This window comes from Corynebacterium sp. ACRPH, assembly GCF_022347285.1.
Taxonomy (GTDB): Bacteria; Actinomycetota; Actinomycetes; order Mycobacteriales; family Mycobacteriaceae; genus Corynebacterium.
Genome location: NZ_JAKRND010000007.1, coordinates 1 through 114505 on the forward strand (window position 1 = coordinate 1; position 114505 = coordinate 114505).

Annotated in this window: 102 protein-coding genes, 2 tRNA genes and 2 pseudogenes (1 of these 106 cut by a window edge); 55 read left to right on the forward strand and 51 right to left on the reverse strand. The window is 61.3% G+C overall.

Features of this window, described 5'->3' with window-relative positions; all coding sequences use genetic code 11:
- Nucleotides 1-689 (forward strand): IS256 family transposase (locus tag MHX66_RS04950; RefSeq protein ID WP_239200788.1); only part of this gene is annotated, 689 nt, incomplete at its 5' end.
- Nucleotides 690-1095: 406 nt separating this feature from the next.
- On the opposite strand, the gene MHX66_RS10580 is transcribed toward MHX66_RS04950, so the two are convergent.
- The gene (locus tag MHX66_RS10580; protein WP_304504314.1) at nucleotides 1096-1332 is read right to left on the reverse strand and encodes a hypothetical protein; all 237 of its coding nucleotides are present in this window, start codon (nucleotides 1330-1332) and stop codon (nucleotides 1096-1098) included.
- Between the two features lie 585 nt (nucleotides 1333-1917).
- Here MHX66_RS10580 and MHX66_RS04960 point away from each other — a divergent pair.
- The 5 genes from MHX66_RS04960 to MHX66_RS04980 all read left to right on the forward strand — a co-directional run bounded on the left by MHX66_RS04960 (nucleotide 1918) and on the right by MHX66_RS04980 (nucleotide 7437).
- Nucleotides 1918-2724, forward strand: a complete 807-nt coding sequence (locus MHX66_RS04960) for a hypothetical protein (protein WP_239200790.1) — start codon at nucleotides 1918-1920, stop codon at nucleotides 2722-2724.
- Nucleotides 2725-3052: 328 nt separating this feature from the next.
- Nucleotides 3053-4891 carry a long-chain-fatty-acid--CoA ligase gene (locus MHX66_RS04965; protein ID WP_239200792.1) on the forward strand — a complete coding sequence of 613 codons (1839 nt, stop codon included), beginning with the start codon at nucleotides 3053-3055 and terminating at the stop codon, nucleotides 4889-4891.
- A gap of 3 nt (nucleotides 4892-4894) precedes the next feature.
- Nucleotides 4895-5803 carry a glycosyltransferase gene (locus MHX66_RS04970; protein WP_239200794.1) on the forward strand — a complete coding sequence of 303 codons (909 nt, stop codon included), beginning with the start codon at nucleotides 4895-4897 and terminating at the stop codon, nucleotides 5801-5803.
- A gap of 298 nt (nucleotides 5804-6101) precedes the next feature.
- Complete coding sequence (locus tag MHX66_RS04975; RefSeq protein WP_239200797.1) at nucleotides 6102-6812, forward strand: GtrA family protein; 711 nt, start codon at nucleotides 6102-6104, stop codon at nucleotides 6810-6812.
- Nucleotides 6805-7437 carry a GtrA family protein gene (locus tag MHX66_RS04980; RefSeq protein WP_239200799.1) on the forward strand — a complete coding sequence of 211 codons (633 nt, stop codon included), beginning with the start codon at nucleotides 6805-6807 and terminating at the stop codon, nucleotides 7435-7437. Before MHX66_RS04975 ends, MHX66_RS04980 begins: the two co-directional genes overlap by 8 nt.
- A 537-nt stretch (nucleotides 7438-7974) precedes the next feature.
- Here MHX66_RS04980 and MHX66_RS04985 read toward each other — a convergent pair.
- Together MHX66_RS04985 and MHX66_RS04990 are read right to left on the reverse strand one after the other, a co-directional pair.
- Nucleotides 7975-9567 carry a hypothetical protein gene (locus tag MHX66_RS04985; RefSeq protein WP_239200801.1) on the reverse strand — a complete coding sequence of 531 codons (1593 nt, stop codon included), beginning with the start codon at nucleotides 9565-9567 and terminating at the stop codon, nucleotides 7975-7977.
- A gap of 24 nt (nucleotides 9568-9591) precedes the next feature.
- Nucleotides 9592-10389: a hypothetical protein gene (locus tag MHX66_RS04990; RefSeq protein WP_239200803.1), complete on the reverse strand. Its 798-nt coding sequence runs from the start codon at nucleotides 10387-10389 to the stop codon at nucleotides 9592-9594.
- A gap of 36 nt (nucleotides 10390-10425) precedes the next feature.
- On the opposite strand from MHX66_RS04990, the gene MHX66_RS04995 reads away from it, so the two are divergent.
- The 3 genes from MHX66_RS04995 to MHX66_RS05005 all read left to right on the forward strand — a co-directional run bounded on the left by MHX66_RS04995 (nucleotide 10426) and on the right by MHX66_RS05005 (nucleotide 13092).
- The gene (locus tag MHX66_RS04995; protein WP_370642244.1) at nucleotides 10426-10740 is read left to right on the forward strand and encodes a hypothetical protein; all 315 of its coding nucleotides are present in this window, start codon (nucleotides 10426-10428) and stop codon (nucleotides 10738-10740) included.
- A 131-nt stretch (nucleotides 10741-10871) separates the two neighbouring features.
- On the forward strand, nucleotides 10872-12284 hold the full coding sequence (locus tag MHX66_RS05000; protein WP_239200813.1) for an FAD-binding oxidoreductase: 1413 nt from the start codon (nucleotides 10872-10874) through the stop codon (nucleotides 12282-12284).
- A gap of 49 nt (nucleotides 12285-12333) precedes the next feature.
- Nucleotides 12334-13092 carry a decaprenylphospho-beta-D-erythro-pentofuranosid-2-ulose 2-reductase gene (locus tag MHX66_RS05005; protein WP_239200815.1) on the forward strand — a complete coding sequence of 253 codons (759 nt, stop codon included), beginning with the start codon at nucleotides 12334-12336 and terminating at the stop codon, nucleotides 13090-13092.
- Between the two features lie 31 nt (nucleotides 13093-13123).
- Here the strand turns inward: MHX66_RS05005 and MHX66_RS05010 are convergent, their stop codons facing one another.
- Complete coding sequence (locus MHX66_RS05010) at nucleotides 13124-13819, reverse strand: YafY family protein (RefSeq protein ID WP_239200817.1); 696 nt, start codon at nucleotides 13817-13819, stop codon at nucleotides 13124-13126.
- A 73-nt stretch (nucleotides 13820-13892) separates the two neighbouring features.
- On the opposite strand from MHX66_RS05010, the gene MHX66_RS05015 reads away from it, so the two are divergent.
- Nucleotides 13893-14642, forward strand: coding sequence for an alpha/beta fold hydrolase (locus MHX66_RS05015; RefSeq protein ID WP_239200819.1), 750 nt, complete (start codon nucleotides 13893-13895; stop codon nucleotides 14640-14642).
- On the opposite strand, the gene MHX66_RS05020 is transcribed toward MHX66_RS05015, so the two are convergent.
- From MHX66_RS05020 to MHX66_RS05035, 4 genes are all read right to left on the reverse strand, one after another.
- On the reverse strand, nucleotides 14639-16216 hold the full coding sequence (locus tag MHX66_RS05020; RefSeq protein ID WP_255717210.1) for an MDR family MFS transporter: 1578 nt from the start codon (nucleotides 16214-16216) through the stop codon (nucleotides 14639-14641). The two genes, MHX66_RS05015 and MHX66_RS05020, sit on opposite strands and share 4 nt — an antisense overlap.
- 142 nt (nucleotides 16217-16358) lie before the next feature.
- Nucleotides 16359-17159, reverse strand: a complete 801-nt coding sequence (locus tag MHX66_RS05025) for a PspA/IM30 family protein (RefSeq protein ID WP_239200821.1) — start codon at nucleotides 17157-17159, stop codon at nucleotides 16359-16361.
- A 135-nt stretch (nucleotides 17160-17294) separates the two neighbouring features.
- Nucleotides 17295-18359, reverse strand: coding sequence for a DUF6114 domain-containing protein (locus MHX66_RS05030; protein ID WP_239200823.1), 1065 nt, complete (start codon nucleotides 18357-18359; stop codon nucleotides 17295-17297).
- Nucleotides 18349-18924, reverse strand: a complete 576-nt coding sequence (locus MHX66_RS05035; RefSeq protein WP_239200825.1) for a DUF6230 family protein — start codon at nucleotides 18922-18924, stop codon at nucleotides 18349-18351. Before MHX66_RS05035 ends, MHX66_RS05030 begins: the two co-directional genes overlap by 11 nt.
- A gap of 167 nt (nucleotides 18925-19091) precedes the next feature.
- On the opposite strand from MHX66_RS05035, the gene MHX66_RS05040 reads away from it, so the two are divergent.
- The gene (locus tag MHX66_RS05040) at nucleotides 19092-20150 is read left to right on the forward strand and encodes an NAD(P)-dependent alcohol dehydrogenase (protein WP_239200827.1); all 1059 of its coding nucleotides are present in this window, start codon (nucleotides 19092-19094) and stop codon (nucleotides 20148-20150) included.
- A gap of 36 nt (nucleotides 20151-20186) precedes the next feature.
- On the opposite strand, the gene trxA (MHX66_RS05045) is transcribed toward MHX66_RS05040, so the two are convergent.
- Nucleotides 20187-20558 carry a thioredoxin gene (gene trxA / locus MHX66_RS05045; protein WP_034985479.1) on the reverse strand — a complete coding sequence of 124 codons (372 nt, stop codon included), beginning with the start codon at nucleotides 20556-20558 and terminating at the stop codon, nucleotides 20187-20189.
- A gap of 142 nt (nucleotides 20559-20700) precedes the next feature.
- Here trxA (MHX66_RS05045) and MHX66_RS05050 point away from each other — a divergent pair, with 142 nt between their 5' ends.
- On the forward strand, nucleotides 20701-21204 hold the full coding sequence (locus MHX66_RS05050) for a hotdog fold domain-containing protein (protein ID WP_239200829.1): 504 nt from the start codon (nucleotides 20701-20703) through the stop codon (nucleotides 21202-21204).
- A gap of 38 nt (nucleotides 21205-21242) precedes the next feature.
- Here MHX66_RS05050 and MHX66_RS05055 read toward each other — a convergent pair whose 3' ends face one another.
- From MHX66_RS05055 to MHX66_RS05065, 3 genes are read right to left on the reverse strand one after another with little or no spacing between them, the layout of a single operon-like run.
- The gene (locus MHX66_RS05055; RefSeq protein ID WP_239200833.1) at nucleotides 21243-21653 is read right to left on the reverse strand and encodes a CrcB family protein; all 411 of its coding nucleotides are present in this window, start codon (nucleotides 21651-21653) and stop codon (nucleotides 21243-21245) included.
- Nucleotides 21650-22177, reverse strand: coding sequence for a CrcB family protein (locus tag MHX66_RS05060; RefSeq protein ID WP_239200834.1), 528 nt, complete (start codon nucleotides 22175-22177; stop codon nucleotides 21650-21652). Before MHX66_RS05060 ends, MHX66_RS05055 begins: the two co-directional genes overlap by 4 nt.
- 54 nt (nucleotides 22178-22231) lie before the next feature.
- Nucleotides 22232-22777 carry a YceI family protein gene (locus MHX66_RS05065; protein ID WP_239200835.1) on the reverse strand — a complete coding sequence of 182 codons (546 nt, stop codon included), beginning with the start codon at nucleotides 22775-22777 and terminating at the stop codon, nucleotides 22232-22234.
- Nucleotides 22778-22948: 171 nt separating this feature from the next.
- On the opposite strand from MHX66_RS05065, the gene MHX66_RS05070 reads away from it, so the two are divergent.
- Nucleotides 22949-23440, forward strand: coding sequence for a MarR family winged helix-turn-helix transcriptional regulator (locus tag MHX66_RS05070; RefSeq protein WP_239200836.1), 492 nt, complete (start codon nucleotides 22949-22951; stop codon nucleotides 23438-23440).
- Nucleotides 23441-23538: 98 nt separating this feature from the next.
- On the opposite strand, the gene dnaB is transcribed toward MHX66_RS05070, so the two are convergent.
- A complete protein-coding gene (dnaB, locus tag MHX66_RS05075; protein ID WP_239200837.1) occupies nucleotides 23539-25110 on the reverse strand; it encodes a replicative DNA helicase in 1572 nt (523 codons plus the stop codon).
- 527 nt (nucleotides 25111-25637) lie between these two features.
- On the opposite strand from dnaB, the gene MHX66_RS05080 reads away from it, so the two are divergent.
- Nucleotides 25638-27302: an NAD(P)/FAD-dependent oxidoreductase gene (locus MHX66_RS05080; RefSeq protein WP_239200838.1), complete on the forward strand. Its 1665-nt coding sequence runs from the start codon at nucleotides 25638-25640 to the stop codon at nucleotides 27300-27302.
- Nucleotides 27303-28370: 1068 nt separating this feature from the next.
- On the opposite strand, the gene rplI is transcribed toward MHX66_RS05080, so the two are convergent.
- From rplI to MHX66_RS05115, 7 genes are all read right to left on the reverse strand, one after another.
- The gene (rplI, locus tag MHX66_RS05085) at nucleotides 28371-28823 is read right to left on the reverse strand and encodes a 50S ribosomal protein L9 (protein ID WP_239200839.1); all 453 of its coding nucleotides are present in this window, start codon (nucleotides 28821-28823) and stop codon (nucleotides 28371-28373) included.
- Nucleotides 28824-28905: 82 nt separating this feature from the next.
- Nucleotides 28906-29550 carry a single-stranded DNA-binding protein gene (locus MHX66_RS05090; protein WP_239200841.1) on the reverse strand — a complete coding sequence of 215 codons (645 nt, stop codon included), beginning with the start codon at nucleotides 29548-29550 and terminating at the stop codon, nucleotides 28906-28908.
- Between the two features lie 138 nt (nucleotides 29551-29688).
- Nucleotides 29689-29976 carry a 30S ribosomal protein S6 gene (gene rpsF / locus MHX66_RS05095; RefSeq protein ID WP_070488642.1) on the reverse strand — a complete coding sequence of 96 codons (288 nt, stop codon included), beginning with the start codon at nucleotides 29974-29976 and terminating at the stop codon, nucleotides 29689-29691.
- Between the two features lie 152 nt (nucleotides 29977-30128).
- The gene (locus tag MHX66_RS05100) at nucleotides 30129-30311 is read right to left on the reverse strand and encodes a hypothetical protein (RefSeq protein WP_034985176.1); all 183 of its coding nucleotides are present in this window, start codon (nucleotides 30309-30311) and stop codon (nucleotides 30129-30131) included.
- Entirely contained in the window at nucleotides 30304-32061 is a 1758-nt protein-coding gene (locus MHX66_RS05105; protein WP_239200850.1) for a glycosyltransferase family 87 protein, read from the reverse strand. The genes MHX66_RS05100 and MHX66_RS05105 overlap by 8 nt, the downstream gene beginning before the upstream one ends.
- Nucleotides 32042-34633, reverse strand: coding sequence for a transglycosylase domain-containing protein (locus MHX66_RS05110; RefSeq protein ID WP_370646273.1), 2592 nt, complete (start codon nucleotides 34631-34633; stop codon nucleotides 32042-32044). Before MHX66_RS05110 ends, MHX66_RS05105 begins: the two co-directional genes overlap by 20 nt.
- The gene (locus MHX66_RS05115; RefSeq protein ID WP_347934340.1) at nucleotides 34626-35033 is read right to left on the reverse strand and encodes a DUF5318 family protein; all 408 of its coding nucleotides are present in this window, start codon (nucleotides 35031-35033) and stop codon (nucleotides 34626-34628) included. The genes MHX66_RS05110 and MHX66_RS05115 overlap by 8 nt, the downstream gene beginning before the upstream one ends.
- Before the next feature lie 123 nt (nucleotides 35034-35156).
- Between MHX66_RS05115 and MHX66_RS05120 the strand changes: the two genes are divergently transcribed.
- The 4 genes from MHX66_RS05120 (at nucleotide 35157) to MHX66_RS05135 (ending at nucleotide 38560) form a co-directional block, all read left to right on the forward strand.
- Nucleotides 35157-36248 carry an inositol-3-phosphate synthase gene (locus MHX66_RS05120; RefSeq protein WP_239200866.1) on the forward strand — a complete coding sequence of 364 codons (1092 nt, stop codon included), beginning with the start codon at nucleotides 35157-35159 and terminating at the stop codon, nucleotides 36246-36248.
- A 174-nt stretch (nucleotides 36249-36422) separates the two neighbouring features.
- On the forward strand, nucleotides 36423-36890 hold the full coding sequence (locus MHX66_RS05125) for a MarR family winged helix-turn-helix transcriptional regulator (RefSeq protein WP_239200870.1): 468 nt from the start codon (nucleotides 36423-36425) through the stop codon (nucleotides 36888-36890).
- Between the two features lie 25 nt (nucleotides 36891-36915).
- Nucleotides 36916-37845, forward strand: a complete 930-nt coding sequence (locus MHX66_RS05130; RefSeq protein WP_239200872.1) for a universal stress protein — start codon at nucleotides 36916-36918, stop codon at nucleotides 37843-37845.
- A gap of 163 nt (nucleotides 37846-38008) precedes the next feature.
- Entirely contained in the window at nucleotides 38009-38560 is a 552-nt protein-coding gene (locus MHX66_RS05135) for a hypothetical protein (protein WP_239200873.1), read from the forward strand.
- A gap of 492 nt (nucleotides 38561-39052) precedes the next feature.
- On the opposite strand, the gene MHX66_RS05140 is transcribed toward MHX66_RS05135, so the two are convergent.
- A complete protein-coding gene (locus MHX66_RS05140) occupies nucleotides 39053-42019 on the reverse strand; it encodes a leucine--tRNA ligase (protein WP_239200874.1) in 2967 nt (988 codons plus the stop codon).
- A gap of 84 nt (nucleotides 42020-42103) precedes the next feature.
- Here MHX66_RS05140 and MHX66_RS05145 point away from each other — a divergent pair, with 84 nt between their 5' ends.
- Genes MHX66_RS05145 through MHX66_RS05155 form a run of 3 tightly spaced genes read left to right on the forward strand, consistent with a single transcriptional unit; the run spans nucleotide 42104 to nucleotide 44750 of the window.
- On the forward strand, nucleotides 42104-42733 hold the full coding sequence (locus tag MHX66_RS05145) for an SdpI family protein (RefSeq protein WP_239200876.1): 630 nt from the start codon (nucleotides 42104-42106) through the stop codon (nucleotides 42731-42733).
- 52 nt (nucleotides 42734-42785) lie between these two features.
- The gene (locus MHX66_RS05150) at nucleotides 42786-43715 is read left to right on the forward strand and encodes a ribokinase (RefSeq protein ID WP_239200878.1); all 930 of its coding nucleotides are present in this window, start codon (nucleotides 42786-42788) and stop codon (nucleotides 43713-43715) included.
- Entirely contained in the window at nucleotides 43716-44750 is a 1035-nt protein-coding gene (locus MHX66_RS05155; protein ID WP_239200880.1) for a nucleoside hydrolase, read from the forward strand.
- 53 nt (nucleotides 44751-44803) lie between these two features.
- Here the strand turns inward: MHX66_RS05155 and MHX66_RS05160 are convergent, their stop codons facing one another.
- The 3 genes from MHX66_RS05160 to MHX66_RS05170 form a co-directional block, all read right to left on the reverse strand.
- Nucleotides 44804-45055, reverse strand: a complete 252-nt coding sequence (locus MHX66_RS05160) for a hypothetical protein (RefSeq protein ID WP_239200882.1) — start codon at nucleotides 45053-45055, stop codon at nucleotides 44804-44806.
- Nucleotides 45056-45263: 208 nt separating this feature from the next.
- Nucleotides 45264-45566: a hypothetical protein gene (locus MHX66_RS05165; protein WP_005292506.1), complete on the reverse strand. Its 303-nt coding sequence runs from the start codon at nucleotides 45564-45566 to the stop codon at nucleotides 45264-45266.
- A 47-nt stretch (nucleotides 45567-45613) separates the two neighbouring features.
- Complete coding sequence (locus MHX66_RS05170) at nucleotides 45614-46975, reverse strand: inorganic phosphate transporter (protein WP_239200884.1); 1362 nt, start codon at nucleotides 46973-46975, stop codon at nucleotides 45614-45616.
- A gap of 573 nt (nucleotides 46976-47548) precedes the next feature.
- Between MHX66_RS05170 and MHX66_RS05175 the strand changes: the two genes are divergently transcribed.
- Nucleotides 47549-48922, forward strand: coding sequence for an MFS transporter (locus MHX66_RS05175; RefSeq protein WP_071057669.1), 1374 nt, complete (start codon nucleotides 47549-47551; stop codon nucleotides 48920-48922).
- 87 nt (nucleotides 48923-49009) lie between these two features.
- The gene (locus MHX66_RS05180) at nucleotides 49010-50023 is read left to right on the forward strand and encodes a bile acid:sodium symporter family protein (protein WP_239200885.1); all 1014 of its coding nucleotides are present in this window, start codon (nucleotides 49010-49012) and stop codon (nucleotides 50021-50023) included.
- A 46-nt stretch (nucleotides 50024-50069) separates the two neighbouring features.
- Here the strand turns inward: MHX66_RS05180 and MHX66_RS05185 are convergent, their stop codons facing one another.
- From MHX66_RS05185 to MHX66_RS05205, 5 genes are read right to left on the reverse strand one after another with little or no spacing between them, the layout of a single operon-like run.
- Entirely contained in the window at nucleotides 50070-50630 is a 561-nt protein-coding gene (locus tag MHX66_RS05185) for an NUDIX domain-containing protein (protein ID WP_239200887.1), read from the reverse strand.
- A 48-nt stretch (nucleotides 50631-50678) separates the two neighbouring features.
- On the reverse strand, nucleotides 50679-51071 hold the full coding sequence (locus MHX66_RS05190) for a branched-chain amino acid transporter permease (RefSeq protein WP_005292516.1): 393 nt from the start codon (nucleotides 51069-51071) through the stop codon (nucleotides 50679-50681).
- Nucleotides 51072-51824: an AzlC family ABC transporter permease gene (locus tag MHX66_RS05195; protein WP_239200889.1), complete on the reverse strand. Its 753-nt coding sequence runs from the start codon at nucleotides 51822-51824 to the stop codon at nucleotides 51072-51074.
- On the reverse strand, nucleotides 51825-52631 hold the full coding sequence (locus tag MHX66_RS05200) for a hypothetical protein (protein ID WP_005292521.1): 807 nt from the start codon (nucleotides 52629-52631) through the stop codon (nucleotides 51825-51827). It lies immediately after the preceding gene.
- Entirely contained in the window at nucleotides 52628-54241 is a 1614-nt protein-coding gene (locus MHX66_RS05205) for a CCA tRNA nucleotidyltransferase (protein ID WP_239200891.1), read from the reverse strand. The genes MHX66_RS05200 and MHX66_RS05205 overlap by 4 nt, the downstream gene beginning before the upstream one ends.
- Before the next feature lie 431 nt (nucleotides 54242-54672).
- Between MHX66_RS05205 and MHX66_RS05210 the strand changes: the two genes are divergently transcribed.
- The 7 genes from MHX66_RS05210 to MHX66_RS05240 all read left to right on the forward strand — a co-directional run bounded on the left by MHX66_RS05210 (nucleotide 54673) and on the right by MHX66_RS05240 (nucleotide 66165).
- Nucleotides 54673-55488 carry an NUDIX hydrolase gene (locus MHX66_RS05210; protein ID WP_239200893.1) on the forward strand — a complete coding sequence of 272 codons (816 nt, stop codon included), beginning with the start codon at nucleotides 54673-54675 and terminating at the stop codon, nucleotides 55486-55488.
- A gap of 135 nt (nucleotides 55489-55623) precedes the next feature.
- Nucleotides 55624-58368 carry a hypothetical protein gene (locus MHX66_RS05215; RefSeq protein WP_239200895.1) on the forward strand — a complete coding sequence of 915 codons (2745 nt, stop codon included), beginning with the start codon at nucleotides 55624-55626 and terminating at the stop codon, nucleotides 58366-58368.
- 53 nt (nucleotides 58369-58421) lie between these two features.
- The gene (locus tag MHX66_RS05220) at nucleotides 58422-62414 is read left to right on the forward strand and encodes a murein biosynthesis integral membrane protein MurJ (RefSeq protein WP_239200897.1); all 3993 of its coding nucleotides are present in this window, start codon (nucleotides 58422-58424) and stop codon (nucleotides 62412-62414) included.
- 198 nt (nucleotides 62415-62612) lie between these two features.
- Nucleotides 62613-63230 (forward strand): RNA polymerase sigma factor, encoded by a 618-nt coding sequence (locus MHX66_RS05225; RefSeq protein WP_239200901.1) that lies wholly within the window; start codon nucleotides 62613-62615, stop codon nucleotides 63228-63230.
- A 38-nt stretch (nucleotides 63231-63268) separates the two neighbouring features.
- Entirely contained in the window at nucleotides 63269-64300 is a 1032-nt protein-coding gene (gene trxB / locus MHX66_RS05230) for a thioredoxin-disulfide reductase (RefSeq protein WP_239200902.1), read from the forward strand.
- Nucleotides 64301-64478: 178 nt separating this feature from the next.
- Nucleotides 64479-64802, forward strand: coding sequence for a thioredoxin (trxA, locus tag MHX66_RS05235; RefSeq protein ID WP_035003263.1), 324 nt, complete (start codon nucleotides 64479-64481; stop codon nucleotides 64800-64802).
- Between the two features lie 175 nt (nucleotides 64803-64977).
- Nucleotides 64978-66165, forward strand: a complete 1188-nt coding sequence (locus tag MHX66_RS05240; protein WP_239201006.1) for an N-acetylmuramoyl-L-alanine amidase — start codon at nucleotides 64978-64980, stop codon at nucleotides 66163-66165.
- On the opposite strand, the gene MHX66_RS05245 is transcribed toward MHX66_RS05240, so the two are convergent.
- From MHX66_RS05245 to rpmH, 9 genes are all read right to left on the reverse strand, one after another.
- Nucleotides 66139-67155, reverse strand: a complete 1017-nt coding sequence (locus MHX66_RS05245) for a hypothetical protein (protein WP_239200903.1) — start codon at nucleotides 67153-67155, stop codon at nucleotides 66139-66141. The genes MHX66_RS05240 and MHX66_RS05245 overlap by 27 nt on opposite strands.
- 203 nt (nucleotides 67156-67358) lie before the next feature.
- Complete coding sequence (locus MHX66_RS05250; RefSeq protein WP_239200905.1) at nucleotides 67359-67940, reverse strand: nitroreductase family protein; 582 nt, start codon at nucleotides 67938-67940, stop codon at nucleotides 67359-67361.
- A gap of 142 nt (nucleotides 67941-68082) precedes the next feature.
- On the reverse strand, nucleotides 68083-69360 hold the full coding sequence (locus MHX66_RS05255; RefSeq protein WP_239201008.1) for a ParB/RepB/Spo0J family partition protein: 1278 nt from the start codon (nucleotides 69358-69360) through the stop codon (nucleotides 68083-68085).
- 260 nt (nucleotides 69361-69620) lie between these two features.
- Entirely contained in the window at nucleotides 69621-70559 is a 939-nt protein-coding gene (locus MHX66_RS05260; protein ID WP_239200906.1) for a ParA family protein, read from the reverse strand.
- Nucleotides 70560-70656: 97 nt separating this feature from the next.
- Entirely contained in the window at nucleotides 70657-71325 is a 669-nt protein-coding gene (gene rsmG, locus MHX66_RS05265; protein ID WP_239200907.1) for a 16S rRNA (guanine(527)-N(7))-methyltransferase RsmG, read from the reverse strand.
- Between the two features lie 232 nt (nucleotides 71326-71557).
- Nucleotides 71558-72532 carry a membrane protein insertase YidC gene (gene yidC / locus MHX66_RS05270; protein ID WP_070488564.1) on the reverse strand — a complete coding sequence of 325 codons (975 nt, stop codon included), beginning with the start codon at nucleotides 72530-72532 and terminating at the stop codon, nucleotides 71558-71560.
- Between the two features lie 87 nt (nucleotides 72533-72619).
- A complete protein-coding gene (gene yidD / locus MHX66_RS05275) occupies nucleotides 72620-72862 on the reverse strand; it encodes a membrane protein insertion efficiency factor YidD (protein WP_080722668.1) in 243 nt (80 codons plus the stop codon).
- Between the two features lie 136 nt (nucleotides 72863-72998).
- Nucleotides 72999-73400 carry a ribonuclease P protein component gene (gene rnpA, locus MHX66_RS05280; RefSeq protein WP_239200913.1) on the reverse strand — a complete coding sequence of 134 codons (402 nt, stop codon included), beginning with the start codon at nucleotides 73398-73400 and terminating at the stop codon, nucleotides 72999-73001.
- A gap of 84 nt (nucleotides 73401-73484) precedes the next feature.
- The gene (rpmH, locus tag MHX66_RS05285; RefSeq protein ID WP_005292556.1) at nucleotides 73485-73628 is read right to left on the reverse strand and encodes a 50S ribosomal protein L34; all 144 of its coding nucleotides are present in this window, start codon (nucleotides 73626-73628) and stop codon (nucleotides 73485-73487) included.
- A 706-nt stretch (nucleotides 73629-74334) separates the two neighbouring features.
- On the opposite strand from rpmH, the gene dnaA reads away from it, so the two are divergent.
- From dnaA to MHX66_RS05315, 6 genes are all read left to right on the forward strand, one after another.
- Complete coding sequence (gene dnaA / locus MHX66_RS05290) at nucleotides 74335-76086, forward strand: chromosomal replication initiator protein DnaA (protein ID WP_239200915.1); 1752 nt, start codon at nucleotides 74335-74337, stop codon at nucleotides 76084-76086.
- A 604-nt stretch (nucleotides 76087-76690) separates the two neighbouring features.
- On the forward strand, nucleotides 76691-77875 hold the full coding sequence (gene dnaN / locus MHX66_RS05295) for a DNA polymerase III subunit beta (protein WP_034985185.1): 1185 nt from the start codon (nucleotides 76691-76693) through the stop codon (nucleotides 77873-77875).
- A gap of 46 nt (nucleotides 77876-77921) precedes the next feature.
- Complete coding sequence (recF, locus tag MHX66_RS05300; protein ID WP_239200917.1) at nucleotides 77922-79271, forward strand: DNA replication/repair protein RecF; 1350 nt, start codon at nucleotides 77922-77924, stop codon at nucleotides 79269-79271.
- Complete coding sequence (locus tag MHX66_RS05305) at nucleotides 79261-79788, forward strand: DUF721 domain-containing protein (RefSeq protein WP_239200925.1); 528 nt, start codon at nucleotides 79261-79263, stop codon at nucleotides 79786-79788. The genes recF and MHX66_RS05305 overlap by 11 nt, the downstream gene beginning before the upstream one ends.
- A 110-nt stretch (nucleotides 79789-79898) precedes the next feature.
- A complete protein-coding gene (gene gyrB / locus MHX66_RS05310; protein ID WP_239200927.1) occupies nucleotides 79899-81923 on the forward strand; it encodes a DNA topoisomerase (ATP-hydrolyzing) subunit B in 2025 nt (674 codons plus the stop codon).
- A gap of 9 nt (nucleotides 81924-81932) precedes the next feature.
- Nucleotides 81933-82934, forward strand: coding sequence for an alpha/beta fold hydrolase (locus tag MHX66_RS05315; RefSeq protein WP_239200934.1), 1002 nt, complete (start codon nucleotides 81933-81935; stop codon nucleotides 82932-82934).
- 188 nt (nucleotides 82935-83122) lie between these two features.
- Here MHX66_RS05315 and MHX66_RS05320 read toward each other — a convergent pair whose 3' ends face one another.
- The 4 genes from MHX66_RS05320 to MHX66_RS05335 all read right to left on the reverse strand — a co-directional run bounded on the left by MHX66_RS05320 (nucleotide 83123) and on the right by MHX66_RS05335 (nucleotide 88506).
- Nucleotides 83123-83788 (reverse strand): cell surface protein, encoded by a 666-nt coding sequence (locus tag MHX66_RS05320; RefSeq protein ID WP_239200936.1) that lies wholly within the window; start codon nucleotides 83786-83788, stop codon nucleotides 83123-83125.
- Nucleotides 83789-83986: 198 nt separating this feature from the next.
- On the reverse strand, nucleotides 83987-85285 hold the full coding sequence (efeB, locus tag MHX66_RS05325) for an iron uptake transporter deferrochelatase/peroxidase subunit (protein ID WP_347934351.1): 1299 nt from the start codon (nucleotides 85283-85285) through the stop codon (nucleotides 83987-83989).
- Nucleotides 85285-86535, reverse strand: coding sequence for an EfeM/EfeO family lipoprotein (locus tag MHX66_RS05330; protein WP_239200938.1), 1251 nt, complete (start codon nucleotides 86533-86535; stop codon nucleotides 85285-85287). The genes efeB and MHX66_RS05330 overlap by 1 nt, the downstream gene beginning before the upstream one ends.
- A 27-nt stretch (nucleotides 86536-86562) precedes the next feature.
- Nucleotides 86563-88506 (reverse strand): alkaline phosphatase family protein, encoded by a 1944-nt coding sequence (locus MHX66_RS05335; RefSeq protein WP_239200940.1) that lies wholly within the window; start codon nucleotides 88504-88506, stop codon nucleotides 86563-86565.
- Between the two features lie 282 nt (nucleotides 88507-88788).
- On the opposite strand from MHX66_RS05335, the gene gyrA reads away from it, so the two are divergent.
- From gyrA to MHX66_RS05355, 4 genes are all read left to right on the forward strand, one after another.
- Entirely contained in the window at nucleotides 88789-91302 is a 2514-nt protein-coding gene (gyrA, locus tag MHX66_RS05340) for a DNA gyrase subunit A (RefSeq protein WP_239200942.1), read from the forward strand.
- Between the two features lie 166 nt (nucleotides 91303-91468).
- The gene (locus MHX66_RS05345) at nucleotides 91469-92140 is read left to right on the forward strand and encodes a DUF3566 domain-containing protein (protein ID WP_239200943.1); all 672 of its coding nucleotides are present in this window, start codon (nucleotides 91469-91471) and stop codon (nucleotides 92138-92140) included.
- A gap of 104 nt (nucleotides 92141-92244) precedes the next feature.
- Nucleotides 92245-92321: transfer RNA gene (locus MHX66_RS05350), tRNA-Ile, on the forward strand.
- A 65-nt stretch (nucleotides 92322-92386) separates the two neighbouring features.
- A tRNA-Ala gene (locus MHX66_RS05355) sits at nucleotides 92387-92459 on the forward strand.
- A gap of 141 nt (nucleotides 92460-92600) precedes the next feature.
- On the opposite strand, the gene MHX66_RS10610 is transcribed toward MHX66_RS05355, so the two are convergent.
- The 3 genes from MHX66_RS10610 to MHX66_RS05365 all read right to left on the reverse strand — a co-directional run bounded on the left by MHX66_RS10610 (nucleotide 92601) and on the right by MHX66_RS05365 (nucleotide 94389).
- On the reverse strand, nucleotides 92601-92846 hold the full coding sequence (locus tag MHX66_RS10610) for a tyrosine-type recombinase/integrase (protein ID WP_370646275.1): 246 nt from the start codon (nucleotides 92844-92846) through the stop codon (nucleotides 92601-92603).
- Between the two features lie 132 nt (nucleotides 92847-92978).
- The gene (locus MHX66_RS05360; protein ID WP_239200944.1) at nucleotides 92979-93566 is read right to left on the reverse strand and encodes a hypothetical protein; all 588 of its coding nucleotides are present in this window, start codon (nucleotides 93564-93566) and stop codon (nucleotides 92979-92981) included.
- Nucleotides 93567-93783: 217 nt separating this feature from the next.
- Nucleotides 93784-94389 carry a helix-turn-helix transcriptional regulator gene (locus tag MHX66_RS05365; RefSeq protein WP_239200945.1) on the reverse strand — a complete coding sequence of 202 codons (606 nt, stop codon included), beginning with the start codon at nucleotides 94387-94389 and terminating at the stop codon, nucleotides 93784-93786.
- A gap of 56 nt (nucleotides 94390-94445) precedes the next feature.
- Between MHX66_RS05365 and MHX66_RS05370 the strand changes: the two genes are divergently transcribed.
- The 3 genes from MHX66_RS05370 to MHX66_RS05380 all read left to right on the forward strand — a co-directional run bounded on the left by MHX66_RS05370 (nucleotide 94446) and on the right by MHX66_RS05380 (nucleotide 96863).
- Nucleotides 94446-94637, forward strand: coding sequence for an AlpA family transcriptional regulator (locus MHX66_RS05370; RefSeq protein WP_239200946.1), 192 nt, complete (start codon nucleotides 94446-94448; stop codon nucleotides 94635-94637).
- A gap of 195 nt (nucleotides 94638-94832) precedes the next feature.
- Complete coding sequence (locus MHX66_RS05375) at nucleotides 94833-95846, forward strand: AAA family ATPase (RefSeq protein ID WP_239200947.1); 1014 nt, start codon at nucleotides 94833-94835, stop codon at nucleotides 95844-95846.
- Nucleotides 95847-96338: 492 nt separating this feature from the next.
- On the forward strand, nucleotides 96339-96863 hold the full coding sequence (locus MHX66_RS05380) for a hypothetical protein (RefSeq protein ID WP_239200948.1): 525 nt from the start codon (nucleotides 96339-96341) through the stop codon (nucleotides 96861-96863).
- 161 nt (nucleotides 96864-97024) lie between these two features.
- On the opposite strand, the gene MHX66_RS05385 is transcribed toward MHX66_RS05380, so the two are convergent.
- Both MHX66_RS05385 and MHX66_RS05390 read right to left on the reverse strand, forming a co-directional pair.
- Nucleotides 97025-97516 carry a MarR family winged helix-turn-helix transcriptional regulator gene (locus MHX66_RS05385; protein ID WP_110099798.1) on the reverse strand — a complete coding sequence of 164 codons (492 nt, stop codon included), beginning with the start codon at nucleotides 97514-97516 and terminating at the stop codon, nucleotides 97025-97027.
- A complete protein-coding gene (locus MHX66_RS05390) occupies nucleotides 97513-97938 on the reverse strand; it encodes an SRPBCC family protein (RefSeq protein ID WP_239200949.1) in 426 nt (141 codons plus the stop codon). Before MHX66_RS05390 ends, MHX66_RS05385 begins: the two co-directional genes overlap by 4 nt.
- Before the next feature lie 188 nt (nucleotides 97939-98126).
- Between MHX66_RS05390 and ribB the strand changes: the two genes are divergently transcribed.
- The 4 genes and pseudogenes from ribB (at nucleotide 98127) to MHX66_RS05410 (ending at nucleotide 102758) form a co-directional block, all read left to right on the forward strand.
- Nucleotides 98127-98879 (forward strand): 3,4-dihydroxy-2-butanone-4-phosphate synthase, encoded by a 753-nt coding sequence (gene ribB, locus MHX66_RS05395; protein WP_239200951.1) that lies wholly within the window; start codon nucleotides 98127-98129, stop codon nucleotides 98877-98879.
- 8 nt (nucleotides 98880-98887) lie between these two features.
- The gene (locus tag MHX66_RS05400) at nucleotides 98888-99997 is read left to right on the forward strand and encodes a lysophospholipid acyltransferase family protein (RefSeq protein WP_239200960.1); all 1110 of its coding nucleotides are present in this window, start codon (nucleotides 98888-98890) and stop codon (nucleotides 99995-99997) included.
- Between the two features lie 139 nt (nucleotides 99998-100136).
- Nucleotides 100137-102296: an MMPL family transporter gene (locus MHX66_RS05405; protein WP_239200961.1), complete on the forward strand. Its 2160-nt coding sequence runs from the start codon at nucleotides 100137-100139 to the stop codon at nucleotides 102294-102296.
- Nucleotides 102297-102415: 119 nt separating this feature from the next.
- A pseudogene (locus MHX66_RS05410) lies at nucleotides 102416-102758 on the forward strand (transposase).
- A gap of 389 nt (nucleotides 102759-103147) precedes the next feature.
- On the opposite strand, the gene MHX66_RS10615 reads toward MHX66_RS05410, so the two are convergent.
- Nucleotides 103148-103393 carry a tyrosine-type recombinase/integrase gene (locus MHX66_RS10615; RefSeq protein ID WP_370646276.1) on the reverse strand — a complete coding sequence of 82 codons (246 nt, stop codon included), beginning with the start codon at nucleotides 103391-103393 and terminating at the stop codon, nucleotides 103148-103150.
- Nucleotides 103394-103700: 307 nt separating this feature from the next.
- Between MHX66_RS10615 and MHX66_RS10620 the strand changes: the two genes are divergently transcribed.
- Nucleotides 103701-103835 (forward strand): IS3 family transposase, encoded by a 135-nt coding sequence (locus MHX66_RS10620; RefSeq protein WP_011272785.1) that lies wholly within the window; start codon nucleotides 103701-103703, stop codon nucleotides 103833-103835.
- Nucleotides 103836-103998: 163 nt separating this feature from the next.
- Here MHX66_RS10620 and MHX66_RS05415 read toward each other — a convergent pair whose 3' ends face one another.
- A complete protein-coding gene (locus MHX66_RS05415) occupies nucleotides 103999-105900 on the reverse strand; it encodes a hypothetical protein (protein WP_239200963.1) in 1902 nt (633 codons plus the stop codon).
- A 351-nt stretch (nucleotides 105901-106251) separates the two neighbouring features.
- On the opposite strand from MHX66_RS05415, the gene MHX66_RS05420 reads away from it, so the two are divergent.
- Nucleotides 106252-107982, forward strand: a complete 1731-nt coding sequence (locus tag MHX66_RS05420; protein ID WP_239200965.1) for an RNA-binding domain-containing protein — start codon at nucleotides 106252-106254, stop codon at nucleotides 107980-107982.
- A 134-nt stretch (nucleotides 107983-108116) separates the two neighbouring features.
- On the opposite strand, the gene MHX66_RS05425 is transcribed toward MHX66_RS05420, so the two are convergent.
- Nucleotides 108117-108386, reverse strand: coding sequence for an antitoxin VbhA family protein (locus MHX66_RS05425; RefSeq protein ID WP_239200967.1), 270 nt, complete (start codon nucleotides 108384-108386; stop codon nucleotides 108117-108119).
- A 313-nt stretch (nucleotides 108387-108699) separates the two neighbouring features.
- Here MHX66_RS05425 and MHX66_RS05430 point away from each other — a divergent pair, with 313 nt between their 5' ends.
- The 5 genes and pseudogenes from MHX66_RS05430 to MHX66_RS05450 all read left to right on the forward strand — a co-directional run bounded on the left by MHX66_RS05430 (nucleotide 108700) and on the right by MHX66_RS05450 (nucleotide 112761).
- Nucleotides 108700-109050, forward strand: a complete 351-nt coding sequence (locus MHX66_RS05430; RefSeq protein ID WP_239200969.1) for a hypothetical protein — start codon at nucleotides 108700-108702, stop codon at nucleotides 109048-109050.
- 34 nt (nucleotides 109051-109084) lie between these two features.
- Nucleotides 109085-109680, forward strand: a pseudogene (locus MHX66_RS05435) (sigma-70 family RNA polymerase sigma factor).
- Nucleotides 109677-110402: an anti-sigma factor gene (locus MHX66_RS05440; RefSeq protein WP_239200971.1), complete on the forward strand. Its 726-nt coding sequence runs from the start codon at nucleotides 109677-109679 to the stop codon at nucleotides 110400-110402. Before MHX66_RS05435 ends, MHX66_RS05440 begins: the two are co-directional and overlap by 4 nt.
- Before the next feature lie 164 nt (nucleotides 110403-110566).
- On the forward strand, nucleotides 110567-110827 hold the full coding sequence (locus tag MHX66_RS05445) for a hypothetical protein (protein ID WP_239200973.1): 261 nt from the start codon (nucleotides 110567-110569) through the stop codon (nucleotides 110825-110827).
- A 14-nt stretch (nucleotides 110828-110841) separates the two neighbouring features.
- Nucleotides 110842-112761 (forward strand): alpha/beta-hydrolase family protein, encoded by a 1920-nt coding sequence (locus MHX66_RS05450; protein ID WP_239200976.1) that lies wholly within the window; start codon nucleotides 110842-110844, stop codon nucleotides 112759-112761.
- 8 nt (nucleotides 112762-112769) lie between these two features.
- Here the strand turns inward: MHX66_RS05450 and MHX66_RS05455 are convergent, their stop codons facing one another.
- The gene (locus MHX66_RS05455; RefSeq protein WP_239200978.1) at nucleotides 112770-113453 is read right to left on the reverse strand and encodes a TetR/AcrR family transcriptional regulator; all 684 of its coding nucleotides are present in this window, start codon (nucleotides 113451-113453) and stop codon (nucleotides 112770-112772) included.
- Nucleotides 113454-113698: 245 nt separating this feature from the next.
- On the opposite strand from MHX66_RS05455, the gene MHX66_RS05460 reads away from it, so the two are divergent.
- Nucleotides 113699-114505, forward strand: the 5' portion of a protein-coding gene (locus tag MHX66_RS05460) for an ATP-binding protein (protein WP_239200980.1). The gene runs 585 nt beyond the window's last position; 807 of the gene's 1392 nt are visible here — the first part of the coding sequence; it begins with the start codon at nucleotides 113699-113701; its stop codon lies beyond the right edge, outside the window.

A 114505-nucleotide genomic window follows, 5' to 3' on the forward strand; every position in this document is an offset into this window, starting at 1 on the left:
TCAAGCACATCCTGGGCTTGTGGATTGCTGATAATGAAGGTGCCGCCTTGTGGGCATCTGTGTGCGCAGATCTTGCCAACCGTGGCGTCAGCGATGTCTTCATCGTCTGCTGTGATGGGCTTAAAGGTCTACCAGAAGCCGTGGAGGCAACCTGGCCAAATTCGATGGTGCAGACCTGCATCGTGCACCTGATCCGGGCGGCGAACCGGTGGGTGTCCTATCAGGACCGAAAACCCGTCTCCAGCGCGTTACGTGAGATCTACACGGCCGCAAACGAAGATACCGCCCGTGCCAGTTTAGATGCGTTCGAGGCCTCTGAACTGGGACAGAAATACCCGCAGTCAGTGAAGGTGTGGCGTGATGCGTGGGAACGGTTCGTGCCGTTTCTGCAGTTCCCGCCAGCGGCGCGCAAGGTGTTGTACACCACGAATTCGATCGAGTCGCTTAACGCTGAGCTGCGTAAAGCTACCCGGAACCGGGGCCAGTTCCCGAACGATACAGCGGCACTGAAGACGCTGTGGTTGATGATCTGCAATATCGAAGACAAACGCGCTGCCCAACGCGCGAAGCAAGCCAAGCGCGCCGTGGAGTGCAACGGGTATGTTGAAGGAGCGAAGGCCAATGGCTGGAAACAAGCCATCAACCAACTAGCTGTGGCATACCCAGACCGATTCGCGGAGTACTTGTAAACCAAGCCCCCGCACACAAACAATCGGGCACTCTCTCGCCCGGCGGCTGGCAGCTTCGCCCCACCAGCCCCACTTTCCCACCAGTCCTATCTGTCCCACCAGCCCCTAGCGCCCCACTTATTCCATAAACCACCCTGAAGCCCGTCCTGGCGAGTGGCTAAATGTCGGAAAAGTTGCAGTTCAAGACGCTAAATGTCGGAAAAGTTGCAAAACGTAAATCCTCGTCGTCCGCACCCAGCTCGAAAAACTCGCTGACCTGCACCTTTGCCTAAGTGGAAATGTCCCCCAACAACAAATTGCAACTTTTCCGACATTTTCCCATCCAGTAGTTGCTCTTGAGGTCACCAGCCCACTCACCCAGCACTCACACCAATAACAACGCCCCCAGTGGCCCCAATACTTACTTTCACGCATTCAGCGCCAGCGCGCCGCCCGCCACCAGCATCACACCCACGCCCGGCGCCAGCATCACACCCACGCCCAGCGCCAGCATCACACCCACGCCCAGCGCCAGCATCACACCCACGCCCGCCACCAGCATCACACCCACGCCCGGCGCCAGCATCACATCCACGCCCGCCACCAGCATCACATCCACGCCCGCAGGCAAGCCGCCCGTACACCATCGGGGAGATTCCCGCATCTCGAATTTTTGTGCTTGTGGATAAATCGCCTACCTGCAAAGAGTTATTCACAAGCCCGAGCCACCCATATCCCGCCAAGCTCGTTCAAATGCAAGAATGACCGCCAGCCCGGATGCGTTGCCGAATCTCTCTATCTCCAACACATCTCTTAAAGGCTACGCAGACCAGGGGAAACAGGGGGTTCGAAAGTGAAACAGTCCAAGGCGTGCAAAACAACAGATCAAGCCGCGCAGCAACTGAACAACAGCGATACTCGCGGCAGCGCACACACCAGCACTGCAACCAGCGCAAGCAATGGAAAATCAAGAGCCAAATCCACAACCACTCGGCGGGCGCGTGCGGTTACATTTCCCCAGGTGCCCCCTCGCAGGAAAGCCAAGCTGCTTCTCGACGTTCACACGATGAACCCCTCGGAGGCACGAAAAATGCAGCGACTCGCAGCGAGGGGCGAAGCGGTCAGACTTGCACCAGGAGTTTACATTCCTGCAGGTCAGTGGCGTGAGTTTGAACAGGACCCCGAAGCAGAAGCAATTAAAGCCCGAGCCAGAATCGCCGCCGAATATATCCGCAGTGGTCCGGCCGTCGTGGCGGGCAAATCGGCAGCCTTCCTCCACGGCCTGCCCCTCGAGAAGTTTGGGCCGCCGGAGACGGTGGAGTTGGCGTCACCAAAAAGAACGCTAATGGGAAGAAACGGCAGGTCAGAGCGCTACCTCGCGGCGCCGGGGCAGGGCCAGCGCGCTGTGCTGATCCCCACAGAGTTCGGCGAAATCTGGACCAGCGGACTGCTGGATACGTGCCATGACCTGGGGCTTCGGCACTCGCTGGACGATGCCGTCATCGCCACGGAGGCCGCGCTGCACACAAAGAAAATCACGTGGCATGAGTGGCGCACGTGGCGCGCGTGGCAGGACGGACTGCGCGACCCAGCCGCCACCCCAGCAACCGCGCCCATCCGCCACGGCGCCCAGCGCGCCCGCACGGCCGCGCGCCTCATCACCCGCCACTCCGAAAGCCCGCGCGAATCGCAGCTGAAAATCCGCTTCTGGGAACACGGCCTGCCCGCACCATTTCAGCAGGTCAACATACTCAACGAGGGCGGCTGGACCATCGGGCGCGTGGACATGTTCTTCGACGTCGGCCTCGCCGTCGAATACGACGGCCGCGAGAAATACGGCTCCACCACACCGGCCATCGAGCGCGCCCTGCTCAAGGAACGTCAACGCGAAAACGACATCCAAGCCCGCGGAATCACGCTGCTGCGCGTCACGGCGGAAACGTACCTCTCCGGCCGCGCAATCGAGCAGGTCATCGAGCATTTCCACACCCTCGCCGCACGCCCGACCCGCCCACCGTGCACCCTCTGGAGCGGCGGCGCGCTCGCCTGGTCGTAGCCCTTTTTGTTCTTTTTTATTGACGCCACCTCGCCCCCGTCGCCTTCACCTCCAGCTTCGCGAACCATCCGCCCCGCCCCGGCGCGTGTGACACGTGCGCGCCGGACAAGTGGAGCAGCGCACCCGACACAAACTAGAGATAAAAAGAGAATTAAAGAACCCCGCCAGTTGGAGCGCCCAAAGCGTTAGACTCGGTCTCGGACGCGCAGGCGTGACTGAAAGCACAGTGCATACTGCACGTGAGCGCAACCACGCCCTGCACATTGAACCAGCAAGTTAAACCCAAAGCACACGCAGAACAACTTACGAACAACGCACGCAGAACCAGGTGAAACAGTTGACCAACCCAGCAGGCGACAACGGCGCAGGCACCCCCGCCGGCAACGAGGAAGCCACTCCAGCCACCAACTCCAGCAACGGCGCAACCGCATCCGAGGCCTTCAACTCTAAGGCGTGGCTGCAGCACTACACCCCGTGGACGCAGCACACCATCGACCTCGACGACCCGGCGGAAAACCCCGCAGGCTTCACCATTCCGGAGGTCTTCTGGCACGCGGTGGACACGATCGGCGAGCGCAACGCCTTTACCTTCTTCGGCAAAGTCACCACCTACGAGCAGTACGGCCGCCAGGTCGCCATCGCCTCCGCAGCCCTGGAGAAGCTCGGCGTGCAGCGCGGCGACCACGTAGCCATCGCTCTGCCGAACTGCCCGCAGGCCCTCATCGCCTTCTACGCAATCCAGAACATTGGCGCAGTCCCCACCCTGCACAACCCCCTGTACACCGCCGCCGAGCTCCGCCACCCCTTCAACGACCACGGCGCCAAGGTGGCTTTCTTCTGGGACAAGGTCGGCGACGTCGCCGAGGACCTCCGGCTGAACAGTCCCCTCGAAACGGTTATCGCCGTCACCCTCCCCGACGAGATGCCCGCCCCGCTGCGCTATGCCCTGAAGCTGCCGATCCCGAAGATCAAGGCCATGAAGGAAAAGCTCACCGGCCCGGCGCCCTCCGCCGTCTCCTGGAAGAGCTTCATGCGCACTGGCGGAAATGGCGAAAAGTGGCTGCGTGGGGGCGTCAATAATAAAAAGATCGACCCGACCGACCCGGGGCTGATCCTCTACACCTCCGGCACTACCGGCGAGCCGAAGGGCGCCGTGCTGACTCACCGCAACCTCATCGCGAACCTGCGGCAGGGCCAGGCCTGGGTGAAGGGCCTGGGCAAGGGGCCGAAGCCGGAAGTCATGCTGGCCGCGCTGCCGATCTTCCATGCATACGGCCTGACCATGAACATCACCCTCGCGCCGATGATCGGTGGCGAAATCCAGCTGCTGCCCGCGCCCGAAATGCCGCTGGTCATGCGCGTAATGAAGAAGAACATGCCCTCCTGGATGCCCGGCGTGCCCGCGCTCTACCAGAACATCATGAAGGAAGCGGCGAAGCGCGACATGCCGCTCTCCGGCATCCGCAACTCCTTCAGCGGCGCCAGCGCCCTGCCCGCAGAGACCGTCCGCGAGTGGGAAAGCTGCACCGGCGGCAACATCGTGGAGGGCTACGGCCTGACCGAAACTGCGCCGATCATCGCAGGTAACCCCATGGGCAAGGGCCGCGAGGGCTACATCGGCGTGCCTTTCCCCTCCACCGAAATCCGCGTGGCCAACCCCGACAATCCCGCCGAGACCATGCCCGACGGCGAGGCCGGCGAGCTGGTCGTCCGCGGCCCGCAGGTGTTCAAGGGCTACCTGAACCGCCCGGACGCCACCGCCGACGCCTTCCACGAGGACTGGTTCCGTACCGGCGACATGGCCGTCATGGAGTCCGACGGGTACCTGAAGATCGTCTCCCGCATCAAGGAGATGATCATCACCGGCGGCTTCAACGTCTACCCCGCCGAAGTCGAGGAAGTCCTGTGCGCGCACCCTTCCATCGAGCAGGCTTCCGTCGTGGGCGTGCAGCGCAAGGATGGGTCCGAGACCGTCGCTGCGGCTGTGGTTTTGGCCAATGGTGCTGTTATTGACGCCGACGACTTCCGCGCCTTCGCCAAAGAACGACTTACTGCGTATAAGGTGCCGAAGGTATTCCATGCATTCCAGGAGCTGCCCGCCGACCAGCTGGGCAAGGTGCGCCGCCGTGAGGTGCAGGAGCTAGTCGCAGAGAAAGAACAGGCCTAACACATGCCGCTGAGCAGGAAAGACACCGTCGCCGCAGTGATCGTCACGCATAACCGCGTGGAGTTGCTGGAGGCCTCGCTGCGCCAGGTTGCAAACCAGGAGGGCGCGGAGGTTGCGCACGTGGTGGTTGTGGATAACGGCAACGACCCGGCGGTGCGCGAGCTGGTGGAAGCGGTGTGCGCGTCGCGGGGCCACTACGTGGGATCCGCGACGAACCTGGGCGGAGCCGGCGGCTTCGCGCTGGGGTTCCTGACGGCTCTTTCCCTGGGCGCCGACGCGATATGGTGCGCCGACGACGACGGGCGCCCCGCCGACGCACACGTGCTGGCCACCCTGCAGGAAGTTGCGGAGCGCGAGGGGCTGGAGGAAATCAGCCCGGTGGTATGCAACATCGAGGATCCGGAGCGGCTGGCCTTCCCGCTGCGCCAGGGGTTGGTGTGGCGACGGACGCTATCCGAGCTGGAGGGTTCATTCTTGCCGGGTATCGCCAGCCTGTTCAACGGCGCGCTGATCAGTGCGCGGGCGATGGAGATAATTGGCGTGCCCGACTATCGGCTATTCATCCGTGGCGACGAGGTGGAGTACCACCGCCGCCTGGTCCGCAGCGGCCTGCCCTTCGGAACGTGCCTGACCTGCGCGTATCTGCACCCCGACGGCTCGGACGAGTTCAAGCCGATCCTCGGCGGGAAGATGCACACGCAGTACCCGGACAACGAATTCAAGCGCTACTTCACGTACCGCAACCGCGGGTACATCATGAACCAGCCGGGGATGCGCAAACTGCTGCCGCAGGAATACGCCCGCTTCGGATGGTTCTTCCTGGTGCAGAAGAAGGACCCGAAGGGGTTCGCCGAGTGGCTGCGGCTGCATGCGCTCGGCCGGCGCGAGCAGTTCCGTCGGCCGGGCCGCTAGCGCGGCGAGACGAGGCGGGGCGCGGGGTGTGCAACACCCCGCAGCGCGCCGAGCGCTAGCCCGCAGGCCTGCGCTCGCACCCGCCCGCGGATTTCTAAGCAACTTTTTAAGCGCACACACCGGCCAGGATTTTCCCTTTTACCCGGTCACAGGCGTAGTCTTAAGTGACTATCGCAGTGCCCCGAGCAGCACTTGAGCAGCCCTGGACCCCAGAGCTTCTGGACCCCAGCGCTCCTGGAACCCAAGGCAACACCCAAGCAGCTCTCCGGCGGCGCCGCCTAACACCACCTAACCGAGGATGAAGTTAGCCGAAGTGACCGTGTCCGAAACCCAGACCACCCCGAGCGCTGAGCCCACCAAGCCCGCTGACGACGCCGGCGTCAATAAGAAGAACGCCGAAGGGGCCGCCCCCTCCCGCGCGCACCGCCACCGCAACGTCGCGCGGCAGTTCATCCAATTCGGGCTCGTCGGCGCGTCGGGGTTTGTGGTCAACCAGGCGATCTTCGTGCTGTCGAAGAAGCTCGCAGAGGCCGGCTGGGACATTCACGTACAGGATGCCTTCCTGAACCTCCTCGGCACCCAGTACCATTTCCGCTGGTACCACGTGTTTTCCGTGGTTGCGTTCCTGCTGGCGAACATCTGGAACTTCTGCCTGAACCGCTACTGGACGTTCCGCCACGAGCCGAAGCGCGCCTGGTGGAAGCAGCTGCCGCAGTTCATGGCCGTGGGTGTATTCGGCCTGCTGATCACGCTGGTGGTCTCGACGGCGCTGGTGAATCCGGAGTCGCCGATCGCCCTGCCGCACGACATTTTCGATAACTCCACGGGGCTGCGCACGCGCGCGTACTGGGGCAACTTCATCGGCGTGATCCTGGCGGTGCCGGCGAACTTCCTGTTCAACAAGCTGTGGACGTTCCGCTCTGCGCCGCGCGAGGCCAGCCGGGCGGTGCGCGTGGTCGAGCCGCGGACTGGCGGTGCGGGTTCTGGCGCCGGTGATGCGGATGTCTAAGCCTTCTTTTAATGACGCTATTAATGACGCCCCCTCGCCCCAGCCAGGCACCGATCCCGCTGGGACCGGACACTCCAGTGGCGCCGGCACTGCTTCCGGTGCCGCGACCGGCGCTAGCAATGTCAGCGGGCCCCACGCGGTTTCCGGCGCCGCTGCCGACAATGCCACTGCCGGGCAGGGCGCGCGGGGCGGCGATAACTTTCAGTCTGAGCACACCACCCGGGCGCAGCGCATCATCCAGTCGCAGCTGGTGAAGTTTGTCCTGGTCGGAGGCTTCAGCGCCGTCGTAGACTTCGGCTCCACAACGCTGTTCACCTTTGCGTTCGGCTTGAGCGATGGCGTGGCGAAGGCACTGGGATTCGTGCTGGGAACCCTGACGGCATACTTCATCAACCGTCGGTGGACTTTCCAGGCGGAGCCGAGTGGGCGCCGATTCGCCATCACCATGGTGACCTACGGGCTGACCTTTATTGTGCAGTGGGGGCTGTACAAGGTATCGATCCCGTGGCTGGAGGGCTTCGACCTGAATGCGTTCTGGGTGCGTGCGATCAGTTTTGTGATTGCCCAGGGCACGGCGACGGTGCTGAACTTCCTGATCCAGAAGTTCCTCATCTTCAAACGCTAGCCGGGGTCCGCTCCACCGCACCCGGCTCTCCAACTCCGCTCCACCGCACCCGGCTTTCCAACTCTTCTCCGCCGCACCCGGCTCTCTAACTCTGCTCCGCCGCACCCGGCTTTCCAACTCTGCTTCGCCGCCTCCCTCCGGTCACTCCGGCCACTCCGGACTCTCCAGCCGCTGCCAGAGGCTTAAATGTCGGAAATGTTGCAATTTGTTATTGCGCACCATTTCCATTTTTGTAAATATGCAGGTCAGGGCGTTTTCCCGATTCTTCTCCGGCTGCGCCCAAAAACGTTTTGCAACTTTTCCGACATTTCGCGACAGGAACTGCAACTTTTCCGACAGTCAAGACCCCATGAAGCTCCGAAGGGCCGAATGTGCTCTCCAGAATGCTACAAATTCAACGCACAAACGCTGGCTGCACAAACTACCTCAGCAGCCCAGCCAAGCCCAGCGCAGGCCAGCCCGGCCAAGCTAGGCAAACCACAGCAGCAGCCCGGCCAAGCTAGCGCTGCAGGCCCAGCCCGGCGAGCAGCAGCCAAACTAGCGCTGCAGGACGAAGCGGTACATCTCCAAGCGGTCCAGCAGCGAGCACTGCGGAACCAAAGGAACCGCCTGGTCATCGGGCTGAGGCTCCCACTTGCACGCTCCCACCTGCGCCAAGATGCGCCCGGTCCGCCGTGACAGCCACTTGATCTCGCTGGCACTGAGGGCGTCAGTACCCAAGGCAGTATCCGTCGGCGGCAGCTTCGCATCCGCGCGCGTGAAGCCGAGTGCCGACATGAAGGCCTCGCTGACCTCGTCGACCTCCGAATCCACCAGCGTAGACAGCGCGATGATCCGCGCCCACGCAGCCGCGCGCCCGATCTTGCTCTTCTCGATCGGCGCATCGGCCAGCAGCTCGGCGGCGTGCTCGGTGACGTTCGCCGGCCGCTCCAAGTCCAGCGCCTGCAGCAGCGGAATGAACTCGTACAGCGCCCGCTCGTGCAGAAGTTCCCGCAGCTCAGGGTCAGTTTCGGCGAGGATCTGCTCGACGGTATCCTTGCCCGCCAGCGTTACGTTCACCTCCGTGACATCCACCCGCGCCGGAATGCCTGCAGGGTGCAAGTGCGCAGCGAGCTCGTCTTCCTGATTCTTATTGACGCCACCCGCCTCAGCCGCATCCTCCTCCGTATCGGCGAGGAAGTCCGCGGCCAGGAGCACTGCTTCGGCATCCGGCTCGCCCGGCGCGTCGAAGGAAGCGTCTAAGGGGGAGCCGGTGGGGATGAGCTCGATTTCCTCGTGGCGGGTGGTGGTGTCTGTGACGTTGACGCTGAAGTCGTAGCGGCCTACCTTCAGCACGCCGATGGTCCCGCGGCGGAAAATGTCGCCGAGAGCAGTGCCAATGGAGTTTGCGCCCTTGGCGTAGACGCGCACGCGGCCGGCGGTGCGGGCGCGGAAACTCCAGGTTGGCTCGGTGGTGGTGTCGGCGGTGGCGGGAGTTTCAGTGTCGGCGCCCGCACTGTCAGCGCCGGGAGTTTCAGTGTCGGCGCCCGCACTGTCAGCGCCGGAAGTCTCAGCGCCGGCGGGCGCGTCGGCGCCGCGCTCCGCCCGCGCGACGTAGCGGGTGGGGTGCGCCTCGGGGACTCGGTTCACGGATTCAGGCCAGTCGAAGCTAGTGAGGATCGCCTCGGCGAAATCGGCCACGCTCATGGCGCCGGAAACGCTGAGCAGGCGGGAGTACCTTCCCACGCCCGGGAAGTGGTGTTCCACCACCACGGTGAAGACAGTGGTGTGAGCTCCGGATTTCTTGCTACTCCCCGCCCCCGGTGTGGACATAATCCCCACGCTTTCCTGCACTTCCGCCCCCTCGGCGCTAACCCCCTCAGCTGCGCTGTCTGCCGCTCCCCCGGCGTTAGCCTCCGCCCCGTCGGCGCCATCGCGCCGGGAGGTGCGGATTTGCGACAGGGAGATCACGCTGCCGCCCGCGATCGGTGCCTCCGTGACCTGCGCCTCCATGGCCTGTGACTCCGCGGTCTGCGCCCTTTCCGGCGCATCCGCGGCCTCCGCGCCGCCGTTCACCTTCGCTCGCGCAGCAGTGGAACCGCCGGCTGATTCATAGCCCCCGGCGGCTCCAAAAAGCGATGAGCGATTCATGCATCTAAGCGTAATGGCGCCCGGCTAACCTCGCTGGGCGAGAACCAGCGGAAGCGGCTGAGCAGTCACAAACTCGCTGATCACAGGGCCAAGTCGGCGGACTCGCAACTTATCGAATGCGTTGTACTGGGCGATCCAACCGCGCAGTGCGGCGGCCTCCTGTAGAGCCGCCGCCACGGCCTCCCGCTCGGCTGCGCTGCCACCCCCGTTATCCGCACTATCGCTCCCGTCGGCAGCGCCCGCGCTCTCCCCGGCGCGGCTTCCGGCGCACTCATCCGCGCCTTCCCCAGCGCGTTGACTAGCACCGCTGCCAGCCACGCCAGCCTCGGCTTCGCGGAACTCCTCCAGCGTGCGAAAGCTCCCCCACGCCGGCTGCTTCTTCCCCGGGAACTCGTCGCTGAAGTGCTGCTTGGCGGAGGTGAGGGCGTCATTAAGAGCGACCTCCGTGGCCGCCACATCAACCAGCGCAACGTCACTCGGCAGCACCTTCGCCGCTTCCTCGTCGCCCACAAACAGCACGGGATAGCGCAGCAAGGCGGCGAGCATGGCCGCGCGGTCGTCGGTCCCCTCAATCCAGTCCGCGCTGGCGGCGAAGCCGTGGATGCCCGAGCCATCGATCAGCCAGGCGCCGGAAAAATCTCCAAGCTGCACGTCGGGGTCGGTTTCCACCTGCCAGATGGCGAAGGTGGGATCGTCGGCGGGGCCTGCGGCGGCCACGACCATGATCGGGTCGTAGCGGACGGGTTCGGGCGCGCCGGGGGCCGCGGTACTCGCGGCAACATTCGACTCGGCGGCAGTGCTTTCAGGGGCAGTTGTGCTCATCGCTATTGGAGGTTACCACCGACTATGATCTTCCCCATGGCTGTTTTTGATAGGTTCCCCGCCGCTGCGAAACTTTTCAAGCGCTCCAAGCTCTCCCCCGCCGAGCAGGAACACAGGAGTGCACCGGTGCGAGTCGGTGGCGTCGGTAAGGAAAGCAGCTACGAGGCCTCCACCCGCACGAACCTGCCGCTCAACGAGTTCATGACGCGCCTCATGGCCCAGGAACTGCCCATCCTCGACAGCACCAGCCGCCAGCGCGTGCGCGACATCCTGCGCGAATACGACGGCCCCACCATCACCGAGCCCGAGGAACTGCCGGAGGAAATCCGCCAGATCATGGAGCTCTACTAGCTCTCTGCTAGCTCGCACTCGCCCTTTCTTAGTGACGCCGCCCACACCGCAACTGCGAAAACGCTGGCAACTTGAGCCCCACGCGGCGCCGCGCCCAGGGGTTGTCCCACCCGGGCGCTAGGGTAGAGAACATGGAATTGCACACCAGCACTCGTACCCTCACCGGGTGGGGTCGCACCGCCCCCACGACCGCCGAAGTTCTGTCCACACAGGATGTCGACCAAATTGCCGCCGCCGTCGCGCGCGTGGCCGACGATAACGCGGATAAGCCCAGCCACCTGCAGCGTGGCGTGATCGCCCGCGGCATGGGCCGCAGCTACGGCGACCCGGCCATGAACGCCGGCGGGCTCGTCATCGACATGCAGCAGCTGAACACGATCCACAGCATCAACCCCGATACCGCCCTCGTGGACGTGGATGCTGGCGTGACGCTGGACCAGCTGATGAAGGCCGCCCTGCCCCACGGCCTGTGGGTGCCGGTGCTGCCCGGCACCCGCCAGGTGACCATCGGCGGCGCTATCGGCCCGGATATCCACGGCAAGAACCACCACTCCGCGGGTTCCTTCGGCAACCACGTCCGCTCCATGGAGCTGCTGGTGGCCGACGGGCGCGTACTGCACCTGACCCCGGAGGGCTCCGAGGACGACCCGGAAGGCGAATTGTTCTGGGCCACCGTCGGCGGCATGGGCCTGACCGGCATCATCCTGCGCGCGACCATTGAGATGACGAAGACGGAGACCGCGTACTTCATCGCCGATGGAGACATGACGCACTCCCTGGACGAGACCATCGCGTTCCACTCCGACGGTTCGGAGCACAACTTCACCTACTCCTCCGCCTGGTTCGACGCGATCAGCCCGGAGCCGAAGCTGGGCCGCGCCGCGATCTCCCGTGGCTCCCTGGCAACCCTGGACCAGCTGAAGGAGTACGCGCCGAAGCTGGCGAAGGATCCGCTGAAGTTCAAGGCCCCGCAGCTGATGACCGTGCCGGACATCTTCCCGAGCTTCACCATGAACAAGCTGTCCATGGTGGCCATCGGCGAGCTGTGGTGGCTGAAGTCCGGCGAGTACCGCAACCAGGTGCAGAACCTCACGCAGTTCTACCAGCCGCTGGACCTCATCGGCGAGTGGAACCGCGGCTATGGTTCCAAGGGCTTCCTGCAGTACCAGTTCGTCGTGCCGACGGAGGCCGTGGAGCCATTCAAGGAGATCATCCGCGACATCCAGCGCTCGGGCCACTACTCCGCACTGAACGTGTTCAAGCTGTTCGGCGAGGGTAACAAGGCTCCACTGAGCTACCCGATGCCGGGCTGGAACGTCTGCGTGGACTTCCCAATTAAGCCGGGCCTGGGCGCCTTCCTGGACGACCTGGACCGGCGCGTGATGGAGTTCGGCGGCCGCCTGTACCTGGCCAAGGAGTCCCGCACCTCCGCCGAGAACTTCCACAAGATGTACCCCGGCCTGCCCGGCTGGCTGACCACCCGCAAGCGCATCGACCCGACGGGGGTTTTCGCCTCCGACATGTCCCGCCGCCTAGAGCTCTAACTGCATAGAGCTTTAACTGCACAGCGCTTTAACCCGAAAGAGAGTCACAATGATTGATGCCGTTGGCAAACCCCAGTCCATCCTGCTGCTCGGCGGCGCGTCCGACATGGGCCTCGCCGTCGTCGAGGAGTTCCTCTCCCGCGGCCCCGCGCGCGTGATCCTGGCCGCCCGTGATGGCGAGTCTTTGGATGACGCCACCGCACGCATGAACGCCGCCGGTGCCAGCGAGGTCGTACCCGTCTCCTTCGACGCAGTGGACTTCGATTCCCACCCGCAGGTTTTCGAGGAAATCTTCAGCCACGGCGACGTGGACCTGGCCATCGTTGCGTTCGGAATTCTGGGCGATAACGAGAAGCAGTGGACCAACCAGAAGCTGGCCGTGCAGGCCGCGCAGGTGAACTTCACCGGCGCCGTCTCCGTCGGCGTGCTGCTGGCGGACTACATGAAGAAGCAGGGCCACGGCCAGATCGTGGCGTTCTCCACCGTTGCAGGTGAGATGGTCCGTCGCTCCAACTTCGTCTACGGCTCCACCAAGGCCGGCCTGGATGGCTTCTACCGCATGCTGAACGAGGCTCTGCGCGGCACCGGCGTGCGCGTGCTGACCGTCCGCCCGGGCCAGGTGCGCACCAACATGACCAAGGACCTGGACGACGCGCCGCTGACAGTGGACAAGGAAGACGTGGCTAAGGCCATCGCTAAGGCCGTGGATAACCGCAAGTCCCTGATCTGGGTGCATCCCCTGTTCCGCCCGATCATGCTGATCCTGAAGCACCTGCCGCTTCCGATTCTGCGCAAGCTGCCGCTGTAGCTGTAGTTCTCGGGAGCATTGGTCAACTGTTTTACCAGTGATGAGGGTTTACGCTTCGCGCATGGACGGGCGGTATGCCAACCTCCTTGATGTCGTGACCAGAACAAGTCTCACTGGTAACAACGGCCTTCTTCACCCGTGACAGCGCGAACCAACGGATCGCTGATCGTAGACGGCACCATGCGACCAGATACCAACGCCCGTCGGTGAAAGCGAACAATACCGGTTCAACATCGCGGCAGCTTTCAACCCCCTCGCTGGTGATGTACTGAATTCGAACCACTTTTTGGTCTGTCATCGCTTGCTCCAATGCAGAGCGTGTAGTCCTCAACGAAGTGGCAGAGGGATTAACCCATACACGCTCAGCTAGTCGCTCAGCTTGCTGTCTCGTACGAGGATCAAGAACGTCGACGATTTTCTCTGCCGCCGTTGTTGCCAGGTCGGCATACGGCGCATCAGTCGACACGCTCGCAGCCAACAAGGCCATTGCCTCCGTCGGGGACAATCGAACCGGGGGAAGCGATGCACCCGGGACCAGGCCATATCCACCGCCAGGGCCAGGGCGCGACCAGATGGGCAGTCCGGCGCTTTCCAGCGCAGCTAGGTCACGCTTGATGGTGCGGACCGACACCTCAAACTCGCTCGCCAGGCGCTCAGCACTGGTTCCGCGGGAGCCACTACGCCGCAAAACATCCGTCAGAGCGTGAAGACGCTCGGATCGCTTCATGGAAATGCCCGTTCAAAATTCATGACATATATAGTGACACACTGCTGTCCAACAGCACTGACATGATGGCACCATGACATCAAAACAGCAGGAAAAGACCCCTCCCGTGATAATCCTGATCGCGGGCCATTGGCTTGGGGCATGGGCATGGGACGAAGTCGCCGAACAGCTGACATCCAACGGCATGCACGCCATTCCGATCACTCTTCCCGGCCTCGACGATCAAGACCCACAGCGCGCGAACAGGACTCTCGATGAGCAAGTCGTGGCAATCCAATCAGTAGTCGACGCGCAGGGAGGCAATGTAGTTCTCGTCGCGCACAGCGGTGCTAATGCTCCGGTCAGTGTCGTTATCGACCAACATCCAGAACTGATCCGGCGGGTTGTGTGGGTGGACTCGGGTCCAGTCTTGCCAGGTAGCGTCTTCGCCCCGGATCTCCCCGAGTCGGTCGCGGAGGTGCCCCTGCCTTCCTTCGAGGAGCTCGGCCAACAGGCCAGTCTTGAAGGCCTTAGCGCAGAGCACCTACAGTGCTTCCGCGAGAAGGCCGTCGCCGAACCGGGACCTGTCATGCGTGCAGCTGTCGAACTAACCAATGATGGCCGCTTCAGCGTGCCGACCACGATGGTGTGCTGCTCTATACCAAGTGAGCAGGTACTGGGGTTGGCCGAAGAGGGACACGCAATGTTCGCCGAAGTGGCCCGGATCGACAATATCGACGTCATTGATCTTCCCACGGGGCACTGGCCGATGTGGAGCTGTCCCGAGGCATTGGCCAAAGTAATCGGCCACGCTGCGGGGCAACCTGCCCGATCAAGTTTCTAGTTCTTCGGCGCGCCCGGGTGCGCGGATTCCCGCGCATCCAGCTTCAGAAACGCCGAGGCCACCATCAGCACCACCGAGGCGAAAGCCGCCACCAGAAATGCCACATGGATGCCCTGGCCCACCACCTGCGCCTCCACCAGCGCAGGATCCGTGGCACCCAGACCCGCCAATTCCTCCGCATTGCTAGAGGCGTACCGCGTGGAGGCGAAAGTCATCACAGCCACGAAGATTGCCGTTCCTGCGCCACCGGCAACCTGCTGGAAAGTATTCAAGATTGCCTGCGCGTGGGAAGCCAACGAGTCCGGAACGGCCGCCAGGGCGTTGGACATAAGGGGCGTCATCATCAAAGCAATGCCCAAGTTCAACACAACCGTAACAAGCGTGAGCTGCACAAACGCCGGCCACGTGCCGGAACCAACCCAAGAAAACAGGTGCTCCGTCTGCTCCAGGGCGGCAAAGCCCATCATGCCGATGGTGATCAAAATGCTGCCCGAGATGATCAGCGGACGGGTACCGCGCGCGTCGTAGGCACGGCCGACCGCTGGGCCCAGCAGCCCCATGACCAGGCCGCCGGGCAGGGAAACCATGCCGGTCTTCAGCTCCGACAGGCCGGCGACGTTCTGCGCATACAGCGGCATCAGAATGATGAAGCCGAAGAGCATGGAGAACGTGAACAGCAGCAGCCCCAGCGAGAGGTTGTACTCGCGCACGCGCAACGGCTGCAGGTTCAACAGAGGAGTGGCACCCGGCTTAGAGCTGCGCTCCAGGGAACGCTGGCGAAGGAAGAACACCGCCAGGATCGCCGCACCCACGGCCAGGATGATCAGGCGCTGCACCGGCACGCCATCGGCCAGCTCCGACAGGCCGGCCAGGCCGTACACCAGCCCCGCAAAGCCGAACGCGGAGAGGAAGACGGAGAGCACGTCCAGAGTAGGACGGCTCGGCTCCTCGAAATTCTTCACCAAGAACAGGCCCGCGACCAGGGCGATCAGCACCAGCGGGGCGACGAGGATGAAAATCCAGCGCCAGCCCAAAGCCTCCAGCACCACGCCGGAAAACGTCGGGCCCAGCGCCGGAGCCACCGCAATAACCACTGAGACCAGGCCGAATACCGCACCGCGGCGGTTGATGGGAACCAGCCGGATGATGGTGGTCATCAGCATCGGGATCACCAGCGCCGTGCCGCTGGCTTGGATCACACGCGCCAGCAGCAGGATCGGGAACGTCGGCGCTGCGGCCGCGAGGACTGTTCCGACCAGGAAGGTCGTCAACGCCGTCGCGTAGATCGAGCGCAGGCGGAAGCGCTGCATGATGTAGCCAGTCATCGGAATGACCACGGCCATCGTGAGCATGAATGCTGTGGTCAGCCATTGCGCTGCATCGGCGGTGACGCCAAACTCTCCCATCAAAACGGGCAGGGCCACGGACAAGGTGGTCTCGTTGAGGATCACCACGAAGGCCGCGGCGACAAGCACGCCGATCAGGAGCTTGGCGCCGGGCGCGGGCTCGCCGGGAGGGACGGAGTGCTCCGCGCGGTCGGAGTTGGTGGCGTCAGAAATAGATTCTTCAGACAAAAGTATCCCTCCACGATGTAAAAGGCGGGCGCATCGGTGCACCCGCGAACCTTGGATACTTTACACCAGGTTTGCTGGCCGCAGAGGGGTGAGAGGTGCCCGCAAGGCAGGCGGGCCCGCCAGGTAGAGCGGGGTGGGCGGGTTAGCGCTCCAGTTCGCCCTGAGCCTCGCCAGCACCGTCGCCGTTGCCCTCGCCCTGCTCGAGGGCGTTCGCACCGTTCTCGGCGTTCAGCTGGGCGCGGATTTCCTCCAGACGGGAGCTGGCGCGCATGTCGTTACCAGCGGATTCGATCTCGGACATGCGGCCCTGCACGGAGTTCTCGACGAGCTCCTGGCTGCCGAGCGCCTGGGCGTAGCGCTGCTCGATCTTCTCGCGCACGCTGTCCAGGGTCGGCACGTCATCGTTCTGCACCAGGCCATCCATCTGCTGCATGGAGTTCGCGGTGGCCTCCTGCATCTTCGCCTGATCCACCCGGGAACGCAGCTGGTTGATCTGCGCCATCTGATCCTCGAGGCGGGCGGCGGACTGCTGCTGTTGCTGCTGCGCCTGGCGGGCGGCCTCTTCCGCACCGGAGTACAGCTGCTTGGTCTCCTCAAGCTGCTGCTCGACCGTGACCAGCTGAGATGCGAACAGCTCGGCCGTCTGGTTCAGCTCGTTGGCCTTGGCCTGGTCGCCATCGGCCGCGGCCTTGTCGGCCTGCTGGATGGCGGTGCGGGCGTTACCCGAAAGCTTCTCCGCATCCTGCTGCAAGCGGTTCATCTTCATTTCCAGCTGGTTGCGATTACCGATCACGCGGGCTGCGCTTTCGGAAATCTGCTGGTGCTGCTTGCGGGCCGCTTCCGTGGCCTGCTGGATCTGTACATGGGGATCCGCGTTCTCCTCGATCTTGGTGTCGAGGGACTGCATCAGGTATTTCCAGCCCTTAGAAAATGGATTCGCCATGGGAAAACTCCTGTGTCGCTATGTAGTCGGTACTTATTCGAGATGTAGTGGTTTGCTTAAGTTAACTGCATCCCAGCGTACTGACTTTCCGCGTAGCGCACGGGGCGAAAGCGGGAGCGGGAGTCAAGCCCGCCGCTAGCGCGGGTACAGGTGAACCACCGGGGCATTCATATCCCGCCCGGTCAGGTGCATCAGGTCCAGCTTCACTTGTTTCAGGGAGACGACCTCCATCACCGGGTCCGGAATCGGCGCCTCGCTGGGCACCAGACCCAGCTGGTGCAGCACATCCCCCGCGCCAGCGGAAATGTCCACCTTCACCGGGACCGTGGAGATCTCGGCCAGCGCGGGCACGGCCTCCAGGGACGTAGCCTCCACCACGACGGGGCCTTCGATCACGTAGGTCTCCACATCCGGGCCGGTCTGCATCAGCCCGTCGCCCCACTGGCCGGGCAGTCTGATCTGCAGGTTCTTGATCTCCAGCCGGTCGCCGGTGATACGCAGCAGGTCGCGGCCGCCCTGCTCCGTGCCCACGGAATCCACGCCGACGCGCACGTTCCCCTTGAAGGTCACGTTATCTGCGGTGACCTGGCCGACGTCGCCCACCCGCGCGGGCTGGGCCACACTGTACGGGGCATTCGCATTCAGAATGCCCACGCCGGTCGCGATCCCCACCGCCACCAGCAGGGCCGCGACTGTCGAGGAGTATCCGCCGTCGGAGCCCCTGTCGGAACGTGGCTCGCCCTCGGTATCGGCTTCGCTCTCGGCATCCTCGGCCTCAGTCTCGCCGCCGGTGCCGCCCCCGGAGCTCTTGCTCCGGGTCTTCTTCGGCTTCCGCTCCCCCGACTCCCACGCCAGTGCAAACGCCCCGCCGAAAATACCCAGCAGTGAACCCAACAAGAACCCGCCGATGTTGGAAGCCGGCAGCGCCACCAGCGATACCAAAATGGCGAAAACCCCCAGGTAGGGCGCCGTGGCAGGCTTCAGCCAAATACCCAGTGCGAACATGATCTGCGCCGCGCCCAGGAAGAGCGTGGAAACCCCCGACAGCGTCGAGATCATCACCAGTAGGTCGGAAATGCGCAGCGTCAGATACGCGGGCGTCATAATCACAACACCCGAAAGCAGCACCAACAGCCCCGGCACGAACGGTCGGTTGCGGCGCCACTCGGCGAAGCGCGCTAACCGTCCTTTAGCAGGCATTCTCGGTTCCTCGGCGCACGCTCGCCTCCACTCCGGAAACGTTTAGCTGCTTCGCCCCTACCGACGTGGCAATGATCTTCTCCGCCACAATCTGCACGTTCTTCGACTGCAGACCCCAGGCGTCGTTCGGCGCTTCGGGGTTGACCTGGCTGGCGTCAATACCAAGGTTGGGGTCGGCCATCCGCAGGCTGCCCTTGATGTCGGTGGAGCCCACGATCAGATCGTCTGCATCCACGCTGTTCTGTCCGTTGGCGCGCAGCGAAAGGGTGGCCTCGCCGACGGCGGGAAGGTTCGGCACGGTTGTGGAAAGGCAGAGGTCAGAGGCCTTCGCCTGCTTCATCTTCACGCGCGCGACGGGCAGGTGGTCGTCGCCCTTCGTGTCGTTATCCATGAACAGGGAGAAATCCTGCCCGGACAGGCCGCCGATCGTCACGGTGAAGAAGGAGCCGGAAAGCGCCAAGTTCGCAGAAATTCCGCCCTTCGCCACGGCCATTCCGGTGCCGGCGAAGCCGACCAGCCCGGCGGTCAGCGCCACTGCGGCCTTCTTGCCGTTGATCCGTCCCATTCTTCGTGCCTCCTGTTGTAAAGCCCTTACGCATTATCCCCGCAGTGGCACCGTTGCGCGAATCGCCGTTCTTTTTATTGACGCCCTCTAGGCCGCGTCCGCCCGCGCCCCAGCGCAGGCCGTGCGAATCCGCGCTGCACACGCGGGATCTGCGTAGCCTGGGGAACATGGACGTTGCATGCTACTCAGCCCCCGGCGCCGGCGAGGCGCTGGAAAAATCCACAATTTCCCGGCGCGACCTGCGCCCCAACGACTGCCTAATCAAGATCCGCTGGGCGGGCATCTGCCACTCGGACATCCACACTGTAAATGGAGATTGGCCGCACGATAACTTCCCCATGACCCCCGGCCACGAGATCATCGGTGAGGTCACCGAGGTGGGCGCGGAGGTGCAGAACTTCCGCCCCGGCGATGTGGTCGGCATCGGCTGTCTGGTGGATAGCTGCCTGGATTGCGATGCCTGCCGCGAAGGCGACGAAAACTACTGCGAGAACGGCTCGACCGGCACGTATAACGCGCCGGACCGCACCGATGGCACCATCACGCAGGGTGGCTACTCCACTCACATCGTCTGCCGGGAGGAGTTCCTGGTCCGCATTCCGGAGGCTTTCGCCGACTTGGAGTCGGATGCCGCCGCGGCGGCCACTCCCCTGCTGTGCGCTGGAATTACTACGTATTCCCCGCTGAAGCACTGGGGCGTGGGCGAAGGTTCCCGTGTGGCAGTGGTCGGCATGGGTGGCCTGGGGCATGTGGCGGTGAAGCTGGCTGCGTCGATGGGCGCGGACGTGACGGTCTTGAGCCACTCGAAGTCCAAGGAAGCCGACGGCCGGGCTTTCGGCGCCAGCCGTTACATAGCCACCAAGGAGGAGGGCTGGCACAAGCCCTTGAGGGCGAGCTTCGACCTGATCATTAACACGGTCAGCGCTCCGCTGGATCCGGCGCCGTTTATTTCCACCCTGGCGCGCGGCGGGACGATGGTGATGCTGGGGCTGCCGCCGGAGAAGATGCAGATCAGCGCTGGTGCTCTGATCGGTAAGCGCCGCTCCGTGGCGGGCAGCGCCATCGGTGGTATCCGGGAGACTCAGGAGATGATTGATTTCTGCGCCGCCCACGGCATCACCGCGGAGGCGGAGGTCATCCCGGCAGAGGAGATCAACACGGCCTACGAGCGCGTGTTGAATTCGGATGTGCGCTACCGCTTCGTCATCGACGTCAACACGCTATAACGTGCGCCGTAGCGCGGGGGCTTGTAGCGCGAGCGCTTACTGCGCCCCGCCCTGCTCGGCCTCGATCTGCTTGCGAACCTCGTCCATGTCCAGCTCCTTGGCCTTGGCGATCAGCTCGTTGATGGCCTTGCCCGGCAGCAGGCCGGATTCGCGAGCCAGCAGCACTCCGTCGCGGAACAGCATCAGCGTCGGGATCGACTGGATCTGCAGGGCTGCGGAAAGCTCCTGGTTGGCTTCGGTATCCACCTTGCCGAACACGGCGTCCGGGTTCTCCTCGGAGGCCTGCTCGAAGATCGGGGCGAAGCGCTTGCACGGACCACACCAATCTGCCCAGAAGTCCAGCACGACGATGCCGTCGCCCTGCACGGTTTCCTGGAAGTTCGCTCCGGTGATTTCAGTGGTCGCCATTTCTTTCCCTTCGGGTTGATTGCTTCGTTCAAAGCTTGTCGCTGCTTTGTCGCTGCTTTGTTACTGCGCACCGTTAAAAGGGGCGTGTATGTTTTTCCAACATTACGCAACGCTCGCTTTATTCCGCGTTAGAGTTCTCACTATGTCTATTTATGACGCCAACGCGAATCCGTCTAGCACTTTCAAACTGTACAAGAATCTTGCGAAGAAGCCGTTTGGCAACGGTCTGTTTTCGCTGGCAGCCAGCGCTAAAGCGCCTTACTTCCTGACCGTACAACCGCGCCTGCAGGAACTGCGGCCGGGCTACTGCCAGGTGAAGTCGAAGAAGTGGTGGCTGCTGAATAACCACATCGGAACCTTCCACGCCATTGCGGCCTGCAATGTTGCGGAGTTCGCGATGGGGATGCTGGCTGAGGCGTCCATCCCCAACACGCACCGCTGGCTGCCGCAGGGTATGCGCACGAAGTACCTGAAGAAGACGAAGGGCAGCCTGACTGCCACCGCGACGGCCGAGCTGCCGGACTTCGAGAAGATCACCAAGGAATCCGGCGGGCAGACCGTGACGGTGACGATCCACTTCGCCGACGACGAAGGTAAGGAATCCACCTACGCGGAGATCGACATCTGGGTGACCGCCAAGAAGTAGCAAGTGTTAGGCGCTGCCGCGTAAATCGCGGCAGCAGGCTAGGCGCCCGCGAGCGCCGCCCCGCCCCAGAGCGCGGGGAAAAACAACGCGCAGCAGGCGACGGTCATCGCCACCACGCCGACAATGCGACGGGTGGGCTGCGGCCGGGTGAAGACCTCCACCATCACCGTGGAGAACGTGGTGAACCCACCGGCCAAACCCACTCCTACCAAGGGGAATAGGATGTCCCCGGCCGTGCCGGCCCCGCTGCTAGTGGAGTACTGCGAGGTGAAGCCAAGGACCAGGCCCAGCAGGACGGTGCCGAGGAGGTTCACCACCGACAGGCTCCACAGGGGTGCCCAGCCGCGCCCGGACTTCAGGTAAGTATCCAGCCCGTAGCGGGCGGCCGCGCCCGTTCCGCCGCCGACGGCGACGGCCAGCAGCTCCACGAGGATCGCTCCGGTGCTCATCGCGTGCCCCCATCCCCCGGCGCGACCTCCGGCTCATCACCGGAGCCGCTGTCTCCTTGGGCTGCACGGACCCCGTGCCGCAGCCGCACCAGCTCATGCAGATCCCGTCCGAGGCGCAGCCCCATCACCGCCGCAAGCAGGCCAAGTGCCAGCGTGATCAAACCGTAGGCTCCCCCGATGAGGACGGTGGTAGTTGAGCCGGTGGGGGCGTCAATAGCCGCAGCGAGCGAGCTAAACGACGTGAATCCGCCGAGCAGCCCCGTGCCCCAAAACGCGCGGCGCGGGTGGGCGGAATCCGGGATCATACCGACCAGAAGGCCCAGCAGGAGCGCCCCCAGGACGTTGACCACCAGCAATGCAATATCCCCGAGGGGGATTCCGCCGGTGACGTTCAGCGGAGCAGCAGCGCCGGGGACGCACGTCGGATCGCCGAGCGCAGGGATCCAAACGGTCAGTGCCCAACGAAAAATCGCCCCCAGCGCGCCGCCGAGGAAAACCAGGGCGATGGGCGGGAGGCGTTTCATGGGTGCAATGTTACCCAGACGGCTGGGTTAGGTGGCCAGCCGGGCAGGGCCGGGTTAGGCCTGCTTGACGGCAGAGATGTCGAAGTTCAGGGTGATCTTCTCGGAGACGAGCACGCCGCCACCGTCGAGGGCGGTGTTCCACTCCAGGCCGAAGTCGCGACGGTTAATGCTGGTGGAGCCCTCGAAGCCGACGCGGGTCTGGCCCCACGGGTCCTGCACCTCGCCGGTGAAGTCGAACTCGATGGTGACAGGCTTCGTGACGTCCTTGATGGTCAGGTCGCCGGTGACCTTGATGGCGGTCTCGCCGGCGGCGGTGATGTCCGTGGAGGTGAAGGTGATGTGCGGGTACTTCTCCGTCTCGAAGAAGTCGCCGGAGGTCAGGTGGCCGTCGCGGTCGGCATTGCGGGTATCCACGCTGTTCACGTCGATCTTGACGTCGATCTTTGCGCCTTCCAGGTTCTCGCCGGAGGTGGCGGTGCCCTCGAAATCGGTGAACGCGCCGCGGACCTTGGTGACCATGGCGTGGCGGGCGACGAAGCCGATCTCGGAGTGTGCCGCGTCGATCTGGAAGTTGCCGGAGTAGTTGTTGACGTTCGTCATGTTGAGCCTTTCGTTAAGTCTTTCGGTAGAGATTTTCAGTTGGTGTGGTGCGCGACATGTGGCGCTTGGTGGCGGCATCGGTGGAGTACTTCTCTCGATGCGCTGGCTCCTACCCTACACACTTTTAGTTGATGTATCAACAATATTGACTGATATGCGATACTGGTGGACATGACACGAGAAAACACCTCTTCTCCGCAAGATGCGGATGCCAACGCGGGAACCCCGTGGCTGAGCAGCCGCGAGCAGCAGGTGTGGCGAGCGTGGCTCAACGCCCACATCCAGATCAATGCCGAGCTGGCGCAGCAGCTGGCGGCGGAAACTTCCCTATCGCTGTCGGACTACGAGGTTCTAGTGCATCTTTCGGAATCGCCGAACCACCAGCAGCGAATCGTCGCGCTGGCGAACATGATGCAGTGGAGCCGTTCGCGCTTATCGCACCAGATCACGCGCATGTCGAAGCGCGGTCTTGTGCGCCGCGAAACTTGTGACGCCGACGGGCGCGGGGCCTATGTTGTCCTTGAACCCGCAGGTCTCGACGCGATCACTACTGCCGCGCCCGGCCACGTGGCAAAGGTGCGCGAGCTGGTATTTGACCGGCTGACCGACGCGGAGATTGAGCAGTTCTACTCGATCCTGGCGAAGCTGAACGAGCAGCATTAGGCGCGGCGCGGGGGCAACGAGCGGCCCACTGAGCAATGCGCGAGCCCCCCGGGGCGCGAGGCGCAGGAGCACCAGCACGCGGCTGCCCCGCGTGACACTTAAGGCATGGGGCTGATGTCGCGGGCCATGTCGGAGAACTTGGAGAACTGCAGCTGGTTGGCCACCGTCACCGTGCCAATGGGACCACCACGGTGCTTAGCGAGGATAATGTCCGCCTCGCCCGCGCGCTCGTGGTCCGGGTTCTGCGAATCCGGGCGGTTAATCAGCATGACCATGTCGGCATCCTGCTCCAGCGAACCAGATTCACGCAGGTCAGAGACACGCGGAAGCGCATCGTCACCACGGGACTCCACGCCACGGTTCAGCTGCGAGATCGCAACGACCGGCACGTTGACCTCCTTGGCCAGCAGCTTCAGCTGGCGGGAGAACTCCGAGACCTCTTGCTGGCGTGATTCCACTCGCTTGCCGGAGGACATCAGCTGCAGGTAGTCCACCACGATCAGCTGCAGATCCACCTGCTGCTTCAGGCGGCGCGCCTTCGAGCGGATCTCCATCATCGTCAGGTTCGGCGAATCGTCAATGTAGATCGGCGCGTCCTCGATCTCGCCGATGCGCACGGTCAGGCGGTCCCAATCGTCGTCGGTCAGCTTGCCGCCGCGCATGGAAGCCAGGCGCACCTCCGCCTCCGCAGAGAAGATGCGCATCATGACCTCGGACTTGCTCATTTCCAAGCTGAACAGCGCCGATGCCTTGCCGTGCTGGATCGACGCCGACCGCATGAAATCCAGCGCCAGCGTGGACTTACCCACACCCGGGCGGGCCGCCACAATCACCATCTGGCCGCCGCGCAGACCATTCGTCAGGTCATCCAGGTCGGCAAAGCCGGTGGGGATGCCCATCTCCACGCCATCCTGGCTCTCTAACTGCTCGATCTCCCCCACTGTGGAGGCGACCAGTTCCGCGAAGACCTCGTAGTCCTCCTTCGCGGCATCGTTGGTGATGGCGAACATCTCCTGCTGCGCGCGGTCCACCACGTTATCCACGTCCGCACCCTCGGTGCCCGCATAACCCAGCTGCACAATCGTGGTACCAGCCTGAACCAGGCGCCGCAGCGTGGCCTTTTCCCGCACAATCAAGGCGTAGTAGCCGACGTTTGCCGAGGTCGGAGTCTTCTGGACGACGCTGTGCAGGTAATCAGCGCCGCCGATGAAGCTCAGCACGCCATCGCGGTCCAGGCGGCCACTGACGATGACCGGGTCTACTTCCTTACCCTCGCCGTACAGCTGAAGTATGGCGTCAAAAATAGTCTTGTGCTTCGGCACGTAGAAGTCATCGCCAACGAGGACCTCCACGACATCCGCAATGGCGTCCTTATCCAGCATCATGCCGCCGAGCACGCCCTGCTCGGCTTCCGGGTTCTGCGGCATCTCGCGGACAATCTGCTGAGCGCCGCCGTGACTGCCCTGGCCGCCACGGCCCCTGCGACCGCCCTGGAAACCCCCGCCGCGACGACCGGAGGACTCGAAGCCGCCCGCTCCCCCGGCGCCCGAGCCGGCACCGAAGCCACCTTCCGAGCCGGCGCCGAAGTCGCTGGGGTTGCCGAAATCGTCGAAAGGTTCCTCCGGCAGCGGGGCGCCGTCGTCGAAGTTCATGCCTGCATTCTTGGTCATGCCGACCACTTTAATGGCAGCGCGGGACAACCCCTAAGCGGCAATACAGAACGAGTTATCCACAGGTCTTGTGAATATACTTGTGGACAAAATGTGCATAACCCACAATCCCCCAGGATGGCTTGTGGATAACTTGTGGATAGCCAACGCTCTCACCTGCGCCTTTCACTATTTCTGCAGGTCAAAGGCGTGTGACTGGTGTGAAAGCTTCTCTCTTCATCGGTGGATAACTTGGGGATAGACAAACCCGCAGGCCAGGCGATTACGGTCAAACAAACCCCCAGGTCGCCTAAATCCTTAAATTATTCACACTTTATTCACCGCCATAACCGCTAGCCCGGTCGCCTTTCCGGCCGCCATGTAGATCAGCGCTATGACTCCCACTACAGCCACCGCCTCGACCGCTCCCTGCTCCCACCCGCGCGCCTCCAGCCCCCACACGTACGCCCTTCATGTTCGGTTTCCTAAGGGGAAGTAAAATATGGGTTTTCCTACACACTGCACAACCTTGGAGTACGGTGTGCCTCATGAATCCCACACCCACCGACCCAACCACCAGCTCCTCCGCCAACCCATCCACATCCACCCTCCCCGCGCTAACGGAAGCTACCGCTGAGCGCCCCCTCGACCTCCTCATCGTCGGCGCCGGCCTCTCCGGCATCGACCTCGCCTACCACGTCAACAAGAACTTCCCCGGCTGGAACTGGGCCGCCGTGGACTCCAACTACGACGTCGGCGGAACCTGGGCCACCTTCCAATACCCCGGCATCCGCTCGGACTCCGACATGGCCACGTTCTCCCTCCCCTTCAAAAAGTGGCCACACAAGGGCACCCTCGGCTCCGGCAAGCAGATCCGCGACTACTGTCGCGAAGCTGCCCAGGAAATCGGCATACTCGACCGCCTGCAACTATCTACCTGGGTCGAATCCGTGAACTTCCACACCGACCGCGGCCTCTGGGAGGTCACCATGCGCGTCGGCCGCCCCGGCCACGCAAACTCCGAAGGCACCGACGGCTCTGACTCTGCCGCCTCCGCCAACCCCGAGCAGCCGACCATCACCACGTGGACGCGCCGCCTCCACTTCGCCACCGGATACTACCGCCATGCTGAAGGGTTCACGGCGGAGATTGAGGGCGTCAATACCTTCGAAGGCACCGCCCTGCACCCGCAGCAATGGCCCCGCGACCTCGACGTGCGCGGCAAGAAGGTCACGGTGATCGGCTCCGGCGCGACGGCAATTACGCTGGTCCCGGCGCTGCACGCGATGGGTGCGGACGTGACGATGCTGCAGCGCACCCCCACCTACATCGCGCCGCTGCCGGAGACCGACACGATCAGCTCCCTCGTCGGCCTGGGCTTAAGCACCGAGCCCGGCAAATTCGGCCACCGCCTGGCGCGCACCCTGCACATCGGCCGCGACATGGCGCAATACCACCTGTGCCAGACCTTTCCCAGCATCGCGAAGCTCGTCTTCCGCGGCTGGAACCGCCTTTACCTGCCCGCCGACGAGGTCCGCCGCAACTTCACTCCCCCATACGGCCCGTGGGACCAGCGCGTCTGTAAGTCCCCCGGCGGCGATTTCTTCAAGGCTGTGCGCGGCGGGGCGAAGGTCGTCACCGACCACATCGAGCGCGTCGACGCCGGCGGAGTGCGGCTGCGCTCCGGCGGGTACATCGAGGCTGATGTCTTGGTGATCGCCACGGGACTACAACTTCTTGCTTTTGGTGACGCCAACTTCTCAGTCGATGGCGCCCCAGTACCCACCGAATCTCTGGTGGCTTATCGTGCCATGATGGCTAATCGACTGCCGAACTTCTCCTACACCATCGGGTACCTGAACCAGTCGTGGACGCTGCGCGCGGACATGACCTCGCGGTACTTGGTGCAGCTGTGGAAGGACATGGATTCGCGCGGCGAGCAGTGGGCGTGCCCGGTCCTGCCCGACGGCGAGCCCGCCGACCTGCCGCTCCTGGAGATGTCCAGTGGCTATATCCAGCGCAGCGTGGGGACTCTGCCGCGCCAGGCCGCTGGGGATCCGTGGCGGATGGAGCACGACTACATCAAGGAGCGCCGTACCTACACCAGTGCGGACAATACCCACGACATGGCCTTCGGTGTGGAGGCGCTGGAGGCGGCGGCTCCGCTGGCGGCTGGCGTCGGAGGCGGAGGGGCCGCTGAACTGCGGGTTTAGCACTTGCGCTGGTACTTGGGGCGCCGTGTGTGTGCTGGAATGCGGGTTTAGCAGCTGCGCCGGTACCTGGAGACACCGAATGTCCGCTGAGCTTCGCAGGTTGGGGTCGGCACAGAGCCTCCTGGAACTACAGGGAGCGCCCCAGGGGCTCTGGCAGACCGGCGGAGCGTGAATCCTGAGTTGCGGAGCCTTAAATGTCGGAAAAGTTGCATTCTGTTATCGCAAACCATTTGCAATCTTGCAAATATGCAAGTCAGCGAGTTTTCTTTGGTTCTCGGTTCCGGTGGCAATTTTAGTTTTGCAACTTTTCCGACATTTAGCCCTACGAAGTGCAACTTTTCCGACATTTAAAACCACCTACTGCAGTATCCCCAGACATTGACTGCCCCCTACTGCAACTTCCTTAGCAATTAGCGCCACTGGCGATGGCTGCCAGGTAAAAGGGCCAGGCAATACGGTCAGGCAGTATGGCCTGACTATGCAGCCAGGCAGTGTGGTCTAGCAGTGGCCGGGCAGCCGCCGAGCAGTACCCAGGCAGTGGCCGAACATCAGAAACCGGGCAACGGAAAAGGCCCCACGCACGAATGCGTGGGGCCTCAACCTGCTGTTGTCTAAGTTAAGTTTTTCTGGTGCGTTATAGTCGCACGCGCATCTTCGCAGCTCAGCGGCTAATTCAGCAGCCGCTTCGACGCCTAGCTGTGCAAGCATCTCGGCGGCAAGATTACCAGCTGGCCCAGCAGCTAGCACAGTAGCTAGCTTGGCAGCATGCTCAGTGGCATCTTCTGAACTCAGCGGCTCCTCGCGCAGCTCCGGGGCGTGAATGCCGCCGCGTGGTGTCTAAGCACGCGAACAGTGGTGTCTAATCACTAAGCATCCGATCCGTGGTGTCTAGGCACGGATCACGCGACCTGTGGTGTCTAGGCGCAGATCGCAGGAGCTCGCGGCGATGCCAGCCAACTGGAATGCTAGCCAGCCAAGCCAGCCAACTGAAACATCAGCCAGCCAGAGTAGGCCAACTTAATAGCCGACCATGCCAGCCAGCCGAAATGCCGGCCAAGCGGGGCGAAGTTACGCGGAAACGACCTCGAAACTCAGGGATGCAACGATGCCGTCGTGCAGCTGAACGTCCACAGAGTAAACGCCGGTTGCCTTAACATCGCCCTTGCGCAGCTTGATGGTGTGCTTATCCAGGGAACGACCGTTGGCCTTCTTCACTGCATCAACAATCTGATCTGCAGTGACGGAGCCGAAGATCTTGCCGGTCTCTGCGGTGCGGACCGCTACGGTCACGCCACTCAGGTTCTCCAGCTCTTCCTTAACCTCGCGTGCGTGATCCAGGTCGCGGATCTGTCGTGCTTCCTGCGCGCGCTTAATTCCTTCGATCTGCTTCTCAGCGCCGCGGGTAGCAACAATTGCGTAGCCGCGCGGAAGCAGGTAGTTACGTCCGTAGCCAGCCTTGACCTCTACGATGTCGCCGGGGACACCGAGCTTGTCAACGTTGGCGGTGAGGATCAGCTTCATGATCCAGCCTTTCGTTGTGCTTTGGTTTGACCAATTATGTTCAAAAAATTTAACGCTGACCAGCAGCTTTTAAGCTAGCCGATCAGAATGGCGGCTCGTCGTCGCCATCACCAAAACCGGACTGTGGGGCAGAGTTCCACGGGTCGTCATCCATGGCCGCATTGTGGCCACCGAAGCCCTGGTTGTTCTGTCCCTGATTACCCTGGCCACCCTGGTTGCCGGCGTTCCCGCCGAAGCCGCCCTGGCCGCCACCATTACCCTGGCCACCCTGGCCCGGACCGCCCTGGCCACCGAAGCCGCCGGCATTACCGCCGCCGAAGCCTCCGCCGCCACCAGCGTTTCCGCCCTGGCCGCCGCCACGGTATGCCTTGTTGATATCCGCGGTAGCGAAGCGCAGCGAAGGGCCGACCTCTTCCACCTCAATCTCGAAGACGGTGCGGCGCTCGCCGTTGCGATCCTCGTAGGAACGCTGGCGCAGTCGGCCGGTCACGATCACGCGGTCGCCCTTGTTCAGGCTGTTTGCCACGTTCTCGGCTGGTTGGCGCCACACGTTGCAGGTCAAAAACAGCGGCTCGCCGTCGACGAACTGACCAGCCTGCTGGTCGTAGCGACGGGGCGTGGAGGCCACGCGGAAGTTAGCCACTGCGGCCCCGTTGGGGGTGTAGCGCAGTTCCGGATCCGCAACGATGTTGCCGACCACGGTGATTTGGGTATCTCCCTGTGCCATGTTTCTTTCCTAACGTTGTGTGGTGACGTGTGGGCGTCAAAAAGAATAGAAGCCCGAAATGGTTACTGTGGTTACAGTGCTTAGGTTAGTGGTTTAAAGGTGCCTGTACAGTCCGTTCGGAACCTGCAGCTGTGAAAGCTACTGGTCCTTCCGCAGCACCTTGGTGCGCAGGATCTGGTCGTTGATGTTGAGCAGGCGGTCAATTTCCAGCACGGTAGCCGACTCACACTTCAGGTCGAGAACAACGTAGATGCCCTCTTCCTTCTTGTTGATCGGGTACTCGAGGCGACGCTTGCCCCAGATATCAACCTTTTCCACGGAACCGTTTTCCTTGCGGACAATATCCAAGTACTTGTCCAGCGACGGGGCAACGGTGCGTTCATCCTGGGAAGGGTCGATGATGATCATCATCTCGTATTGACGCACGGACCTCATCACCTCCTATGGTCTTGTGTTTCGGCCATACCCCTTTTGGGCATGGCAGGAGGGTCGTTGCGTCAGCAACTCTCTCAGCCTACCTGGTGCCCCGCGTTTTAAGAAATGCCTCCCTCACGCCCCAAGCCGAGCCCCACGCGCCCCTACGCTGCAACGAATACCGCCAACCCCACCGGCACGATTGTCAGGAACAAGACGGCGAAGCTGAAAAGCGTCCACACCTGCTTCTTCGACTTGCCGTACATAAAACTCGCGAAGCTTCCGCCCACGCACAGGAATCCCACCAGCACACTGGCCATGGTGATGATAATGGTCGTGTTATCCATCGTTGCTCTCTTTCTTTTCGGCGCCTTTCTTATTGACGCCCACTTCTCCGCCGGAACCATTCCCGTTCTCGCGCGCGGTCTGGTTGGTTGGCGCATCCGCAGGTGCCTCGGCTAGCGCGCCATCCTGCACCACGGCTGACTCCTCCGCTTTCGTTCCGGCTGGCACGCCATCCTGCACCTCAGCCAACTCCTCGGCCAACTCCTCGGCCAGCACTCCGGCCAGCGGGTCGCGGCCTCCGTGAGCCTCGCGGATCGGGTCCGGGCTGCGGCCCATGATCTGCCGGATGACCAAAACCGCCATAAACACCAGCAGGCCTAGTCGGACGATGGTCACGGTATCGACCAGCCAGTGCGGCGCAGCCTGGTTCGCTGGCAGGAACTGCCACATGCGCAGGTACCAATACACAGTCTCCAATGCCGCCCAGCCAAAGACCAATCGCCAGCGGGGGAGAGCCAGCACCAGCAGCGGCACCAGCCATATGGAGTACTGCGGGCTCCACACCTTGTTTGTAATCATGAAGGCCAGCGTGGCCAGGAACGCCACCTGGCCGACCCGCGGAGTGCGCGGCGCGGCGAAGATGACCAGCCAGGCTAAAGCCAGAAGTGCGATCAGCAGCAGTACGCCTGTCAGCAGGTTGAGAGTTTCGACGCCTTCGACAGACCTGGTGGGAGACACGCCGTTCCAGGCGTCATTACCTACGATGTGCGCAATGACGGCATAGATGGTCGAGCCTTCCCAACCGCGTTCGGAGTTCAGCTTGAAGAACTGCGACCAACCTTCCGGCGCGAAGGCCATGATCGGCAGGTTAATGACCAGCCAGCTGCCGAAGGTCCAGCCGACCAGCTTCGCCAGCGGAACCCAGGCGCGTTGGCGCAGGCACAGCAGGATCAGTGCGCCACCGATGAACGCGGGCCAGAGCTTCAGCGCCACGCCCACGCCCGTGGCCACGCCGGCCCAGCCGGGGCGCCGGTTGGCCCAGAAGACGAAGATGGCGACGGCCGCCGCGCAGGTCAGCAGGTCGAAGTTAGTGAAGGCGTGGACGATGACCAGGGGAGAGGCCGCCATCAGGAGCGTGTCCCACACTCGGTTGCCGGTGAGTTTCGTCATCAGGCCGGTGGCGATCAGCCAGAACAGAGCCAGGAAGAATGCGTTGACTCCGAAGTAGATCGCCGCGGGAGCTACCTGCGGCAGGGGGAGGAAGTTCCACACGGCCTCCACTGGGCGCGCGATCGCGGCCATCAGCCACTGGTACAGCCCCGTGAGCACGGGGTATTCCATGTACCGCGTGACGCCGTCGTCTACGAAGGAGGTGAAGTAGGGGAAGTCGAGGTTATCCAGCCCGCGGCCGGCATACAGGGAGATCGTGTCGGAGTAGCAGGCGGAGGTGAATTGGCGCTTCCCGGACCAGTCCACAAAGGGGTTGCCATCGCCGTCGAAGCCGGTGCGGATGCACTGCGCCTTTTGCAACCAACCGAACACTAGGAAGGTGGCGGCGGTGGCGAGCAGAACGCGCAGGGGAGTCCACCAGTTCGCTCGGCCGATAAGGGCGTGGGCGCCGGGTGGGCCGCCGATGAAGCGGATGAATCCGCGGGCCATCGGCTCGGTGCGGGAGGGCAGCACACGCTGCTCGGCGCGCTGGCCCGCGGCCGACTGCGTGGCCTGCTCTGCGCTCGAGTCCGCGCCCCGGCTCGTGGCCGAGCCCGCGGCCGGACTCCCGGCGGTCGGTTTCCTATGGGTTGAGGATTCCATCGATTAGGTCTTGTAGGTCATTGTTCTGCGGCGGGTTGCCACCACCCGGAGCCGGTCGCTGCGGCTCGGGCTGCGGCGCGGGCGCCGGCGGGGAGGCCGGTTCCGGAGCTTCCGGCTCTGCCTGCTCCTGCTCCTGGGCACCGCTGTCGCCACCCTGGGAGGCTCCTCCGCCGACGTAACCACCGCCGCCGGAAACCGCTGCACCGGTGCTGAACTGCTCGACCTCCTTGCCTTCCAGCGAGCGATCCATCACGCCCTTCCAGATCTGAGCGGGCAGGCCGGAGCCGTACATGATGCCGCCGTAGCTGTTGTGAATCGGCTTGCCCTCGGCAGTACCAACCCACACTGCGGTGGACAGCTGCGGGGTGGAACCCAGCATCCAGGCGTCCTTATTCTCGCCGGTATCGCCCAGCTGCGCCGTACCGGTCTTTGCAGCCGAGGGACGGCCACCGGCCAGCGAGTTGCCGTTGGAATACGCCGCAATGGGCTGCATCGCCTGGATCAGGCCCTTGGCGACTTCCTCGGAGACCACGCGGTCGCCTTCGTCCTTGGTGTTATCCAGCAGCACGTCGCCGTTGGAGTTCTCCACCTTCTGCACGAAGTGTGGGCGGTGGTAGATGCCACCGTTGGTCAGGGTTGCCAGGGCGGTGGCCATATCCAGCGGGCTGGACTGGTACATGCCCAGCGTGATGCCTTCTTCCGGCTTACCGTTTGCCTCCTGCAGGGTCTTGCCCACACCCGGCAGCTCCTCGGCCACGCCCAGGCGGTGCGCCATGTCGGCGACGTCCTGCGGGCCGCCCTTTAACGACTGGGTCAGGCGGATGAAGCTGGTGTTCAGCGACTGCTTCAGCGCTTCGGCGATGCTACATGTGCCACAGCTGGCGCCGCCGACGTTGTTTACCTGCGCGTCACCGGTCATGACGGGGGAGGAGTCGAACTGGTCGTAGATGCTGCCGCCCTGGTCCAGGTATGCAGCCAGCGCAAAAATCTTGAACGTAGAACCGGTCTGCAGGCCTCCCCCGGCGAAGTCGAAGCCCACTGGGTTATCGCCGCCGTACCAGGAGCGCACGCCGCCGGTCTTCGGATCCACCGAGACCACGGCCGTGCGCAGGCCTTCCTGCTGGCCCTCGAGCTTCTTGTGGATCTCATCCACCGCATCGGCCTGCATCTTCGCGTCGATGGTGGTGGTGATCTTCAGACCACCCGTATTTACCTGTTCCTCAGTGATGCCGGCGCGCTCCAGCTCTTCGATCACCTTGGTCTTGATCAAACCGTTGGTGCCCACGGCTTGGGTACTTTCCGCGGTTTCCGCCGGGTCCTTCACCTGCGGGTACACGGCGTTCTTGCGATCGGCTTCCTTCATGGCACCGATCCCAACCATTCCGTCCAGAACGTAATTCCAGCGCGATTCCGCACGCTCGCGGTTGGTCCACGGATCCAGGCCAGAGGGCGCCTGGATGGTTGCGGCCAGCACTGCGCCTTCCTCCGGGGTGAGGTCCTTGACGTCCTTATCGAAGTAGGCATGGGAAGCCGCGCTGATGCCGTAGGCGTTGCGGCCGAAGTAAATGGTGTTCAGGTAGGCCTCGAGGATCTCGTCTTTCGACCATTCGCGGGCCATCTTCGCGGAGATAACCAGCTCCTTGGCCTTACGGCTCAAACTGAACTCGTCGCCGACCAGCGCGTTCTTCACGTACTGCTGGGTAATGGTCGAGCCACCGCCGGCGCCTTCGCGGCCCAGCACCTGGCCGATCGCCGCGCGGGCGAAGCCGGAGACAGAGAAGCCGGGGTTACTGTAGAACTCGCGGTCCTCCGCAGCCAGCACGGCCTGCCGAACTGCCACCGGGACTTCGTCGATCTTGACGTTCTGACGGTTACCCTCCGGCGGCACGATGCGCGCCAGCTCGGTGTTGTTATCGCTGGCCATGATGTAGGAGATCTGGTTGTTAACTAACTCTTCCGGCTCCGGCACCTTCGTCACCGAGTATGCGGTGAAGAATGCCACCAGCGGCACAATAATCATCACTGCCATGACGGCCGCCAGACCCGCGAAGAAGTTTCGCAGGGTGCGCTTATCGCGCCAGCTGCGCTTCTTGCGCGTCCTTGCCTTCAGCTTTCCATCGCCCACGGAGCGGGATCCATTCTTCTTCACGCGAGTCTGTGGTCCATTCTTGTTAGGCTCATTCTTGTTGGGCCTGTTTTGGCCGTTGTTCTGCGGCCTCTTTCTTTGTGACGCCGCCGCCCCCGCAGCACCAGCCCCAGCGCCCGCTGCGGCTGCAGTTCGGCGGGGACCACCAGACTTCACCGGCTTGGTACCACGACCCTGCACAGGCTTGCCCTGCACTGGACGGCCCTGTGCTGACCTGCCCCGTGTTGGGCGGCCTTGTGCTGGCTTGCCATTCGCAGCCCTGCGCTTGCCGGGCTGGCCTGGCTGGCCTGGCTTGCCGGGCTTACCCGACTGGCCCTGGCGAGGCCTACCCGGTTGGCCCGGCTTCCGCTGTCCGCCGCGGCCAGCTCCGGAATTTCCGGCACCACCGCGGGAGAACGGGTTCTTGGACGGCTTGTCGCTACTCAACTAGACGAGTCTCCTGATTGTCGATCGTGATTCCGATCAGCTCTTCTCGGATCAAGTGATTCCATCTACACTTCATGCACACTTCAACGGTGTGTATCGAGAACTCAGCATCCTGTTGCACATTCACTAGCGCATCAATAACACCATTGATCTCTCTTACACTACGCGCTGTACCCGACTTTTCACCTAATACGTCGCCGTGAATCCACTGCGTTTCCCTTAAATCAGGTCTTCCGCACACCGGACACGGGCGGTCGACTGCCTGACCTAGAACCTCCGCGGACGAAAGGAGCCGCGGGGTGGCGTCACCAACAAAGCGCTCGACGCCGCGCACCCGAGAAAGAGTGCGACGGCGATCGAGTGACCTATCAATAACCTTTCGCGAAATCGACACACCCACATTCTAAACACGGCCCGGACAACCCCACCGCGCGCGAGCTTGATCGATAAACCAACCCGGCTTGATCGGTAAACCTGCCGACGAAGAGCGGTTTTCACCAGGCCAAGCCCTAGCGTTGACCGCATGACATCTAAGACTTGCAACATCGCAATCGTGGGTCTCGGCAACTGCGCGACCTCACTGATCCAGGGAATTCACCTTTATTCTGACGCCGCCGCGACCGAGAACGTCCCCGGCCTCATGCACACCCAGTTCGGCCCCTACTCGGTCGGCGACGTGCACGTGACCGCCGCCTTCGACGTGGACGCCGACAAGGTAGGCAAGGACGTCTCCGAGGCCATCGACGCGGGCATGAACTGCACCATCAAGATCGCCGACGTCCCCCACACCGGAGTGACCGTGCAGCGCGGCCACACCTTCGACGGCCTGGGCCGTCACTACCAGGAGAGCATCACAGAATCCGACGCAGAGCCCGTCGACGTGCCACAGGCCCTACGCGACGCAAACGTAGACGTGCTGGTCAGCTACCTGCCCGTCGGCTCTGAGGAAGCCGACCGCTTCTACGCACAGTGCGCCATCGACGCAGGCTGCGCCTTCGTCAACGCCCTGCCGGTATTCATCGCCTCCGACCCAGAGTGGGCCGAAAAGTTCCGTGCAGCTGGCCTGCCGATCGTCGGCGATGACATTAAGTCCCAGGTCGGCGCTACGATCACCCACCGTGTGCTGGCCCGCCTCTTCGAGGAGCGCGGCGTGCGCCTGGAGCGCACCATGCAGCTGAACGTCGGCGGCAACATGGACTTCAAGAACATGCTGGACCGCGACCGCCTGGAATCCAAGAAGATCTCCAAGACCCAGGCCGTGACCTCCAACCTGCAGGAAAGCCCGCTGGCCGGCAAGGTGCACGACCGCAACGTCCACATCGGCCCGTCCGACTACGTGGAGTGGCTGGACGACCGCAAGTGGGCCTACGTCCGCCTGGAGGGCTCCGCCTTCGGCGAAGTGCCTCTGAGCCTGGAGTACAAGCTGGAAGTCTGGGACTCCCCGAACTCCGCGGGCATCATCATCGACGCAGTGCGCGCCGCGAAGATCGCGCTGGACAGGGGAGTGGCCGGCCCGGTTGAGGCGGCCTCCAGCTACCTGATGAAGTCCCCGCCGACGCAGCTACCGGACGACGTCGCCCGCGCGCAGCTGGAAGAGTTCATCAACGGCGCATAAGCGCTGGGCCCGAGGCGCCAGGAGTTCAGGGGGGAGTTTCCGGCTGGAGTGTCGGTGCACGCCTTTGCAACAGTGGGCGTCACCGGCACGTGTTTTCCAACTATGGGGGCAAAACTGCCGTACTAGGCGACCCTCATGAGCATTTACTTGCAAAACTGTTGTATTTTAGTACCTATGGCTTCCACATCTCTTGAAATTGCCAAGAAACTGCGCCTCCCGTTGACGCGCCTGTACCTGCTGTACTTCCGCCAAACGGAGAGCTCGCACATCAGCATGGCGCAACTGTCGATCCTCATGATTCTCGAGGAAAACGGCCCAATGCGCATCAGCCAGATCGCGGCGACCGAAACGATCCGCATGCCCACCGCCTCCAACGCGGTCAACCAGCTGGAGACGATGGAACTGGTCACCCGCGTGCGCGACACCTCCGACCGCCGCGGCGTGAGCGTCGCCCTCACCGACAGGGGCCGCGAGGAGCTCGAGCGCCTGGGCGAGGAGCGCGCCGAGCAGCTGGCCAGCATGCTGGACAGCCTCAGCGAGGAAGAACTCAAGGAAGTTGCAGACGCCACCTCTGTCATCGAGCTGGTCCTGCGCCGCTACACTGAGTCCATAGAGGCAAAGCTGAACAACGACCAGCACTAAAGCTGGAGCTAGCGAGCAATTTTCCTTGAGCAACACCCCTAAGCCCGCCGACCCCCTCCGTCTACTCCTCACATGGCGCCCCGAATCCGCAGGCGACGAGGCTGCGCAGGTCGCCGCGTGGATCGCCCGCACGGAAACCATCGCCCTGCGCACCGCCACGGTCATCTCGCGGTCTTGGACGGCGCAGCCAGAGCTGGAGTTCGATAGCTACTCGGAGTGGATCGAAAAGGAATCCGAGGCCGTCACCTCCGCCGCGCAGAAGGCCCTCGCTCTGGCCAAGCTGCCGGAGCAGATGCTGGACGCCGACGAACCCTCCACCGTCACTGTTGATCACTCGGAAACGAAGGCTCTTATTGACGCCGCCACCGAATTCAACGCCGACATGATGGTCTTGGGCTCCCACCCCGCCGCGCCGCATTCTCGCTTCCGAATCGGCTCGACGGCTGATGCACTGCTGCACTACGCCCCGCTGCCACTACTGCTGGCTCCGCGGACGCCGAAGCTGTCGAAACGTGGCGTCACCAGGGTCAATTGCAGTTACATCGACACCGACCAGTCACACGAGGCCCTGCGCCGCGCCGCCGACCTGGCGCACCGTTGGAATGTTCCGCTGCGGCTGGTGGCGTTTAGCCCGCGCGGGGCGACGATGTACCCGACGGAGACGGAATTCATTGACAACTCGGACATGATGGTCGAGTGGCGTGAGCAGGCGCTGGCGCTGCTGGACCGTGGCCGGGACCGTGCGCTGAACAGGCACAGCGACCTGACCGTGCAGATGGAGGTCGGCAGCGGCTACGGCTGGTCCGGCGCGATTAACGCCCTGAAGTGGAAGAAGGGCGATCTGCTGGTGATGGGATCCAGCACGCTGGGTGGTTTCCACCGCGTGTTCATTGGGCCGTCGACGAACCAGATTCTGCGGCACAGTCCGGTGCCGGTGCTGCTGAGCACCGTCTAGCGCTCCTTAGCGTGCCGCCCGGGGGCGGTGCGCCCGCCGCCCGTGTCACGCGGTTGGCGCCTGGCCGTCCGGCCCTCCACGCGCCGCCTGGCGCCCGGCCGCGCGGTGCGCGAGTCCGTGCGGGTACTGATTAATCACCGAGGGGTGTAGATTTGAGGTCATTATGAGCAATGATGGTTTGAACAACGGCCCCTCACCTGCTGATAACCCGGACCCTTCCTCCCAGCCCGAGGGGTCCTCGCCCGCAAGCTCCCAGCCAGGCGCCTCCTCGCCCGACGGGTCCCATCTCGAAATGTCCGAGCTGGATCGCCCCAGCGCCCCCACCGAACTGGACTACGAGGCCGACCCATTACTCCGCCTCGAGCGCAACAATAGGTCCACCCGTCAGGCGATTTGGTTCTTCGTTGGCGTGATCGTGGCCACCACTCTGTCTGCGATCCTGATTTGGATTTCCTCCAAGGTCATCGGTGGCTCCTACTGCGATGCAGACTCCTCCGCACAGCTGTGCAGCCGGGTCTTCCAGCTGCTGTTTGCCATAGTTCCCACTTCCGTGGCTTTCATTGGTCTGTTCGGCTCGGCTTTTATCACCTACTACAAGTGGAAGAACCACCAGCGCTGGCGTCCATGGGTGGCGGTTATCTGGTTCATCATGCCGTTCTGCATGGCTTGGATCACGTCGGTCGGCGCGTACCTGCTCCTCGACCACAACCTCTAGTTCTTCTAGTTCTCCAAACCCCGGGCCACTTCCACGAGCCCCGCGCCTCACTTCCGCCAACACCGCACCTCACTTCCGCCAGCCCGCCTGCTAGATCCACTGGCACCGCACCTCACTTCCCCCAGCCCCACCTGGTCTCGCGGGTAATGTCCCAAATCGTCGAGTTATTGAAAGTAGAGCGTTTGAAGCCCAATATAGCAACGCTCTGACCTGCAAAAACAGAATAGTTATACTTTAAGAGCTGGAATTTGGGACATTCGCCCCTCGAGCGGGCCGCCCAACCCGTCATCGACGCCTCGAAAAAGCCCAATCTGCGCCTTTCGGAAGCGTCACTGTGACGTTTCGGATGCATGATTCGCACTTTAGTTCGATTCAGCGCCTTAGAATCCGCAGCTTCCCTCCGTGACTGTAATGAAGGCGCACGCACCCCCAGCGCGGTCACGCACCCAGAACCCGCACGCGGGCGCGTCAACACGCACCCCAGCCCGGCCGCTACTTCGCGACGATATTCACCATCTTGCCCGGCACCACGATGATCTTCGCCACCGTCTTGCCCTCGATGTGCGCAGCGACGTTCGGCTCCTCCAGCGCGGCAGCCTCAATGTCCTCCCGCGAAGCATCCGCCACCACGTTAATGCGGCCGCGCAGCTTGCCCATCACCTGCACGGGCAGCTCGATAGTGTCATCTACCAGCCACTTCTCGTCCCACTCGGGGAAAGGCTCATAAGTGATGCCCTCGGAGTGGCCCAGGATCTCCCATATCTCCTCGGCGATGTGCGGCGCCACCGGCGACAGCATCTGCACCAGCGGTTCCACGGCCGCCCGCGGAGCCGCCCCAGCGGAGTAGGTCTTCGTCAGGTAGTTCACGTACTCGATCAGCTTCGCCACGGCCGTGTTGTCGCGCAGCTCTGCATAGTTTTCGTGAACCCCCGCGATGGTCCTGTGCAGGGCCTTTAGGTCTTCATCCGTGAGGGCGTCATCGCTCACAGAACCCTTACCCGTGTTCTCGTCGACGGCGAGGCGCCACGCGCGCTGCAGGAATCGCTGCGCGCCAACCACGTCCTTCGTCGCCCACGGCCGCGACGTGTCGAGCGGCCCCATCGCCATCTCGTACACGCGCAGGGTGTCCGCACCGTAGTCGTCGCAGATCTCGTCGGGCGAGACGGCGTTCTTGAGGGACTTACCCATCTTGCCGTATTCCTGGAATACTTCTTCTTCCTTTGTGACGCCCTCAGCCTCATCCGCCTCGCGAACCCAGAAGAACTTACCGTCGCGCTCGGTGACCTCCTCCGCGGGGACGTACACGCCACGGGAGTCCGTGTAGGCGTAGGCCTGGATGTAGCCCTGGTTGTAGAGGCGGTAGTAGGGCTCGAAGCTGGAGACTACTCCCAGGTCGAAGAGCACCTTGTGCCAGAAGCGGGCGTACAGCAGGTGCAGCACGGCGTGCTCCACGCCGCCGACGTACAGGTCCACGCCGCCGGAGGGGCGGCCTTCGCGCGGGCCGACCCAGTAGCGTTCATTTTCGATGTCTACCAGGGCGTTGTCGTTGTTCGGGTCGATGTAGCGCAGCTGGTACCAGGAGGAACCTGCCCACTGCGGCATGACGTTCGTGTCGCGGTAGTAGGTCTTTTCTCCGTCGCCGAGGTCCAGGGTGACCTCGACCCACTCCTTGGCCTTGGCCAGCGGGGGCTGGGGGGCGGAATCCTTATCGTCCGGGTCGAAGCTGACGGGCTTGTAGTCTTCCACTTCGGGCAGCTCGACAGGCAGCATGTCCTCCGGCAGGCCGTGTGCCGTGCCGTTTTCGTCGTAGACGATGGGGAAGGGCTCGCCCCAGTAGCGCTGGCGGGCAAACAGCCAGTCGCGCAGCTTGTACTGGATCTTGTCGCTGCCGGCGCCCTTGGATTCCAGCCACTCAATGGCCTTGTCGATGGCCTCCGCCTTGCCCAGGCCGTTGAGCTCTAAGCCGTCGGAATTGTTGGAGTTGATGTGCGGACCGTCCTCGGTGAACGCTTCGGTGAGCTCGGCGCCAGCCTCAGCGCCGGCGCCGGCCTCGCCAGCCTCAGCACCCGTGCCAGCCTCGCCAGCCTCAGCGCCCTCCGGCGCCAGCACCGGCACGATCGGCAGCCCGAACTCGGTGGCGAACTCAAAGTCGCGGGTATCGTGCGCCGGCACAGCCATGATCGCGCCGGTGCCGTAGCCCGTCAGCACGTAGTCAGCGATGAAGACCGGCACCTGCGCACCGTTCACCGGGTTAGTAGCATAAACGCCCAGGAAAACGCCCGTTTTCTCCTTGTTCTCCTGACGCTCCAGGTCCGACTTAGCGGCAATTGCCGCCCGGTAAGCCTCCACTGCGGCAGCTGGAGTCGACTGGCCGTAGGTCCACCGTGGGTCGACATCCGTGTAGGCGTCACTACCCGCAGAAGAACCACCGGACTGCGCAACGAGCGTATCCACCAGCTCGTGCTCCGGGGCCAGCACCATGTACGTCGCGCCGAACAGCGTGTCCGGGCGCGTGGTGAACACGTCAATGTCGTGGCCCAGGCAGTCGAACGTGACCTCCGCGCCGCGCGACCGGCCGATCCAGTTGCGCTGCATGGACTTCACCTTCTCCGGCCAGTCCAGGTAATCCAGGTCGTCGATCAGGCGGTCGGAGTACGCGGTGATGCGCATCATCCACTGCTGCAGGTTCTTGCGGAAGACGGGGAAGTTGCCGCGCTCGGAGCGACCCTCCGCCGTGACCTCCTCGTTCGCCAGCACGGTGCCCAGGCCGGGGCACCAGTTCACCGTCGAGTTCGAGCGGTAGACCAGGCGGTAGCTATCCAGGATCTCCTGCTTCTCGGCAGCACTGAGGTCCGTCCAATCGGAGCGCTCGGCAGCGAGCTTCTCTTCCAACTCCTTAATCGGGCGAGCCTTGCCCAGGGTGCCGTTGGCATTCTTGGCCTCCGGGTCGAACCAGGAGTTGTAAATCTGCAGGAAGATCCACTGCGTCCAGCGGTAATAATCCGTATCCGTGGTGGCGAAGCTGCGGCGCTTATCGTGGCCCAGGCCCAGTCGGCCCAGCTGGCGCTCCATGTTGGCAATGTTGGCCATAGTGGTGGTGCGCGGGTGAGTGCCCGTCTGCACGGCGTACTGCTCGGCAGGCAGGCCGAACGCATCGTAACCCAGCGTATGCAGCACATTCGCGCCCTTCATGCGGTGGAAGCGCGCAAACACGTCCGTGCCGATGTAACCCAGCGGGTGGCCCACGTGCAGGCCCACACCGGAGGGGTAGGGGAACATGTCCTGGATAAATTTGCGGTCCTCCGGCAGCTCCGCGCCCGGCTCCGCCAGGTCGCCCGTCGGGTTCGGGGCGTTAAACGTGCCGTTGTCGGCCCAGTGCTTCTGCCACTTGGCCTCGATCTTAGCCGCGAGGCCTGGAGTGTAGCGGTAAGAATTGTCTTCAGTGCTGCCGTTAGTCATGTTTTAACAGTCTAGTAGGTCACCTGGACAGGGCAGGTTATTGCGTTTGGCTTGTTGGCCACCTGCGGTAATAGACTGTTTCGCATGATCGTGTTGACCGTTGTGTTGGTAGTCGTGGGCCTGGCCTTTTTCATTGCGGGTCTGCTGGGGGCTGTGGGGAAGTTGCCGGGTAATCCGGTCGTTGGCCTGCGCATTCCGGAGGTTCGCAAGACCGAGGAGCTCTGGAACACCGCGCACCGCATTGTCGGCCCAGCCTGGATGGGAGCTGGCGCAGCGTTCATCGGCGCTGCGCTGATCACCCTGAAGGTGAGCGGTTGGATGTGGCTGGTCTTCGCATTGTTGCTGGTCGGCGCTGCTTTCTTGATCGGCCTAGGCTCCGCGTTGGGCGCCCACGCCGTCGCGCGCCTGGACGCCCGTGCTGCCCAGCTCGAGGCCGCCGAATCTTCTTGTTGCTCTAGCGGTGACGCCACCTCGGACTCCTGCTGCGGCGATTCCAGCGAGGCCGCCGGTGCTTCCGACTCCGCTAGCGCTTGCTGTTCCGAACCCGGCGCTGACGCCAACACTGGCACGGGCACCGGCGCCGTCAGTGCGGAGGCGTGCGCAAGCGGCCAGGCTTGCGGCAGCTGCTCGCTGAACGGCTCCTGCGAGGGCGGCGGCGTGGACTGGGAGGCCGCCCAACGGGCTGCCTCGGCGCAAGACTCCGCGCAGGCCTAGCCCAGCTCCGTCGCCCCAGCTAACCCAGTGTTCTTCAGTATTCTGGGGAACCATGAGAGACTCCAACGCCACCGTCGTCGTATCCGGCACCACCAACGTCGACACCTTCGTCACTGTCCAGAACTTTCCCCAGCCAGGGGAAACGACCATCGCAGAACCCGGCATAGAGGGGCTGGGCGGAAAGGGCGCTAATCAGGCGGCAGCCTGCGCACACATGGGCGTCAATACCGTGCTTTTGTCTGCGGTAGGCAACGACCCGCAGGGCGAACTCGCAATCACAGAGCTGCGCGAACACGGCGTAAACACCGACTACATCGTAAGTAGCCGACAGCCAACCGGTCGGGCGTTCATCATGAATGACCCGAGTGGCGAGAACATCATTATCGTTACCTCGGGCGCGAACGAGCTGGTCAGCCCTGCCCAGCAGCGTGAAACCGTTAAGGAACTACGCCGCCAGGGGCCCGTGCCGATTGTGCTTGCACAGGGTGAACTGACCCCCGAGCACAGTGCGGAGCTGCCGAAGCTGGTGGAGAACTCGGACTCCCGGCTGGTGCTAAACCTCGCACCGGTAACCACACGCGATCCCGACCTACTGGCAGCTGCCGATCCACTGGTGCTGAATGAGGGCGAGGCCGCCGCGGTGCTCGACGCCGCCCCCGGCACGCCCATCGAGGAACTGCTGGATCGCCTGCGCCACATCGCTCGCTCTGTGGTGGTTACTTTGGGGCAGCGCGGAGCCATGATTGTGGAGGGTGACGCCGAACCGGTGCACATCCCCGCCGTCTACGTGGAGCGCGTCGTGGACACCACGGGTGCAGGTGATGCGTTCTGCGGCACGCTCGCGGCGGCGCTGGCGCAGGGGGAGGACCTGGTGGATGCGTGTACGTTGGGCGCGGCCGCCGGGGCGCTGGCCACGCAGAAGCGGGGCGCAGCTGGCAGCTACGCGACCGAAAACGAAATCCGTCGACTAGGAGAAGCATAAATGACTCAGAAGATCATCCTGGACTGCGATCCGGGGCACGACGACGCAATCGCCATGCTCCTAGCCTGGGGAAACCCTAACCTGGACCTGTTGGCGGTCACGACGGTGGCGGGCAACCAGACGCTGGAGAAGGTAGCCAAGAACGCCCTGGCGCTGGCGCGCGTCGGCAACATCACCGGCATTCCCTTCGCCGCCGGAGCGGACCGCCCGCTAGTAGCGCCGCAAATCATTCCGGAGGAAATTCACGGAGACAGCGGCCTGGACGGCCCTCAGTTGCCTGCCGCCGGAGCCGAGCTGGATTCACGCCATGCGGTGAACCTCATTGCGGACCTCATCCGCGACAACGAGCCGGGTAGTGTGACCCTCGTCCCCACGGGGGCGCTGACCAACATCGCCCTGTTCGCCCGTATGTATCCCGAGCTGGTGAAGCGCGTCGGCGGCGTCACCCTGATGGGTGGTGCGCACCACGCGGGCAACATGACCCCGAGCGCCGAGTTCAACATCCTGGCCGACCCGGAGGCCGCGAAGATCGTGTTCGGCGCGGGTTGGCCGGTGACGATGGTCGGGTTGGACGTCACACACAAGGTGCTGGCCACGCCGCAGCGGATGGCGCAGCTGGCAGAGGTCGACACGGACGTGGCGAAGTTCATCGCGGAGCTTGTGGAGTTCTTCGGCGGTGCGTACATGAAGGAGCGCCACTACCCCGGCCCACCGATGCACGACCCGCTGGCCGTCGCAGCCGTGGCAGACCCGCAGGTCGTGCGCACAATCCTGGCGCCCATCGACGTGGAGACCAAGGGGGAGCTGACGCGCGGGGCGACCGTCGTAGATCTGCGGCGCACCTGGGGAAGCCAGGGTGGCGGGCAAGATCCGACGGCCCTGGGTACGGCGGATGATTCTGATTTTGACGCCACCGCCTCCGCCGCCGCAGCGGGCGCTACCCTGCGCACCCGCGTGGCTGTGGACGTCGACGCAGAGCGCTTCTGGAGCCTGCTGGTCGAAGCGCTGCAGCGGATTGGGAATACGGGGTTTTAAATAAGGGCCTCTAAAGGGGTTAAGCGGCCTGCGCAGCCGACCAGCCGACTTGGCTAGCGCAGCCAGCCAAAGCCTAGTAGGTAGTTCTCGACGTCTAGGACGTCCTCCACGGTGGCGTCACTACCCAAAACCGTACGGTGCGCGGCGGCAATGTCGCTCGTCGTTGCCGGGATTAGGTTCTGGGTGAACAGCTCCATAGCAACGCGCTCCACGGCCGGGGTGCTATCCAGCACTTCAAGGCCGGTCCCGGTGGAGCTCGTGAATACTGTAGAAACCTTGCTCAAGATCTCGTTGAAGGTCATCATTGGGCTCACCTCTTCGCTTTCAAGTTGAATGGTGCCTTCGCTCTGCGGCACTCCATACAGATACCGCAATGGTTGCAACGATTGAATCTACCAACAAATTTCCGAGAATCCACCTTTTTGTCTAAAAAACCTCAAAAGGCCAGCAAAGTGACCCAAGTCACCTCGCTAGCCCAGAGTTTGTAGCTGCGAGCCTAAAGCTACATGCAGCCTAGTGGTGGCCGCCCATTCCCGGGAACAGATTCCAACCGAAATAGTGGTTCAGCGAGTCTTTCGCGACCCACACGATGGCCAGGACGATCACGAACGCCAGCACCGCGTAGACGGTCCATCCCAGAACTTTCATCTGGGTAGAAGCTTCGGTATCCCCAACAATCACGCCGTTGTCGTCGCGAATTGGGTCACCGGTCATGCAGCGCATGCCCAAGGAAAAGAGGATCGGGATACCGGCACCGAACAGCAGCGCCAAGCCAGCTACTCGGATGATGGCCTCGAAGATTTCAGCAACAGTCATTGTTCTTCACGCTTTCTATGTTTGTTAGTGGCGAAGCTGCGCGAGGCTTACTTGCCTGCGTTACCTGCGTTGCCTGTGCTGCCTAGACCGGGGTGTTTCGGATCCGCGACGACCTCGGCGACAGTATCGGAAGGGGTGGGGTAGCCAGCGCCAACCATCTCCGGGTCGTGCTCGGTGGTGGGGTCGCGGTCAGTGGTCTGCGCGGCGGCAGCGGTGGTACCAGTCTTGATGGAAGAGTCGACGGACTCGGAGTTCGGATCCCAGTCGTCATTGACGTTGTTCGCATCGACCGGATTCATGCGAGCGCGGACAACAATCACGACGGTCATGGCGATCAGCAGGATGAAGTCGACGATCACGCCGCCCATGGTGTTGGTCATCTTGGACACACCGGTGGCGATCCACCAGGAAACAAAGCCAACCACGGCGGCACACGGCAGGGTAATCAGCCATGCGGCAACCATGCGCATTGCCACACCCCAGCGAACTTCAGCACCCTTACGCCCCAGACCGGTACCCAGGATGGAGCCCGTGGAGACGTGGGTGGTGGACAGTGCCATACCGCCGGCGGCGGAGGTCAAGATAATGGCAGCGGAGCTAGACTCTGCGGCCATACCCTGCGGGGACTCGATCTCCACCAGGCCCTTGCCCAGGGTGCGGATCACGCGCCAGCCGCCGGACAGGGTGCCTGCCGCGATGGCCACTGCACAGGCGATGATGACCCAGGTCGGGATTCGGGCTGCCTCGTCTGCGGAACCAGCCGCCACAAGAGCCAAGAAGATCACGCCCATGGTCTTCTGCGCGTCACCGGCGCCGTGTGCCAGGGAAACCAGGCAGGCGGTGACAATCTGGCCGTGGCGGAAGTGTTCGTTCTTCACCTTGTGCGGGATGGTGTTGGTCACCCAATAGATCATGAACGTACCGACCGCGGAGACCATTGCCGCGATGAATGGGGAGGCCACTGCCGGGACAATGATCTTGCCCATGATGGAACTCCAGGCAACACCGCCGGTACCCAGGGCAGCAAAGGCTGCACCGATCAGGCCGCCGAACAGCGCGTGGGAGGAGCTGGAGGGCAGTCCCAACAGCCAAGTGAACAGGTTCCAGAAGATACCACCGATCAGGCCGGTGAATACGACAAGCAGCAAGGCATCGCCGTCACTGCCGCTGGCTAGATCATAGGAATCGAGGTTGACGATGCCCTTCGCGACCGTTGCGGCCACGTTGACGGACAGGAATGCGCCGACCAGGTTCAGAGCAGCAGAGATGGCGACTGCCGTGAACGGCTTCAGCGCACCGGTAGCGATGGAGGTTGCCATCGCGTTGGCCGTGTCGTGGAAACCGTTGGTGAAGTCGAAGGCCAGTGCGGTGAGCACCACAATGACCATGATGATGAGTGTCGTTGTCACAACTGTGACCCCTTACATTAAGTAATTTCTATTACTGGCGGTGAATTCGGAATAGGCCAGTAGCCAAACACTCGAGTGGCTCCTGTGGAGTTCCGACAGGAAATTAAGCTACTCCGCCCCCTATTGCTGAACAACATTGCAGAATTTAGCCCCGCTCTATCCTTGAATTTTCTTCTCCGTCGGCGTTTTAGCTGGTACAAGCGATTTTCTTAACGCCACACTCCAAACCCTATCGCATTGAACAAACACCCCCGCGTCAATTTAGCGTAAAAGATTCATGCTCGCGCCGGAATTTGTTAACCTTGCGTTCATTTCAGCCAGGATTGCTACCCGATGATTGATAACTCAATCTTTAGGCCTTATCGGAAACCTATTGATGTATTAGAGTGCTAACCAAATGTTCTGCTGAAGTTTTGACATAACACACGGGAGCCACCCATGAACTCCACCAATCCGCACGCCGACAACGCACCATCCGGAAAGCCCGGTGGCGAGGCCGACGGAACCACAGCCGCAGCTGCGGCAGCCTCACCGGATCCAGTCGACTCCCGCCCCGGCGGTATCGGCCTACTCATGACCGTGCTGATCACCGCGGCAGTAGCATTCCAGCTCAACGCCTCGATGCTCTCTCCGGTGCTAGCCACCATGGCCCGCGAGCTGAATACTGACGAGGCCGCCACGGGGCTCACCCAGACTGCCTTCTTCACAGGTGGCGCCATGTGCGGCCTATTCCTGCCACGCCTGTCGGACATTGTTGGCCGCCGGAAGATCCTTGTCATCATGCTGGGTGTGATGTCCCTCGGCGGACTCATCGCCGCGCTGGCGCCCAACATTGGCGTACTAATGGTCGCCCGCGCGATGCAGGGCATCGCCGGCCCCACAATCCCCATGACTCTGATCATCCTGCGCAGCCAGGTCAAGGAGGAGGTCCGACTGGGCACCCTCATGGGACTGCTCGCAGCCATCAACGGCGGCGTCGCCGGTATCGACGTGATCCTAGCCGGCTGGATGGCGGAGCACTGGGGCTTCCGCTCCGTCTTCTGGCTCATCGCCATCATCGGCACCATCGCCACCCTGGTCATTGCTTTCGGCGCGCCGGAGTCCAAGCCGTCGGACAATGTGAAAATGGACTGGGCTGGTGCTGCCCTGCTGGTGGTATCGGTACTCTGCATCACGTTGGGCGTCAACGAGGCAGGCAAGGCCGGCGAAGCAAACTGGCTGTACGTCATCGCCATGTTCATCGTTGGCGCGATCGTCTTCCTGGCCTTCTGGAAGTACGAAAACCGCCACGATCAGCCACTGGTCGCTCCGATGTACCTGGCCCGCCGCCACACCTGGGCACTGCTGGCCACCACGGTTCTGACCATGACCGGCGTGTTCGCAGCAGTCAACGGCCTGGCTATCTCCCTGGCTCAGAACCCGGATGCAGGCTTCGGCCTGGAGGCCGACAAGGCCTCCCTGTGGCTGCTGACCCCCTACGCCCTCATCGGCTGGGCCGTCGGCCCCTTCGCCGGCCGCTGGGCACCGAAGGTGGGCTACGGACGGCTGATCATCATCGCCAACATCGCCAGCGCGGCTCTCATGCTGGCCTTGGCCTTCGTCGGCGTGCACTCCCTGCCGGTGCTGATCATCACCGTGATCCTATTGGGCGTCACCTACGCGGGTATCGGCAACATCGTCATCAACAACCTGGGCGTGGTGAACTCCCCGAAGGATAACGAGGGCTTCCTGCCCGGCATGAACTCCGCCGCCTTCAACCTGGGCGCAGGCGTGTCCTTCGCCGTGCTGCCGGTCTTCCAGGTCGCAGGCTCCCCGCAGGGCTCGGATTCTGCCGCCGGTTACGTCACCGCGTTCATCGTCGCAGCGGTGATCCTCGGCATTGCCGCGGCCGTGGCGACGCTGATCCCGAAGCAGACCGTCGCGGAGCTCGACCGCGCCATCGTCTAGTTCACGCAGGCGCCCAACCCACCCTCGCTTGATCCGTTCTGGACGGTTAGGGGTCGCGGGGGCGGGGCGTCAATAGAATAAAAGCCCATGGCAGCAAAACAGTCGCTATGGCATCGCATCATTAATTACCGGCCGGACTTCCTCATTGTCCTGATCGTCATCGCAGTCGTCGCGGCGATCATTGTGCCCGTGCGCGGCGAGGCGGCGGATGTCGCCAACATCATCACGAAGGTCGCCATTGCGTTCCTGTTTTTCCTCTACGGCGCGCGCCTATCGCCGCAAGAGGCCCTGAAAGGCCTCATGCACTGGCGGCTGCACCTGCTGATCATGGTGTTCACCTTTGTGGTCTTCCCACTGATCGGCGTGGCGATGATGCCGCTGAAGGCGGCCATCGGAAACGAGCTCTACCTGGGCATTCTCTTCTGCACCCTCGTGCCTTCAACGGTTCAATCCTCCGTCGCATTCACCAGCATCGCGCGCGGCAACGTAGCCGCCTCGATCGTCGCTGCCAGCGTCTCTAGCCTTCTGGGAGTGCTTTTCACACCATTGCTGGTGCTGTTGCTGATGTCTTCTTCGGAAGGCTTTCATATTGACGCCACCACGTTCCTCGACATCGGAGTCCAGCTACTGCTTCCATTCGCCATCGGCCAGCTGCTGCGCAGGTGGGTGTATAAATTCGCGGCCTCCAAGGCCACGAAAAAGGTGGACCAGATCTCCATCGGCCTGGTGGTGTACGTCAGCTTCTCGGAGGGCATCGTCTCCGGCGTGTGGAGTTCCGTCAATTGGCTGACGGTACTAGGCCTGGTGCTGGGCTCCATCGCGCTGGTGCATGTGATGCTGGGCGTTACCAGCTTGACCTCGCGAAAGCTGGGCTTCGACTATGCGGACCAAGTGGCCATCCAGTTCGCGGGCACTAAGAAGTCCCTGGCCTCGGGTCTGCCGATGGCGGCAGTGATGTTCGGCGGGGCGAGCCTCGGCATGATGATCCTGCCGCTGATGATCTTCCACCAGGTGCAACTGGTGATCTGCTCCATGCGCGCCAGCTCCTACGCCGCGCGCTTCCCCGAGGGCGGGAAGACCACGGGCGCGCACACCTGGTAAAAGCTCGGGCTGACGCGGGCACGGAGCCTGCCGCGCACTTGCCGCACTATTCCGGTTTCTGCAACCGCTTCACGTAACCCATACGCGGACGGAAACCCGCCGGATGCTTCATATGCGCCACCGCGTCAGCGATCACCAAGCGGAAGCGTGGCTGCATCGGCGGCATCTGCGAAATCGAATACCAGCCCACCTGCGTCGACTCGTCATCGCCAATCACCGGCTCGTCGTTGAACTCGCCGGTCTCGGGGTCGGGGATCACTGTGCAGCGGACGGTGGTGTCCACGTAGCTGGTGACGTCTCCATTCGGGTACTCCACCGGGCCGACCTGGCCTACACCCAGCAGCGCGTCCACCTGCACGTGCAGGCCGGTTTCCTCCCGCACCTCGCGGATTGCCGCCAGGTGAGGTTCTTCCCGCGGGTCCACAATTCCCGTCACGGGAGTCCACTGACCATCGTCGGCCCGCTTGACCAACAGCACCTCCGGCACGGCCCAGATAGGCGCGTCCTCCGGAACGTCCCGGATGACAATGGCCGTCACGCCCGGCAACCATAGCTCGTCGTGGCCAATCTTCTTGCGCAGTTCAACGATAAAATCTGGGGTCGGCATGGGCGCCATTCTACGGTGCTGGGACTAGGTGTGGCGGGGGAGGGGGCGTCAAAAAACAAGGTTCACCAGAACCAGATACAGCACCGTGCCCAACAGGATCGACAACGTGGCCGAACGGCGCCATAGATGCAGGGCAACGGTGAAGACCAAAGCGATGCCGACCGCCGCGAGACCGCCAGGCGCATCCGCCTGGCCGGAGACGGTGTAGACAACCAAGAGGGTCATCACGCCAACGGGCATGGCCAGGCCCAGCCAGGCAACAAGGTCGGACTCCCGAAAGAAACGCAGGGCGGCGAAAGGCAGGCCGCGCAGGCCGAGAGTAACCAGGAAAACCGAGCCGAGGATCGCCAAGGTAGGGCCGAGCTCCACTCCCTCTGGAAGGCCCGCGGCGGCCTGCAGGTGTACGGCGGGCGCGGCAAGCGCGCCAGTAGTGGCGGTCAACTACTCCACCTTCCGGGAGGCAGCGTTTTCCGCGCCGACCTTCAGCCGTAGCGCGCGGTCCAGCGGCGGGCACAAGAAGCGCACGATGAGGCTCACGAAGTACAGGCTCATGCCGATCATCAGCATGTTGTCCGGCGAGACCAGCAGGCCCACGGCCCCACACAGCGCCGCCACAATCGGCAGGGAAAGGTCCTTGTAGCTCACGAAGGCCTCGATCGCCAACACTGTGAACAGGGCGATCAGCGCAAACTCCATGCCCTGGATCTCGAAGGGCAAAGCACTGCCGAACAGCGCTCCTAGCAAGCCACCGCCGACCCAGCCGATCTGAAGCAGAATCTGCACCGCCATCACGCGGGCGGTCGACCACTTTGCGTCGCGCCGGGCGGCGAGAATCGCATACGTTTCATCCGTCAGCGCATAGATGCCATAGGCCTTGGCCAGCCAACCGCGCACCTGGGCGATGGGATAGTTCAGGGCGTAGAACGCGTGGCGGAAGTTCACCAGGAATCCGTACAGCGCCGCGCTGAGCGGCCCCACACCACCCGTGACCAGCGACACCGCCAGGAACTCCATGGAGCCCGCGTAGATGACGAAAGAGAAAATCGGCGCCCACCACCACGCGAAGCCGACCTGGGTGATCAACAGGCCGAAGGCTAGGCCCAGCGGTACCATGCCCAAGGCCACGGGCCAGGCGTCGGCGATCCCGGCGCGCCATTGATCGTTTCTGGCGTGACGTGTGGTGTTCGGGGCCATCTAGTTGCGCTCCGGGTGGCTTGCCCAGGTTGCGAACAGGTTTTTGGGGAACGGGCTGTTCTTCATAATCTGACGCCACGTCTCCGCCGGTCGATCCGTGAACACATCTTCTGCGGTTGCGGCTTGGAGGTCAGCGATCCCGGAATCCAGCCAGCCACGCACGTCAGTGGCACGCAGGAGGACGTAGCTGTGGAAGAGGCGTAGGCCGCACAGCATGGAGGGGTCCACGTGGCCGACAACCTGCGCTACCTGCTCGTCCACACTGGGTGCCTCTTCGGCGGTGCTGATCAGCATGAACTGTCCGCGCGCGCCGAAGCGGGTGGGGGCGGGGGCTTCAGGGCTACTCGGGGTAGGTAGGTTGGTGGCGTCCAGCTCCAAACGGTCAGTGTCTAATAATCCGACGGCGAGCACGACGGGTTCGTTGTCGCCACCGATGAAGAAGACCTTCGGCTTGGTGAGCTTGTCCGCCAGCGCGGGCAGGTGGTTGGCGACGGCTTCGCTGCTCATGAGCCCCAGGCGGACAGCCACGATGGTGGCGCCGCTGGCCTCCGGGCTATCACCGGCCTCCAGATTCTCCTGCACTTCCAGCACCAGTAGCGCGTCTGCCCCGGGCAGCCCCGGCACGGCAAGCACGCCGGGCGAGGTGCCGAAGGCATCCACGAACGCCTCCAGGTGCACAGGGTCGATGTCCGCTGTGTCGAGGTAGCCATCCGGGTCCACGACCGCGGCTGGCGCCTGGAAGATCACGTCGCCGGGCTGCACGTTGAACTGGTCGTTCATGCCGTTCGGCTGCTGGTCAGCGCTCACTTTTGCGCCCCACCTTTCTGTTCGTCCCACCATTGTTTCAGCGCGGCGATGGCGTCCTCGCGCTCCATCGGCCCGCGATCCAGCCGCAGCTCCTTCAAGTACGCCCAAGCCTTGCCCACATCGGGGCCGGGCTTGAGGTCCAGGATCTGCATGATCTCGTTGCCGTCCAGGTCGGGGCGGACGGCAGCGAGGTCCTCCTGCTCCTGCAGCTGCTCGATGCGCTTTTCCAAATTGTCGTAGGTGCGCTGCAGCCTCTGGGCCTTTCGCTGGTTGCGGGTGGTGCAGTCTGCACGCACCAGCAGGTGCAGCAGTGGCAGCAGCTCGCCGGCGTCGTTGACATAACGGCGTACGGCGGAGTCGGTCCAAGTGGATTCGTTGTTGTCCTTTTCCCCTGCGCCACGGCGAGCGTCCTGGTTCTGCCCCTTGCCCTGCGTGTCCGCGTAACCGTGGAAGCGCATGTGCAGAAACACCAGCCGGCCGATGTCCTGGACGTGCTGCTTGGAGTACTTGAGCTTGCGCAGGCGACGGCGGGTGATGCGCGCACCGACAACCTCGTGCTGGTGGAAAGTCACCGCGCCGGATTCAGTAAACGCCCTGGTGTCGGGCTTGCCGATGTCGTGCAACAGCGCGGCCATGCGCAGTTCCAGCGAGGGCTCCAGCCCGCGCTCGGCCTCCAGGTTCACGGCGTTGCGAAGCACCTTCAGCGAGTGCCAGTACACGTCCTTGTGCTGACGATGCTCGTCTTGCGTGAGCTTCAGAGCCGGCAGCTCCGGCAGCACGTGGTCAGCCAGGCCGGTCTCAACCATCAGGTCCAGCCCCACCCATGGCGCCGCGCCAAGCATCAGCTTGTTCAGTTCAACAGCCACGCGCTCGACGGTGATGCGGCTGATCTGCTCGCTCATCGCCGCCATTGCTTCCTTGACTCTCTTTGTGACGCCGAATTCCAGCTGCGAGACGAATCGGCAAGCGCGGAGCATGCGCAGCGGATCGTCGTTGAAGCTGATCTCCGGGCTATCCGGGGTGTCTAGCACTCCGGCCTGGAGGTCTTCGAGGCCGTTCAAGGGGTCGCGGAGCTGGTGGTTTCCGTCGGGGGAGAGTTCCAGTGCGATGGCATTAGCGCGGAAATCGCGGCGGATTAGGTCTCCGTCGAGGCTGTCGCCGAAGGAGACCTCGGGGTTGCGGGACTGGCCGTCGTATTGGTCGGCGCGGAAGGTAGTGATCTCCAGGATCTGGCCCTTGACCAGCGCTGATACAGTACCGTATTCAATGCCTGTGTCCCACACTGTCTCTGCCAGAGGCGTGACAATGTCGACGATGGCCTGCGGCCGGGCGTCCGTAGTGAAGTCCAGGTCGTGGGAGAGGCGCCCCAACAGGGCATCCCGCACCGACCCGCCGACGAGGTAGAGGCTGTGGCCAGCGTCTTGGAAGGCCTGGGTAAGCGGCAAGAGGTCGCGGTCAAGCGCGCGCAGGGAGGTAAAGACCTCCTGCAGCATGCCTTCAATGGTGCGCGGCTTTTCCGGCGCAGCGGCCGAGTTTGCGGGGGAGTGGGCGGGTTTCGTCACGTTGCCAGATTCTACTAGCCCCCTCGGACCGGCCAACGGCCCCCTCATAACCTCCCAAACCTCCCGCACAGGCGCCAAGTCCCCCTCAAATCCTCCCCAACCCCGCGCACAGGCGCCAAGTCACCCTCAAAATCTCCCTAGATGGGCGGTGAATGTCGTTAGAACGGGAATACGCCGAGCAGAAGCTAACGCCCAGAAAATCCGCAATCCTCTGACCAGGCACTTTGCATAATCGACGCTCGCTTTCAATAACGTATTCCCGTTCTAACGACATTCACCGGCTTACGGCCTGCCGGAACCCCAGAAGCCTGCACACGCGCACCACCAATACCCGCACACCGCCCACGCACCGCCCGCAGCCCATCCCACGCGCCAACCCGCGCACCACCCGCAACTAGTTACAAATTCAGTTACAATTTCGCCTCCACTCGCTTCCATTCAGTTCCACATTGCACAGATAACCGGCTATCGTTATCAGAATGAGTGGAAACGACAGCACCGGAAACGGCACGCCCCGCCGCCGGCGCCGCCGTTCAAGAAGAAGGCACCGCTCTGGCAACAGCCAGCGCGGCCAAAACTCCCAGCAGCAAGGCTCCCAGTCCGGCCAGCGCAGCCAACAGAGCAACGGCCAACACGGCCAGAACTCCCAGAATAGCTCCAACCAAGGCAAACGCAAGAGCAACAGGAACCAATCCCACCGCAGGAAGGGCGCCAGCTCCAACTCCAACAACCGCAACCGCCAGCGCAACCGCAATAACTCGCGCCCGCGTTCTTTCGACGAGCACTCCAGCCTGCCGACCTCCGTGGAGACCTCCGCGGGCGGCCTGGTTCTTTCCGGCCTGGCGGAAGCCGTGCAGCCAAATGGCGAAGTCGACTTCTCCGCAATCTACGTGGCCCTCATCGGCCGCCTGGATCGCCGCGGCAGGCTGCTGTGGTCCATGCCGAAGGGGCACATCGAACCGGATGAATCCCAGCACGCCACCGCCGAGCGCGAGGTGTGGGAGGAAACAGGCGTGGCCGGGGAGGTCATCGCCGACCTCGGCACCATCGACTACTGGTTCGTCTCCGAGGGCATCCGCATCCACAAAACCGTCCACCACCACCTGCTTCGCTATGTCGATGGGGACCTGAACGACGAGGATCCGGAGGTCACCGAAGTCCGCTGGCTGCCCGTCAACCGCCTGATCGAGCACCTGGCCTATGCCGACGAGCGGCGCCTTGCCCGCCAAGCCTTCGATAACCTCGCCGATCTCGCCCGCGCCGAGGCCGAGGCTGGCCGTGCCACGCCACGCTAAGGAGCGCTAACGGATTGCCAGCCGATGCTGTTAGAACTAATAGCGACTAACTACTACTAATCACTAGCTACCAATTGCTAACAATTGCTACCGATTGCTTTGGTAAGCGTGTAATCGTGCACAAAGGTGAGCGCAATGTCTAGATTCCCCCACGCCTGCACGGCGTTTGGTGTTTCTGTCGCGCTCTGTGGCCTGTTTGCCCTGCCTGTGGCCCCGGCCGTCGCTGCCCCTATTAATGACGCCCCCTCGGCCTCCACCACTCAATACTCAGCCCAGGGGCGGGCCCCGGACCCCACCGACCCCGCGGTTCACGAAGATTCCACCTGGGCCAACCCGCTGGCCCGCGCGACGGATCCGCAGCAGGACGTGGACCTGGAGATCATCGGCATTGGCACCAGCTCGAGTGTCCACGCTGCCGCTGGCCAGACTTATACCCTCCGCATCCGCAACGACCGCTCCCACGCGCTGAACAATCTTTCGCTCACCTTGTTCTATCGCTCGGCCGCCACTGCCGCGGAAGTGCGCGTCGCGCAGCTTGCCAACCAGGGCGAATACTCCCTCAGCAGCCAGCCTCTGCAGCTCGACGGCACGCTCAGCCCCGGCGAGACGCGCGAGGTCACGGTCACCGTTCCTGCGGCCGGTGCTTCCATCGATTCTTCTCGGGACGCCCCCTCGCCCCAACCGCTGGACCTGCCGCCTCATGCTTTTGAGGAACCCGGCGCTTATCCCCTGTTGTTTAGCCTGAGCGGCCAAGAGACGAACCCGGAGAGCCCGGAGCAGGGAGGTACGCAGTACCTGGCGGTGGCGCGAACCACGCTGAGCGTGAGGGCGTCCACAAGAAAGGAAGAACAACCCAGCACCCCGGTGACGGTCGTGTATCCGCTGGCGGGGCCTACGTACATGGCAGCGGGACAGACGGGCGATGCGCCGAAGCGGCGGCCCGCGTTTGTGACGAAGGACGTGCTGGCGGCCGAGGTCGGTGAGGGCGGCAGGCTGCGGGGGCTGCTGGATGCGTACCGCGAGGCGAAGTCGTCCAAGCTGAAGCAGGCGACGTGCATCGCCATCGACCCGGAGCTGCTAGATACAGTAAACCGCCTGGCTGAGGGATATTTTGTGGGTGAGCGCACTCCTGACCCGGTGGAGGAACCGCAGCGGCTACGCGACTCCTGGGACGAGATCCTGGGCGGCGAGGAGGTGGACGCCCAGCACATGCCCGGTAATGCGGATGCGAAGAAGTGGATCGCTGACCTGCGGGAAGTCGTGCAGAGCAACTGCTCGGTGGCGTTGCCGTACGCCGGGGCGGACATCAATGGGCTTTCGCAGGTGGATTCCGACTGGCTGCGCGTGCGCGCGCTGGGCACGGGCGCCGGGGTGATTCAGCGGATCCTGGGCGTGGTGCCGACGCAGAACGTGGTGATCCCGGACGCCGGCTACGTCGCCCCGGAAGCACAGCAGGTTCTGGCGGCAGGGATCAGCAAGACTCCGGAGGGTGTGGAGCCGATCGAGGCCGACCAGTCGCGTCGGTTTGAGCAGTCCGTGCAGGGCAAGCCGGCAATACCGCAGGCCGGGCACGTCACCGCGCTGGTGGCGGAGAATACGGTCAACATCGAGCAGCCGGCGGCGGCGCCGTCCCCGGCGACAGACCCAGACGGCACAGGCGTCGACGAGGACGATCCAGACTCCGGCGCGCCCAACCCCACCGACGAGGCATGGAACCAGCGTCTGGTGAACCTCCCCGGCGCAGCGCAGACCACCGCCACCGCGCTGACGTACTCCGCGGACCTCGGCACGGTGCTCAAGGCCACCGGCGAGCACCCGGAGATCGCCGCTTATTCCAACCCTGACCTGCGCTTTAACCTCGCCGACGATAGCTCCGGCGCCCGCCTGGCCAGCGCGCAAGCGGTGCTGAACCTGGAGCTCGACTCCGGCCGCCCGACCCTCGCCGTGCTACCCGCCGCATGGTCCGTGAACAAGGCCCAGGCCAGCAGCTTCCTGCAAACCATCAGCCAGCACCTGGACGATCACTCGGCCACGCCCGCCCCGCTGCCGGAGGCCGTGCAGCCCCGCGGCATCGACCTGGCGGATGTGGGCTCGGGAAGCACCACGGTGCCCTACACCGACCCCGGCGCGTATTCCGCACCTTACCTCGGAACAGTGGCGGATACCGCCCGCAAGCTGCGGGAACTTACCTTGTTCATGCAAAATGACTCCGCCATTGCGCTGACCCGCGAGGGCTTCACCAGCCCCCTGTTCTCCGACCTCCTGCGCGGCCTTTCCACCTACCGCAAGCGCGAGCGCGGCCACGTGGACGTCCTGCGTGAGCAACTCGGCACCAACCTCGCCCGCGTGGGGCAGGTCACCTCGCAGCTGCGCCGCTCCATCAGTCTGCTGCCGCCGGGCAACGTCTTTACCCGCACGTCGGATTCCTCGCCGTTGCTGATTGTTGCGCGCAATGGACTGCCCCTGCCGGTGACGGCCAAGGTTGGTTATTCTTCTGACGCCGACACGGATGTCACCGTCCACGTGGATTCCACGGCCTCGCCGACGATCCCGGCGAAGGGCTCCATCACCTGGTCACTAACCACCGATATCGCGGACACGTCCGAGCAGGTCAACCTATCTTTGTGGCTGGCGACCAACAGCCAGGAAGGCAAGGGGGATCTGGAAGACGGAACCCGCATTTCGGATCCGGTGGAGCTGCGCGTGCAGTCCGTGCCGGGGCTGTCCTCCCGCGGGGTGACCATCATTGCCGGGCTTCTGCTGGGCATCGGCGCGGCCGGCAAGATGCTGTGGGACCGCCGGAGTGGGCGCGCTTCTAAGCGCAAAACGGCCACTGCTCTTCGGCCTGCCCCGCGACCGCAGGAAGGCGATCAAAACTAGACACGCCCAGAACTCCGTTAGGGAATGCACGGTTGTTGCATAAAGATGGAGTAGTGACTTCTGAGCAAGAGAGGGATGACCAACCGGCTAGGCCCTCGGCCGGACAGCGCGGACGTTTCCGTGCGACCCAGCCGCCGGCGCTGGCGCCGAAGAAAGACTGCGCGAAGGCTGGAGCGCCGACGGGTGGAGACGGGGCGTCACAAAGCCCTACAGAGGTAGCCCCGACCTCCCAGAGCGGCCAAGACCAGAGCGTCGGTGGCCAGCGCAGTGATGGCCAGTCCGGCGGTGCCCACAACGGCGACGGCACGACCGCGGCTCAGGGCGCGGCAGCCACGGCGGCAACCGCGGGCACCGCGACCGCAGCCAGCGCGAGCGCCGCCACTGCGACCGCAGCCGAGGAGCCGACCGGCAACGGCGGCACTGGCGGCAGTGGCAGCAACGGCAACAGCGGCGGCGACAACACAGACGGCCAGAGCCAAAAGCAGAGCGACGAGCAGATCGTCCGTGCCGGCGGCTCCATGGCTATCGCCACCCTGATCAGCCGCATCACGGGCTTCCTGCGCACGGTGTTTATCGCCTCCGCGCTGGGCGGCGCGGTGGCCAGTGCGTTCAACACTGCCAACACGCTGCCGAACCTGGTGACCGAACTGGTGCTCGGCGCCGTGCTGACCTCCCTTGTCGTGCCCGTGCTGGTGCGCGCCGAGAAGGAAGACGCGGACCGCGGCGAGGCTTTCATACGAAGACTCTTGACGCTCACGTTCTCGCTGACCCTGGTGATCACCCTGGTCTCCGTGGCGTGCGCGCCGCTGCTGGTGCGCATGAGTCTGGATTCCGAAGGCCACGTGAACATCGGCATGTCCACGGCGTTCGCCTACCTGGTGCTGCCGCAGATCATGTTCTACGCCATGTTTGCCGTGTTCATGGCGATCCTGAACACCAAGGGAGTATTCAAGCCCGGCGCGTGGGCGCCCGTGGCCAACAACGTGGTCACGCTCGCCGTCCTGGGGCTGTACATGTTCCTGCCGCGGGATACGAAGCTGCAGCCCGCGGACAACGTGACCATTACCGACCCGCACGTGCTGCTGCTGGGTCTGGGCACTACCGCGGGCGTGGTGATGCAGGCGCTGATCATGGTGCCCTTCCTGCGCAAGGCCGGCATTAACCTGCGCCCGCTGTGGGGCATCGACGAGCGACTGAAGTCCTTCGGCGGGATGGCCATTGCCATCGTGGTGTACGTGGCCATCTCTCAGGTCGGCTGGCTGCTGAATAACCGCATCGCCTCCGACACGTGGGAGGTCGCGCCGACGATCTACATGCAGGCGTGGCAGCTGCTGCAGATGCCCTATGGCGTGATCGGCGTGACGTTGCTGACGGCCGTCATGCCCCGCCTATCCCGCAACGCCGCGGAGGGTGACGACAAGGCCGTGGTACGCGACCTGACCGTCGCCTCGAAGCTGACGATGCTGGCGATGGTGCCGATCATCGTGTTCTTCACTTGCTTCGGCACCCTGATCTCCGCCGCGCTGTTCGCCTACAAGGAGTTCTCCCTGGAGGACGCGAACGTGCTGGGCTGGACCATCAGCTTCTCCGCGTTCACCCTGATCCCCTACGCCCTGGTGCTGCTGCACCTCCGCGTGTTCTACGCCCGCGAGGAGGTCTGGACCCCCACCTTCATCATCGCGGGTATCACCGCGACAAAGTTGACCTTTGCCTACATCGCCCCGCAGATCGCCACCGAGCCGCGCCTGGTTGTGGTGCTGCTGGGTGCGGCCAACGGTCTGGGCTTTATGGCCGGTGCAATCATTGGTGACCGCTTGCTGCGGCGTTCGCTGGGGGACTTGCAGTTCCGCAAGGTGACGATGACGGTTCTGTGGGCATTGGGATCCTCTCTGATCGGTGCGCTAGTCGCGTGGCGCGTGGATGTGCTGCTGACGCACTTCGCCTTCCCGACGCTCGCCAACCCCTGGTTCATCATCCGCCTGCTCATCGCCGGCGTGCTGTTCCTGGGCGTTACCGGGCTGATCCTGGTGCGCGCCCCGCTGCCGGAGATCCAGACTCTGGTGCGCGCCCTGTCGCGCATCCCGGGTATGTCGCGGGTTCTTCCTTCTCGACGCCCACTTCCCAGCGACGAGCAACCCATCGAAGAGGACCAGTCCCGTCGCCTGTCGGCCCAGGAGCTGGCCGCCCGGGAGGCCATTGCTCTGGACCACATGATGGCCGGCGTGGCGCTGCCGCCACTGGCGGCGGGCCGGGTGCGCGGTCCGCGCCTGGTTCCGGGCGCTCCACTGCTGGAGGGCCGCTACCGCCTGCTTGCCGACCACGGCGGTTGGTCTGCCGCCCGCTTCTGGCAGGGCCGCGAGCTGGCTACTGGCGACATCGTGGCTCTGACCATCATGGATCCGGTGGCCTATGCCCGCTCGCAGGTCGACCCTGGAGGATCCGTGCCCGTCAACGGCGTGGAGGTGGCGCGCGCGAAGGACGAGATGCTGCGCCTCTCCGCGAAGCTGAAGCAATTCGACGTGCCGGGTATGGCGCAGGTCAACCGCGTGATCGACTACGGCAACCTGGTGGTCATCGTGTCCCGCTGGGTGCAGGGTTCCCCGCTGACCACCGTGGCGGAGAGCCAGCCGGAGCCGCTGGCGGCTGCCTTCGCCGTGTCCTCCCTGGCCGACGCTGCCGCGCAAGCCGAGGACAGCGGCACCTCGCTGGGCTTGGATCACCGCGACCGCGTGCGCATCGGCACCGATGGCGCGGCCGTGCTGGCCTTCCCGGGTGTACTGCCGAACGATGACACGGCGCAGGATGCACACGGCGTGGCCGTGGCGCTGCGCCTGCTGCTGGAGCACGTTCCCTACGAGGAGGTGCCGGAGAACCTCACCCGCACCTACAAGAAGATCTACGAGCTCGACGGCGAGAAGGTGGGTCCGGAGGACCTGCGCAAGGTAGCGAAGGACCTGCGAGAGCTGCAGGCTGGCGGGCTGGCTGTCCAGGAGGATGCAACTCCGGATCCGAGTGCACGGTCCGGCTTCGGTGCCCGCGGCAACCGCCCAGTGGGCATGGCAGCCGCTGCCGCCATCGCGTTCGTCTCCGTGCTGGTTATCGCCGCGCTGGTTGCGGCGGTGGTCAGTGTGGTCGGCGGCGACCGGAAGGATTCGCCGCTGTCCACCGACTCGTTGCGCCAGGGTGCGCAGGCAGTCCGTGGGGTGGACCCGGCGGAGGTTCCTCTGAGCCGTCCCCTCGAGTGGCTGCCCGCCGACGTGAACTGGCCACTGGACCGCCCGGATCTGGCACGCCTGATCACCGATGGCGACCCGGAGACGTTCTGGCAGTCCAACCCTGCATCCGTGCAGCTGGGCGGCGAGCCTGGCACCACGAAGCCCGGAATTGGTCTCTTGATGACGCTGCCAGAGGGCACCGCCCTGTCGCAGGTTCAGCTGCGCGGCCTGACCCGGGGAACCACCCTGGAGCTGCGGCTGGCTCAGGCCGACACCGACGGCAAGCTAATCTCCCTGGATCAGACGACGCTGCTAAAGACCGTGCACGCGGACTCCGCCGACGCGACCGTGGATCTGGCCGGCATGGGCGCGGATCACGCAGACACCACCGGCGACTCCGGCTGGGGTGTCGGCCGCGAGGGTTCCTCCGCCACGCCGGGCGAAGGTGCAGGCGAGGGTAACGGCGGCAATGGCAGCGGCGACAGCGAGAACGAGGACGCCGCGGGAAGCCAAAAGGGCCATGAGAAGGGTAGTGAGAAGGGCAAATACGATACCGATAAGGTCAGCGCCGCCAAGGGCAACCGCCTGCTGATCTGGATCACCGACCTGCCGCTGCCGAGGTCCGCCACGCTGGCGGAGGTTACCGCCGTCGGAAACTGGCTAGACCAGACCAGCGACGAAGATGCCGGCGATGCTGGCGCCGGCGACTCTGGCGATGCCGGCGGGGATACTTCCGGCGCCGACAACTCGAGCGCCGACAACCCTGACGCGGGCGAAGCCAACACGGAAGAGGGCTCCCGCCCCGCACGCCCCGTACAGCCCGTCGGATAGCCGATCGGATAGACGCTCGGAACGCCCGCGCCCCTATAGCGCATCACGGCGCCTGCCTCAACTGTGAAGTTCACAATGAGGCAGGCACCGTTCCCAGTTATCCACAGGCCAGGAACTTCAAACCCACAATCTTCCCGCCGAAGAATAAAGTGTTGAGCACGGGGGCGGCACGGCTCCCGAAGACACACTAGGGGGAAGATGATGCTGGGGGCGTCACAAAGAACAAAGAGCAACACACGACCAGCGCAACAAACCGACCACGAGCTGCTGCGCGGCCACAACGAGGGGCAACCCGGCGCGTTCCGCGAGTTGATCGACCGCCACCAGCGCACGTTGTGGTGGGCGGTGCGGCGAGTGAACGTGCCCGAGGCTCACCAGATGGACGTTTACCAGGAGGGATTGCTGCGCGTGCATCGCTTCGCCGCACGCTTCAACGGGGAGCGCTCCGCCAGCGTGAGCACCTGGATGGCGACCATTATGCGCAACGCGGCACTGTCGTACATGCAGCGCTACAGCCGCGAAGCACAGCCGGGGCGCGAGGATTTCAACGAGCGCACGCGGACGCTGCCCGCGCGGGGGATGAGAGAGGAGGCGACCGTCGCCCGGCTGGATGTGCACCGCAGCCTGCGGCAACTCTCGCCCGAGATGCGAGACGTGATGGTGCTGACGGAAATTCGGGGGCTGAGCGAGGCCACAACCGCGGAGCAACTGGGGATTCCCGTGGGCACCGTGAAATCGCGGAAGAACCGAGCAAAGCGGATGATGTACGAGCACCTCGGCGGGGCAGGGGAATACGGAATGGCCGTAGCCGGTTAGACTGGGGTGAACAACATCTTCGACCTCAAAGGATAGATATGAACCAGCCATTCCTGCAGGCCAGCGGTATTCTCAGCAATGATTCGAAGGCCGCGGACGCGGATAACGCCAGCGCCACCAGTGCAGACAGCGCTGCGAACGCGGAGGCAGGCAAGGTTCACGACGTCATCATCATCGGTTCCGGCCCGGCCGGCTACACCGCCGCCGTGTACGCAGCGCGCGCAGAGCTGAACCCGGTGGTTTTCGAGGGCGTGGAGTACGGCGGACTGCTGATGCAGACCACCGAGGTGGAGAACTTTCCCGGATTCCAGAAGGGCATCATGGGCCCGGATCTGATGGAAGAGATGCGCGCCCAGGCCGAGCGTTTCGGCGCTGACCTGCGCCAGGAGGACGTGGAGAAGGTCGACCTGACCGGCGAGATCAAGAAGGTGTGGGCCTATGGCGAGGAGTACCAAGCCCGTACGGTGATCCTGGCTACCGGTGCTGCCCCGCGCTACCTGCACGTTCCCGGCGAGCAGGAGATGCTGGGCCGTGGCGTATCCGCCTGTGCGACGTGCGATGGCTTCTTCTTCAAGGACAAGCAGATCGCCGTGGTGGGCGGTGGCGATTCCGCCATGGAGGAGGCCGACTTCCTGACGAAGTTCGGCGAGAACGTCACGATCATTCACCGTCGTGACGAGTTCCGCGCTTCCAAGATCATGGAGGAGCGCGCCCGCAACAACCCGAAGATCAAGTTCCTGACCAACGCGAAGGTCGTGGAGGTCAAGGGCGACAAGTCCGTGGAGACGCTGGTGGTGGAGGATACCCAGACCGGCGAGCAAAAGGACGTTGCGATGGATGCCATGTTCGTAGCCATCGGCCACGACCCGCGCACCACCGTCTTCGAGGGTCAGGTGGAGCTACAGGAGAACGGGTACGTGAAGGTCGAGGAGCCCTCCACCCGCACTAGCCTGCCGGGCGTGTTCGCAGCCGGCGACCTCGTGGATTCCCACTACCAGCAGGCCATCACCGCAGCCGGCTCCGGCTGCCGCGCCGCCCTAGACGCCGAGGCTTACCTCGCCACCCTGTAGAAGCACACTGGGCTGTAGCGGGGCGGCGACCTGTGGCGGGGCGCCGGCCTTGTAACGGATCGGACACGTTCGGTCACCGTTAGGTAACTATGGCCGGTCGGGCATAGGATATTTACACGTTGAAGGGTAACCTCCAACCTAAAGAAAAGCGCCCCCAACCAGGAGGTTTGTCGCCACTATGTCCGACATCGTGAACGTCACCCAGTCCAGCTTCAAGTCCGAGGTCGTCGAGGCTACCCAGCCTGTTCTAGTCGACTTCTGGGCCGAATGGTGCCGCCCTTGCCTAGCTATGACGCCCATTCTCGATGAACTGGCGGCGGAGTTCGATGGCAAGGCGAAGATCGCCAAGGTGAACGTCGATGAGGAGCGCATGCTGGGCGCTATGTTCCAGGTCATGTCCATTCCCGCCCTTATGATTTTCAAGGACGGGGAGAAGGTCGCGGAATTCACCGGCGCTCAGGATCGGGACACGCTGCGATCTGCGATTGAAGCGCAGCTTTAGAAAATAGCTGATACAACACGCCTGACCTGCAAGTAAAGCAGATCGGCGGATTTGTCCCTAGAATTGCACCTATGACTCGCCGCTGTCGGCGAAAGATCTTAAATGTGATTTGTCTCACAGTGGATACAGTGGCTTTAGTGCCGCGAAAGTTTGAAGAATTGGAGTGTTGAACCCAGTGGATCGTTTGCTTCTCCATGTCGGCGACCGCAGCCCGCGCGTCGCTGAGGTCCGCGGCACCTTGGCGCGCCTCGGTCTGCTGGAAGGGTATGAAGGCGACACGACCGGCAGCAAGTCGCAGCGCTGGACCAGCGAGGAAGAAGTTTTCGACGAGGCCCTGGCGGAGGCGCTCAAAGCATTTCAGCAGCAACGTGGCATTATTGCCGACGGCACCATCACTCCCGGCACATTGCGTGCGCTACGTGAGGCCTCCTACACCCTGGGGGCGCGTGTGCTCTCGCTGCAGGGCAACCAGTTCGTCGGCGACGACGTGGCGCAGCTGCAGACTCAGCTGCACGACCTGGGCTTTTACACCAGCCGTGTGGATGGCCACTTCGGTCCGCGTACCCACTCCGCCGTCGTGAACTACCAGCTGAACTACGGGCTGAACAACGACGGGGTTGTCGGCCCAGACACTCTGCGCGCGCTGTCTTACCTGGGGCGAAGGATCACCGGTGGCTCGCCTCAGTCCATCCGTGAGAAGGAGCAGATTCGCTCTGCCGGACCGCAGTTGACCGGCAAGCGTGTGGTGATCGACCCGGGCCTGGGTGGCTCGGACAAGGGATACATCGTTGACGGCCCCTTCGGACAGATTTCGGAGGAGGAGATCCTCTGGGACCTCGCCGGCAGGGTAGAAGGCCGTATGATCGCAGCGGGAATGGAGACGATCCTTTCGCGCCCCCGGTCTGCTAATCCCACTAACCAGGATCGTGCCAATATCGCGAATGCTTTCGGCACGGACGTCATGATTAGCCTGCGTGCCGATATTTATCCGAATGAGAAGGCCAACGGCGCGGCTACGTTCTACTTCGGCTCGCTGACGGGCTATTCGTCAATGGTGGGCGAGAAGCTCTCTGGCTTTATTCAGCGCGAGATTGTGGCTCGCACTCCGCTTCAGAACTGTTTTAACCACGGTCAGACGTGGGACATTCTGCGTCTGACCAGCATGCCGACGGTGCAGGTCGTGCCCGGTTACCTGACCAGCCCCAAGGATGTTGAGATCCTCACTGATCCTGCGATGCGCGATACCATCGCCGAGGCCATCGTTGTGGCCGTGAAGCGCCTATATCTGCTGGACAAGGATGTCCACGCTACTGGCACCTTTAGCTTTGTGGAGCTGCTACAGGAAGAGCTTCCGAACAAGTAGATTCTGCACCGGACTGGCTTGACTGAGCTTGGTCATCGGGCTAGACGTTCTGCCTCTTCCAAGCGCTGCGAGACTTCCAGAACTTCCGGAACCTTCGGGCGTTCCAGGGTTTCCGCGCGTTGCGAGCGTTCTAGACGTTCCAGTTACTTTTAGTGTCTGGTTTCCACCAATTACCGTGGAAATCTTCTCCGGTCCATTGACCTGTGCGTGATCTTCTTCAGCAAAGTCTCCAAAGAGGCTATGGGGCCCGTTGATCTCAAAGCGATAGCGTGGGAAGTGTCGGTGGTGTTTAACCACCTTGAAACCCTCCGCCTCGAGAATGTCCTCGGAGAGCATCGGGGCGCTATCCAAAATGTTCGCGTTGCCCCCGTGGGTTTCCGCGGCGGTCTTCCAGCCCCGATAGGATTCAGGCACATAATTCAGGGATTCAAGGGCACTGTACCTGCGCTTCTGCTCCTCTGGTGTCCACTTCGGCTCCTCCGGCTCTTCCTGCACCGCCGGCCACGAAGCCACACTGAGCTGCCTGGCAAGTTCCTCGTCAAAGTCCTCGACTCGAGCGAAAGCCTCCACGGCCTTCACCCCGCGCCGGTGCGCCTCGGTAAGCACAGTATCGATGAGTTGATGCTCCAGATATAGGCCCATATACGGAACCGCCACGTGGACGGTGCTCAGCAGGATTGCATCAGGGGAGATTGGCGCAGTTGGCAGGTTCGCAATGCCCTGCATATAGCGCGCGGGGGCAAAGAATACCGTCGCAGCAGGGACCGGTCTCGTACCAGCGTCTCCGGTGCCTACGAACGCCGTGTATCCGCAGATTCCCCATTCCAGGAGGACGTTCTGCAGCCATACCTGCTTATCAAATACCGGGTCTTTGGACGAACTATTCTGATTCTCGTAGCCCGGGGGGAGCGCCCAGAATGTCGATGCCGCAGCACTGGGCTCGAGATCTTCGGAAAGCTGAGGAGTGATGGCTTTAATGTGTACTTCCACAGCGCTCCTTTCTGTTCATTGAAGACATCCGAGAGTCCCTGAAGGTAGCGAGTCTGGAATGCACAATCGGCTGCGTGCGGTTGGTTTCTACGAAGATCCTATAGGGCACCAATCGTTCCCGTGGCAAAATCGCTAGTTTCTTGCTACACAAAACCCCGATGTTTCACGTGAAACATCGGGGTTCAGAGTGGAGGATTCTGCGCTTAATAGTGGTTATCCACTCGGCGGTTCACCGCACGACCCGGGTGAGTGGGCTCCTCATTGGGGTAGCCGGCTGCCACTACGAGTGCGATTGAACGATCATCGCGGCCCTCGAGGCCAATTGCCTTCTTGACGCCCTCTTCGTTCCAACCGGTGGTGGGGGAGGTGGCCAGTCCCTGTTCCTGGGCTGCAAGAAGCAAGAATCCAGCAACGAGCATGGCATCCCTGATACCAATTTCGCGCAGTTTCTCCGGGGACGCAGAGCCATTGAAGCCACGGACCTTCTCCGTAAGCTCTGCTCCCAGAACCTCTTCAGCGTCGTCAGGCACCACCTCGGAGCGGCCGACCACAACAAACACGACCGGAGCATGCAGGAACTGCTGTTGCCCCGAGGCGTCGAAAATCGCCTGCTTTACGGCCTGATCCTGGACAACTACTAGGTCACGCATCTGCGCGTTGAACGCGCTAGGGGCTTCAAGAGCATTCACAACTACGCGATCCAAAACTTCCGTAGGAATCGCCTGGTCGGTGTACTGGCGCGTTGCTCGACGAGAAGAAATGGCTTCGGTCACGGTCAAAGACATAGAAATTTGTTCCTCTTCTTAAGGTTAACTTGCGCTGGTTGGCTATGCGGTCATCCAGTTTGTCTGGGTTAGCCCTGCGGTAGTTCGCTTAGTCTGGGTTGGCTACATGCCGGTTGGCTTTGTCTGGGTTGAGCTAAGCGATCTAGTGCTTCTTAAACTTCAACAGCTCAATGATTCTGTCGAAGTCCTCAGGGCCTCCAAATTCAACAACAATCTTGCCCTTTTTCTTCCCCATTTGGACACTGACCTTGGTCTCCAATGCATCGGAGGCATTATCCACCCAGTTGGAGACATCTTCGGGCAATTGTTGGAGGCTGCGTCCAGCAACCTTTGTGCCACTAGCTGCCTTATCGCCTCGGTTCAGGAGGGTCACCGCTTCCTCCGTGGCGCGCACGCTCAATCCCTCGCTTACAACACGGGTAGCAAGCTTCTCCTGTTCCTCAGTGCCGTTCTTTAAGCCCAGGAGAGCGCGAGCGTGACCTGCACTAAGGACTCCGGCGCCGACTCGCCGCTGCACGGATACAGGCAACTGGAGAAGGCGGATCATGTTAGTGATCAGAGGACGAGATCGACCGATCTTCTTAGCCAACTGTTCCTGGGTTACGCCGAACTCCTCCATAAGCTGCTGATACGCCGCGGCTTCTTCCAGTGGATTCAACTGGACGCGGTGAATGTTCTCCAGCAGCGCGTCGCGCAGCATCTCGTCGTCTGCGGTCTCGCGGACGATGGCGGGAATTACTTCGAAACCCGCTCGTTTGGCTGCGCGAAGGCGTCGCTCACCCATAATGAGCTCATACGTGGAATCCTCGTCTGGGGCTCTGCGTACGACGATCGGCTGCATAAGCCCGAACTCCTTGATGGAGTGGACGAGCTCTTGAAGGGCCTCCTCGTCGAATACCTCGCGCGGCTGCTTTGCATTTGTACGAATGGCATCGAGGGGGAGTTCTTGGTAGGTCGCCCCGAAATCGTCTTGCGATGTTTCACGTGAAACATCCACGTCGCTCGGAGTCGCGGGACGGCTCTCGATGGCGTCGCGTTCCGTACCGGTAGCCTTTCGGGCTACCGAACGCGAAGCGTCACTGTGACGTTTCGCGCCCATACCTGGGGTACCCCCTCGGATCTCATCAGGTCGATCAAAGCTCGGCTTGTCAGAGTCACCTTGATCCGCTTGAGGGTTCACAGGACTCTTCTGAGATTGAGCAGTATCTTCTACCGGGCGATCGCCCTTTCGGTCGTTAACGGACGGTGAGCCAGCATCGGCCTTCTTTCCACCGCTACCGATACTCTTCCCGCTGCCCAATACAATGTCGGCTGCACCATCCCCAAGAGAGGGGCGAGCAGGTCCGGTCGGGATGAGCGATGCAAGACCTCGACCGAGTCCGCCCCGTCGAGCATTGCCTACAGCGTTAGGAGAGGGCATCTGCGGCTTTCGAGAGCCACCACTGGACTTGGTTGCACCCAGAGCTCGCCCAGCTTCCGACGCTAAGCTTCTACCAGCATTTTCGGGCATCTTCGCGCCCGCCGGCGTCTTCTTCGGCAACGGACTCTCCTGACTCTGAGGTGAATTGGCCACATCGTGAGGCCCTGAAACTTTACGCGAATCCTTCGGAACGCTATTCTCGGCAGATTTAGAATCCTTTCTCGACAGTTTAGAATCCTTTTTATTACTTTTCCCCACTATTAATCACCCTGATCATGAAGTTCTGGGGCAATTCCAATAGGCGCGGTTTCCGTCGTCGGAAGGTAATCGCCGCGCTGAGCGAATTCCTTCGCTGCGTCATAATAGGCAAGCGCACCAGGGGCGCCGCCGTCGTACTGCAGCACGGTCATGTTGTAACTCGGAGCCTCGGATACCTTCACATTACGCGGAATATGGTTATCCAGAACCACGGATCCGAAGTGAGTTCGAACATCGTCACTGACGTTCTGTGAAAGCCGTGTGCGACCATCATACATCGTTAAAAGTACGCCCGAAATGTGCAGGTTCGGGTTCAGGTTCTCGCGAATCATTGCGATGTTATCGATCAACTGGCTTACGCCTTCCAGGGCGTAGTACTCGCACTGAATTGGGATCAGTACTTCATCCACGGCAGTCATTGCGTTGATCGTGAGGAGCCCGAGGGAAGGGGGGCAGTCAATAAACACATAATCGAAACCGTGTTCTTCGATCCACTCGTCGCTGAGCGCGGAGGAAAGTCGATACTCACGACGAACTTCGCTAACAAGATTAATTTCGGCTCCGGCCAGATCGATGGTGGCTGGGACGCAGAAGATATTCTTGTTCTCGTCGTTGCCCTGCATCACTTCATCGACGGACATCTCATTCAGCAGTACCTCATAAGACGAAGGCGTACCGACATGATGCACCGCATCAAGTGCAGTCGATGCGTTGCCTTGAGGATCCAGGTCGATAACGAGAACCTTCATGCCCAAAAGGGAGAGGGACCACGCCAGGTTAACAGTAGAGGTCGTCTTGCCCACGCCACCCTTTTGGTTGGCAATGGTGATCTTCCTGCACTTCTCCGGCCTCGGAAGTTTGTTCCGATTCGGGTTCTTCAAGCGCGCAGCCTGTTGGGCAGCTCGCCCGATGGGTGTTTCATCCATGTCGAAGGTCGACATCTATGTCCAATCCTGAAGTCGAAAGATGATGCTTCACGTGAAACATCGAGGTGTATGTAAAGGATAGATCAGCCTCAGAGAGGCCACAATGAGAGCCCTACTTGATGCGCGGAATAGTAATCACGTGTGTAGGTTCCGCCACCTTAGACTCGCCTACTAGCTGGATGGTTCCATCTCCGCCACCGGCCTTACCAATCTCTTTGGCATCTCGCTCGAGTTCTTCTGCGACCGAACCACCCTTAAGGGCCTTCATCGCTCCACCAACGCGCACCAGAGGCAGCGACCAACGGGTAAGTTTACCGAGCGGTGCCACAGCTCGGGAGGTAGCAACGTCTGCACCGCCCAAGGCCTTAACTACATCTGCCTCTTCGGCACGACCGCGGACGACCTCGCATCCCAGATCGAGTCCGTCATTGATCTCGAACAGGAAGTTATAGCGTCGTAGCAGTGGCTCCAGGAGCTGAACCTTCAGATCCGGACGCGCGATGGCCAACGGGATACCTGGTAGACCCGCACCAGAGCCAATATCGACAACACGGCATCCCTCATCAATTACTTCCCCAAGGACAGCGGAGTTAAGTACGTGCCGCTCCCAGATACGCGGAACCTCGCGTGGGCCTAACAGTCCTCTTTCAATGCCGGCTGTTGCCAAGAACTCCGCATACTCCCGGGCAAGGGGAAGACGATCGCCGAAAACCTCCTGCGCGGCCGCTGGAGGTTCACCTAGTTCCGGGCTTTGAATGTTCACGTCGTCTCGATTTGCCATCTAGACACTCCTTCAACGGTGGGAGGTAGGGGCAATGTTTCACGTGAAACAATCCGGGTTGTTCCACACGATGTTTCACGTGAAACATTCGGCTTCTATTACTCCGCCCATTCTATAGTCCGTTGACCTCAAAGCAGCACCCGAGTCTCCAAGCCGCGAACGGCTCCTGCAGAAAATAATGGGCAAACAAAAAACCGCCACCATGGCGGTGACGGTTCAACGCGGTTAAGGCCTACTTCCGCTTCTTACCCTTCTTCTTGGGGTTATCCGGGCGGGCGCCGACCTTCGGAGCAGAGGTGCGCTTAGAGGCAGCGATGGCTTCCTTCTCCGCCTCTTCCTCAGCATCCATCTTCTTGTAGAGGAAGTACTGCTGCAGGTAAGACCACGTCATGTTGGTAGCCATGTACAGGGCAAGACCAACCTGCCAAGCGAAGCCACCCATCAGGTACAGAACCGGCATGACCCACAGCATGAGCTTTTGCATCATGTCCATCTGCATCTGAGACTGCATGGCCTTAGGGTCATTCGCCTTAATCGGGTTCTCCGCACGGCGCTTAGCAGCGCGATCCATAGACATGCGAGCCGAGAAGTGCATCAGCACGGAAGCCAGCAACATCAGCGGGACAACGACCAGGATGATGTTGGTTCGGGTGAAATCCACGTGACCATCCGCGGAGAACGCGCGGTAGTTGGCCGGGTCCATGGAGATAAAACCGGACAGGGGAGTACCGAAGATACGAGCGTCCAGGAAGGACTGAACCTCGTCCACACCGAAGAAGTAGTTCGGCGTATTACGAGTCTCCTCAACCGTCATTCCCAGCTGACCCACACCGGTGCCCGTGCGGTTGAAGGAACGAAGCACGTGGAACAGGCCAAGGAAGATCGGCATCTGCACAAGCATCGGCAGGCAGGAAGCCAACGGGTTTACGCCCATTTCCTTCTGCAGTTTGCGCATCTCAATCGCCAGGGTCTGGCGATCGTTCTTGTACTTGCGCTGCAGCTCCTGCATCTTTGGCTGCATTTCTTGCATCTTGCGGCTGGAACGCAGCTGATTAGCCATCGGCTTCACCAAGAGGATACGAATGGTGAACACGAGGAACATGATTGCCAGCGCCCAAGTGATGCCCGAATCTGGGCTCAGGACGTAGCTGAACAGCTTATGCCAGAACCACAAAACGCCGGACACTGGATAATAAACAAAATCCATGGCGACTCGAGGTTTCTCCTGAAATTGATCTATTAAGGCCCGTAGGGTCGGCGCCGCCGATAGTTGGCGTCCGACAAAGGAACACAGCTAGCGGCGCCGCCCGCCCCACGAGCACAGGGGACGACGAGGCGGGACAGGATCCCAACCTCCCGGATGCCAAGGCCCACAGCGGGCCAAACGACCCAACGCGAGAAGCGACCCCTTAATCAGGCCATGGCGGCCTATAGCGGTTAAGGCGTAGTTGCTGCACGTAGGATCAAAACGGCATGTTGGCCCCATTTTAAGGGGTGACACATAACTTTGGTAACCAAGGATCAATCGGCGAGCCATTCGGGCGCCGACACCCGGCCGGCCACTACGGCCATCATGGCCATCTCGGTCACCATGACCCTTACCACCATTACGACCATCACTAGTGGTAATCGCATCACCATTGGGCGAGGGCTCGCTAGTGCGAGAGTGGCCACTAGTGGGCGAGGGCTCGCCGGATGCAGCTGCGCACATCGCCGACCAACTCCTCAAAGTTCGCAGTGGCGCTCTTAGGCAACGCGCGGATCACTACCGTGGTGCCGGCGGGGAACTCCAGGCTGCCTTCCTGCAGCCCTTCGTCCAACACGGCACGGAAGGCATGACGGAGCTTCCGCGAGGTATTGTGCCTGGTCACAGCGTTGCCGACCGCCTTAGAAACCACGAGCCCCATACGCGGCCCAGCAGTCGCCCCCTCCTGCAACGGCAGTGGGAGCTCTTCGGCTCCGCCGCCACCCGCCAAAACGTGAACCACCACAGTGCGGCTGCCCTTCTTCCGACCCTTCCGTATCGTCTGCCCAAACAAGGCAGTCGACCGAAGCCGGTGCTGGGAAGCTAGCACTGTGGTGGCTCTTTCTTGTTTATTGACGCCCCTACGACAATCCACCCCAAGAGTATTGGGGTGGAGCGAACGTCTGTACCTAATTTAGGCGGTCAGGGACTTGCGGCCCTTGTTGCGGCGTGCGGAAACGATGGCACGGCCGGCGCGGGTACGCATGCGGGTACGGAAACCGTGCACACGTGCACGACGACGGTTGTTGGGCTGGAAAGTACGCTTGCCCTTGGCCACGGTACTTCACTCCTTAACTTTCGCTAGCAGCGGACGAGCCACGTGCAGCCACAACAGACACCCAGCCCCTACATGGGCTGGGATCAACGCTTAAGCCAGCGGCGCGCCCACAAATTTAAGTGGACAATTGCACCGGCAAAGTCCCGGAGGACCTAAGAGCCGGTACCGGAGGCACCCGATAGACAGCGTGGTGACCTGCTGTCGTACGTGGGTTGCCATAGACGAGTCAAGGATACGTGCTGTGACGGAAGTTATCCAAATTTTAGAGGGCCACTACGGCAACTGGAGCGAGAAGTGCCACCTCAATGGGCATAAAACTGCACCGCAATCATCCATTTTTGCCGTCGAAGTCTGGGTGTGAACAAAAACCCGTAAGGGTGGAAACGGACTTCGTCAAATATCGATTGGGCTTGTGGAAAACTCCTCCACCCCCAAACATTAAACCTTTACTTTACACCTTATACATGCAGGTCACAAGCATTTTCGTACTTTAATTAGAGTTATCCACAAGAGCGCTGTACCTTGGGGATAACATGTGAAAAGAAGTTATCCACAGGTGTGTATAACTGTGTGGAAACGCAGGACAATCGGCGTTTCGTACTGTGCACTGGGCCGTGAACAACTGCCAAACAGCGCGGCCCGCTAGACTACCCGTGGTTTAACCCCCGTTAACCTTTCGGCCACCCCCGACCAACCCTGGAGCCCCATGAGCCACTCGAACTTCTCCATCGAGGAACACTTCCCAGACATGTGGGATGCCATCATGCACGATTGGCTTGCCGATAGCTCGTCGGCTAATCCCGATCCGGACCTGCCGGCCATCTCCCCCAAGCAGCGCTCCCTGCTGCGCAAGGTCAGGCCGGTGGGGCTTATGGGGCGCATTGTGGTGCTGGAAACCCCGAACAAATGGACCAAGGAGTCCATCGAGAAAGACCTGATAGATCCCATCAAGCACGTCCTCAAGACACGGCTGGATCTCTCCGTTAGCCTCGCCGTCACCAGCACTAACGGGGAAACCGAGGATCGCGCCGAGGCAGCCAACGACAGTCACACCGATGCTGATGCTGCCGGCGATACCCACGAAGGGGCGTCACAAAAAGGGTCGGTGGCAACCGCAGACGAACTTTCGATGTCGCAGGTAGAGGAGCTGGTCAACAAGGCCGAGCAGAGGGACGGCGCAGCGCAGGCTGGGGATAGCGGTGCGGCCGAAACTGCTGAGGAAGCGGCGCGGCGTCGGGAGCATGACGCCGACGAACTCGCAGGGCAATACGCAGCGTCGGAGAACCGTATCGACCCGAACCCGTCTCCGACGCCCACGCGCTGGACGAACAAGGAGACCGCGCACCGTCCGGCCCCGCGGCACACATCGCCCCACACCCCTTCGCCGCAACCGTCCTCGAGCTTCAACGATGGGCTCGACGGCGAATCGCTGCTGAATAAGAACTACACGTTCGAAAACTTCGTGGTGGGTTCCTCCAACAACTTCGCAGCCGCGGCCTGTCGAGCCGTGGCCGAGGCACCGGCCAAGGCCTATAACCCCCTGTTCATTTGGGGCGAATCGGGCCTAGGCAAGACGCACCTGCTGCACGCCATTGGCCATTACGCCAAAGAACTGCAGCCGAATATGCGGGTGAAGTATGTGAGTTCGGAAGAGCTGACGAACGACTTCATCAACTCGATCGCCAACGACACCCGCGAATCCTTCAAACGGCGTTACCGCAACCTCGACATGCTGATCGTGGACGATATTCAGTTCCTGCAGAACAAAGAGTCCACGCAGGAGGAATTCTTCCACACGTTCAACGCCCTGCACCAGGCGAATAAGCAGATCGTCCTGAGCTCCGACCGGCCTCCCCGGCAGCTGACCACCCTGGAGGATCGCCTGCGCACGCGCTTCGAGGGCGGCCTGATTACGGATGTGCAGACTCCGGATCTGGAGACGCGCATTGCGATTCTGACGAAGAAGGCGGAATCCGACAATGTGCAGTTGCCGGAGGACGTGAAGGTGCTGATCGCCAGCCGCTACGAAAAGTCCATCCGCGAGCTCGACGGTGCATTGATCCGCGTGACGGCCTACTGCGCGCTGAGCCACGAACCTTTGACGGTGGAGACGGCCGAGATTGCGCTTCGCGACATTTCGCCAGCGGATCAGGACGTGGAAATCGTGCCGCAGCACGTCATCGAAGTGGTGGCGAACTACTTCAACCTGACCACGGACGAGCTAGTGGGGAAGGGTAGGGCCAAGAAGTTTGTGCAGGCCCGGCAGATCGCCATGTATCTGTGCCGCGAGCTGACGGATCTATCCCTGCCGAAGCTGGGAAGCGCATTCGGCGGCCGCGACCACACCACGGTGATGTACGCGGAGCGGCGCGTGCGGGAATCCCTGTCGGAGGACAAGAAGGTCTTCGATCAGGTGCAGGAACTAACACAAAAGATCAAGTCCCATGCCCGGGATTAGCTTCGTCACCCGGTAGCACCACCCCCGACGGCAGTGCAGGGCGCTAGTTTCCCACAGTTTTCCCCAGATTCGCCGAGTTATCCACAGCGAGCCTGGGGATAACTCACGAGGCTCTGACCTTTACTAGATCAGGATTCAACTGAGTTATCCACAATTCCACAGGGTTTTCCACAGATGTAATTTCAAACTTGTAATTCAAGGGGTAGCGGTTTCGGCAGGCTCCGGGTGCGCCGCAGAGGATGAAAAGTTAGCTGCGTCACAAAACAGCGCCCCGCCCCCTGGGGAAAACTACGCCTAAACTGGGTAAACAGCAGTGGAGAAGATGTGTACAACTCGCGACCCGGCGAAGTTATCCACAGTCGAGATCTGTTATTCACAGCTTGTCCACCGGATCATCAACACCTGAACTCGCGGTGCGACATGCATCGATTAGGGTTTGTGCACAGGATCCACAACACCTACTACTGCTATCTCTCTAAATTAAAGAGAATAAACAGAAATAGAGCTTGTGGGTTAATCTTGATCAGACGAACCTCGAGGCCCGCTAGACCCCGAGAACCTCGAAAACCACGAGAGCGACGAGAGCACGGAAGTTAGATTGAGCATGGATAGCCAAACAGTGAGTTTCATTGTTCCCAAGGATGACTTCGCATCCGCACTCGGTTGGGTAGCCCGCTCCCTGCCTAGCAAGCCGACCCAGCCCATCCTGCGCGGCGTGATGATTGTCGCCGACGACGAAGGGTTGGAACTTTCCGGATTCGACCGCGAGGTCTCCACTCGCGTGCGCATCAATGCCGAGGTCAACGAGCCCGGCAAGATTCTCGTAGCAGGCAAGCTGGCCTCCGACATTGTCGGCTCTCTGCCAAACAAGCCGATCAACATCGAGTTCGACGGCACTACCGTGACTCTCAAGACTGGCAAGTCCAAGTTCGAACTGCCCGCAATGACCATCGAGGATTACCCGGTTCTGCCGGAGCTGCCCGAGGTTACCGGCACTATCGATCCGAACCTCTTTGCGGAATCTATCTCGCAGGTCGCTGTGGCGGCCGGCCGCGACGACACCCTGCCGATGCTCACCGGCGTGCACGTGGAAATCGACGGCGAGAATGTCATTATGGTCGCCACCGACCGCTTCCGCCTGGCCGTCCGCAGCTTCCAGTGGAACCCGGCGCAGGCCGACGCGCAGGCGAAGCTGCTGATCCCGGCCCGCACCCTGGCGGATACCGCGCGCTCCATGGATCCGAACAACACCGACCCCATCGAGATCGCAGTGGGTAGTGGCGAAGACATCGGCGCCGATGGCCTGCTGGGTATTTCCACCGAATCGCGGCACACCACCACGCGCCTGCTCGACGCGGAGTTCCCGAAGTTCCGCCCGCTGCTGCCGAAGACGCACACTGCACTCGCAAGTGTGGAGATCGCCCCGCTGCAGGAGGCCATCAAGCGCGTCTCCATCGTCGCCGAGCGAAACTCCCAGATCCGGATGGACTTCAAGGACAACACCGTCACCCTTTCCGCAGGTGGCAGCGATGTCGGTTCCGCTACGGAAACCCTGGACTGCGCTTTCGCCGGCGAGCCGCTGGTCATCGCGTTTAACCCCAGCTACCTGAAGGAAGGCCTGGCGGCCATCCACACCCCGCGCGTGGTGTTCGGCTTCACCATGGCCTCCCGCCCCGCGATCCTGCTGCCGGATCCGGGCGAACTGCCCGAGGCCGATGCAGAGGGCAACTTCGCAACCCCGGAAACGGACTTCACTTACCTGCTGATGCCAGTACGCCTGCCGGGCTAAACCGGGTTAGGCCAAGTTTGATTTCTAGGTTGATCTCTAGCTAACCGTGTACGTCTCCAATCTTCGTCTGAGTAATTACAGGTCGTGGGAGGAACTCGACCTGCAGCTCAGCCCTGGCATCACGATCTTTTCCGGCCCTAATGGCCACGGGAAAACCAACATCGTCGAGGCACTCGGTTACCTGGCCCACCTAAGCTCGCACCGCGTCAACACCGACGCCGCCCTGGTGCGGCGTGGGGAAGACATCACCAACATCTCCGCCACCGCCGTGAATAACGGCCGCGAGCTCACCGCTCACCTGGCCATCCGCGCCCGCGGCTCGAATCGCGCGCACATTAACCGCGCTGCCATGAATTCCCAGCGGGATCTGCTGGGGGTTGTGCGAACCACGCTGTTTTCTCCGGAGGATCTGGCGCTGATCCGCGGTGAGCCCGAGCAGCGGCGTCATTTTCTAGACACAATCATGATCTCCAGATACCCGCGCCTAGCTGCCGTGAAGGCGGACTACGACAAGGCCCTTCGTCAGCGGAACGCGCTGCTACGGCAGTCGGCCTTCGCCCTGCGGCTTGTCGTTGGCGCCCCGAAGGGGGCCAGCCACAACCTCTCGGAGGACATCAAGGCCGATGCGGAATCCGCCCTGGCAACTCTTGACGTGTGGGATAGCCAGTTGGCCGCGCTGGGTGGGCAGATCATGTCGGCGCGGGTGCAGATCGTCCACGACCTCGCCCCGCACCTGCAGCAGACTTACCAATCACTGGCTCCACAATCGCGCCCCGCACACATGTCTTACACGTCCACCATCGATGCGGAGCTCGCTGAACTGGGCATTCGCCTGGGCGTGAGCGAGCCGAACCAGCCCACGGCACTGCTGAGCCCGGAGATCGCCGAAGCCACGCTGCTGCAGGCCTTCGCCACCAAGCGACCCCAAGAGGTCGAGCGTGGCACCACACTGCTTGGCCCCCACCGCGACGACGTGAACTTGATCCTCGGCCACCAGCCAGCCAAGGGTTACGCCTCGCACGGTGAATCCTGGTCTTTTGCCCTCTCGCTGCGGCTCGCTGAGTTTTTTATGCAGCGCGGGGACGGGGTCGAGCCCGTCGTGATTCTCGACGATGTTTTCGCGGAGCTCGATTCTTCTCGACGCCACCACCTCGTTGACCTCATCTCCAGCGCCGAGCAGGTTCTCATCACCGCTGCGGTGGATGAGGACATTCCAGAAGCCCTGCGGGATGTGGCGAAGATCTACACTATTGATGAACTCAAGACTCCCGCGGCTGACGCCCTGGCTGATACTCCAGCGGGTGCTCCAACGAGTGCCCGGGAAGATGCAGCAGCAAGTTCTGCAGTAAGCGCGGCGGAACGCAGTGTGAAGGATGGCGAGACCGATGGCGACTGACCCAGTAGCCCAAGCCCTCGCTGCCATGAAGAAGGCCGGTGGTTCCCCGCAGGCCGAGTTGCCGCTGGTGGCGTCACCAAAAAAGAACAAGAAGGCAACGTACCGCAAGGCGACCAGGTACAAAACCCGCATGGATGGGCGGCTGGACCGCAGTTACCGGGAGCCGAAGCGTTTCGGTGCGCTCATTGGGCGCGAGATCAAGCGGCAGGGCTGGCAGCAGCGGGTGAGCGTTGCGCGGATCATGAACGCCTGGCCGGAGCTGGTGGGCGACAAGATCGCCGAACACACTCGGCCGGTGCGCTATGAGGAGGAGACGCAGATCCTGGTGATCGAATGCGATTCCACTCCGTGGACCACTCAGCTGCGCTACATGCAGACCGTGATCCTGCAGGCCATCGCCAAGCGTGCGGGCGAGGACGTGGTGGCGCAGCTACGGATCGAGGGACCCAACATCCGCCGGCCGAAATACGGCAAGCTGCGCGTGCAAGGGCGCGGGCCGCGAGACGACTTCGGATGATCTAAACACAGCTCAAATAGCTCAAACGGCCTGTCCAATGGCACCTTTAGGCTCGCGACGCGCTAGAATGGGGTGGTTATTTACGCGCGAGAAAAGGAGTTTGACCCACCGTGGCTGAACCACAGAAGCAGAGCGACTACGGCGCGAGTTCAATTACGATCCTCGAGGGCCTGGAGGCCGTTCGCAAGCGCCCCGGTATGTACATCGGTTCCACCGGCGAGCGCGGCCTGCACCACCTGGTGTGGGAAGTTGTGGACAACTCGGTTGACGAGGCCATGGCGGGTTATGCCAAGGAGGTCAGCGTAACGCTGCTGGCCGACGGTGGCGTGGAGGTCATCGACGATGGCCGTGGTATCCCGGTGGAGGATCACCCGACCGGCCCGCCGACCGTGCAGGTTGTTATGACGCAGCTGCACGCGGGCGGCAAGTTCGACTCGGACTCCTATGCCGTATCCGGTGGTCTGCACGGTGTGGGTATCTCTGTGGTCAACGCCCTGTCTACCCGCATGGAGACTGAGATTAAGCGCGATGGGTACCTGTGGCGTCAAAACTTCAACCAGGCTGTGCCCGAGGAGCTGCAGCAGGTGAAGAAGGCCCGCGGTAGCGGAACGAAGCAGCGCTTCTGGCCGGACCCGGAGATCTTCGAGACCGTCGAGTTCAACTTCGATACTGTGGCGAAGCGCCTGCAGGAGATGGCCTTCCTGAACAAGGGGCTAACCATCAAGCTCGTCGACGAGCGCGAGAACCTCGAGGACGACGAAGAGCTGGAGAGCGCAGCCGAGGATGCGGCGGCGCCGAAGTCCGCCGAGGAAAAGGCTGCCGAGGCAGAAAAGAAGAAGGGCCCGCGCACTCGCGTCTTCCACTACCCGGAGGGCCTAAAGGACTACGTTGCCTACATCAACCGCAAGCGCACCGCGATCCACCCGACCATCGTCTCCTTCGACGTAGCTGAGGAGGACCACGAGGTAGAGGTCGCATTGCAGTGGAATAGCGGCTTTAGCCAGTCCGTTCACACCTTCGCCAACACCATTAACACCTTCGAGGGCGGTACGCACGAGGAAGGCTTCCGCGCGGCGCTGACCTCCCTGATGAACCGCTACGCCCGCGAGCACAAACTGGTGAAGGCCAAGGATCCAAAGCTCAGCGGTGACGATGTGCGCGAAGGCCTCGCGGCAGTTATCTCCGTGCGCGTAGGCGACCCGCAGTTCGAGGGCCAGACGAAGACAAAGCTCGGCAACACCGAGATCAAGGGCTTCGTGCAAAGGGCCGTGAACGAGCACCTCGCGGATTGGTTGGATGCCAACCCGGCGGAGGCGAAGGCCATCGTGGACAAGGCAGTGGCTTCCGCCCACGCCCGCGACGCAGCCCGCAAGGCCCGCGACATGGTGCGCCGCAAGTCCGCCTCCGACATCGGCGGCCTGCCGGGCAAGCTGGCCGATTGCCGTTCCCGCGATCCGAAGCTCAGCGAGCTGTACATCGTGGAGGGCGATTCCGCAGGTGGTTCCGCGAAGTCCGGCCGCGATTCCATGTACCAGGCCATCCTGCCGCTGCGCGGCAAGATCCTGAACGTGGAGAAGGCACGCATGGATAAGGTGCTGAAGAACAACGAGGTTCAGGCCATCATCACAGCCCTGGGCACCGGAATCCACGACGAGTTCGACATCAAGAAGCTGCGTTACCACAAGATCGTGCTGATGGCCGACGCCGATGTGGATGGCCAGCACATCGCCACGCTGCTGCTTACTCTGCTGTTCCGGTTCATGCGTCCGCTGGTGGAGGAGGGCTACGTGTACCTCGCCCAGCCGCCGCTGTACAAGCTGAAGTGGGCCAAGGGCGAGCCGGGCTTTGCCTTCAGCGACCGCGAGCGTGACGAGCAGCTCGAGGAGGGCCTGGCGCAGGGCCGGAAGATCAACAAGGACGACGGCATCCAGCGCTACAAGGGTCTGGGTGAGATGAACGCCAAGGAGCTGTGGGAAACCACCATGGACCCGACGGTGCGCACCCTGCGTCGCGTGGACCTGGAGGATGCTGCGGCCGCCGACGAGATCTTCAGTGTGCTGATGGGCGATGACGTTGTGGCCCGCCGCAGCTTCATTACCAAAAACGCGCGCGACGTGCGCTTCCTTGATGTTTAATCGAGTGTTGTGAGCGATTCGAAACACCAAGCGAAAACCACTCGTACGCAGCCACGCCGGGAGCCGACCCTGCTGCCGGTTGAGATGGCCGATGGCACCACGTCGCAGGTTCGCCTGTTCCTGCCCGGCACGGCGAAGGTGGGGGAGGAAGGTATTGACGCCACCGTCTCCGGCAGTACCGCGAACCCAGCAAACAGCCCAGCGGATGCCGCATGGGATCGTGCGCGCCCCCTGATCGTGGTCTGGCCGGGCTTCGGAATGGGCGCCCGCTACTACGACCCAATCGCCTGGGAGCTGGCCGACCGCGGATACCCAGTAGTTACCGGCGAGCTGCGTGGTCAAGGTAGTTCCACGGCTGTAGCCACGCGGAAGCACCAGTGGGGCTACCACCACCTGGCCTCTGAGGATTATCCGCGAACGATCCGGGCTGCGAAGGAGGCGCTGGGCGTCAATAAAGATCACCCCACGTTAATGCTTTGCCACTCGATGGGCGGACAGATCGGTGCGCTCTTCCTTGCGCGACCCGAGGCTGAAGAGCTGGGCATTCACGGGATGATGGGCGTGGGTTCCGGCACCCCGTATTACAAAGGGTTTGAGGGTAAGCAGCGTACGCGCCTGCGCTTTGGTACCTACCAGATCATGCTGAATATCCTGCTGTTTGGTTACCAGCCCGCGGGCGTGCTGGATCTGGCGGGTTATGGGCGCCAATCGGGTACGCAGCTGCGTGAGTGGTTCCGTTATGGGCAAACAAACCGCCTGCACAAGCTGGCGGACCAGGACATGGACTACGAAGAGGCGAAGAAGTCAGTGCGCACCCCGGTGCTGCTGACGCGCTGCGCGAACGACGAGGACTGCCCGATCGCTTCCGCGGAGAACCTGGGGTCGGAGTTGCCCGCCGACGTGGTGCAGGTAGAGGAGCTCGATTCGCAGCTGGGGCACAACCGTTGGGCGCGGGAGCCGGAGCTGGTGTCCGATCGGTTGGAGGAGTTCTGGCGGGAGATGGCCGACTAGCGGCGCTCTCGGCGCTCGGCCCCGCGCTCATAGGCGGCTCTGAGAGAGTCTGGAGCGTGCTCAGAGCCTGGCGCGTGGGAATGCATGAAGAAACCCGCGGACCTTCCAAAGTGAGAAGGAGCCGCGGGTTAGTGGGTTAAACGGAAGGCGTGGTCCGCCTTTCCGTGATTACGCTATGGGAGCGTGAGTTATGCCTGGCGGCGAGCGAACATCATCCAAGCGCCAGCGACCATGGAGATCAGAGCCAGACCAGCCAGGATGGAGATCTCCGGCTTAACGCCGGTGTTAGCCAGCTGAACGTTGCGCTCTGCCGGTGCCTCAGCGTCTGCAGCCGGAGCCTCTGCGACCGGTGCCTCAGCCTCGCCCTCGGCCGGTGCCTCAGCTGCCGGAGCCTCGATGTCCTCCTTAGCCGGAGCCTCTCCGTCGGCAGCCGGGGCCTCAGGCTTACCCTCGCCCTCAGCCGGAGCCTCTTCCTTCTCGCCATCCTTCGGTGCCTCAGCCTCGTCCTCTGCCGGAGCTTCCTCGCCCTTGTCGCCGGCGTTGCCCAGGATTGCACCCAGAACTCCCAGGCCAACGATGGTGCCACCGATGCCAGCAGCGATCTTGTCTTCCTTGCTCATGTTGGAGGAGCCGGTCGGCTCGCCCTCGCTTTCACCTGGCTGCTTTTCGCCCTCGCCTGGCTGCTTTTCGCCTTCACCTGGCTGCTTTTCGCAAGCGCAGTTGTCTCCCTCGACCGGAGCCTCCTGAGCTGGGGAGCCCCCCTTTTCCTGAGCGTTAGCAACCGGGGTCAGCAGGGATGCGGACGCCAGAATGGTAGCAGCGGCGGTAGCGGTGATCTTCTTGGACAGCTTCATGTCTTTCTCCTGTTTTTGTGAAAAGCCAAACAGTTTAGCTTTTGGGTGAAACGTCGGACATTTTTAAGGTAGCTCCTGGCCTCGGGTTCGTCAGCGCTAGAAATTACAAAAACTCCTTCCCAGGCGCATTTCCGAGGAATTCTTTCTAAACTGACTGATCAGCGCGAGATTGCACATTTGCGCAACTTTCCACACCAGTCACTTTGATTTACCCACGTATGGGGGAAAGAAAAGTCCCTTACCTAGGAAGTCCTCTCTCCCAGACACTCCGGGAAATACGTAGAAATACCCACCGCCGTACGGCCTGATGTAGTCAGCCAGCGGTTCGCCCTCCAGCCGCCTCTGCACGGTAATAAACTGCCGCTGCAGATCCTGCTGGAAGCACACAAACACCAAACCCACGTCCAGGGTGCCGTTGTCCAGCACACCATTGTCGTAGTTATAGGCACGCCGCAGCATCAACTGGTTCGCCGTCTCCTCGGTCCGCGGGTTCGCCAAGCGGATGTGCGCATCCACCGGAATCACATCCCCTGTGGGGTCATCCAGATAGTCCGGCTCCTCCCATTCGTCGCCGCCGGAAAGCGGCCCGCCGCTGAAGCGTTCGCGGCCAAAGATCTGCTCCTGCTCCGCGATAGAGATGCGATCCCAGAACTCCGTCAGCATCACGATCAGCCGCACGGCCATGTAGCTACCGCCCGCTGCCCACTTCGGCTCGTCGCCGCCGGCCCACACCAGCTCGTTGTGCTGCTCGGGCGTGGGATTAACGATTCCATCCTTAAATCCCAGGTGGTTGCGTTGTGTGCCACTCGGCCGGGGCGGGTTCTGGTAACCGGATTGGCGCCACCGCACCGCCATCCCCCCGCGCGTGTGCCGCAGAATATCGCGCAGTGCGTGCATTGCCGTATCCCGGTTGTGCGCGCAGATCTGCAGCACCAGGTCGCCGTGGCACTGTGCGGGATCCAGCGAATCATCCGCGAAGGCCTTCATGGTGTTGAGGTGCTTTGGCTTCTTGGCCTTCAACCCGAAGCGATCGTCGAACAGCGTTGCGCCCGCCCCTAGCGTGATCGTCAGCCCGTCCACCGGCACGTCCTCGCCCAGCTCCCCGGAATCCGTTGCCGGATACGCGATCCCATCGGGCGCCGCCGGACCCCCGGTGGTCAGCACGCGCGCCCGTTCGGTGATTGTCTGCAGCAACTCCTTTAGCTCCTCGCGCTTTTCAACCAGCACGTCCAAACCGCAGATGATCAGTTCTTTTTGCGGTGGCGTAATCACGCCCTGCTGGTGTTTGCCCTCAAATGGGTAGTCGGGTAGCTCGTCGCTGCCGTCGTTTTCTTCGGCGGTGGCGCCGGTTTTTGCAAGGGTAGTGACGCCACCCGCTCCAGCCAGCCCCAGCATTCCGCCGAGCATGGTGCGCCTCGAAACCCGGCTGCCTGCGGGGCGGTTCTTCTGCTCGCCGTGGTTATCTGCGGTGGCACGGGAATGAAAAAGACAGTTCACTACATCCTCCTGATCACAGTCATCGTCGCCAGCGGGGCAAGCAGCTCGTTCAGCTCCCCAATGGCCGCTCCTAGTTCCCGCTGATCGGCCTGTTTCCACGCGGTGAAGGGCTTCTTTCCGTCGTATTTGGCGGCCATCTTCTTGGCTACCTTGTCCGTCCGATCTAGCTGCCTATCTAGTTCTTGCAGGTCCGCCCCGCGGTCTTCTACCAGTTCGCGCAGCGGATCGAGGGTAGAGCGGGTGGAGTAGAGTGCGGCCCGCACCGCGCTGCCCGTGATGTGGGCGCCGAAGTCGTTGTGACTCTTGAGGTCGAAGCGCTCGACCTCCTCGGTGACCTCGTGTGTTCGTAGGCCATAGTTGGGTGCAAAGATCGCAAAATGCTCGGTGCCGTCCGCCACTTTGCGAACGTTCTGGTTCAGTTTCTCGGCGGGTGCTACCAGCGCACCCATAGGCTCGCCGTGCCACAGGCCCCACTCCAGCCGGTGGTAGCCCGAAAGGTCTTTGGCCTGCGCACCGTTGGCCTTCGAACTGGTGCCGAAGTCCGCGATTTCATCCACCGGCCCTGGCCACTCGTGGTTGGAATCGTCCAGCCTGCGGTAGGCCAGATAGGCCGTCTTCCAGGCTTCCTGCGCGGCCGCGCGGTCGCCGGAACGGACGGCTCGCAACAGTGCGTCGTCCTTGGAAACCCACTCGCGCACCTGAGGTTTTTGTGCATGCGCGTGGGCGATGGATACGTCCGTGACCTCTTTGTCCGTGATGGGTTTCATTCTGGGGGCGTCACGAAGAGAAGAATCAGTGACCCTAAACTCGTCGCTGGCGATCGCCTTCTTTCCCTGGAAGACGCAGGTCAGGTGGTATGTACCGTCGGCAAGCTTCACGGACCAGGAGCGGGTGGCGGAACTGCCGACGCGCTCGAGGGTCTGGTAGGCGAAGCCTTCTTGGTCGGCGACGTAGACCGTGGTGGAGGCGTCCGCGGTGTTGGCCACGCGGATGTGGTTGAGGTCGCCGTGCAGATCGCCGGGGGAGGGGCAGGCGCGGCGACTCTTGATGTGAATGTCGGCATCGACGGAAAGGCCGGTATCGCCGGAACCATCGCCGCCGCCGCCACCAGTGCCGCTGCCGCTATCCTCGCTAGAGCAGCCGGATAGCAGCAACGCGCTCGCCGAGATAGAGGCCACGGCGAGGGCCGCGACAACCCGGGCGGGCCGCCGCAGCGGGCGGGGTCGATCCGATGGTTCAGGGGAGGTCATGGCTGATACCGATGGCGGCTATTAGTGCTAGCTCTCGGATTCGCCCTTACGGTTGGAGATCCAGGTGAGGAAGCCCAGCACGATTACGGCCACCGCGCCCATGCCCAGCCAGGCGCCCAGGTGGTTGGAGTCGGACTCACCCGCAGCATTGTTCTTGCCGTTAGAGGCTGCTGCGTTCTGCACGTCCTTCTCCGTGACCTTCGGGTCGTTCATGCCTTCGGCGACGTCCTTCAGCTTCTCGCCCGCGCGGTCGCTGTCATCCACCCGTTCGATGGAGTCGTAGTCCTTGGCGACGGTGCCGTCGGTCTCGTTGAGGAACAGCTTCTCTGCGCTGGCGTTATCGAAGTCGAACATGTTGTCCAGCTTGCCCGCGCGGTTATCGAAGCTGTGCTCGCTGAGGCGGCCCAGCTCCCAGTTGTCCTGGATGAACTTCGTCACCGAGGTCTGCTCGGTGTAGGTGTTATCGATGTGGTTGACCTTGGAGTACGGGGAAATAACCAGCAGGGGCTGGCGGGTGCCCGGTCCGCACTGGCCGTCTGCGTCGCCGGCCACGCCGACCTTCTTGGCAGCGTCAGTGCAGATCTTGGAATCGATCGGCTTACCGGTTTCTTCCAGCTTGGTCTTGTCCTTGGAGCCATTCAGAACCTCCGGGGCACGGTGGTCGTACCAGCCGTCGGAATCGTCGTAGGCAATGACGATGGCGGTGGAATCCCACTGGTCAGAGTTCTGGATCTCGTTGATGTAGTGGGTCATGAAGGCCTGCTCATCCAGCGGGTTGGAGTAGCCCGCGTGGCCGTCCTGGTAGTTGGAGGCCTTCAGGTAGCTCACGGCCGGCAGGTTGTTGTTCTCCAGTGCAGTATCGAAATCCTGCAGGTCGTACTGGTGGTTAGCCTGGTCGGACTTGCCGATCATGTCCGGGCTGCTGGGTTCCAGGTGGTGCGGGTTGGCAGTGGAGGCGAAGTACTGGAACGGCTGGTGGTGCGGATTGTAGTCCGTCTTCTCCTGGCCGGTCAGGGTCTTGTGGGTGGCACCGCAACGAGCGCGGGCATCGTCCGTGGCCTTCTCCGTCGGGCGGAAGCCGCCCTGGAACCAGCCCCAGGTGATGTCCTTCTCGTTCATCTGGTCACCGATGTTTTTGTTGTGCAGCGCAGCAACCTCGTCGGTCTTGGAGGAGGAGCTGTTGGAGCAGTCGTCGTACAGCGGATCCGGGTCGCCCACGACGGTGACGGTCTTGCCGTCCTTGGATACTCCGGCGAACTCGTCGGACTCACCCGGTGTGATCTTCACCTGCTCGCCGTTCGACGGATCGTGGATGGTGGCGCCGGCGACGGTGGCGCCCACCAGGTTCAGCGCGCCGGGGGTCGACGGGCCGAAGATGGTGGAGTAGCTGTTGTCGTTCATGGCATAGTGCTGCGCGTAGTTCCACAGGCCCGTGACGGTGTTGCCGTCGTAGTAACCCATGGTCATACCCGGGCGGGCGTACAGGCCCTCGTTGTCCTTATCCACGTCGGTGGAGACAGTCTCCGGGAACTTGTCCATCTTGCCGCCGTTAAAAGCCTCCTGCAGCGCGGAGTACTCGTGGTTCTGGTCCACGGTGACGGCCTGATCCGGGCCCAGGCGGAAAGGCTTGACGGAGTTGGGGTTGTTCTTACCCAGCAGATCCTCGCTAGCCAGGTTGTTGACCTTCGGGGTGCCCTTCTTTGCCTTGAACTTCGGCGCATCCTGGTCGTTGGACTGCAGCTTCTCGCCGTCCTTGTTCGCGGCCTTGGGGTAGGTGGCGAAGTAGTGGTCGAAGGAGATGTTCTCGCTGTAGATGACGACGACGTGCTCGATGGGAGTCTTCGGCTTGGCCTGAGCATCGTCAGCGGCGGCAACACCCATGCCGCCGGTGGCTGCGGCGACCAGCAGGGCGCTGGAGGCGGCCATCGAAGCGACTTTGCGCAGGGCGGTGAAGGGCTTGGGAGAGTTCATGATTGGGCTTCCTCTTGCGATAGCGGTCATAGCCACCAGTCGGCTATGGCTGCAATAGGGTCAGTGTTTGAACACTCCTGATCTAACTCCTGGTTTAGCGGCCTTGCACGGCAAAGAGCATGCATTCGCATGAGTTCAACGGTTATTTACCTGTGTAACATCTCGAATTCACCTAACGGGGCGGGAAAGGTGGCGTCACAAAGCCTCCAAAGCGCAGGAAACTCACAACAAGGGGGTAGAATGGATGGGTCTGAAGGCTAAACAGAAAGGCTTCTCAAAACAGTGAGCGACGACAACAACGGTAGCGACAACCTCTTTGATCGAATCACACCGATCGATCTGCAGGAGGAAATGAAGTCCAGCTACATCGATTACGCCATGAGCGTGATCGTCGGACGCGCCCTGCCCGAAGTCCGTGACGGTCTGAAGCCCGTGCACCGACGCATCCTCTACGCGATGTTCGACAACGGCTACCGCCCCGAGCGCAGCTACGTGAAGTCCGCAAAGCCCGTCGCCGATACGATGGGTAACTACCACCCGCACGGCGACAGCGCGATCTACGACACTCTCGTGCGCTTGGCTCAGCCGTGGTCCATGCGTTACCCGCTGGTCGACGGTCAGGGTAACTTCGGTTCCCGCGGTAACGACGGCGCGGCTGCTATGCGTTACACCGAGTGCCGCATGACGCCCCTGGCGATGGAGATGGTGCGTGACATTCGCGAAAACACCGTCGAATTCCAGCCCAACTACGACGGCAAGACCACCGAGCCGACCGTGCTGCCGTCCCGCGTGCCGAACCTGCTGATGAACGGCTCCGGCGGTATCGCCGTGGGTATGGCTACCAACATCCCGCCGCACAACCTCAACGAGCTGGCGGAGGCCATCTACTGGCTGCTCGACAACCCGGAGGCGGAGGAGGCCGACGCGCTGGAGGCCTGCATGGAGCGGGTGAAGGGACCGGACTTCCCGACGGCCGGCCTGATCGTTGGCGACAAGGGTATCCAGGACACCTACCGCACCGGCCGTGGCTCCATCCGCATGCGCGGCGTGACCAGCATCGAGGAAGAGGGCAACCGTCAGGTCATCATCATCACCGAGCTGCCCTACCAGGTGAACCCGGACAACCTGGTGGCCTCGATCGCGGAGCAGATCCGTGACGGCAAGATCGCCGGTATCTCCAAGATCGACGATGAGTCCTCCGACCGCGTGGGCATGCGCATCGTCATCACCCTGAAGCGCGACGCTGTGCCGCGCGTGGTGCTGAACAACCTGTACAAGCACTCCCAGCTGCAGACCAGCTTCGGCTCTAACATGCTGTCCATCGTGGATGGCGTGCCGCGTACCCTGCGCCTGGACCAGATGCTGCGCCACTACGTGGACCACCAGATCGACGTGATCGTGCGCCGCACCCAGTTCCGCCTGGATGAGGCCGAGAAGCGCGCCCACATCCTGCGCGGCCTGGTGAAGGCCCTGGACATGCTGGACGAGGTCATCGCCCTGATCCGTCGCTCCCCGACGGTGGACGAGGCCCGCACCGGCCTGATCGACCTGTTGGATGTCGACGAGGTGCAGGCCGACCACATCCTGGCTATGCAGCTGCGCCGCCTGGCCGCGATGGAGCGCCAGAAAATCATCGACGAGTTGGCGGAGCTGGAGGAGACCATCGCCGACCTGAAGGCGATCCTGGAATCCCCGCAGCGCCAGCGCGACATCGTCCGCACCGAGCTGGCAGAGATCGTGGATAAGTACGGTGACGAGCGCCGCACGCAGATCATCGCCGCTTCCGGCGACGTGTCCGAGGAAGACCTGATTGCCCGCGAGAACGTGGTTGTGACGATCACCTCCACCGGCTATGCGAAGCGCACGAAGGTGGATAGCTACCGTAGCCAGCGCCGCGGCGGCAAGGGCGTGCGCGGTGCCGAGTTGAAGCAGGACGACGTGGTACGCCACTTCTTCGTCTGCTCGACGCACGACACGATTCTGTTCTTCACCAACTTCGGCCGCGTGTACCGTCTGCGCGCCTTCGAGCTGCCGGAGGCCACCCGTACGGCCCGTGGCCAGCACGTGGCTAACCTGCTGGAGTTCCAGCCGGGTGAGCAGATTGCCCAGGTTATCCAGATCCAGTCCTACGAGGATGCTCCGTACCTGGTGCTGGCTACCGCACATGGTCGGGTGAAGAAGTCCCGCCTGACGGATTACGACACTGCCCGTTCCGGCGGCCTGATCGCCATCAACTTGAACGAGGGCGATCGCCTGGTCGGCGCGCAGCTGTGCACCGCCGAGGACGACCTGCTGCTGGTTTCCGAAGAGGGGCAGGCCATGCGCTTCACCGCTGATGATGAGACGCTGCGCCCGATGGGTCGCGCCACCGCCGGTGTTAAGGGCATGCGCTTCCGCGAGGAGGACCAGCTGCTGGCCCTGACGGTCGTGGCGGAGGATTCCTCCCTGTTCGTGGCTACCTCCGGTGGCTACGGCAAGCGCACGCCGATGGAGGAGTACCCGACGAAGGGCCGTGGCGGCCTGGGCGTGGTTGCGTTCAAGTACGACAAGAAGCGCGGCAAGTTGATCGGCGCGCTGACGGTCAACGACGACGACGAGATCCTGGCCATGACCTCCAACGGCGGCGTGATCCGCACCGAGGTTAGCCAGATCCGCCACAGCGGTCGTGCGACCATGGGCGTGCGCCTGGTGGACCTGGCCAAGGGCAACGAGCTGGTTGCCGTGGACCGCAACGTGGAAGAAGAGGCAGAGGAATCTGCCGAGGCCACTGCGAAGGCGGAGACGGAATCCGAGTAGGCCGAGTACCCCGGGCAACCCCGGGTAGCCCGGGTAGGCCTGAAGGGTAAGCATTGAACCGAAGTAGCCTGGCGGTCGATACCGCTAGGCTACTGTCGTAAAGGCATAAAAGAGCACAACCGAGCACGAACGAGTACTGAAGAGTGCGAACAAGTACGGAGATGCGATGACGCACAAAACGCCCCCGCCGAACGCGAAGAATGCCAAGAACGCGCAGAATGCGAAAGCCAAGAACGTGCAGGCAACCGCAGGGAAGGCCAAGAACGCGAAGGCAAAGAACGTGCAGGGATCCGCGGAGCAGGCCAAGGCGCCGGTGCAGGATCAGGCTGTGGCGAAGAACCAGACCACCGCGAAGGCTGGCGAAAACGCCACCGCGAAGGCCGAGCAGAAGGCCGAGCAGAAAGCGCCGGAGACTAACGCGGCTACCCAGCCGACTAGCTCTAGCCAACCTGTCCAGCCTGACAACAAGCCCAACAAGCCCAATAAGCCCGGCAACCCGGCCAAGCGGGGCGTGCAGCGCACGATCACGTACATCGAGCCGATCAGCGCCCTGAAGATGGCGCTTATCTTTAACCTGGCGCTGTTTGCGGTGTGGTTTGTGGCTATGGCGCTGATCTACATCATTCTCGGCGCTGCGGGCACGTGGGACCGTCTGGATTCGCTGATCGGTGACCTGACGGATTCCTCTGGCATGTCCGCCGGCATGTACTTCGGTGGTGTTATCGCCATTGGCCTTTTCGAGGTTGTGCTCTTCACTCTTCTGGCGCCCGTCGCCGCACTGATCTACAACGCCTCGTCGAGCATTCTGGGCGGTCTGCGCATCCAGCTGGATCGCTAACTCTTTTGTTCTTTTTGACGCCCACTTTCCAGCCATAAAAACCGCTACTGACCAGGCGATTTGGTGATTGTCCGGGTTGGTGGGTAATGTTTCTACTCGTTCGAGGGCCTATAGCTCAGGCGGTTAGAGCGCTTCGCTGATAACGAAGAGGTCGGAGGTTCAAGTCCTCCTAGGCCCACCATCGAACACTCTTCGCTAGAGATTAAAGCGTCTGATATAGTTTCGGAAGCTTGGTTCGATAGTCAAGGGGCATTAGCTCAATTGGTAGAGCATCTGCTTTGCAAGCAGAAGGTCAGGAGTTCGATTCTCCTATGCTCCACAACTAAAAATGCAGGTCAGGACTTTGCCGGGAACACTCCTAGCAAAGCCCTGACTGTTTTGTTTCACACTGGTTTCACACGAGGATTCTTCTACGCCGCGTTCTTGCGTATGAGAGAGTCGATTTCAGTCCCCACTCGGTCTAGATCTGAGTCAAAAAGAGATCCGCGTAGGTGTCCAGCGTCATCTTGGCACTGGCGTGTTCCAGCATGCGCTGTACCGCTTTTACATTGGCTCCTGCTTGGATAGCGATGCTTGCTGCAGTGTGTCGGAGGTCGTGAATGGTGAGAAGCGGAAAGGTTGGCTCGTTTTTCGGATACGGTCTAGCGCTGGCACGTATTGGCGACGCCGAAAGTTTGACCCGCGCAGCATCTTTCCCCGGTGTGATTGAAAGACCCGATCTCCTGGTGCTTTGTTCTTCGTCAACTCTCGAAGCTCCGGTGCGAGAGAGCTCGGAAAAGGTACAGTACGCCGTTTGTGGTTCTTTGGAGTGCCGTCCTTGTACTTTCCACCATCGTGTTCATCCGTGCGGTGAATGTCGAAGCGGCGAGTATCGAAAATCAATGGAATCAACGCGCAAGGCGGTCATCTCGGCCCATCGAATGCCGGTATAAGCCAATACTCTGATGACGGTGGGGTATTGGGCATGGAAAGCGGCGTAGACAGCCTTTTCTGCTTCACTCAAACCAAGCTCCTCTGGAGGTTCCAGCATTTCCTTTGCCAGTTTCTCCACTTGCTTGATGGAGAGATAACTGCGGCGGCGGGTGGTGGTCTTAGGTAATTGAACGCTAACCACAGGGTTTACAGCGATCATTTCAGCATCTACTGCGTACCCGAGCGTTCCTCGGAGAACACCCACCGCTCGTTGGATCGTTCTGTTGCCTACCTTGTCGCTAGACATGGCAGCGATCCATTTAGACACATCTGATTTGCGGATGTCAGAGATTTTCCATTCAGCCCAATGCGGCTCAACGTGGACTCGCCAAAGACTCAATCGGTCATCGCGAGTCTTTTGCTTGTTGTTTACTGCGGTGGGCTCCCACTCATTGAAGACATCCCTGACCAAGCGTTGGCCAGATGCCTTATCGCGGTATTCTCCACGATTCACTTGGGCGGTAATAGAGTCTGCGAAGTTCCTAGCATCTAACTTGCGAGCAAAGGACCTGCTAACCTGTTTGCCGTTCGCTTCGTTCCACCGGACTGACCATCTCTTTCCTAGTCCGTGTCGCTTAGTTTTTCCACCGTGTCTGGTAAACCAAAGATCTTGGATTATTGGGTTACCCGTAGTTCGAGTGAAAGTTGGCATAGTTCGTTCTTCTCGCCGCTTAGCTTTCGTACTCAGCGACGGTGTCGAGTTGACGCTTCAGTTCGTATGCGGTCGGCTGAAACTTTTCAATTTTCTCTGCTGCGCACACAAACTGTTCTGAGCATCGGTCAAACATAGCCATTTGAGTGGGGTCCCAGTCGGGGTCCTTAGGTTGGTTGACGAAGGTATCTATTCCCTTGGTTACACGACGGCTCAAGTCTGCAAATCGGTCTAATAGAAGGCAGAGCTCCCCAACATTCAAACCTACGGTATAGGCCTTAGCCTGCAAGGGAGCGTCATTATCGAATTCGGCAATTTGGTCTAGTGAGAGTCCGTAAGTACGTGCCAGCGCACGCGCTTCTGAGAAGGAGAGAGTCCTCGTCCCGCTTTCTATCTTAGAGAGGGTGGTAGGGCCAAAAGAGTTGCCCAACCATTCTGATACTCGATCTGCAGCGGATAACTGTGTGTACCCCGCCTTCAGTCGGGCTTCGTATAAGTACTGACCTAGTGCTCTCTTTGAGGTGTTAATTCCAGTGTTGTCCACTGTTTCTCCCACGCCTTTCTGAACTCGATGGAAGTTATCTTCTTCATTGCTATTAACGCAATATGCTTGCGACCACAGCATACTAACGCTAATGTCGGACTTGCCATGATCGAAAGTCTATGCGAAAGGAGCATATCATGGTAATTCTCACGACCGAGCAAGTGGCTACTCGCACAGGAATCTGCGAGGCAACACTGAAGTATTGGCGCGAAGCTGGAGAAGGTCCAAGGTCTTGGAAGATTGGGCGACGCACAGTCTATGACGAAGCAGATGTCCTAGCTTGGCTTGAGGCTCAGAAGGAACAGACAAGCAGAGGGGGAATGGCGTGAAGCTGCTGTAGGGACTCGTCTTCGTAGAAAGGACCGTAATTGAACTCAAAAAATGAAAAGACCCCACGATTCGATGCCGCGAATCATGAGGTCGATAGGAATGCAATGCAACATTCGGACTCCAGAATACAGTCAGATCGGCCTGACAAGCTAGATGCTCGAAGGATTCAAATGCTTCCAGCCTCGAAGGTCAAGATGGAAAAGATCAATTGGCTAGTGGATCAGTGGATTCCAGCGAGCTCATTGACTCTTCTAGCTGGTCGAGAGGGTATCGGTAAATCGACAATCGCCTGTTACTGGGCAGCGGCCGCAACAAGAGGTGATCTAACTGGAACCCCGATCAACGTCGCATACGTCGCTTCAGAGGACAACATCGCTACAACGGTAGTCCCGAGGCTCAAGGCGGCAGGAGCAGAACTTGAAAGAGTCCTCTTCCCAGAGGTGGAAATCACCTCGCCGGGTGATCCTGGCACAACAACCTCGGTGGCTCTTTCACTTCCAGGTGACTCGATGCAGCTTGCCAAGAGAATCAAGGAGGATTGTGTTGGTTTGCTGATCCTTGATGCGGCAAAATCCGTCATGTCAGAACGGCTCGACGGCAACAAAGACACGGATATTCGCCAGTTTCTAGAACCTCTTTCAAAAATGGCCCAAGAAGCTAACTGTGTTGTCCTGGGGTTGGTTCATTTCGGCAAGAAAGATGGAGCCGATACCGGAAAGTTGATCCTGGGATCGGCTGCGTGGTCACAGGTCGCCCGGTCGGTGCTAGCTGTGCGGCAAGACCCGGACTCGGGGACACTCTTTGTCTCCAATGCCAAGGGGAATCTCTCACGAAAGACTGTTTCAAGAATGGCTACTGTGGAATCGGCCGAGGTCGGCCTTCCCGATGGTTCCGTTGAACATGTTGGGGTGCTTAATTGGGGCAACTACTCAGATCACGATGGATCTCATTTGGCGAGTCTTCTAGATACCGATGGCGATCCAAATATGAGCGACGCTGAAATCTGGCTGTGGGATCTGCTTGAGATGAAGGGGAGTATGAAGAAGCGAGATGTCCTCACGCAGGCACACAAGGACAATATTGCTGCCCCCCGAACCATACAAAGAGCATTCGCAAAGATAGGCGGAGTAAGCGAATACAGTGGCTTCCCACGGATGGCTACTTGGAGTCTTCCGTCTAGCACCTCTCAGAATGGTTCATCAGACTAGGAAAACTCAGTTGAGCCAGTGTTGGCCAAGCTGGCGGTTTGGCTAACACGGTGGCGTAACTGTGGGACCTTGGATGACCTGCTAGTTTGTTGCAGGTGGTTCAACCTTGGACATCAGTTGAGCCACGCGCACGCACATGGCTCAACTGGCATCGATACAGCCCACCCCAGCTCGCTACGCCACGCGCACGTATCGACAACAATGCATCCACTCGGATACTTGCCCGTTTCACTATCGCTACGGGCAGTCGCCCTTCAAATTCACCCACACCTTTTGCACATCATGTGCTTCGGGTTGCGTTGTGACGAAATAGGTTACTGTGGATGCATGGAGACACCCCCAGAAACCACGCCCTTACGCTGCGTTGAATGCGGTATGCGACTGTTCTACGCAGGGGTGGGGCGTAAGCCTCGCTACTGTAGCCAAACCTGTCGCAGCCGCGCCTGGGAAAAACGTCGCGCAGCCCGTGACGGATTGATCGCCCAGGAGGTCGTGGAACGTCCCGTAGAGGTCTATAAACCCATCGATGCCGAGCAGGTCACCCAGTGGCTAAGTGGACACCCACGGCGGCTATCCGCGGTGTTGAAAATGATGGAGTGGACAGACGAACATCTTGCGGCATTCCGCACCGGATTAGAGCACAGTGCCGAGGAGTTAAGCCTGATTCCTATAGAGGAAAAAGAACGACTCGAGTCCGCCTTACGGGAGACGTTTCGCCTCAGGGATGCTCTTGCTTATCAGCAACACCGGCTACGCGAACAGAAGAAGGAAAACGCCGCACTTCGGCGAGAACTCGAACGGTCCAATAGTCGCGAACGACCCGATAGTCGCAAACGCCCCAATAACGCAGAAGCCCCCACACCTGTTGCAGAACAACGCCCCGCCGCCAAGGCCGCGCCACTGCCTACGTTTAGCGGGGAGACTAAGACCACCAAAGTGGCCGGCCAACTAGTCACTGTTCCGGCCCATTGGAACCGTAAAAAGATTCGTCAATGGATGCGGGACAACGGACGGTAGAGCCTGTAAAAACCAACCTGTTTTGTCACAACGTAACCCGACGCACATGATGTGCAAACGGTGTGGGTGGATTTGAAGGGCGACTGCCCGTAGCGATAGTGAAACGGGCAAGTAGCCAGGTGGATGCATTGTTGTCGATCCGGTCGCGATGGGACTGGAATCTAGAGCTTGTCGAACAGGTGTGGGTAGCGCTTCTTCATGGCTGCGCTTAGGGAGGGGTCAGTCAGTAGACAGGTCAGTTGGGTGAGGATGTCCTCCGGGTGAGCGCTGAGCGCATGGGTGAGGGCATCACCGATACTGTCGTCGAAGTTCTTCTTGAGATTGGTGATTGCGGCAACCATTTCACGACCGGCCGGCGTGAGAGCGTGGAGGGTTGCTCGTTTATCTGTGGTGGACTGGGAGGTCATTGTCAGCCCTTTGGATGCGAGAGTGGTGAGCAGGCGACTGGGGCTGCCGGATTCGCAGACGAGGTAATCGCCGACTTCTCGAGTGCTCATCGGGCCGTAGGTGCCGATGACTTCGATGGCTTCGGCTTGGGAATTGGTCAGGTCCAGCTGTGCAAAGAGGTTGTTGAGTTGTCGGTTTCCTTGCCGTTGGAGGGCGAGGATCAGGTAGCGGAACTCTTCAGGGTGGTCGGCAATGGTCTTGTTCATGAGGAGATGTCGTGTGGGGAGGAGTTGTTGAGGGTCTGGGCGAGGCGGGTCAGGCGTTTGTGGGGGACGAGCGAGGCTTCGTGGTCACCGATGATGGCGGTGAGGACACCGTGCTGGTTGATGGTGTGGGCGACCGTCGTGCCGCGAGGATCTGGGGTGAGGGTGAAGGTGGATTCTTCGGTGAGGCCCGGGATCTCAATATGAAACGTGATGACGTCAGGGGAGGGTTGCGTGTAGGTTAACTTTCCTTTCATGAGGCTACGGATGGTTACGGAATGCGCACCGTCGGAATCTTCTGGCCCGATATTGCTGAAGGCAGGGTTCCATGTGGAGAGATTGCTGATGTCGAGCAGGATTTTTCTAATCATAGACGGATCATGCTCAAGAGTAATAACTGCGGAGTTCTGAGTATTTAATGACATGGCATGAATAATAGGTGATCACCCAGTAAAAAGGGAATTGGTGCTAATCAAGCTGGAATTATGTAACAATCTACCCCCAATATTGGGTACTTTACCGTTCGTGTGGAGCGCTTTTCCGGCCTGAATTATAAATACCAATGACGCAACAATGATGTTGTGTCACGGGTATTTCTTGAAAGGATCTAACCATGACCCGCATGCTGACCGACATTCCACAGACCAACGACACCAAGACCACCGCTCGCCTCCGTGCAGAAACCCACCTGGCTCCCATTGAAGACATCGTCGCGGATATTGCCGCCGGCAAGATGGTCGTTCTCGTCGACGATGAAGATCGAGAAAACGAAGGCGACCTCATCATGGCCGCCGAAGCGATCACTCCCGAGACTGTCAACTTCATGATCACCCAAGGCAAGGGATTGCTGTGCGTTCCCATGACCGCTGAGCACGCCCGCACCCTCAACCTCGCTCCCATGGTCGAACGCAACGAAGACGACTTCGGCACCTCCTTTACCGTCTCTTGCGATGCCATCGCCGACTTCGGTATCACCACCGGCATTTCCGCCTCCGACCGCGCCGCAACGATCAACCTGTTGGCCTCCGGGGGAGTAGCCAGCAACTTCCACCGCCCCGGCCACGTCTTCCCACTCATGGCACGCGAGGGCGGCGTGCTCACCCGCATCGGCCACACCGAAGCAGGCAGTGACCTCGCCGCCATGGCTGGATTCGCGCCTGTGGGAGCCATCGTCGAAATCATCGGCGACGACGGCGAAATGCTGCGCCTCCCACAGCTCGTGGAATGGTGCGCCGAACGCGGCATCGCACTATCCACCATCGAACGCTTGCGCACCTACCGCCAAGAACAGGTCGCCGCCGGTGTCGCGATCACCCAACGTCCCGACGGCTCCCCACTGGCCACCCCCCTGACGAGCGTGAAGTAAGTGCCACCATGGTCAACTACAACACCACCCGCATCGGGCAATCCACCCGCAAAATATCGACCCCTCGCATCCACGACCTCGTCCTCCGACACGTCGGTTATGTCGAAGGATTAGAGAATATCCCGCGCACAGGACCGGTCATTCTCGTCGCCAACCACTCGTCCTACATGGACCACTTCGTGATGAAAACCCTCGCCGAGTCTGTTCGCCCCGGCCGCGTCTGGTTCCCGACAAAGGCGGAAGCCTTCGACACCTTCTTGTCGCGCGTCTGGCACGAATCCATGGACTGCTACCCCGTGGACCGCAACGCGCCCAGCGAAGAAATCTTCCAACGTGCCCGCGACGTCCTGGATCGTGACGACACACTCGTTCTCTACCCCGAAGGCACCCGCAACACGGGAGATGGGCTCCTCCCGTTTAAGTCCGGAGCGTTCCGGATGGCATTGGCCAACAAGACGCCCGTCATTCCCGTCGGGATGACCGGCCTGGCCGAGGTGCTTCCGAAGGGTGCGTCCATTCCCCGCCGTCGGTTGCTCTCTGTCGCGATTGGTCAACCGTTAACGGTTCCGACCAGTGGTGATGAACGTGCCCGAGCGCGCGCCATGCGCGATGACGCTTTCGACAAGATCTCTGGTCTGAAGTACCGCTCCAGTCACGTCACCGCGAAAGATTCCGGCCAAGCACTCGACGGGATGGTTACGCTCTCCCAGACCATGGTGGCTGAGAACCTCACGGTGGACGGAAACCTGCCCGCCGAGGTCGTCTCCCGGATTCAGCTTCTGCTGAGAATTGCAGATAAAACGTCTCGACGGCGCTTGGACTTGCAGGTACAGAAAACACGCATCGACGGCTTCCGCGCCTTAAACTCACTGACTCCCGTGGGCACGATGGTGCGTGCCGCTGCCGTGAATCAAAAAGCCGATCGACTTTCCGACCTGCATTCGTCCTACGACTTCGCGGCCTACCTCGCTGGCCGTAGCTCTCTCGTCCTGCCGCCATGGATGGGAGGCGGCACGAGGCAAAGCGAGCACACACTTCAAGCGTGCCGTCGCCCGCGAAGGGCAGATGACATCACAGGCCTATGTGGGGCTTGCGGAGTCTCTGGCTGCCGCCGGTGACACCTCCGGCGCCGTCGACGCCTACGAACACGCACTACACAACATTGATGCTGCTGATCCCCGAGGAGTCGCGCGCAAAGAGAAGATCTCTGGTGCCTTAGCCCAGCTCACCGGCGCAGCACACGGGAGGCCATAACTCATGATTCTTACATTTGTTCAGCGTCACGCCAAGCTCGTGATTCTCTTGTGGGCAGTAGTGTTCGTCCTCAGCGCGGTCGGCGCATGGCATCTTAACGACGCCGTCAAAGCCGGCGGCTTCAATGACCAACACGGTCAATCGTTCGCCGGCCAAGACGTCAACCGCGAGGCCTTCGGCGATGCCGACAATGAACTCTCCGTCGTGCTCACCTCCGACGAGACCGTTGATTCTTCAACACTGGATGCCGTGGAAACTGCCATCCACGAGCTGCCACACGTTGAGTATGTGACGGATGGACGACAAGTCGCGCAGCTCGGCTCTGACTCCGGGCAGACGCAGATTGTCCAAGTCGGCTTCGACGCCGACAACACGACGACACAGAACATGGTGCCCACACTCCGTGACAAAGTCGCCGAGGCTGTCGACGGCACCGCGGTAGACAATCACGTTACGGGCGCTGCGGCACTGGACTATGACCTGAATATTCAGTCCCAGCAAGATGCCCTGCACGCGGAAATGATCGCTTTCCCGCTGCTCATCCTCGTGCTGCTGTTCATCTACCGCGCCGTCGGTCCGACCGTGGTCACGCTGATCACGGCAGGCATCTGCCTGGCGGGAACACAAGGTGCCGGGACGGTCTTGGCTCAGTTCATGGATGTGTCGAACATGTACGTCACGGGTGCATCATTGATCGGCTTGGCCGTGAGCGTGGACTATTGTCTCTTCCTCATTGCTCGTTACAAAGAGAACATCCACGCTGGGGTGGACAAACCGGAGGCATTGCGCCTGGCGACGCATACCGCGGGGCATGCCATCCGCTTTGGCGGCCTGAGCGTCATCGCCGCCTTGTGCGCCCTGTTTATCGCTCGGAATATGGTCTTTTCTTCTATTGCGTTGGCAGGGATCATTGTGACGACGATTGCGCTGCTTGCTCTCTCCACCCTGGTGCCGGCCATCATCACCGTGCTCGGCGACCGACTCTTCTTCGGCAAACTGCCGGGCTTCCACGACGCGCTGGTTATCGAGGAGGAAAAAGATTCACCGATGCTCCGCGCCGCACTGACCAAACCAGCCATCGTGGCTCTCGCGGTCGTCGTGCCACTGCTCGTATGTGCCGCACCGTTGGCGGGAATCAAGCTGCAGGTCCCAGTCGCCAGCGCGTCGATCCTCCCAGAGGGCAAGGATTCCCGCGAGGGCATCGAAGCGATCCAGTCCGAACTCGATGCCCGCGCCTTGTTCCCCACGAGCGTGACCTTCGAAGGGGCACCGGGCGAATCAGCTGAAGACGTGCAGGCGAAAGCCACAGCATTTGCCGACCAACTTGGTGGCGTCAGCAACGTCGATCAGGTGCTTGTCCCGGGGACGCCAGAGAAAAAGTTCTCCCCCTACCCACTATCGGGATCGCAACAGTCAGTGAATTACTCTCGCGTGCTCGTCACCTCGACGGGACTGCCGGATTCTGATGACGCCCACGAGATGATCCGAGATATTAAAGATCTCACAGGCGACCAGGCTGATGTCTACGTCTCGGGAGCCACCGCCCAGGGGGATGATTTCGACCGTTTGGTCGAAAGCTCCATTCCCTGGATCATCGCAGCCGTGGTGCTCATCTCGTTGGCTCTGCTGGGCTGGGCATTCCGCTCGTGGCGCCTGCCCGTCCTCGCGGTTGCCCTCAACGGACTGGTGGTCTCTGCGGCGATGGGGCTGTTGTCCTTTATATGGAAAGCCGTGACGGGTGATTCCATCAACTCGGTCACCCCGATCGTTATCTTCGCCATCGTCTTTGGCCTATCGATGGACTACATGGTGCTTATGGCGTCCCGTATGAAAGAAGAGTTTGTTAAGACCGCGCGTCATAGACATGCCATTTCTCTCGGAATCGCGAAGACATCGCGGTTGGTAATCTTCGCGGCGATCATCATGATCGGAGTATTTCTTTCGTTCATGGTTGCGGAGATCAGCATCGTGCGTGAAATTGGTTTGGGTCTCGCCATGGCTGTGGCAATGGACGCGTTGATTGTCCGCCCACTCCTGTTGCCCTCGGTTCTCACACTCATCGGCCCCAGTGTGTGGGGTGGATCACCTAGTATTACGGCAGATTTGGGAGGAGGTGCGGACGATGACATCCGATGCCCAGAGTCAATCCCCATGGCTATTTGATAACGCTGACATTGTGAACATCTACCCAGTGCAACTGATGCATTCCTCGGACAACGACTAGACGTGCGTAGGTATGCGATGCGTTGAGGAAGTTTGAAGTGTCCCAGGTTTTGTTCCGTTTGAGTAGATGGGAAAATCTGGAACATGCCAAGAAAATTTGACCAGGATGCGAAGGACCGTGTGGTCCGTCTTGTCGAGGACCGCATCTTGTCGGAAAACATGTCGATGCAAGCCGCGTGCCAGGCAGTTGCTCCAAAGTTGGGGGTTTCATGGCACACGGCTCGTCAATGGACCCAACAGGCCCGCCGTGCGGGAAACATCCCAGAACCCGTGCCTGAAGATCTGGCCGCCGAAAACGCGAGGCTTCGCCGTGAAAATCAAGAGCTACGCGACACCAATGAACTTTTAAAGGCTGCCTCAGCTTTTTTCGCGTCGGAACTCGACCCAAAACGTCGGAAATGATCCGGTTCATCGATTAATACCGGAATCGTTTCTCTGTCGAGTTCATCTGTAAGACGTTGAAGGATAACCGGGCTGGTGGGTTCATCACCTCGCGTGGGTATCGCCAGTCCAAGGCCCGTGGGTTAAGTGCTCGTCGCCTTCGTGGTGCTGTGCTGCTTTAATCGGCACGCTGTTGAAGAAACGGCGCCAACGATGCTTTATTCGGATTTGCAGGTAGAAGGTCAGGAGTTCGATTCTCCTATGCTCCACAACTAAAAATGCAGGTCAGGACTTTGCCGGGAACACTCCTAGCAAAGCCCTGACTGTTTTGTTTCACACTGGTTTCACACGAGGATTCTTCTACGCCGCGTTCTTGCGTATGAGAGAGTCGATTTCAGTCCCCACTCGGTCTAGATCTGAGTCAAAAAGAGATCCGCGTAGGTGTCCAGCGTCATCTTGGCACTGGCGTGTCCCAGCATGCGCTGTACCGCTTTTACATTGGCTCCTGCTTGGATAGCGATGCTTGCTGCAGTGTGTCGGAGGTCGTGAATGGTGAGAAGCGGAAAGGTTGGCTCGTTTTTCGGATACGGTCTAGCGCTGGCACGTATTGGCGACGCCGAAAGTTTGACCCGCGCAGCATCTTTCCCCGGTGTGATTGAAAGACCCGATCTCCTGGTGCTTTGTTCTTCGTCAACTCTCGAAGCTCCGGTGCGAGAGAGCTCGGAAAAGGTACAGTACGCCGTTTGTGGTTCTTTGGAGTGCCGTCCTTGTACTTTCCACCATCGTGTTCATCCGTGCGGTGAATGTCGAAGCGGCGAGTATCGAAAATCAATGGAATCAACGCGCAAGGCGGTCATCTCGGCCCATCGAATGCCGGTATAAGCCAATACTCTGATGACGGTGGGGTACCGTCGGGCATGGTACGTGGCTTGCGGGACTGGGCCAAGTGAGCATGAGGCGCTCATGGCTTTTGTCTCGCCGGGTCAACCATGGCATAACGGGTTTGTCGAGTCATTGCATAACCGGATGCGCGACGAGTTACGTGAGGATAATCTTTTTGAGGACCTCACCCACGCCAGGGTCATGGTTGACTGGTGATCGCGCCGGTACAATTCTGAACATCCGCACTCGGTGTTGGGCTATCTCAGCCCGGGCAGGTATGCGGAGAATTGGAAGAAAAAGCAGCAGGCAGTGGCTTAAGCCTACTGAACCTAATTCTCAGACCACCCCAGCATGGGTATCAAACCTCGGGTGATAGCGATCAAGAATTTGGTGGATAGCCGGTGTTGAGGTGTTCAAGCTGAATATATGCAGGCAGGAAACCAGTAACGGGATGGTACCCAGCCGCCGTGACCCATGTTGAAACGTCGGTTATTTGGTTAGCATCGATAACCTCGCACGTGACATGTGGACCGATAGAGTTTTCGGCAAAAACCGCATTCACTGCGAGGGTCAATTCCTGATTGACGGCCACTTTGTCTGCGTATTCAGACTCGAACGCGACCGCCACCCTAATCAGATGCCTCCCACTGGCAGAGGTTTTTCTAGCATGAGCTACCCCGATCCATGACAGGCCTTTGGTGCAACAGTGGCGCAGAGCACGGCGAACGGCGGCGAGCGCGAGTGCCTGATTTGTGGCAGCTATTGATCGTGCCCCTAACGCACGGGGCCATAAGATGGGGAGTTCCAGCGACGTGGCCTGTGGGGGTGCAGCGTTGGGAGAGGAGGTGCTGACGCCGGCCTCTTTCGGTGGATCGAGCCACAGTAACTCAATCGGGAAGTCCGTAAAGGAATCGATGCCCAGGTCACCGAGAACATCACACACGTCATGTGCCACGGTGCCGAGTGGCGCCTGCTCATCGACCTCAACTGTCAACAGTGGTTGATGAATGGAACCTTCCACAGCGGAGGTGCTATTGGCGCGCACGCTAAGCACGGAACACACTGAACCTGCGGTGCTGTCGGATGCGAGACCCCAAGTGCTGAGAGATTCCCAGATCAGCGTCGGTGTTACAGCTGCGGCGAGACAATCAGGATCAGCCATCGCCTTTTCCTGTTGTAATTTAGAAACAAGCTCCGAGGATGCGAGATAGCCGCCGCGGTGAATTGCACGATCGACGATGCTTGTTCCTGGGATGAAGCTGCGTACCCGTATGATGCCGCTATCTGGGAGTCGACGAATACTTAGCAAACTCCGTTGGGGAGGCTCTCTCAGTGCGTTATCGGCTGTGCGGGCGGCGCTGTCACCCAACACCTGCGTTAAGGATTGGACAGGGAGAAGCTCAGCGCTGAGCGGGATTCGGTACAGGATGATTGGTGTTTCTTCAGCATCCGGTTCATGGACGGTGCTAGGGAACGCCTGGTGGAAAATGATGTTGTGGAATACTGACTCGCAATGAACGCCACTTCCACATGCGCTAGCGAAGGCCTGTGCCCGGTCAACGATGTGCCTCAACACAGATTCTGTGAAAAGAGGATCATCTTCCTGAACGTGCAGGGTGATCACCGGAGCGGTGGTTGCAGAGTCATCATTAACTTTAAACGCCACACTATAGGCGAGGCGGCCACAACCGAGAACTTCCTGGGTGTTTAGAGAATCCGAACGAAGATCCTCTACATACTTCCGAGTAAGTTTCCGTACTACCGCGCCCGTGAAGTATTCACGAACAGCAAGAGCTAGCAGCCCTAATGACTCGGCCATATTCCAGGCAGGAATATGTTCTGAAAGAGCCGATCCTATCGCGGAGTTGCTGAGGCGCTGAGCTGCGGCCAATGCTTCCTTGGGACTGTAGTCGGGGCGGCGATCAGCTGCAGACGACTGCCTGAAGGAGTAGTTTTTGCTCCCGCACGCGCTATCGCTGACATCCAGGATGGCGAAGTCATGGTCGAGGAGCTCATAATGCGTTAAGCAGAGCTGCTGGTAGTACACATAATTCAGCACAGATTCATCACTAGGAGCTCCAGCTAGCAACCACTGGATATGTGTGTACTCGCGCTCAATGTCCTCGAATGTTGTGGCGCGTCCCCCGGCGCTCTGGATTAAGATTCTTCTGGGAGAATCCCCCGGAAGAACAGCCAACGCCTGGCAGTTTCGTGGGATGGCTAAACCACTGGTCCACGCTGCAATTCCAATCCAGCGCACATAGTCAGTTGACATGGTCATTTCGCCAGTTTAACCTTTTGGTTTGCAGTGGAGTGTTTTAATATTCTCTTGCTTTCCAGGCCAGTCTCGTTCGTCAATAACATCTACATCGACTAGATTCCGCCAGCTCACGGGATGAGCAGATTTATGGCAATATGTACGTGCTGTAACCCTCCGTCTGCATCCCTTTTTGTCTATTAACCCTTCTTGTATCTGTGGTGTCCAGAGCGCTTTCGGGTTAAGGGTTAAAGTCCAAACTCATAAATCAAAGTGTGAAACTGCTAATTGTTTAACACTTTAATTCGCACTTTGAGGTTCAAACTGTGAATTAGCAGGTAGTGAAAGTGTGAAAATTGATCTAAACTGATCATCATGAGCTGGAATGCTGAACGTCTTGCGGAAATGATCAGGGAGCTCCGTGCCTTCGGGGACGACACGACTCTTGTTGAATGTAAAACCGCGGCAGGAGGTGTTCCGGAGAACATCGGTGAGACGCTATGCGCATTCGCCAATATGCCGCAAGCTGGCGCGATTATTCTTGGCGTTAGCGAGCGAAAAGGTTTTGAAGTCACCGGTATTGATAACCCAGCGGAAATGCAGAAGGCGATCGCATCGGTCAGCCGGTCTTCAGTGAAGCCGGCCCCGCAGCTTGAGTTCTTTCACCACATTATTGACGGAAAACACGTTTTGGTGGTGGAAGTCACGCCGTTGACACCGACAGAGAAACCGGCAAGGTTCAAGAACAAGGCGTACCTGCGTCAAGCTGACGGCGATTATCAGATGAACTCTAACGATCTAAAGATGCTAGAGCTCTCTGCGCTAACGGCTAGCCAGCAAACGCACTTCGATTTTCAGATTGTTCATGGAACCGATACTGGTGTGCTCGATGGCGAAGTGCTAAGGAGCTTTATTGAATCGGTGCGTCAGTCTAGAACTCGCCTATCCAGGATTGACGATGACTCACAGTTGCTCCATATTTCTAACGTAACCGATAACCAGGGCAATCTTCGTTTGGGGGGTTTGTATGCGCTCGGTTATCTGCCTCAGTCAGTTGAACCTGCTCTTGGCGCAACTGTTGCGGTGAGGTTAGCTCGAGGTGATGGAATAGGGCGCCATAAAAATCTCAAGGAGATCGAAGGTCCACTGCCGGAGATGCTTGTGGAGATTATGAACTGGATCAGGCAAAACTCGGACACGGTGAGCAGGTATACGGAAATTGGCCATCTTGTCGATGAACCGGAGTTTCCGCCTTCGGCTATCCGAGAGGTGCTGGCGAATGCCCTGGTTCACCGGGATTTGGGGCCATCCGTGGAGGTGGGCAAAAAAGTAGAGGTTCGAATTACGGAAAAGATGCTAGTAGTGGTCAGCCCGGGTGGTTTGCGTGGATTATCCGCATCCCAGCTGGAAAGCCCGGAGCTGACCAAAGCTCCTGTAAACAAGCGGCTTTATGAGATTGCACGCTATCTAAGGACGCCGGATGGCGAGCGCGTCATCGAGGGTGAGGGTGGTGGAATTCAAGAGATTCTCACTGCTACGAGGGAAGCTCGTTTGCCAAAGCCGCAGTTCATCGATACCGGTGTCACGTTTAAAGTGTCATTTCCCCGTGGTTCACGTTTCAGTGAGATCGAGGATAAATGGCTCGAGGATCTGCAACGACAAGGAAAGCGGCGTCTCGTTCCGATTGAGGAAGATCTACTGGTGAATCTACGTAGTCAGGGCGGGGCGACGCGGCAGCGCATCGTGCAGATGTACGCCCCGTTAGGCGAGAGAGCATGTCGACGGATGCTTGATCAGCTCTCGGATGATGAGTTCCTTAATTACGAAGACGGCGTCTATTACGCCGTCGGAGAGGAGACCGGTACTGGCGATAAGGCGCGTCGTAAGAGCACGGACGAGCAGATTCTACGATCCTTGGGAAAGAACGTTCCTAAAGTTTATGAAGCCATTGGCTTGAACGGATCGGCGACAATGAAGGAGTTGCAGGATAGGACAAGTCTGTCTCCTGCGCAGGTTCGCTACGCACTTGATCCACTCCTCGCACAGGGATACGTGTCCATGGTCGGGGGTCAGGGACGAAAAGCGACGGTTTACAGCCGCGAGTAGCGGTTGGAGTCTAAGTGTGAATGAAACTATGAAAAGATTCGTTGAAAGTCGCACTTTCATTCAAAGTTTGACACTTTGATTCTCAGTTTGATGCAAAGTCGGAATCCTTGAGGAGACGGCTAGGCAGGGAAGTTCTACGCATTGTCCGTTAGGTCATCACTCTTGCCTGTTTGGCTTTCCTTCTTGCTCTCAGCGATGCGTGTGCGGAGTTCCTGGGCACGTTCGCTGTCGCCCAAACCGTGTCGTTCCAGTACTTCCAGTACAGCTTCGTCGCCGGTGATTTCTCCTCGGAGGATGCGTCGGACATCCTCTTCGTCTCGGGTTGTCATGGTGTATCCGGCCATCGTCATGGAGGCGCGGACGGCAGCAGCCTTCTGATCTTCGGTGCGATTGTCGGGGGTCATGGTCTGTGTCCCTTCCGATATGTTGTTGAGTTGTTTACGGTGGGCAAATGCCTAGGCATCTTCGGTGGATGTAGTACTTACTGTAGCGACGGGGTAAGACATCTAAAGTGGTCTATCTGCTCGGTAATCAAACGTTTGTTTGCCTTACTGCACTTCTGTGAACTGGTGGGGCATCTCTTGGCAAGTGTTCGGGAATTTAAGAATTCTCGAAAACTCCCAATCCGGCGTGGGGGAGGGCGCCGTATGTACCAATGAAGCGGCCCTGCGACGGGGTCGTGTGGAAAACGATCGCTAACCCGAAGGAGCAGTACAAATGATGATTCGCAAGACCAACTCTGCAGCTAACCGTGCAGCCGGATTCTCTGTGGGCCGTGCCGCCATGGCCGTAGCTCTGACCGGCGTGATGGGTCTGGGCCTGGTTGCGTGCAACGAGGACGATGACGCTGCGGATTCCAAGATGAGCGAAACCACTTCTTCCGAAATGACCAGTGAAAGCAAGATGACCGAAGAGAAGATGACCGAGGAGAGCATGATGCCGGATAAGCCCGCCATGTCCGAGAAGATGGACAACAAGATGGACGGCAAAATGGAAGACAAGGTCGAGAACATGATGGAGACCGACGAAAGCATGATGCCGGATCTGCAGGGAAAGCAGAACCAGTAGATGACGAGCAGGTCGTAGGCCCCGGGGCGCTACGATGAAAACGGTGGCCATCGTCGATAGAGAAATCCTCGAGAGCTTGATGCTGCTCACCCAACAGGGTGATGCGGCGGCTTTCGCACGCCTCTACGACCACATCGCCCCGAATGTCCTGGGCCTCACGCTGCAAATTCTCCACGACCAAGCGCAGGCGGAGGAAGTCACCCAGGAAGTTTTCATCGAGGTGTGGCAGCACGCTGCAGACTTCGACCCGGCCAAAGGCTCGGCGAAATCATGGATCCTCCGCCGGGCGAGGCTCCGCGCCATTGACCGGGTTCGAAGCGCCATCGCCACTATGAAACGGGATGACCGGGAGGCCTTCCTGGTGGCGTCAATAAAAAAGAAAGCGTGGAAGACGAGGCCTTAAGGAATGTACAACGCCACGCCGTGCGGACCGCGCTGGAGATCATAGGCGAGCCGCACAAGACCGCGATTCTGCTGGCGTACTTCGGCGATATGACTCACGCGGAGCTGGCTGAAGCCACCGGCGTAGCGCTGGGAACTGCGAAGACGCGCGTGCGTGATGGGCTTCGTAAGCTAGAGAAGATCCTTAAAGAACAACGTGACGCACTGGCGGAAGGGGGTGCCCGATGAAAGACGAGAAGCCGGACTTCGGCGAGCTAGAAGCCGACCTGGCGGACTTGGCCGGACCGGTGGCGCCTCCGCCGCAGTTGAAGTCGAACATTATGGATGCGATCGCTTCGGGCGAGTATCCGCAGGTCGCGCCGTGTGAAGAGGCTGGTGCGGATAACGTTGTGCCTTTGTCGAAAACGCGCGGGACTCGCCGTGGATTCGCACGCGCTGCCTTTGCCGCGGCTGCTGCAGTTGTACTACTGGCAGGCGTGGGGATCGTGGGCACCACCAGCGGGCTGTGGGGTGGCGGCGAGAATGCCGACCTTGCGGAGAACAACACGAACCAGTCCGTTGAAGGAGCTGGTCAGGGTGCGAACGGTGAGGAGCCCATGCAGGGTGCGGAGGCGGAAGACCACATGCACTCCATCATGGCGATGGGTGACGTGCGCAGCGTGTCGCTGAAGGCCGACGGTTCGACGTTGGACGTGGTGGTCTCGGCGGAGATGGATTCCGGTGGGGCGATGGTCAACGGCGCGCCAGTGTTGAAGGACGGCATGGGCGCGCAGGTGTGGTCTATCAACGAAAACGGCGCCGCCCGATCGGCCGGCGTGATTGGCCAGGATCCGCACGACAACGTGTGGATGCCGCTGCCGGCGGACACGATGATGGTGCGCGTCACCGAGGAGCCGATGGACGGCAGCGATACGCCGGGTGGGACCGTGCTGGCCGAGGGGAAGCTCTAGTTCCCTTCGGGCTCCACAGCGAACTTCTTGCCCTGGATGCGGATCCGCCTTCTGCCGGGGTGCTAAACCCGCTTTTGTGTGGATCAGCCCTGGCCGCTGCAAGTAATGTGGAATGAGCGAGCCCAATCAAACCGCAAACCCCAACCCAGGGAGCCCCACGACTTATGACCGGCACGACCACCACGTATCGCTACACCGACCCCTTCACCGGGACGCCGCAAACCATCGATGGCCCTGAAGGTAAGGCGTACATGCTGGTGGAGCGTGGCGAGGAAGTCCGTGTCGGCGACCCGCTGGGTTTCTACAACGACCGCGAAAGCGCCCGCGAAGCCGTGATGGCCCGCCTTAACGAGAAAGCCCGCACTCTACGGGACTACGAAGAGTATTACGTCACGCATGCCACCCTGCGTGGAGCCCAGCACTAGCATCCATTCCACCCATGCATAAACTGCGGCGAAGAATCCTCCCGGGCCTAAAGCGGCGGGCGAAGTGGGCCTCCCTCACCACGCTGTCCTACTCCTTCCGCGCCGCCGCCGGCGCAATTGACCTCTACGCCAACCTCTTCCCAGGCGTGCGCCTGAACAGGCGCTATGCCCTGGATCCCCGCCGCGGTTTCGCCATCATCGGGGCGGAAATCGGCATGTGGAATGCCCTTTCGCCCTCTCTGCTACCGCACCCCTGGTGGGCCGTTGCCGGTAACGCCTCCACGTCCCAGGCGGTCGGGCACTTCAACGGCACCATCATCGCCAGCGCAGTTCTGCCCGCCTTCCGCGCCGCCGGTCTGGACCTGCGGGAACTCGTGAACAAGCCCGGCTACCGCGAGGCCTACCGCGCCATGCACGCTGCATTCACCCTGGCCACCGCCGTCGCGGCCTACCGCTTCTACAAGCGCCAAGGCGAATCCGCTGCGCTGGTGAACAGCCAGCGTCTCGGCGCCCCCTCCGCCTTCGTTGGCATTGCCGTCAGCACCCTCGGCTACGGCGCATTCTTGCTGCTCGGCGAGCTACTACAGTCCAGCTTCGACCTCACTCGGCATTCGCTGCGTCGGTTCGTCCCCGCCCCCGTAGCTGTGCCTGTGGCTGCTGGGGCGGTGGGCGTCATCGCCTACCTCATCTCCGACAAGATCCTGCTACGGCAGTTCCTCGAGAAGTTCAACGAGAAGGCCGAGCTCGTAAACCGTCGCGTGTACTGGGGTTACCAGCAGCCGTGGGAGCCCGAGCGTTCTGGTTCGGTGTGGTCACACGAAAGGTGGATCTCCCTGGGCGCCCAAGGTCGCGTGTTAGTCGGCGGTGGCCCCAGGGCGCGCGACATCACGGAGGTCACGGGCCTGGATGACGTGCACGAGCCGATCCGCATCTACGGCGGCCTGGCCCCCGGGCGCACGCTGGAAAGCATCGTTGATCTGGTGAAACGGGAGCTGCTGCGGACCGGCGCCCTACACCGCTCGGCTATCGTCATCCACACCTCCACCGGCACGGGATGGGTGCCGGATTGGCAGCTGGATACCGTCGAGTTCCTCACGGGCGGCAACTGCGTGAACGTGGCGATGCAGTACTCCTACGTGCAGTCGCCCGTCGCCTATGTGCTTGACCGCGATACCCCGGTGCGCGCTGCCAAGTTACTTATTGACGCCGTGTTTGAGCTGCTAGACGGCATGCCCAACCCACCAAAGGTGTTCGTGACCGGCGAATCCCTGGGGGCGTATGGCACGGCAGCAGCCTTCGACGGGCTGGAGGACATGCTGGCAAAGGTGGACGGGGCGGTGCTGTCCGGCGCACCACGCTTTACCAAGATGATCCGGGACATGACCACCTACCGCAGCGAAGGCTCGCCAGAGCGCCTACCGTTGTACGACCAAGGCCAGCACGTGCGCTTCATCAGCCACGCCGACCACCTGGACCGCGACTGGCGCGGCCAGGAGTACGGCCAGCCGTGGCAGCACCCGCGGGTGGCTGTGGTGCAGCACGCCTCCGATGCGATCGTGTGGTGGGATGCCGATCTGTTCTGGAAGGAACCAGACTGGCTGCGCGAACCCGGCGCCCGGGGCGTGCCCGCACCGGCCACCCAGCACAACGATGTAGTGCATAAACTCCGCTGGATTCCGTTTACTACCGGCTGGCAGGTGGCCATGGACATGCTGACCTCGAAGCAGACTCCCGCAGGTCACGGCCATAACTACCGCGGAATCATGGTTCCCACCTGGGAGCGAATCCTAGGCCCCGACCTGGTGCGCGCGCCCCTGAATCCGGAGTTGCAGCAGCGCATTACGGATTGGATCACGGAGCATTCGCGGGACACGCGCCGGGAGGAAGACCGTTTCCTCGACCGCTTCGGCTTCGGCGTGGCACGGGAGGACTAGCCCCGCGCCTACTGCGGTGGCGTCAGGTATTCGTCGATCGGCCGTGCGATGGTCTGCAGGGCGCGCTCCTCGCTTACCCCCAGCATGCGCAGCAGATCCAGCGCCAGGTCGTCCCCGGCGGTCCTGCTGTTCAACGTCGGATCCTCGTGCAGACGCTGCCCTAGCATCGCGTTGGCGCCGAAGATAATCGCCGCAGCCGTTTCGGTGCTGGCCACGTGGAAGGAACCGTCGTCCACGCCCGCGCTGATCCGCTGGCGCAGCTTGCGCACCAGTTCGTTGGGCATGGTGTAGAAGTCCGGGGAGCGGCGAACAATCGACTTCGACAGCGTCGGTACTAGGCGGTGCGCATACGCCAGGATGCGGATGTTCGTCGCCGCCGCGTCGATCGAGTCCAGATCCTGGTCCGCCGCCAGGTCAAAGATGCTGGCCAGGTTGTTCACCGCGTACTCTGCAACCGCGTCGAAGAACTGCGTGCGGTCTTTAAAGAAGTTGTAGAAGCTGCCGTTGGAAACCCCGGCCTTTTGGGTGATCGCCAGGATAGAAAGATCGGTCTGCTCTTCGGCGATCAGCTCGATGCCGGCGTGCAGTAGCGCCTGTTTAGTCCGCTCGCGGCGCGTGCCGGCCTGCTCGCTGCGGTTGAAGATGGCTTGCATCCACGCGGCGGTATCGATGTGTTGCTCGCCTGCTCGCACGCGCGGATTCACTCCTCTTTCTTCTCTTGGTGACGCCCACCGTTCCAACCACACCCGCCTCAGCATCGCTGTTATTGCGGGTAAGCATAGCTTTCTTTCAGGCTAACCTATCGGCTTCCAAGGTTGCGAAAGAAGCCACTTGAAAGCTACTCGAAACGTACTCGAAACCTACTAGAAACAAATTTCGAGCCTCTGACCTGCGATAAACAACGTACTCGAAAATATTTCGAGTAGAATGTTAGATTGTGAGTGTGCAGCGAAATTTCCACGAGGAGCCGAACCAGCTTCTGCAGTTCCCCGAAGACCAGTGGTTCGAGCGCAAATCTTTCCGCATTAAGCCGAAGGACTTGGCTAAGACAATTGTCGGCATGGCCAATTCTGAGGGCGGCGTAATTGCGGTTGGCATTTCGGACCGGCAATTCGAAGGAAAGCCGACCGCTACCCAAGACAATGCTCTGCGGCAGACGTCGTTGGATCACACGGATCCGACGGTTCGCGTCCAGATCGAGTTGTGCGACGTGGATGATCGTACGCAGGTGTATCTTTTCCACGTCTTGCCCAGTGAGCGGGTCCATTACCTGAAGTCAGGGGACTGCTTCTTGCGAGTGGGTGATGAAACGAAGCACTTGAGGGCTGATGACATTCTGGAGCTTCGTTACACCAAGGGTGAGCAGCAATACGATGCCACGGTTCCCGCGAACGCTACCCCGAACGACCTCAACATGGATCTGGTTGAGACTTATGCCGAGACCATTGGTTCTTCGAGTGCCGAAGATGCTCTGAAGGCGCGCAACCTGATTGACCGGGACGGCAGGCCACGTGCTGCTGCGATATTGCTTTTCGGGCACAATCCTCAAGAGTTCTTCCCGAACGCACACATCCGGGTTTTACGTTTTGGCGAGGACGAGCGATTGCCTGGCCAGATGCAGCAGTTGATGGATGACCAGCGTTTTGATGGTCCGATACCGCAACAGATTCAAGCAGCTCAGGAAGCAATTAGCGGAATGCTGCCAAATACTCGACGGCTCACCGGCGCGGGTCTTTTCGAGGAT

What these genes read in the sequence shown, in the direction of transcription:
- MHX66_RS10580 (WP_304504314.1), bottom strand. Translation starts at nt 1,332, where the DNA reads ATGCGGGAATCTCCCCGATGGTGTACGGGCGGCTTGCCTGCGGGCGTG.
- MHX66_RS04970 (WP_239200794.1), top strand. Translation starts at nt 4,895, where the DNA reads ATGCCGCTGAGCAGGAAAGACACCGTCGCCGCAGTGATCGTCACGCAT.
- MHX66_RS04975 (WP_239200797.1), top strand. Translation starts at nt 6,102, where the DNA reads ATGAAGTTAGCCGAAGTGACCGTGTCCGAAACCCAGACCACCCCGAGC.
- MHX66_RS04980 (WP_239200799.1), top strand. Translation starts at nt 6,805, where the DNA reads ATGTCTAAGCCTTCTTTTAATGACGCTATTAATGACGCCCCCTCGCCC.
- MHX66_RS04985 (WP_239200801.1), bottom strand. Translation starts at nt 9,567, where the DNA reads ATGAATCGCTCATCGCTTTTTGGAGCCGCCGGGGGCTATGAATCAGCC.
- MHX66_RS04990 (WP_239200803.1), bottom strand. Translation starts at nt 10,389, where the DNA reads ATGAGCACAACTGCCCCTGAAAGCACTGCCGCCGAGTCGAATGTTGCC.
- MHX66_RS04995 (WP_370642244.1), top strand. Translation starts at nt 10,426, where the DNA reads ATGGCTGTTTTTGATAGGTTCCCCGCCGCTGCGAAACTTTTCAAGCGC.
- MHX66_RS05000 (WP_239200813.1), top strand. Translation starts at nt 10,872, where the DNA reads ATGGAATTGCACACCAGCACTCGTACCCTCACCGGGTGGGGTCGCACC.
- MHX66_RS05005 (WP_239200815.1), top strand. Translation starts at nt 12,334, where the DNA reads ATGATTGATGCCGTTGGCAAACCCCAGTCCATCCTGCTGCTCGGCGGC.
- MHX66_RS05010 (WP_239200817.1), bottom strand. Translation starts at nt 13,819, where the DNA reads ATGAAGCGATCCGAGCGTCTTCACGCTCTGACGGATGTTTTGCGGCGT.
- MHX66_RS05015 (WP_239200819.1), top strand. Translation starts at nt 13,893, where the DNA reads ATGACATCAAAACAGCAGGAAAAGACCCCTCCCGTGATAATCCTGATC.
- MHX66_RS05025 (WP_239200821.1), bottom strand. Translation starts at nt 17,159, where the DNA reads ATGGCGAATCCATTTTCTAAGGGCTGGAAATACCTGATGCAGTCCCTC.
- MHX66_RS05030 (WP_239200823.1), bottom strand. Translation starts at nt 18,359, where the DNA reads ATGCCTGCTAAAGGACGGTTAGCGCGCTTCGCCGAGTGGCGCCGCAAC.
- MHX66_RS05035 (WP_239200825.1), bottom strand. Translation starts at nt 18,924, where the DNA reads ATGGGACGGATCAACGGCAAGAAGGCCGCAGTGGCGCTGACCGCCGGG.
- MHX66_RS05040 (WP_239200827.1), top strand. Translation starts at nt 19,092, where the DNA reads ATGGACGTTGCATGCTACTCAGCCCCCGGCGCCGGCGAGGCGCTGGAA.
- trxA (WP_034985479.1), bottom strand. Translation starts at nt 20,558, where the DNA reads ATGGCGACCACTGAAATCACCGGAGCGAACTTCCAGGAAACCGTGCAG.
- MHX66_RS05050 (WP_239200829.1), top strand. Translation starts at nt 20,701, where the DNA reads ATGTCTATTTATGACGCCAACGCGAATCCGTCTAGCACTTTCAAACTG.
- MHX66_RS05055 (WP_239200833.1), bottom strand. Translation starts at nt 21,653, where the DNA reads ATGAGCACCGGAGCGATCCTCGTGGAGCTGCTGGCCGTCGCCGTCGGC.
- MHX66_RS05060 (WP_239200834.1), bottom strand. Translation starts at nt 22,177, where the DNA reads ATGAAACGCCTCCCGCCCATCGCCCTGGTTTTCCTCGGCGGCGCGCTG.
- MHX66_RS05065 (WP_239200835.1), bottom strand. Translation starts at nt 22,777, where the DNA reads ATGACGAACGTCAACAACTACTCCGGCAACTTCCAGATCGACGCGGCA.
- MHX66_RS05070 (WP_239200836.1), top strand. Translation starts at nt 22,949, where the DNA reads ATGACACGAGAAAACACCTCTTCTCCGCAAGATGCGGATGCCAACGCG.
- dnaB (WP_239200837.1), bottom strand. Translation starts at nt 25,110, where the DNA reads ATGACCAAGAATGCAGGCATGAACTTCGACGACGGCGCCCCGCTGCCG.
- MHX66_RS05080 (WP_239200838.1), top strand. Translation starts at nt 25,638, where the DNA reads ATGAATCCCACACCCACCGACCCAACCACCAGCTCCTCCGCCAACCCA.
- rplI (WP_239200839.1), bottom strand. Translation starts at nt 28,823, where the DNA reads ATGAAGCTGATCCTCACCGCCAACGTTGACAAGCTCGGTGTCCCCGGC.
- MHX66_RS05090 (WP_239200841.1), bottom strand. Translation starts at nt 29,550, where the DNA reads ATGGCACAGGGAGATACCCAAATCACCGTGGTCGGCAACATCGTTGCG.
- MHX66_RS05100 (WP_034985176.1), bottom strand. Translation starts at nt 30,311, where the DNA reads ATGGATAACACGACCATTATCATCACCATGGCCAGTGTGCTGGTGGGA.
- MHX66_RS05105 (WP_239200850.1), bottom strand. Translation starts at nt 32,061, where the DNA reads ATGGAATCCTCAACCCATAGGAAACCGACCGCCGGGAGTCCGGCCGCG.
- MHX66_RS05120 (WP_239200866.1), top strand. Translation starts at nt 35,157, where the DNA reads ATGACATCTAAGACTTGCAACATCGCAATCGTGGGTCTCGGCAACTGC.
- MHX66_RS05125 (WP_239200870.1), top strand. Translation starts at nt 36,423, where the DNA reads ATGGCTTCCACATCTCTTGAAATTGCCAAGAAACTGCGCCTCCCGTTG.
- MHX66_RS05135 (WP_239200873.1), top strand. Translation starts at nt 38,009, where the DNA reads ATGAGCAATGATGGTTTGAACAACGGCCCCTCACCTGCTGATAACCCG.
- MHX66_RS05140 (WP_239200874.1), bottom strand. Translation starts at nt 42,019, where the DNA reads ATGACTAACGGCAGCACTGAAGACAATTCTTACCGCTACACTCCAGGC.
- MHX66_RS05145 (WP_239200876.1), top strand. Translation starts at nt 42,104, where the DNA reads ATGATCGTGTTGACCGTTGTGTTGGTAGTCGTGGGCCTGGCCTTTTTC.
- MHX66_RS05150 (WP_239200878.1), top strand. Translation starts at nt 42,786, where the DNA reads ATGAGAGACTCCAACGCCACCGTCGTCGTATCCGGCACCACCAACGTC.
- MHX66_RS05155 (WP_239200880.1), top strand. Translation starts at nt 43,716, where the DNA reads ATGACTCAGAAGATCATCCTGGACTGCGATCCGGGGCACGACGACGCA.
- MHX66_RS05160 (WP_239200882.1), bottom strand. Translation starts at nt 45,055, where the DNA reads ATGATGACCTTCAACGAGATCTTGAGCAAGGTTTCTACAGTATTCACG.
- MHX66_RS05165 (WP_005292506.1), bottom strand. Translation starts at nt 45,566, where the DNA reads ATGACTGTTGCTGAAATCTTCGAGGCCATCATCCGAGTAGCTGGCTTG.
- MHX66_RS05175 (WP_071057669.1), top strand. Translation starts at nt 47,549, where the DNA reads ATGACCGTGCTGATCACCGCGGCAGTAGCATTCCAGCTCAACGCCTCG.
- MHX66_RS05180 (WP_239200885.1), top strand. Translation starts at nt 49,010, where the DNA reads ATGGCAGCAAAACAGTCGCTATGGCATCGCATCATTAATTACCGGCCG.
- MHX66_RS05185 (WP_239200887.1), bottom strand. Translation starts at nt 50,630, where the DNA reads ATGCCGACCCCAGATTTTATCGTTGAACTGCGCAAGAAGATTGGCCAC.
- MHX66_RS05195 (WP_239200889.1), bottom strand. Translation starts at nt 51,824, where the DNA reads ATGGCCCCGAACACCACACGTCACGCCAGAAACGATCAATGGCGCGCC.
- MHX66_RS05205 (WP_239200891.1), bottom strand. Translation starts at nt 54,241, where the DNA reads ATGAGGGGGCCGTTGGCCGGTCCGAGGGGGCTAGTAGAATCTGGCAAC.
- MHX66_RS05210 (WP_239200893.1), top strand. Translation starts at nt 54,673, where the DNA reads ATGAGTGGAAACGACAGCACCGGAAACGGCACGCCCCGCCGCCGGCGC.
- MHX66_RS05215 (WP_239200895.1), top strand. Translation starts at nt 55,624, where the DNA reads ATGTCTAGATTCCCCCACGCCTGCACGGCGTTTGGTGTTTCTGTCGCG.
- MHX66_RS05225 (WP_239200901.1), top strand. Translation starts at nt 62,613, where the DNA reads ATGATGCTGGGGGCGTCACAAAGAACAAAGAGCAACACACGACCAGCG.
- trxB (WP_239200902.1), top strand. Translation starts at nt 63,269, where the DNA reads ATGAACCAGCCATTCCTGCAGGCCAGCGGTATTCTCAGCAATGATTCG.
- trxA (WP_035003263.1), top strand. Translation starts at nt 64,479, where the DNA reads ATGTCCGACATCGTGAACGTCACCCAGTCCAGCTTCAAGTCCGAGGTC.
- MHX66_RS05250 (WP_239200905.1), bottom strand. Translation starts at nt 67,940, where the DNA reads ATGTCTTTGACCGTGACCGAAGCCATTTCTTCTCGTCGAGCAACGCGC.
- MHX66_RS05255 (WP_239201008.1), bottom strand. Translation starts at nt 69,360, where the DNA reads ATGCCCTCTCCTAACGCTGTAGGCAATGCTCGACGGGGCGGACTCGGT.
- MHX66_RS05260 (WP_239200906.1), bottom strand. Translation starts at nt 70,559, where the DNA reads ATGTCGACCTTCGACATGGATGAAACACCCATCGGGCGAGCTGCCCAA.
- rsmG (WP_239200907.1), bottom strand. Translation starts at nt 71,325, where the DNA reads ATGGCAAATCGAGACGACGTGAACATTCAAAGCCCGGAACTAGGTGAA.
- yidC (WP_070488564.1), bottom strand. Translation starts at nt 72,532, where the DNA reads ATGGATTTTGTTTATTATCCAGTGTCCGGCGTTTTGTGGTTCTGGCAT.
- yidD (WP_080722668.1), bottom strand. Translation starts at nt 72,862, where the DNA reads ATGGCTCGCCGATTGATCCTTGGTTACCAAAGTTATGTGTCACCCCTT.
- dnaA (WP_239200915.1), top strand. Translation starts at nt 74,335, where the DNA reads ATGAGCCACTCGAACTTCTCCATCGAGGAACACTTCCCAGACATGTGG.
- dnaN (WP_034985185.1), top strand. Translation starts at nt 76,691, where the DNA reads ATGGATAGCCAAACAGTGAGTTTCATTGTTCCCAAGGATGACTTCGCA.
- MHX66_RS05305 (WP_239200925.1), top strand. Translation starts at nt 79,261, where the DNA reads ATGGCGACTGACCCAGTAGCCCAAGCCCTCGCTGCCATGAAGAAGGCC.
- MHX66_RS05320 (WP_239200936.1), bottom strand. Translation starts at nt 83,788, where the DNA reads ATGAAGCTGTCCAAGAAGATCACCGCTACCGCCGCTGCTACCATTCTG.
- MHX66_RS05330 (WP_239200938.1), bottom strand. Translation starts at nt 86,535, where the DNA reads ATGACCTCCCCTGAACCATCGGATCGACCCCGCCCGCTGCGGCGGCCC.
- MHX66_RS05335 (WP_239200940.1), bottom strand. Translation starts at nt 88,506, where the DNA reads ATGAACTCTCCCAAGCCCTTCACCGCCCTGCGCAAAGTCGCTTCGATG.
- MHX66_RS05345 (WP_239200943.1), top strand. Translation starts at nt 91,469, where the DNA reads ATGACGCACAAAACGCCCCCGCCGAACGCGAAGAATGCCAAGAACGCG.
- MHX66_RS05365 (WP_239200945.1), bottom strand. Translation starts at nt 94,389, where the DNA reads ATGCTGTGGTCGCAAGCATATTGCGTTAATAGCAATGAAGAAGATAAC.
- MHX66_RS05370 (WP_239200946.1), top strand. Translation starts at nt 94,446, where the DNA reads ATGGTAATTCTCACGACCGAGCAAGTGGCTACTCGCACAGGAATCTGC.
- MHX66_RS05375 (WP_239200947.1), top strand. Translation starts at nt 94,833, where the DNA reads ATGGAAAAGATCAATTGGCTAGTGGATCAGTGGATTCCAGCGAGCTCA.
- MHX66_RS05385 (WP_110099798.1), bottom strand. Translation starts at nt 97,516, where the DNA reads ATGAACAAGACCATTGCCGACCACCCTGAAGAGTTCCGCTACCTGATC.
- MHX66_RS05390 (WP_239200949.1), bottom strand. Translation starts at nt 97,938, where the DNA reads ATGTCATTAAATACTCAGAACTCCGCAGTTATTACTCTTGAGCATGAT.
- ribB (WP_239200951.1), top strand. Translation starts at nt 98,127, where the DNA reads ATGACCCGCATGCTGACCGACATTCCACAGACCAACGACACCAAGACC.
- MHX66_RS05400 (WP_239200960.1), top strand. Translation starts at nt 98,888, where the DNA reads ATGGTCAACTACAACACCACCCGCATCGGGCAATCCACCCGCAAAATA.
- MHX66_RS05405 (WP_239200961.1), top strand. Translation starts at nt 100,137, where the DNA reads ATGATTCTTACATTTGTTCAGCGTCACGCCAAGCTCGTGATTCTCTTG.
- MHX66_RS10620 (WP_011272785.1), top strand. Translation starts at nt 103,701, where the DNA reads ATGGCTTTTGTCTCGCCGGGTCAACCATGGCATAACGGGTTTGTCGAG.
- MHX66_RS05415 (WP_239200963.1), bottom strand. Translation starts at nt 105,900, where the DNA reads ATGACCATGTCAACTGACTATGTGCGCTGGATTGGAATTGCAGCGTGG.
- MHX66_RS05420 (WP_239200965.1), top strand. Translation starts at nt 106,252, where the DNA reads ATGAGCTGGAATGCTGAACGTCTTGCGGAAATGATCAGGGAGCTCCGT.
- MHX66_RS05425 (WP_239200967.1), bottom strand. Translation starts at nt 108,386, where the DNA reads ATGACCCCCGACAATCGCACCGAAGATCAGAAGGCTGCTGCCGTCCGC.
- MHX66_RS05430 (WP_239200969.1), top strand. Translation starts at nt 108,700, where the DNA reads ATGATGATTCGCAAGACCAACTCTGCAGCTAACCGTGCAGCCGGATTC.
- MHX66_RS05440 (WP_239200971.1), top strand. Translation starts at nt 109,677, where the DNA reads ATGAAAGACGAGAAGCCGGACTTCGGCGAGCTAGAAGCCGACCTGGCG.
- MHX66_RS05445 (WP_239200973.1), top strand. Translation starts at nt 110,567, where the DNA reads ATGACCGGCACGACCACCACGTATCGCTACACCGACCCCTTCACCGGG.
- MHX66_RS05450 (WP_239200976.1), top strand. Translation starts at nt 110,842, where the DNA reads ATGCATAAACTGCGGCGAAGAATCCTCCCGGGCCTAAAGCGGCGGGCG.